Origin of the sequence: Bradyrhizobium sp. BRP22 (assembly GCF_020194175.1) — a bacterium.
Lineage (GTDB): Bacteria > Pseudomonadota > Alphaproteobacteria > Rhizobiales > Xanthobacteraceae > Bradyrhizobium.
On the sequence record NZ_JADYVX010000028.1, the window covers coordinates 1 to 112,670 of the forward strand.

Below are 112,670 nucleotides of genomic sequence, written 5' to 3' on the forward strand. Positions count from 1 at the left end.
CTCCCACCCCGACGTCTCCAGCCTCGACGACACCGTGCGCAGATCGGTCCATGCCATGCTGGCCTTCGTGCTTGTCATCGTAGGCCAGTTACCGCGCCCGAGGGGCTTCACGTCTCCATCTTTCGCGGCGACGGCATCCCTTATGTATTGAGGCCCGACGCGGGGCCTTGAGCGCGGCGGCGCGTGGCAGGAGCCGCCTTCTCGATCAGGCGGAGCTGCCTCCGTGCGGGAATCCGCGCAAGCTGCCGTTACGAAGACGACGGACTGTCCGCACCCGCCCCGGCTCACGGTCCGCGCGCGATCGGAAGTGCGTGCATGCCACTTGTCATGCAAATACTAATTGAGTCACACTCCCCTTTTGAGGAGGTGATTTAGTGGACGCATTCGTATTCCTGAAGGGATTGCCTGCCGTCCTCGGCCGCCGGCTTCTTCGTCTACCTCTGGGCGGGTCAGTACCGCATCGGCGGCGATCTGATGAAGGGCGTGATCGAGAAGCTACGGGCCGCGCCCAACGTCGAGTCAAGGACTACGCGTCCCTCACACCGGCACGCATCGGGCAATTGATCGAGCGCGACGCGACGGTGCGCAGCGCGGTGAACGATCAGGACGTCCGGCTCATCCGTCTCATCGTCATCCTGCATAACGCGGTGACGGTCATCGTTCTCCTCGTTTGTGCGGCCCTCGTCGGCCTGGGCATATGGCTCATCGCCCGACCCGAGCCCCTATCGATCGTGCCGAGGCCTCCTACCGCCGCCCGAGGCTGGACCGATCTGGCCTTGACGGATCTTGATGCGGTCAAGATCGAGTGGGACGCCAAGGGTGCGACCGAAAGCGTCAGCGTCTTCCTCGAAAACGTGGATACCAGCAGTCGGACCGCCAAGAAGGCGGTATTGGCCGATGTTCGAAGCGTCACTTTCAGCGCCGACGAACTCCACGACGTTGCGAACAACCGGAAATATCGAGGAAAGAATCGCGTGCGGACCGTTGTCGAGTGGAGCGGTCAGGCCGTGCGATCCGACGTCGCCGAAATCTTCGTCGGCATAAAATACAGACTGATGATCGGAGGAACTCTGATCACGCCTCAGGGCAGCCGCTCGATCAACACTCTGGTGGCTACCATCGACGACAGCACCGAGCAGATGCCGCGGGACTACTGCTTTGCCGTCGACTTCGCCGGCTGGAGCCGGTCGGGCTCGGCGCTGGTCGCTCCGCTGAAGTCGTGCAACTCCAAGTCGGAGGTCGCCTCGCCGTTCCTTCAACAGGTCGAATGGAACCGCCAACCCGGCCTCGTCCTGAACGAGCCGCTGCCGGACCGCCCTATTGCCCGACTATGTATTGCGGCCCCGCAGCGTCCCGACAACGATTGCTGATGGTCGCTACCCCGCAGCCTTCCTCTTTTGGAGATAGCTCATGATTCAAGTCGATCGCGAAAACCTCAAGAAATGGGCATTGGCCATCGTTACCGAGGTCGAACCTGGCGACGCGTTCCTCGTGGAGGACGGATTCGACGCTCTGGTGGAGGAGTGGCATCGAGCGGACGCGCAGGACGAGGGACGCTTCATCGGTGGTCCGGAAATCGCGACGTTCGCGGCGATGGTCGCTCCTTTCCTTCTGGCGTTCTTCGGGGACGTAGCCAAGGACGTGGTCAAGGACAGGGCGAAGTCGGCGGTCGGCTCGCTCCTCGATCGGCTTCTCGATCGTCGCGCCACAAAAGACGATGTGGAAACGCTCCGCAAGGACATCACCGCCGCGATCAACAAGAGCCGCTTCTCATCCGCCGAAAAGGCGAAACTGGAAGCCGGCTTCGCGAAACTGTTCGCCAAGGTCGGGCCGAAGAAATGAAAGCCGTGCATCCGGCGCGATTGCTGTCTCGCTTCGGCATTTCGGACCGGGCCGCCCGCCGTGGCGATCGCCATCACCATCGGCATGCAATACCTCTTCCTCGCGAAGTTGTGGGAGGGCTATCCTATACGATGGATGGGGGACCTCATCCATCGCAACGTCGTGCTGTCCATGATCGGCCTCACCGTCGCCGGCGCGATCGCGATCGCGGCCGCATCGCTGAGGCGATGGCGTCGCGGGGAAAGTGCGGCTGCGAAGCTCGAGCGACCGGCCACGAATCCCTCCTTCGACGAAATCCGTTCGGCATTGCTTGGCATCGCAGGCCGCTCGACGCTGCCCACGCCGCCGGCCCTGCTCTACACGCCGAAGAATGCAGACGCGTTGGAAGCGAGGGAGCGCGGCAAGCCGACCGGCGATGTCGTCGTCGTCGGCCTCGACCAAGAGCACGCCAGCGCGATCGACCGAACACCTTCGAAGCGATGCTGGGGCACGAGGTCTCTCACCTGGAGCTCGCCGAGACGCGGCTCGAAATCCGCGCCCGGCGCGCCATCGTGCTGCACTTTCGGCTCTTGGCGTGGAGCATCGCGATATTCTGCCTCGTCCTAGGCTTCATAGACCGTCGGGGCATCGGCAGCCGACCCGCCTACGGAGGGTTCGTCCCGGCCTTCGATGGCACGATCTACGCGGGGCTCTCCTCGCAATTCGCGGTACTGGTCCTCTCCTCCGCCATCGTGTTCGTCTATTCGTATTTCTTCGTGGTGCGACGCGAACACATACACGACTTCCGCGGCTCCCAGCTTGCGGGCACAGATGCGCTGGCCGATGTCTTCGCCGACCGACGGCCGGCGAGATTCCCGCCATTCGATGGCGTGGCCGACTTCTTCACGCTGCATCCGAACCCGTCGGCCCGAGCGCGAGTGATCCGGAGCCGTGATCTGATTCTGCTTTCGGCGGTCCTGTATCCGCTGGTCGTCTCGGGCTTGCAGCCGCTGACATTGCTGCTCGCGGCCGGTTGGCGGGACTTCTTCGGCATATCGAGAGAGGTCTGGAACTTCGGGTTGACCTTCACTTCCGGACTTTTTCTGTATGCGGTCTTGCGGGCCGACCTCGCAAGGCTGGGACTGGGTCTGCTTCTGGACGCGAGGCGATACGCCCTGCTCGTCCCGCTCTACGCGCTGGTCGCAGGTCTAGCGACGCAAGTTCCGCGCATCGCGCTGGAGATCCTGTTCGGCATCCGCCGCGAGTTCTCGTTCGGCCAGATCGCAGAACGGATCTGGACCGGGACGCTGTCGGGGGGCGGCCGGATCGCGCTCATGACGGCGGCGATATTGGCTCTGCTCGCCTGGCTCAACGCGATCCGGATCGCCGCAGTCGGAGAAGAGAACGCCGGCAGGTGGAGCGGCGCCGACGTTTCGATCTCGGCCGTTCTGGTCGTCGGCGCGTTCACGATCGCGAGCCTCTCGACCCCTTCGTTCATGATGGACGTGCTGATCTTGTGCCTCCCCGTCGTTTTCATCTACGCGACGTGGTTCGCCCTCGCCTGCCGATGTCGGGAGTGCGGCCGCCGGCGCCTTTCCGCGCTTCGGGCGTCGACCCGTTGCGGTTGCGGCCACGACCAATTGGCGCTGCCGAAACGCTGGACGCGGCAGCCGTTCGAAATCCAGATCCCAAGGCCGAACTAGATCGTCCTCACTCGAGCGAGGTGGGTCGAAACTGGTCGGCCTCGGTGAAACTGAATGCGCTCTCTTCGAGGGCCACGCCGAATTGCCACGCGATCTTCTGCGGGAGTGCCTTACGCCAGTACAAGCTCTGCTCATGAAGGGAATACGAATCCCCTTCCAAATGCTTCTTCGAACAGCCGCCCCAACAGATCGGCAGGAACGAGCAACGGCTGCAGTTCGGCTGGAGCGTCGGGTCGAAGGCGGTCCACCAGTCCGCATCGCGGCCGGGCGTCATCTTGTCGTCCGCGCCGCGCAGCGCGACGGGACGGTTCTTCTCGCCGACCTGGAGCCCGCACCGGTAGTGGTGTCCGTCCGCGCCGACGACGATGGAGTCGTCGGCGAGCGCCGCGCATACAGAGGTCCTAGGCAACGGATAGAGCGAACGGGTCGTCGTCTCGTCCAGCGTCGCCTCATCCGGAACCAAGTGGCGAGCCCTCTCGCGCAGTCTCTCGAACTCCTCCTCGGGGAGCTTGGTGTGGCTCAGAAAGCCGGCGCGTTCGGAAAAGTCGGATATTCGGGCGAGTTGGAAGATGCACGGAAACGGGCGATCGAACCAACCACGATCTCGGCAAAAGCCGATGAATCCCTCCAGATCGCCCTGGTTTCCGTGGTCAGCGTTGAACCTCAGGTCAACCCGTACGACGTCGAGCAATCCATCGACGACGGCGACCGCCTGTTCGAACGAGGAAGTGGCCGGATCGGGCGCCCTGCCCTTTCGATATCGCCGTCGCTTGTCGTGATTTGCCTTGAGCCCGTCGAAGGAGATTTGCGCCTGCCGGATGCGGTGCCGCCGAACGAAGCCTGCGACATCATCGGGCCAACAGGTCCCGTTCGAGATCACGGACGCGGAATAGCTGACGGCTATCTCCTCGCAAAGCGCCTGAAGCGCCATGGAGGCCACGTCGATGAAATCGATGTTGAGAAGAGGCTCGCCCCCGTACCAGTCGACGTGGAGGCTGTCTTTTCTCGACGCCGCCAGACGCTCCCGCGTCCAACCGACGATCGCAGGCACGTCGCCTTCGTCGAGGGCTTCGCGGGATCTCGCCTCATAGCAGTAGTAGCATCCGAGGTTGCAGTCCTGCGTCGTCGTCAAAGTGAGAACCATCGGGGTCCGGCCGCGCGCCGACCTGTAACGATCTCGGATCATGCCGAGCTCGTCGAAGGTCTGTTCGATCAGAAAACCGCCGCGACGGAGAGTCGCGACCAGCGTTCGCGGGATGCCTCCCACTGGAACGCCGCGCGGCGGACCGCAAAGCAGGCGTGCAAGATCGACTGCGTCGTTGCCCGCAACCCGGATGGAAGCGCCGCTGCACGCGTTGTAGAGCACGCTGTCCTTGCCGATCGGAACGCAGAAATTGTACCGTGATGATCGGAAGCGGGGCCACGCCGTCACTTGTCGATGTCGATGATGGCGAGATACATGTTGGTGCCGTAGCCGCAAAGGCGGGCTCCGACGCGGCCCGCCTTCTTGAGGTCCGGCGTGATGGTCTCGACTTGGACCACATGGAGCTTGCCGGGACGGACCTTCAACTTCACGTCCTTGTCGTCGGATACGATCAGACTCACTTTCGGCTTTTTGGCCGGTGCGCGCGCCATAGATACCTCCCGCCGTGTATGGACAACCTATGGTGGCACATAAAAAACGATCGTCAAGTCCTGTCTCGCGCGCCTACGACTCCGGCTCCGCGGACGGCACATGTGGGGTGCGGGAGCGGCGGACCGAAGGAAGGGCAATGAGCCAACGGGATCTGAACAGGCTCGATCGCGCGGCTGGGGGCTTGGCGGACCGGCTGCGCGCGCTGCGCATCCGGTCGCTCAAGGGTATCGACCTTCGCCGCGGAGGAGCACTACAACGGAGGATGGTCCACCGAAGTCGCGAAATGGTCGGGGCATGGAGTGTCGATCGCGGTCTCCTTGGACCGATATTCCCGCGCACGGAAGCGGTCATTCTGGGTGGGATTCTGGTCGCGAGAACTCGTGCCCGTGCGGCGGCTGCTCGTCGGCCTGCCGCTCGAGTGGCGACCGCGACACCGGAGACTGTCGAGGAAGGACGCAATTCCGCTGACGGATCGCAACGGAAAGAAGATCTGGGTTTTGGCGCAGCCGTTGCCGGACGCGCACTTCGGCCAGCCGATCGCCGAGGACTACGGAAGTGAGTTCAGGTACTTCGGAATGTACGACCGGTCGGACGAACTCGACCTGGATCGAACGATCGGGTTTGTCGAAAGCGTGATCATCGCGGAGGAAACGAGCGCCGACGATGAGACCACCGACATCAGGCACATAGAGCGTCGAACAGACCTCGATGGGACGGAGAAGGAGACGCTCATTCAAGCCCGCCGGGGGCAAGGCAGATTCCGCAAGCAGCTAGAAAAACTATGGGGATGCTGTCCGATCTCCGGCCACGACCGACGGGAACTCCTCCGGGCATCGCACATCCTGCCGTGGCGGTCCGCTGACGACGCGCAACGTCTGGACCGGTACAACGGCATTCTGCTGTCGGCCAACCTGGATGCGCTGTTCGATAAGCACCTGATCACGTTTGCGGAGGACGGCAGGCTCATGGTCTCCGACGAGCTGAGCGCGGAAGAACTCTGCGAGTTGGGACTGACGAAGCCAGTCACCGTCGATTTTTCGGCGGCCCACAAGGCTTATTTGAGATACCACCGATCCCGCTTCGAGAAGAGGCGCGCTCGTCGGCGAGGGGGCCGCAGCGACGGCGGTTGACGGGAAACCAGTGCCGCGACGGTGGCGGTCGTCCCCCTCCTCCTGCTTCTTCGCCGCGCTCCACAGGCCGCTTACGGAAAGAGAGCGGCGGCGATGAGACTTGAAACGCGTGCGCAAAGCAACAACTATAGGACGTAGGAAGAAGGTCTCGATTGCATTTTCCGAGAACGATACCTAACACGCTGCGCTTGGCGGCCGGCTGCCCTACGTTGCTCGCAGCACCGAATATTTCGATTTCAGTACCTTTATCACACCCGAGATTGCTGATGTGGCCTGGTAACGAGACCGAACGGGACTTCCTGAACTTCTCCGGCGTCGCCGAGACCGTGGCCGAGATCATAGTCCAGGCCAAGGGCCGCCCGATCTCGATCGACGTGTCCGGAGCCTGGGGCATCGGCAAGTCTTCGATGATCAAGCTCACCCGCTCCGCCATCGCCGCCAGGGAGGACGAGAGCGGGAAGAAGGCCTCCGACAAGTACGTCTTCGTCGAGTTCAACGCCTGGCTCTACCAGGGGTACGACGATGCGCGCGCCGCTTTGATGGACGTGATCGCTGACAAGCTCGCGAAGGAAGCGGACAGCCGACAGACGGCCGTCGACAAGGTCGCGTCCCTCGCCAGGCGTGTGAAATGGCTCCGGGCGGCGAAGCTCGCAGCGACCTCGGCCGCCTCGATCTACTTCGGGGTACCCCCGGTCGGGGCTGTCGGCGAGATCTTCGAGCTCGGCAGGAAGGTCTGGACCGAAGGCATCGGAAAGGAAACTGGTGACGCCGCCAAGAAGGCCGCGACGGACGCGGCGCGGGAGGGCGGCGAATTGCTGAAACCGAAGGAGGAAACGTCCCTCCAAAGGAGATTCAGGCGCTGCGCGACGCGTTCGAGCAGGCTCTCGAGGAGCTCGGGATCACGTTGGTCGTGTTGATCGACGATCTCGACCGGTGCCTGCCGGAGACCACGATCTCGACGCTGGAAGCGATCCGCCTGTTTCTCTTCCTCAAGAACACCGCCTTCGTGATCGCCGCCGACAACGACATGATCAAGCACGCCGTGCGGAAGCACTTCGTCGGCGTCAGCGACGACCTGTTAGTCACCAACTACTTCGACAAGCTCATCCAGGTCCCTATCCGGGTGCCGCGGCTCGGCACCCAGGAGGTCCGCGCCTACATGATGCTGCTGTTCGTGGACAACAGCGAGTTGTCCGACGACGACAAGGAGAAGATCCGTGCCGCCATGATCGGCCAGCTCAAGCGGACGTGGCAGGGAAAGAAGGTGGACCGGGCCTTCGTCCAGTCGCTCGGCGTGAAGCTGCCAGAGCATCTCGTCGGCCAGTTCGACACGGCCGAAAGGCTCGCCTCGCTCATGACGACTGCGTCGGGGATTCTAGGGAATCCGCGGCTGATCAAGCGCTTCTTGAACGCGCTCTCGATCCGCATGACAATCTCGAAAGCGCAGGGCGTCGGCGTCGACGAGGCGGTGCTCGCCAAACTGTTGCTGTTCGAGCGCATCGGCGACACCGCAGCCTATGCCGAACTGGTCAAGCACGTTAGCGCCTCGGGCGAGGGGAAGCCCGCGTTTCTCAAGGAATGGGAAGACGCCGCGACAGCCGGCCGCGATCTCGATCTGAAGGCGCCGTGGAACGCTCCCTTCGTGAAGGAATGGCTGGCGCTCTCGCCGCCCCTTCACGACCACGACCTGCGCGGCGCGCTCTACGTTGGCCGCGAGCAGGCGCCGCTGATCACGCCCGAAGACCGCCTGTCCTCGGAGGCGGCCGAGTTGCTCTCCGCGCTGCTCGAGCACCCCGACTTGGCCCCCCAGCTCAAGGACAGGTTGACCCGGGTCTCGCGGATCGAGATCACGGTGTTAATGGATCGCTTGCTCGAGCGCGCCAGAAAGGACCAGGACTGGGGCGTCCCGCCGATCCTCAACGCCTGCATCGTTCTCGCCGATGCCGACCCGCCGCAGGGAGCCCGCCTCGCCGCGTTTCTCGCGGACCGCCCCCCGCAGCAGATTCAACCGAACATAGTTCCGAAGATCAGCGACCGCCGATGGTCGGGAAGCGTTCTCGATGCTTGGAATTCGTCGCCTGACGTTTCGCGCCCGGTGAAGACGGCGATCAGAAAGACGAGAGAGCATGGGAACGTCGCAGTCCAGTGACGGCCCCGGTCCCGGCGTACCCTTAGTCCCGCCTTGGACGCCGGCCGCACCGCAGGATCCCGTACCTCCCGCGCCCTTGCCCGGATCTCCGGACGTCCCGCCGGGCGTTCCTCCGGCCGATGACGTCCTGCCCCCGCCTCCCGCAGCGCCGCCGCCCGGCCTGCAGCCGGCGCCGCTGGCACCCGAACGACGATTCGGCGGCGTTCGCTCGAGCCTGGGCAACTTCGCGCGATCCGGAGATGGCCGTGACCTCAGGCGCGGACTCGGACACTACGTCCGGAATGGCTACGGGGGGGCGAATTTCGCGACACAGCGGTTCGGCGGCACCGCCCAGACGGCGGGATCGCTCGGCCATGCCCTCTATTCCACCGCGCGGGGCGATGCGGACGCTCCCGTCGATGCGGCCGCGCTCGCCGGCCGCTCCACCGAGGAGATCGCGAGCGCGATCATCGAAGCGGTTAGACCCATCGACGGGACTCAGGATGCGGAAGCCGAACGCGCGTCGATCCACGACGCGATGTCCGAATTGTTGACCGAATACCCAGACGCCGATCTCCTCGATCTGTCCGCCCCCGAACGCGAGTTCGTCATCGAGAAATTCACGGCGATCGACGTGGCGCGACGCTTCGAGCTGGATGTCGGCAAGACGTTGCTCGAGAGGGCGCCGACCGCGACCGTCGCGTTGGCTCGACTGAAACAAATGCGGTCGTACATCGCCGAGACTGTGGCCGCCTCCTTCCGCAAGCTCAGGGAACAGGGACGCACGCTAACGGCCGGACGCGTCGCGCGCGTCGTCCAGGCCTCGCTGCGCGAGACGTTCGAGGTCTTCGAGGGGTACGAAGAGTGAAATTGCTTTGCGCACCGGCCGAGGTCCGTCGGCTGAAGGAAAGAGCCACGCTGAGGGTTGTTCTCTACGGCCAGGCGGGGGCTGATGATCGGGGCAGCGCCGGTGCCGCCGTGCGCAATGAGATTCGCAGGGCGCGTCTGGCCCCGAACCGCAGGGCTTGGGATCTGCTATCCATTGCGATGTCCGTCATGGCGGCCGATGCGGCGGGGCGACGAAGCCTAAGTCCGGACGGCTGGACACGCGAGTTCGAAATGGAAGTCGCGGTCGCCGAACCGGCGTTCTGGAACGGGTCGGCGGACCTCCTCGCCGACGCGCTGACGTTTCTCACGACCGACCGTTGGCAATTCCGTTTCATCGCCGGCGGTGCGGCGCCGCCGCCGCCAGCGGAGTTATTTCGGCCGCCCGAAGGAAGCGTCGTACTCCTGTCGGGCGGGCTCGACAGTTTGAGCGGCGCCCTCGACCTTGCAGCGTCCGGACAGCGCCCCGTCGCGATCAGCAAGACGGTCCGGGGCGATGCGGAAAAGCAGATCGGGTTCGCTTCGTCGATCGGCGCTTTCGGCGTCCTCGTCGCCACGGCGCTCAAGCCATACCGTTCCGGCGGCAGCTTGCCGCTCTACGCCTGCGAAAACGGCTTCATCGCTATCAACCCACCGCTGACGGGGAGCCGCATCGGCAGTTTGAGCACCCGTACGGCGCATCCCTATTTCCTGGCAAGGTTCCAGGACGTTTTAGACGCCGCGGACCTGGGCGTGAGCATCCGCACTCCCTATGCCGCCACGACCAAGGGCGAGATGCTGAAAGAGTGCGCCGACCAGGACCTGCTGCGCGCGCTGGCGGCGCGCGCGACGAGTTGCGGCCGCTTTCAGCGCTACAACTACCGCCATTGCGGACGATGCGTCCCCTGTCAGGTCCGCAGAGCGGCCTTCCTCGCCTGGGGCGAAGACGATCCGACCGCTTACGTCTACGAACATCTCGGTCGCGACGACCCGGATCACGCCAGCTTCGACGACGTCCGCTCGGTCAGCATGGCGCTGGCAGCCGCGAAGGGCGCGGGGTTCGACGATTGGCTTGGCGGAGCTCTTTCTTGGCCGGGGATCCAAGAGCGCGACGCGCTGAAGGATATGCTACGCCGGGGACTTGGCGAACTCGGCGCCTTGCATGCGAAATACGGTGTCAAGTGATCGACCTTCACGCCCATCTCGACCTCTATCCCGATCCGGTCGCGACGACGAATGAGTGCATCGAGCGCAACCTGTTCGTCTTGTCGGTGACGACGACGCCCTCGGCCTGGTCGGGAACGGCCGCCTTGGCAAGGGACGCAGCGCGTATCCGTACGGCGATCGGGCTGCATCCTCAAATCGCGCACGAACGCCGGGGCGAACTCGGGCTCTTCGAGGAACTGCTCCCGCGATCACGGTACGTCGGCGAGATCGGACTGGACGGCGGCCCCGAGCTCAAGGCCACGTGGGACGTCCAGCGCGGCGTTTTCGCAGAGATCCTGCGCATGTGTCGCGTCACTGGCGGCCGCGTCATGACGATCCACAGCCGACGCGCGGCCACGCCCGTTCTCGACGCCCTCGCTTCTGAGACCGACGCCGGCGTGGCTGTCCTTCACTGGTTCTCCGGATCCCGACGCGAGCTTCAACGCGCGATCGATCAGGAATGCTGGTTCAGCGTGGGCCCTGCGATGCTGGCCGGTGAGAGAGGACGCGCGATGACCGCGCTGATGCCGCGCGAACGAATACTTACGGAATCGGACGGGCCATTTGCCCAGATCGACGGCCGCCCCCTCTTCCCGTGGGACGCCGCGGCCGCTGAGAGAACGCTTGCCACCCTCTGGGGCGTCGGGGAGGAAGAGGTACGGGACCAATTGGTGGCGAACCTGAAACGACTGACGATCCAGATCGCCTCGAAATAATCTGGCACAGCAAGGACACGAGGCTGCTGCGCGGCCTATCGATCGCACGCCGCGGAGGCTGGCCGGTGCGAGTGGGAGCCACATCTACTATCGCTCGCCGAACTGCCCGATCCATCCGCTAGGGCTAGGCGAAGCGTCGCCAGCGCTGATTGTGTGCCTTGCTTTTGACCTGCCGGCGGCTTTTATCTCTCGTCCAAATTTATTGTAGCGTATGGTTTCAGCAGCCTACCAGGGTTCGCAATGCAGGTTCAAAAATGAATAAGGGGCCCACTCCGACATCCCTCGCCCGGCGGCATAGCTACGAGATAAACTTCTCGCTCACCAATCCGACCGTCCATGGGGCGCGGCATGTGGCTGATGGGCAGGGCCGCTTTATCGGTACACCATATGACAGCAGCGACCTGGAAGCGGCTTGTCTGACCCTTGCTGGCGCCGTTCCGACCGATCCGCTCCGCGACGAGGACGCCGACCGTTTGCGGCGGTTCATCGGCCGGGCCGAGAAATTGCTCGACAAAAAGATGGCGCGTCCGGGCTTCCTGTTTCCGTCTCTGAGGATGACAGAGGGCGCTGTCAACGCGGCGGAGATCAAAGAGCAGATCGGAGAAGAGTGGGATGCCGTCGCTCTCCGCCTCCGGCCGTTCATCAATCAGGAGCTCCAGGGGGAGAACATCATCAATATCGTCACGAGGGCGTGGCGCCAACACCCCGAAGTGCGGGCGATCAAGCAAACCTTGCGGCGCTACTACCTGCTCGAGGCGGCCGCCCGGTACAGGGATCTCTATCTCTATCGTCGCGGTGACGTCTTCATTATTGCTTCCGCCTTCAAGGACGGCGCCTTCGAGGCCTCCGGCGCGAGAGGCAGTTTGGTTCAGACCCACTTCTTCTTCAGGGGGGCCGAAGAGGACACAAGGGAGGACCGCCGCCGGCTCGAGGAATTCATTAACGACCCCAACGGCAAGGTTTTTCACGGCGGGGGCCCGTTTGTCTACGGCGCCTGCAGGGTGATGAACGACAAGTTTTGCGACGAGTGGCTGCAGAAGATCGAGTACCACGATATCGCCACGGAAAAGGACTTCTTCGCCACGTACACTGACGTCGAGTTCGCGGAGTGGTTCGTTCGATATCAATTGGCCTACGGCCTAATGGACAGGATCCTGGTGCTGAGTTGGCTTTCTGACCTCGGTCGGAAATTGGTCACGTCCTAGACGGCAGATGCGCCGCCGGCATGTCGCCTTCCGTCTGCTTCATCTCGAGCCGCTGTGTGGCCACAAGTAGCAGAGGCTGCTTCGGCCGATATTGGGCGCGGGGGAGCCTCGCAGATTGTCAGTTCGCGCATGGTCCAGACTGCAGGATGCTCATACAGTGACTATAAGCGTGCTCACCAGGCAATTATCGGTCCTGAAATAGGATAACAGGGTCAACCCCAAGCGCTTCTGAAATTTGCTCGAGAGCGTCAACGGTCGGCGAATTTTCCTCGCGCTCGATCATTCCAATGTAGTTGCGATTCAAGCCGGCGCGATCGGCCAGTTCCTCTTGGGAAAGGCCGCTCTTTCGTCGTTGACGCCGTAGATTTTGGGCTACCACCCGCCGCAACTTCATGCGGCAAGACGGCCTCAAACGTCACTTGATCTCCACCTAGTATACTAGGTATTGTTCGTACCTCGTTAGGAAGTTTTAGATGACCAATGCACGAACCCCGTTGCCTAAACCGTTCGTCGAGCAGGTCTCCTTCACCGGCGGGCGGCTCCTCCGCATTGGTTATCGGGCTGACGGGGTTGAGTCCAACTTGGCAAGCGTCGAACTTCCCGTTGAAGTGCTCGAACAGGAAATAGCGGGAGGGCTAGAGCTGGTCACCACGATTAGTCCATCCGGCGAAATAGTGTCTCAAATCTTCGGGTCATCCGGATTGGTTTTGGAGCGACCCCGCTCGATCGTCTCGATCGATCGCTTGGTTTCACAGACCGTCGACAAGGATAGTCTTCGCCTAGAGGAACTACCGGCAAGCGAACTGAATAGGCTCTTGAGATCGCTGGAGGCATCCATCGACCATGTAAGGACTGCACTCGCCCAGAGGACATAGCTCCCGGTCAATCGGAATCCTATTAATCACTAGATGTTGATTTTGTACCATCGACCTTCTTCTTTTCTTTCTTGAAGGCTACATCGCCGTCGAGAAATGCCTCAAGCATGAACGGAATCAATTCAGCCACCTCTTCCTTGTTGCCGTAGGTCTCTGCATAAAAAGCAGCATACTCGCGCAGCCGCTGTACCAAGCTTGGCGTAAGCACAACGTTCATCTTCACGGGAGTCCGATCAGGCAGCTTTGCAAGCTTCATCCTTCACCTCCGCTTCGCGGCTATCTGAACTTCTTGGTACGGCTTCAGCACCAGATCCTTCGAAACAATCACCCGCAATGGCCAACCCGGTCGCACCGTGATCGTCGGCTGCACGTCGAGTTCTCGCTCCACCAAGCGCTGCCCCGCTCGATTGGTCGTTTGCTGCGTGCTTTCCCGCAGCGCCTTCACGAGATCACTCTCGTCGTTGCCGATCGATAGCTGTGTCCCAACCCCGATCAACGTTGCCAAAGCCACGCCCTTGAGCAACTGCCAGGTATGGAAGTCCACCTCATCCTCGAGACCGGCGTAGCCCGCGACATCGGTCGCCGGAAGGTTCTCGATCACGATCGAATTGCCGTTCGGTAAAATTAGCCGTGTCCAGATGACCAGCGCCCGCTTCTGGCCGAATGCGACCACGCTATCGTACTTACCCACGATCCTTGTCCCCTGCGGGATCAAGAGATGCTCACCCGTTACCGTATCGTAGACGTTCTCGGTGACCTGACCGATGGTGGCCCCAGGCAAGTCCGAATTCAGGCCCGTAACGAGGCTCGCCGGGATGATCGATCCCGCCATCACCGCATAGGTGGATGGTGCTGGTTTGAGCGCATGGGGATTGGTGGTTTCCGTGTCGGCTTTCGCGCCCACGAAGGCCAGCTTTCGCGCCTGCGACGAGGGAATGATTTCGCTGGAGCGATCGATCATCGCCTGCGCCGTTTTTGCAAGTTCCGCAGCAGATGGACCTGTATCGGGCGTTGGAGGCCGGAATTCAGATCGAGAAGCGGCCGCCGGCGCCTCCGTCGTACTTGCTTGCTTGCGCTTGTCCTGCTTTTCCGACAGGCGGACGAACAAGCCCGACTCCTTTGCCTGCTGAGCGACTCGCGTCTGGCGGATCCGCTCAGCCCGTTCGGCGTCTTCCTCCGGATTGGTTCGGAAGCCGGCGTCCGGAGCGACGCCAGCCTTCTTCTCATTTTCGGCGAAAGCCCGGCCAATGTCTCCAGGCGACGGCGGCCCGAGCCGCGGCGTCGACGGTGGCAACTCCTCGTAGGACTTTGGCAGCTTGCTCAGGCCCTCAGCCGTCTGCTTGCGGTCGGTATTGTACAGCTCCGTTCGCTCAGACTGCTTGAAGGAGCTCGGCTTGAGCGCAATAAGTATCGCTCCGCCTACGAACAGCGCCGCGATCGCGCAGCCGATCATAAGAGCGCGCTTGTTGAGGCGCCGAACGGCTCGCGGCCGAGCCCGCAGTTCCAGCGGCTCCGGATCCTGATCCAAGCTCCTCATGAGGCGCTCCCGGTGCTGAAGGCTTGCGACACGGGCCGCGCATCAATGCGGATGATCCGGACGATGCGCTGCGGATCTTCGCCAAGACGAAGCTCAGCGGCGCCGAACATCCGATCGACGATGTAGTAGGAACCGCGGACCCGGTAGTTGACGAGGTTGGGCCGGCCATCGGATCCGGCGACGAACAAAGGCGGCGCTTCGCCTTGCGAAAGGCCGGACGGCATCTGGATATAGACCTTGCGGCCGTCGTCGAAGGCGCGCACCGGCCGCCACGGCGGATCGTCGCCTTCGATGCGGTAGCGGAAATTCAGGCTGTCGAGCCGCACCCCGCGATCGGCGATCCTCTCTTCGGCCTGCTGGGCGGCGGCGTTCTGCTTGTGAAGAGCGACGAGCGTATCAGTCGGATACGTCCATGAGATGGACGCCATGTAGGTCTGCTTGGTCGAGACGAGCTCGAGGTGATAGGCGCGCCGGTCCGTCAGCACCACGAGGTTGGTCTGAATGTCCCAAAGCGTAGGCTTGACCAGGATATGCACGCGCCGCGAGCTCCCCTGCCCGCTCGATGTATCGCCGACGACCCAGCGAACCGTATCGCCCGTGGAAACGTCGATCAGTTCCTCGCCCGGCTGGAGCGCGATGGTCGAGACTTTCTCCGGGCTTGCATAAAGCCGGTACAGCGCTCCTTCTGTCCAGGGATAAACTTGGATGGCGTTGATATACCCGGCGCGTGTGGGCTCCATCCGCGCGGCCTTGTTCGCTTTCGCGATCGCCTGCTCCGGCGGCAGTTTCTCTTCCTTGGCGGCCTTCGTCGGAAACGGCTTCAGCTGGCCAGGCAACGGCAGGACCTTGGGTGTTTCGACGACTTGCACCGGCGCCGGCGGGTCGCTCTCTGGAAGGGCCTTCTCAAATGTCATCTCATCATAGGGCGCTTCGAGATTGAGCTTGGTGGCGCATCCGGCGAGCCCAAGCGACAAGGCAAGGACGCTGGCCGACGCGAGCTTGGTGAGGGCTTTGGAATTCATTTGGCGTCTCCGATGAGGTCGCGCGACCAGTTGAGGGAATGGACGTAGAGGCCCAGGGGGTTCTTCCGCAGCGTTTCGGCATCTGCGGGCGGCTTGAGAACGGTGGTGACGAGACCTGTGAAGCGCTCGGTCTTCGCAATCGCGCCGTTCTCGTAGGTGTTCTCCTTCCAGCGGATTTCGAAACTGTCGCCGGACGCACGCACCACGGACGTGACTTCGGCCGTCACTGTTTTGGAGCCGATCTTCGAGAACGGATCGGCGTCGCGCGCATAGTCGTTCAACGCTTGCGCGCCGCGGTCGGTGACGAAGTCGTAGGCGCGCAGCCAGTTCGCCCGGACGATGATCGGATCGATCGACAGCGAGCGGACGTTCTCGACGAACCGCGCGAGAAAATGTACGATCTGCGCGTCTGACGGCTGGTAGGCCTCGAGCGCGGGCCCGACTGCGCGGACTTCGCCGAGACGATCGACCTCGACCACGTAGGGAACGACGCCCGAGCGGGCAACTTGCGTAAAGATCGTCAATCCAAGGACACCGGACAGGCCGATAGCCGCCAGCGCTGCGAGCCGCCAGTTGCTGGCCTGAACACGGGCGGACCCGAGCCGCTCGTCCCAGACCTGGGCCGCCTTCTGGTACGGCGTGACTGGCTCTGGCGTCTTGCCATAGCGAACCGACACGCGCTGAAAGGGGTGACTTGCCATTTCCTACTCCTCCCCCAGCTTCGGACCCGAAGAATGCCCACCCTTGTCGCCCTCCTTCAGGGTGTGAGCAGCGACCTGAGCCGCTTCCCTTGCGTGTCCGCGTCCTGACGAGGCGGCCCCACGACCCGCGCCTGAAGCAGCCGCTCCGTTCGTTGCGCTGCCAGTGCTCGCGCTTGAGAGCCGCTCCACCGTTGCGGCTCGGGCTGACGTGCCCGCAGCCGAAGATCCTCCCGTGAGCGATGCTGCAGATCGGACCGCAGTCATTGATCCGCTTGCCGCAACGCGAAGACCACCCGCGGCCACCGCTCCGCCGCCGATCACGACAGCTGCCGCACCCGCTACTGTTCCTGCTGCCGCGCCGGCGCCAAGCTGAGGCGCGCCGGAGACCAATCCCGCTGCGATTCCTGGGCCGAAGATGCCGAGGCCAAACAGCGAAAGGGCCGCCAGCAACAAGCTCATTGCCGACACGATGTCGACCGGCCGCGTCAACGTGCTGGCGAGCTGGCCGAAGATGGTCGAGCCGATGCCGATGATGATCGCGAGCACCATCACCTTCACCCCCGAAGCGACCACGTTGCCGAGGGTCTTTTCCGCCAGGAACGCGGTCTTTCCCCACAAGGCGAACGGCACCAGGATGAAGCTTGCAAGTGTCGTCAGCTTGAATTCGATCAGCGTGACGAAGAGCTGCACCGAGAGGACGAAGAACGCGAGTACGATCAGGATCCAGCAAAACAGCAGGATGAGGATTGTCGGCAGGTTGGTCAGGACATCAAAGCCTGAGAATTGGCCGGTCTCCTCCAGGAGAGGATGAGCGGCCGTAAACCCGGCAGAGGCGACAAAGCCCGGCCGCGCCAGGTCGGCGGCGCTTAAGCTCCCGCCGGATGCCTTCAGACCGATGCTGGAGAATGACGCGAAGACGACGTCGGCGAGGCTCTTGAAGTTGCCGATGATGAATGCGAAGGCGCCGACGTAAAGCACCTTCTTGGCAAGCGTGACCATGATGTGGTCGTCCGCGCGCATGCTCCAGGCAAGCCCGGCGAGCGTCAGGTCGATGCCGATCAATGTTGAACTCAGGAATGAGACATCGCCGGACAGAAGACCAAATCCAGAGTCGATGTAGCGCGAGAAGGTCTCGGTGAACCGGTCAATGACGGAGAGATCAGCCATGGCGCCCTCACCTACTTGCCGGCGGTGTAGGCATGGCCATCGCCTATGAAGCGATTGAATCGCTCCTTCGCGGCGGCTGACGACGCCTGCTGTTCGGCGGCGCGCAACGTCTCAGCGCGCGCCTGCGTTGCCATGAGCGCCTGGGTCTGCAACGACTGCTTGATCTGAAGGCCGAGCAGCTCGTTGCCGGACTGTTGGGCCTGTAGTGAGCCAACCGCAGCGGACGAATTTGCCATGAGCGTTCGAAGCGTCTGGCCGTCCTGGTCCAAAGAACTGACGATAGCCGACTGGACGGTGAGCGACTGCTTCAGACCATCGTAGCTATTGTCCCATCGCGACGTCGCATCCAAGACTAGCTTGTCAGACGAAACGGCTGCCGCATATTGGCGAGGATAAAGCCGTTCAAAATCCTGCTGGGTCTTCTGAACATCAAACGAGAGGTTCTTCGCCTGAGCAATCAGGCCGTTCATCTGAGCGATCGTCGATGTGAGCTGGCCAGCCACGCTTGTAGGCAGGCTCGCGAGATGTTTGGATTGATTCAGCAGCGACTGTGCCTGGTTTTCGAGGCTCCTGATCTGGTTGTTGATCTGCTCCAGCGCGCGCGCGGCAGTCAGAAGATTCTGACCGTAATTCGTGGGATCGAAAACGATATCGAACGCGCCGAGCCGCCGCGACCCATTCACCGCGATTACGAATGATAGTAGCGTCATCAGAATAACTCTTGAGGTTGTGCCCATGAACATGCGACCTGTACTTTCGAGCATGGAAGACTCCAGGGATTGAGGTTGAGGTCAGGCCTTATGGGCCTGTTCGAAGGTGCTGATGAGATTGGCGGCCCAGTTCAGACCGCGTTCGGCGAGGTAGCGCTCGGCGAAATGGTGAGGCCCGGTGCGGGCAAGGACGGCGTCAATGGTGCGCTGATCCTCTGGTGCGGAGGCTCCGACGAGCGCGAGCGCGACTGGTCCGAGGCCGAGCTCGAACAGGCGGTTGCCCGCGCGGGACTGCAGATAGTAATCGCGCTTGGGAAACGCCTCCGCGATCGACCGAACTTGCGTGTCGTTCAAGCCGAACCGGCGATAGGTTTCGGTCTGGGTCGGCTCCAATGCACGGGGATTCGGCAGGAAAATCCTGCTTGGACAGGACTCGATGATCGCAGGCGCAATCTGGCTGTCGGCGATATCGGCGAGCGACTGGGTCGCAAAAATGACCGAGACGTTCTTCTTGCGCAGCGTCTTCAGCCATTCGCGAATACGGCTTGCGAACAACGGATCGTCCAGAAACACCCAGGCTTCATCCAGCACCAGCAAGGTGGGCCGGCCGTCGAAGCGGTCTTCCAGGGTGTGGAAGAGATAGGTCAGCACCGGCGCCACCAGGCCGGGCAACGCCATCAGCTCCTCCATCTCGAAGGTCAGTACGTCCGCGCCGGAAAGACGGTCTGCGTCTGCATCCAGGAACCGACCGTAGGGTCCTTCGAGCGTGTAAGGCTGTAGCGCCTGACGCAGAGCGTCGCGGGCAAGCAACGCTACGAGTCCTGTCATTGTCCGCTGGGAAACGGGCGCAGAGCCGAGGCTTCTCAGCGCCGACCAAAGGGTCTCCTTGACGTCGGGCGTCACGGTCACACGCTCATGAGCGAGCACGCCGCAAAGCCAGTCGAGCGCCCAGAGCCGCGATCCCTCCTCCGCGACATCCTTGAGCGGCTGGAAGGCAATGCCGCCTTTGGCGCCCAGCTCGTACCAGGCTCCTGATAATGCGAGCGTGGTAGCCCGAGCCGACCGCCCCTTGTCAAACCTGATCAATTGGGCGTTCGGATAGCGCCGGAATTGAAGGGCGAGCATCGACAGCAGGACCGACTTGCCCGCGCCCGTGGGACCGACGATGATCGTATGCCCGACGTCGCCGGCGTGGAGCGACAACCGAAACGGGGTCGCGCCCTTGGTCTTGGCGATGAGAAGTGGCGGCCCGTCGAGGTGCTCGCACCGTTCGGGTCCGGCCCATACCGCTGACAATGGGCACATGTGGGCCAGGTTCAACGTATGAACGATGGGCTGGCGAATGTTGGCGTAGGCTTGCCCCGGCAGGCCGCCGAGCCAGGCTTCAACCGCATTGACGCTCTCGCGGATCGCCGTGAAGCCTCGGCTATTGATCACCCGCTCGACCGCGCGGATCTTCTCATCCGCCTGATGCGAGTCCTCGTCGCTGACGGTGACCGTCGTCGTGATGTAGCCGAACGCAACGAGATCGTCGCCAAGCTCCGAGAGCGCCGCGTCGGCGTCGAGAGCCTTGTTGCTGGCGTCAGTATCGAGCAGCGCCGCCTGCTCGTTGAACATGACCTCCTTCAGGATCGCCGCAAGCGACTTCCGCTTGGCAAACCACTGCCGCCGGTAGCGCGACAGCGTCGCGTTGGCCTGCGTGCGGTCGAGCGGAATGAACCGGGTGGCCCAGCGGTAGGCAACGCCAAGCCGGTTCAGGTCATCGAGCAGGCCAGGAAACGTAACGTGCGGGAACCCGAGGACGGTCAGCGCGCGAAGATGGCTGCGCCCGATTGCCGGCGACAATCCGCCGGTTAACGGCTCATCGCTGAGGAAGCAATCGAGATAGGCCGGAGTCTTGGGAACACGGACCGGATGGCGCTTGGTCGAGACGCAGCTGTGAAGATAGGTGAGCGTCTCCGCATCGTTGAGGGGCCAGATCTCGGGCAAGACCGACGAGAGCAGATCGATCGCCCGGTCGGTTTCCTGGACGAAACTTTGGAGTTGATCGCGATAGCCTTTCTCGTCGCTATCATATCTCCGTTGGGTGTCGATCTCGCCGTCGTCGGCGTCACTTTCCGCAGGTGCTTTGATGGATTGCCCGGGCCGAATGCGTTGTCCTTTTCCGGTCACGCGATCCTTCGTCTTCGGGCGTTCGAGGAATAAACCTTCCAGGCGCGAGACCCTTTCCGCCGGCGGCAGGTACACCAAGGTCAGATGCAGTACGCTCTCGAAATGCTGCCCGCCGGGCCGTGACGGATCGTCCCATGCAACGCCGGCGCGACCTTCGAAACCGGCGCGCCGTTCCTCATCGATCAGCCAGGACACCGGATCCGGAAACTGCGACCGCGGGTATTCGGAGGCCGGGATGCGCGTGGCATCAAAGAAGAGTGCCCAGCCTGAGCCGAAACGCTTCAGAACGTTGTTGACGCGGGACGCCACGCTCATCAGCTCGGCCTCGGTAGCACTGTCGAGGTCCGGTCCGCGGTAGCGGATCGTCCGCTGAAAGCTGCCATCCTTGTTGAGGATGACACCCGGTGCGACAAGGCAAGCCCATGGCAGCCAATCAGCGAGCCGATAGGCGTTGCCGCGGAATTCTCTCAAGTTCAGCATGCGAGCCGCCCTTTGTGCTTGGTGTGACGGATCGCGACCTCGACGAAGGCCGGGTCGCGTTTAGTTAGCCAAACGGCCGCGCTGTGGCCGATGACCCAGAGCACGAGGCCAGCGAGCCAAAGGCGTAGGCCAAGTGCCAAGACCGCTGAGAGGGTTCCGATCAGGATAGCGGCGGCACGCGGGGCACCGCCGATCAGGATGGGCTCAGTCAACGAGCGATGGAGAACAAGTTCAAAACCATCGGAACGCATCAGATCAGTGCTCCGCCACCAAACGAGAAGAACGAGAGGAAGAAGGAGCTTGCGGCGAAGGCGATCGAGAGGCCGAATACGACCTGGACCATCTTGCGGAATCCGCCGGAGGTGTCGCCAAAGGCCAGCGATATGCCTGTGACCGTGATGATGATAACGGCGACGATCTTGGCGACGGGCCCCTGCACGGATTCCAGGACGCGTTCGAGCGGCGCTTCCCACGGCATGCCTGAACCGGCGGCGTGTGCCGCCGTGACACTGAGGAGTATGCAGCCCGAGGTCACACCGAGTGTGGCCAAAGGCAAACCGCTGACCGAACAGAAGCCGCGAAGGCGCGAACGCACGTTTAGACGCAGTTGAATGGACATGTTGCAGTCTCCTTTAGAGTTCAGGGGCGATGGGAGATGTTTGGAAGTCCGGGAGGGGTCTCGAGCAGGTAGTCGCCTGACGGATCGAGGCCCTTGAGCTCGGCAACCGTGTCGACACGCCGCGCGGGGCCCCGCCCCTTGATGAAGACGATCAAGTCGATCGCCTCGGCGATGAGCCGGCGCGGCACGGTTGTGACCGCTTCCTGAATGAGTTGTTCGATCCGGTAGAGCGCGGCTCGCGCAGAGTTGGCGTGAACCGTAGCAATTCCGCCGGGGTGGCCGGTATTCCAGGCCTTCAGCATGTCGAGGGCTTCGGCGCCCCTGACCTCGCCGACGATGATGCGGTCCGGCCGCAAGCGCAGCGTGGAGCGGACGAGATCGGCCAAGCTCGCCACCCCCGGCTTGGTCCGGAGCGTCACGGCATCCTTGGCATCGCAGCGCAGCTCACGGGTGTCCTCAATTATGACCACCCTCTCCTCGAGGCAGGCGATCTCCGCAAGAAGCGCGTTCGCAAGGGTCGTCTTGCCGGAGCCGGTGCCCCCGGCGATCAGGATGCTACGCGCATCGGTGACCGCTGTGGTCAGCACTTTTGCCACCAATGGCGAGGCAATCTGCGCCTTGACGTAATCGGACAAGCGGAACGTGGTCGTTGCCGGCTTGCGGATCGCAAAGCACGGCGCGAGCGCAACCGGTGGCAAGACGCCTTCAAAGCGCTCACCGGTTTCGGGCAGTTCCGCCGAGACGATTGGAGACGAGCCGCTAGCTTCCGCCCGCACGTGGCTGGCAACAAGCCGGATGATCCGCTCGGATTCCTGCGGCGTCAGAACGACACCAGTGTCGGCGCGTCCCGTCCCGTGCCGGTCAAGCCAAAGCCTCCCATCGGGATTGACCATGACCTCGACGACATCAGGCTCCTCGAGAGCCAGCGCGATCGCGGGCCCCATCGCGGTCCGCAGCATGCCCCGGCGTCGTTCGCGGGTTTCTGGCGAGAGGAGATCAGACATTGCCGACCTCCTCTCGCCCTGCCGGAGAATGCTCCGGCGGCTCACCCGTCGCATTCGGCGCGCGGGATCCAGTATCGCTGGGCTGGACAGCGCCCAGAGGGGCGCCCTCCTCGAGGTTCCGCATGAAGAGGTCCGGCTTCGAGGCGCTGACGCGGTCCATGACGTCGGCGACAAGCCGGCCCCCGGAGGCGACGCGTTTGCCGACCTGAGCGACAAACATCTCGAACCGCTCGCGGCCGAGCGCGCGCGCTGCGTCCTGGTCTTGGGAAGGCAGCGGCGGGGTGATGGTCAGGTAATAGCGGATGAAAAGCGCGATGGTCTCCGCAAGGACGCTCACATCGCGGTCGGCTCGCTCGAGTTGCCGGCTCATCCGATCGAGCCTTCGGATCAGCGCCGCATCGCCGCTCGTGTCTCGCTCGGGGTTGAGGAAACGATCCAGCGCAGCATCGACAATGGCTGATTTGTTGGCTCCGGGGCGCTTGGCAGCAAGCTCAAGCCGCTGCGCCACGCTGTCGGAGACATAGGCCGATAGTTTGGGTTTCATCGGGGATGCTCTTCAGAATGAGGGAAGAAGATCGTCATCGTCACGGGTAACGGCATGGGCTCGGCGTACGGTGCTGGATGCACTTGCGGCTTGCTGCATCTGGCTGCGATCGGCGGCGACATCGGACTCATCGTCGAGCAATCGCTCCTCGATGGCGCGAACATCGATCGCAGCTGGTGCTGCCTCGTCAAACAACGGCAATTGCTGCTTGAGACCGCCCTCCTCGCCGCCCGTCTGCATCAGTTCGCGATACGGCAGGGTCGCAAGGCGAAGGTCGGTGGTGCGAACCTCGCCGCGCCAGTCGTCGGGGCGGGCCGCCGGCCGATCCGCATACTCCCCGCCTGCTAAGGCTGGCGCCTTGCGCAGACGAGCGACGAAGTTTGCGTCCTCATAGTGCCGCAGCTTGATCGCGCGAACTGGCGCAAGACCCGAGACCAGCACGATCGCCTGGTCGGGCGGCAGTTGCATCACTTCGCCCGGCGTCAGCAAAGGACGGGCGGTCTCCTGACGGCTGACCATGACGTGGCCAAGCCAGGGGGCCAGCCGGTGACCGGCATAGTTGCGCTGTGCACGTAGTTCGGTCGCGGTGCCGAGCGCGTCCGAGATCCGCTTGGCCGTGCGCTCATCATTGGCGGCAAAAGCGATACGGACATGGCAATTGTCCAGGATTGCGTTGTTCTCGCCATACGCCTTGGCGATCTGGTTGAGCGACTGCGCGATCAGGTAGGCGCGGATGCCGTAGCCGGCCATGAAGGCGAGCGCGCTTTCGAAGAAGTCGAGCCGGCCGAGAGCAGGAAACTCATCCAGCATCATCAGGAGCTGGCGGTGTTTGGGGTCACCTGCCTTGGTGTTCAACGTCTCGGTCAACCTGCGGCCAATCTGGTTGAGGATCAGCCTGATCAGCGGCTTGGTCCGGCTGATGTCGGACGGCGGAACGACGAGATAGAGCGTGACCGGCTTGCCGGCACTGACGAGATCGGCGATGCGCCAATCACAGTGCTCAGTATTTCGACTGACGATGGGGTCGCGATAGAGGCTGAGAAAGCTAACGGCGGTCGACAGAACGCCCGAGCGTTCATTCTCGGACTTATTGAGCAGCTCTCGCGCGGTCGCGGCGACGACCGGGTGCACTTTCGGCTCGGCCTCGGTGCCGAGATGATTGGTCGCCAGCATGATCCTGAGCGTTTTCTCAAAGGACTGCGCAGGGTCAGCCAGGATCTCGGTAACGCGCGTGAGCGTCTTCTTCTCTTCCGCATAAAGGACGTGAAGGATGACGCCGACCAGAAGCGAATGACTGGTCTTTTCCCAATGGGTTCGGCGTTCGAGCGCCCCTTCGGGATCGACCAGGATGTCGGCGATGTTCTGGACGTCGCGGACTTCGGCCGCCCCTTTGCGAACCTCAAGCAGCGGATTGTAGCGGGCGCTTCTGGAATCGGTCGGATTGAACAGGAGGCAATGCGAAAAGGTCGAACGCCAACCGGAGGTCAGTTCCCAATTTTCGCCCTTGATGTCGTGCACCACCGCCGACGAGGTCCAGGACAGCAAGGTGGGCAACACCAGTCCCACGCCCTTGCCCGACCGGGTCGGCGCAAAGCACATGACGTGTTCCGGTCCATCGTGGCGCAGATAGTTATTCTCGAGGCGGCCCAGGAACACGCCCTTGGACGCGAACAGGCCGGCCGCCTTGATTTCCTTCGGCGTGGCCCACCGCGCCGAACCGTAAGTCGTCACCAATTGGCTTTGGCGGGCGCGCCACACCGAATTGACGATCGCAAACATCGCCCCTGCAATGCCGCCGGCGGCGGCGATGGCTCCGCCCTTCTCGAAGATCTCGGGCGCATAAGCCTCATAGGCAAACCACCATTCGAACAGCCGCCAGGGCAGATAGACCGGGTAGCTGACGATCAAGAACCACGGCTCACCCAGCCGCTGCTGATAGCCGAGAGCCGCGGCGGTCCATTGCGTCGCGCCCCAGGTCGACACAACGACGATGCCGAACACCACGGCAATCTGACCGACGTAGATTTTTGCTGGAAACATTCGGCTCGCCCCACTCACCCCACGTGAGCGGCGCGATGAAAGGGGCGAATGCGCTTGGCGTTCAATCGAAATAAAAATCGCGTCCGGGAAACGAGAGCAATGTCGATGAGGCGTTGCGAAGGTGAGAAGGATCTGCGTCAAATCTCAGCCGAGATGATCCAACACCTCAACAAAAGGTGAGTGACCGGCTCAATTTGGATGATCCTTGACGCGGACAGCGGCGCCCCGAACGCAGGTCGCCAAGGTCAGGGGCGGAACCAGCCAAACAACGCAATTGACAGGCTAGGCGCGCCGACTCGGCATAAAATCAGGGTTAATTCCCTTATACTCACTTCGCGAAGTGAGTATAAAGCCGCTGGACGCCCGGTTCCGCGCCTATTATACTCAATCCGCAAACTGAGTATAAAAACGGGAAAACGGCCATGCCCGCCCCGACGCTCGTCGCCCAGACGACCTATGCCGAGCTCCTTGAGCGCACCGCCAACGCCGCCTTCGAGGACGCGTTCACGGACGACGGATCGTTCACGGCCAAGAGCATCAATGGCCGGAAATATTGGTACTTCCAGACCGGCACCGGCGCCCATCGGTCGCAGCGTTACGTCGGACCGGAGACGCCGGAACTCCTGGCGCGCATCGCCCACCACAAGGAGGTTCGCGAAGACGAACGCGAGCGCCGGGCGCTCGTGTCCACCCTGGTCCGCTCGTTCAGTTTTCCCCGTCCCATTCCCGAGATCGGCGACGTCATCGCGGCGCTTGCCAGGGCCGGCGTGTTTCGCCTTCGCGGCGTGCTCGTCGGAACGATCGCCTACCAAACCTATGCTGCGATGCTTGGCGTTCGCCTCTCCGCCGGCTCGCTGCAAACCGGCGACGTCGATATTGCCCAGTTCAAGAACGTCTCGGTAGCGGTCGAGGACTCCACGCCGCCGGTTCTGGACGTGCTGAAGGAAGTCGACAAAAGCTTTCGTGCCGTTCCTCACGTATCTGATGGCCGGCGCGTGACGAGCTATGCCGCCAAGGGCGGCTTGCGTGTCGACTTTCTCACGCCCCACGAAGGCAAGGAGACGGGCCGCCCCCAACAGCTACCTGCCCTGAACACGGATGCCCAGCCGCTTCGGTTTTTGGATTTCCTGATCCGCGACCCCGAACCCGCGGTCATCCTGCATGGTCCCGGCGTCTACGTGCACGTGCCCGCTCCGGCGCGCTATGCCGTCCACAAGCTCATCATCTCTCGCCGGCGCCCGGAAGGGTTTGCAAAACGCGACAAGGACCTGCAGCAAGCCGAGACCTTGCTCGCGGTTCTCGCCGAGAAGCGGCCGCAGGAGCTGACATCTGCGTGGGAGGAGGCCCATGGCCGGAGCCCCAAATGGCGCCAATTGATGCTCGAAGGACTGGCTCTGCTTGCTGCCTCCGTTCGTGACGTGGTGCTCAAGACCATTGGCGCGCCTCGCTCGGTCATTCCAGGCATCGATCTCTCTTTCGACAATCCGCCTGCGCGCTATGACTTCAGCCGCGACGTCGTGGCCTTCCAGGGCCAGGCACTTGGCGGCGCGGTCAACTGCGCGGTCAGTCGCGAGGCGCTGGACGACCATTTCGGCGCCGATAGTCTCGGGCAAGAGGGGCGTGTGGAAGCGTTCCTCAAGAACAGATCGAGGATCGAGGAGATCGCTCGCGCCAAATATCTCACCTCTCCGGTCGACGAGCCGGGCGCCGTCCTGGTCAAGACATCCGATGTCGATCATTTTTCGAAGCAAGGAGCGCCGAAGCGGAAGTAGGCCCTTCGTCAACGCCCGATCCCGCGCTTGATGCCGATCGACCAGGATATGCCCTCCCCGCCGACCTGACCGGTGACCAGTTGCCCGCGGGCGCGCTCCAGCACCGGCCGCCAAGGCACCAGCACGAACTCTTGGGATCGTTCGATCAGGGCGAACCGTCCACTGTTCAGCGTCAGCATACGCCGATAGACGCCGTCGATCTTGTTGCCAGTCTTAACATCGACATGTTCAAGGCCGGTGCGCGCGGATATGTCCGCCGAGGTCCGCGCCAACTCGCGCTTCTCGAGGGTCTCGAGCATGTTCCGCGCGAAACGTACCTGTCCGCCTTCCTCTCGTGCCAGCCCCTGCTCGATCAGCCATTGCCGTCTCGCCCGCAGCGCGGTCTCGACTTCGGCACCAAAGCCGGTCGATGCCAACTCATTCGGCTCCTTCCCAACGAGCTTACGATCGAGCCAGGTGGCCCCTAATGCCTGCGGCAGATCCTCCAGCCTTTGCCATGACAGCACCGCGGCCCGCACCGGACTACGCGATTGCTGGAGTTTCTCGTATCGAAGCGCCCGGTCGAGATAGTCCCGCCCCACGCTCCAACTGCCGTCGGCAAGACGGTTGACCAGTCCTTCGCGTCGCATCGCTTCCAGGCGGCGAACGTGGGTACCGACAAACTCGCCCGATGCATGCGGGTCGAATTCCCGATGCAGACGGTCACTGTAAATGTGGCCATGTCGGGTGGCTATCTCTGCGATCGTCCGGTCAGTCGCGCGCGGTTTAGCGACGCGCGCTCTGAGCTCCAGAATCGTGTTCCGGACAGGCGGCTCCTCGTTGGCACCGAGGGCACCGAGCTCGGCATAGTGCGTTCGGCCGTCCACCCCATCAATGACGACATAGCGGCGTTCCGTCAGTTCGTCAGCAAACCCTTCGCCGATGACCCGGCCGACCAGACGAAGACCGCTTCGCTCCGGATCAAAGATCGCGTAGTCCCCGGCCGCCCGCGCAATTCCTGCCGCAGTCATTTCGCGGTGCACGGTCTTGATGATGTCGCCTCGCTCCCCCATGCGTCTGAGCTTTGCCTCGAGCTCGGCGTCGATCCGCCACCGGCCGGGCTCACTCTCTTCAGCCAAGCCCATGCGCTCCAGGGTTCGCAGCCGCCCGATTCGCGCCGTTTGCCAGCTGGGCTCCCGTCCAGACAGCGCACCCAGCTCGAGTACTCCGTCCCCGGCATCTCGCAGGATGCTCCGGTCAAGCCGCGTGAGCCGCTCGGCCGTGATCTCCTGCTGAAGCTTGCGCGCGACCTCGATCTCCGTTTCAGGGCCGAGCTCTCTCGTGATGAGCTCGGCTGCCCGGGAGCGAAAGCCATGAGCGATATAGTCGCGCGCGATGACGAGGTCGTTTCCTTCACCGTCCCTCCCGCGCAGGACGATGTGGGTATGGGGATGGCCAGTGTTGAAATGATCGGCAGCGACCCAGTCGAGCTTGGTGCCGAGGTCCTGCTCCATTTGCCGCATGAGGTCGCGGACGAAGGGTTTCAGGTCCGCCAGCTCAGCGCTGTCCTCTGGCGCCACGATAAACCGGAATTGGTGGCGGTCGCCGGAGCTGCGTTCCGTAAAGCTCTTGCCATCGGCGCGGTCACTGCTGGCATCGTAAAGCTCCCCTGGCTCACCCTCGCGCGTGACGCCGTCGCGCTGGACGTATCGGAGGTGAGCTCGCACGGCGCCTAGGTCACCTGACTTGATTCGCACGATCCTGGCCTTGATCACGACACGGCGCTGGCCAGAGCTTCGCCCGCGCCCGGCCAACACCGCACCTTGCGCGTGGCCGCGGCCGATGCGGCCGCCTGAAAACGACGAACCTGTTCGCGCACTGGCGCCAGCCTTAGTCGCCTCCTGGCGGACGCGTCGAAGATAGCTGGTCGCCCTCCGGGCCCTGCGGTTGCCGATCCGTCCAAGCTTCACTTCGAATTCGTCGTCGATCTCTCGCATGGCCCGCATCCGGCGTTGGAACGAGCTCGCGATATGTGAAGCCGAGCAGCCTCCGCCAAGACGCAGACGCAATCGCGCAGGTTCGCCATTGCGTTGGGTCGAACATGGAGACAACGCGGACCCAAGCGGCGCCAAATCTTGGATGTGCAGACAACGGCTTAGGCGCCCCATAGCGCCAGTGCTTTTATCTTGCTCTCCCGCCCGCTTCACGCGCTTCACCGCTTCACTTGACCGTTTTCTCTCTATTGATGAGCTTGCTTGGCTGCCCGGCTCGCACCGCTGCGGAAAATTACGCGACGGCCACAGAGAACAACGTACGCGCCCTTTTGGGCGCGCACTGATCACAAACCTGTCCCACTTCAAATATCCGGATCCCACGTCCAGATCGGGTGCGCGACACCCAAGATATCGCTCCGTAGGACCGGCCCAAAGTAGCGCGAGTCGAACGAATGTGGGTGTGGCTGGAGCAGGAAAAACTCGCCCTCCACGAGCCTCATGCAACCTTCCCAGGCGGGCAATAGCCGCCCCTCTCGGTCATTCGCTAGCACCTCGGCAACGACCTTTCCATTGATCGATATGGTGCCGACGGGCTCCTTGGCGCGGCACACTTCATCGCCGGCGGCCGCGGCGATCTGCTTAAGCAGCGGCACCGCGGTTGGTAGAATACGGTGTGCGATGATCATGAGCTCGATCGCAGGCGGCGGCTTGAAGACCGCGAGCTCTCGGCGGTCGGGCAATCGTTGCTCCAGGTAATAGAAGCCCAATGGCGCGCTGCCCGAAGCATTGTAAATCAGAAGCGGCATCTTAGCCTGCGACGACATCAACAAAGCGATGACGCTGGCGCACATGGTAGAGAGAACGGTGACCTGGTGCCACATTCTTGCGCAATCAATCAGCATCGGAGGTCGACCTCCGCTTATTGGCTTGCGAATATTCGACAAGGTCTTCGATGTGATACCGGACGTAACGTCCGTGCTTGCGATAGGCCGGACCTCTGCCGTTCACCCGCATCTTCTCAAGCGTGTTCTTGGTGAGCCTGAGCCAGGCGGCTGCCTCGACCGTGTTGAGGAACGGCTTGTCAGGCTCTTTGTCGTCACTCTTCGTCATATTCCGAACGCTCCTTTTTCTACTCACAACCAAAGGCTGCGAGAGGAAGCGTCATCAGATTGGGAGCGATTTTGGGAGTGGCGAAGATGAAAGGCGTCGTTTCCGCCATCCGGCGCGAGCAAGATTCGTCAAATCGAGATCGGCAGATTGGCTAACTCAGGAGACTGCGATAGCCGCCCTTCATCAATTCCGTACCTTTGGCGACGAGGCGCCGGGTGCGGTCTTTCAAAAATTGACTGTGGCCGTGCCATTCCTCAGCAACTTTTTTCTCTCCAAAGATCGCAATCGCGATCTGGCGATAGGTCTTGCCCTTCAGACTTTCGTCGAGCGCTATCAGCGCATGACGGAGACGGTCGTCACTTGTAAAGGGCGGCTTTTGAATCGCCCTACGACGCTGTTCGGTGAAGCGCTGCAGGTGCCTGAGAAGCTCGGTCTGCTCTGAGAGATCCGTAAGATCATGCAATTCGAACACTGGCGCAAACGGTGCGGTCAGGACGGAAAGCCCGTGAATTTCGAGCGGGACTTGCAAGCCGTTTGCCTTCATCAGTACCAGCGGGACACGGTCGACCCCGATAACTGCCCTTCGGTCGACGTTGAAATCAGCCAGCGTACGCGCTGTGCCGGCGCTATCCCGCTCGTTCGGTGCCCTTGCGGCCAGCCGAACGACCCGTTTTAGCGCGCCTGTATGCCAGAACACGGGCGCCTGATGGGGGCAGAGCCTCGGATCGGCGAAGGTGTAGAGCCCCCATTTCTCGGCACGTGGAAAGCGTCGCCTGAGGCGCAACAGCTGGGTCCCATCCTTCAACCTAACACATGGCAAGTGCCGGGGAACGGAGCTCCGCCAGTCCGCGATATAGCCCTCATTTCGGCGTAAGAACTCCCACGCCCAGTCGACCCCAGCATAATCAGTAGAATCGCAGGAAGCGGCGTGGTCGTCGGTACGACCACACGAGGAAACAACGGAATGATTCAATAGCCGCCTCCGCAAAGAACTTTTCCGGCGCGGATCGTTCCGGCGAAATGGGGCAAGAGAGCGGCCTCAAAGGCAGGTGCGGGACCGTTCTCTTGAACGCCACGTCGCATCCTGACGCGAGACAAACGAGTCGAAAGCGCGAGCGATGAGCAAGATCCATTCCGGCCTCGCGCGTCGAATGCGCGGGTCGCTGAAGATTCAAGGTCGCAATCTGGTAAACAAACCCTTAATCGAGAGGCTAGGCCGTGTCCCCATAAACCCAGCGACGTGATGCGACGAACGCAATGTCCGCTTTGCCTCTATAGCGGCCGAGTTCGTGCGGCAGCGCAACATGTCGCGATGGGCCAACAGCGGAAGTGGCGGACCACGCGCGCCTGCATCGGTCGATTGCCCAAAGCTCTTCAACAAGACTTGCGGGACACGAAATCTAATGGTCGGCGAACCGAGAACTCGCAAGGGCTTTGGCCTGCTCCGTTTACGTCAATTCGAACTCACTGAAGCAGGAAAATCTTCTCAAATTGCGGGCACGCCGAAGAGGTCCAACGGCCGGACACTAGCAAATTACTGTGATCCGTAAGCGAGTGTGATCCGGGGCACAGCCGCAACGAGATGGGTCGAGCGATATTCGAATATCACAGACCTTGGGCACTCGCGCTGCCGCAGCGCGGCAGAAGGGGTGAGCGCCCGCAACCATGGAGATGAATATGAAGACGGTCATCACTGGTACCGTCAGCGCCTTACTTCTACTCGCTACTATTGGCGCTGGCGCCCAAGCACAGCCATCGAACGTGGCGCAGCCGTCGAACGTGACGCCGGGCGCTTTGGCGCGCTTCAAGGTTGAAGCGGTCAGCTTCGACGCCGTCGACGAGACCGGGTGGTTTGATTGGACTGGTCACGACGAAGTCTACGTGGCCATCCACGTTCCCGACCGGCAGATCGCCACCTATAGCCAAATATTCTGGGGTGTTGACTCTGGCGAACGAAGGGACATTCCATCGGATCAGAACTGTATTCTTCCGATCGCTGGCGTGAGTGGGCCAACTACGCTTGACGCCGGCGGTGGCAGGTCGAACCCCGTCGATCGCTGGAGCTGCTCCAACGACGGCGCTCCCGGTCCGATTTCCTTCACGGTTTGGCTTTACGAGAAGGACGACTGCCCCCCTGTTGTTTCTTGTTTTGACCATGGGACCGTGCCGGGCGGGAGACCCGAACCTCATTGCGAAGATGATCTGCTTGGCTCCCACACGGTGACATACTCCCTGGAAGAACTATTGAAACTGCAGATTGGCGAATCCAAAGTGCAGGGCAGTCTCGTCACAGGCGGCGGCGACAGCAGCACATACGATTTCAATTGGCGCATAACCCGCCTGCCTGATGCAGAGCCCGTTGTGAGTCCGGTAACCCGCCTACAGAAAGCAAGTCCGCGAGAGTAGGATTGTTCGCGCAGCACATCGCCTCGGCAGCATCATGGAACGCGTGTCGAAGGAAACGGGGTTGCACATCGATGTCGCCTCGGGGTCACGAGCGGCGGTGCAAAGCCGCGCTACGACACGTCGGGTCTAGCGCTGGCAGCAGACTTGCGAAATTGTGCGGGCTTCTTCGTCTCAGGGCCGATTCCGTTGAAAAAGGCGGTTAGTATTTCGTGTATTGGCTCCGTCGCGACGTGGCCGAACTGCTCTACCCGATCCTTAGGCGAGCCTCGGGGTTGGCATCGGGATCAGCTTGGCCAGCTTTCGAAGGTTCTGGGCGGTGGGTGCGAGGATGAACTCGTCGCGCGCGCCGTTTGGACCTCGTAGACGCAAGCGGTCGAGCTTGAGAATGCGCTTGAGGTGCGCGAACAACATCTCGATTTTCTTGCGGAGCCGGCGCGAGGTGCCTCCCTCCCACGATCTCGCGATCTGGCGCGCCATGTCGCGAGCCCCCTCGTAGATCGAGCGCGGCACCCTCCGTGATGCCTGCTTGGGGCAGCACCGAGCCTTCAATGCGCATCGATCACAATCGCGCTTGCTGGCGAGGTAAAGCATGGTGGCGCCATCATTCACCAACGTTCCGGTCGTGGTAAGAACTTTGCCACCAGGACAACGATAGATGTCTCCAGCATGGTCATAGGTGAAGTCGTCCCGCGAGAAGATCCCGTCTGTGCGGGCCGACTTGTCGAAGACTGTAACGTGCGGCTCGATGCCGTGCTCATAGACCAGCCAGGCGAGCATCTCGGCCGAGCCATAGCCGCTGTCACCGAGGAGCCGGCTCGGATAGAGATCAAACCGCTCCAGCGAGCGCTCAATCATGCGCTTGGCGGCCAATACCTCCGCCTGCCGGATAGCCGTCGTTGCCTCAACATCGACGATGATCGCGTTCTCGATGTCGACCAGGTAGTTCGTCGAATAGGCGAAAAACGCTTGGCCGCCGTGCGCCCCCGTCCAGCGCGCCGCCGGATCGGAGGGCGATACGAACTTCGGGGTAACCTCGGTCGCGGCTCCGAAAGCGGCATCATCGAGGACAGCCAGATACTCATCGATTGCTCGGCCGGCAGCCTCCGGCGGAAGTCCCTTATCGCCTTCGATCCCCTTCTGCCGATTGGCATCGGCCTTGATAAGGCTCGCATCGACTGCAAATCCTTCACCGCCCACCAGGCGCTCTTCGATGCAGCGGCGCAGCACGCTCTCGAACACGCGACGGAAGAGGTCGCTCTGCCGGAAGCGGCCATGCCTGTTCTTGGAGAATGTCGAATGATCCGGCACCGCCCCATCCAGACCGAGCCGGCAGAACCACCGGTAGGCCAAGTTGAGGTGAACCTCATCGCACAGGCGCCGCTCCGATCGGATGCCGAAGCAGTAACCGATCAGGAGCATCCGGATCATCAACTCGGGATCGATCGAAGGCCGACCGATGCTGCTGTAGAAAGGCGCCAGGTCCCGCCGGACTTGTTCAAGATCGACAAACCTGTCGATCAACCGCAGCAAGTGAGCAGTCGGGACATGTCTTTCGAGCGAGAACTCATAGAACAACGCGGCCTGTTCGACTTGCCGATGCCCCATCATGATCTTCAGTCCTGCCAACTAGACAGACTGAATCACTGATATCTCTGCGCCGCAACAGCCGCCTTTTTCAACAGAATCGGCCACAAGCGGACGTTTCAGGAAGCTTTGGGCACGCCCGTGGAGCTGAATTCTCATTGTAGAATTGCTAACGCAGCCCTCTCCGCGTCGTACGGAAAGATCCACTCCGCCGCCGACATCCAGGCCTGCAACCTTTCCGCCTGACCGTTATCGCTAACAAATCGATAGAACCGGCCGGCCATGCGTGAGGCGGCTTGAACACGGCTGGTCCGCTCCAGCCTCATATCTTGGTAAGCCCTGAGGCGCGCCGGAATCTCGTCGCGCTTGGCATGCTCCAGCAGAACGGCAAGAGCGAAGCCATCCTCGATGGCCTGCCCGGCGCCTTGCCCGAAATGCGGCACCATCGGATGGGCGGCGTCGCCAAGAAGCGTAACATGTCCGCGCGACCAATACGGCAGCGGCGCACGATCGTACATGCCCCAACGAAACGTATGGTCGAGCGCTGCAATCAAGTCTCGAACGGAAGCATCCCAGCCGGCGTATTCGGCTGCGAGCGATCTGACGTCGCCCGGTGCGGACCAGGTCTCCTCCATGTCACACATGCTCGGGACGAACGCGACGATATTGATCAACCGCCCTTGCGACACCGGGAAGCAGATGAAGCTGCGGCTGTCGCCCATCCACATATTCAGGCCACGCAACTCCGCGCCCCATGCGAGTTTTTGCGATTGCACCAGGCCGCGATAGGCGACAATGCCTTCGCTGGTCGGGTGCGCAATTATGCCGATCTGGCGTTGGACCACCGAATGGATACCATCCGCTCCGATGACCGCGTCTGCATCGCAGACGGCACCATTGGCAAAGACCAGCCGCGCTCCGGCTCGCGCTTGTTCGACGGCCACACAACGATGTCCAAACCTTACTGGTCCCTTCACGACACCAAGAAGCATCTCGAGGAAGTCGGCGCGGTGGACCTGATAGCTTGGCCCCATGGACGCCCCATCAGGGAGGAGCTCTCCCATGGACGTTCGTCGCGTTAGACCGTGGCTCCTCGTGGTGATCTTCTCGAGTTCATCGCATAGCGCGGTGCGTCTGAGCAAGATCAGCGCATTCGGAGGGATCGACAATCCGGCCCCGGCCTCCCGCGGCGACTCTGCGCCTTCGAAAACCGTGACGTTCGTGCCCTTCGCGCTGAGAGCCAGCGCCGCAGACAAGCCCCCGATCCCGGCTCCGACGATCGCGACGTTCAGTCTGTCCGGCATTAGATTTACTCCACCCATCGACACCTTCCGGGGCGATAAATCCTCAATTGCCGACGACATCATCGAGCAGCACCCATCTGGTCCCGTCGAAACGGCCTATCCGGGCCTTTCTCCAGCCGATCCGGTTCGATGGAGTGACGTTGATCGTGATGCCCGGCAGGAATGTCGGCAGCTGGAGCCCTTCAATGTTGGTGGCCTGCTTGATAAGATTTTCCCGCGACAGGTCGTCGCCACACCTCTTCAGGACCTCGACGATGATCTGAGCAGTCGCATAGGGGAAAATGGATTCTTCGAGATCGTCGTTCGGGGCCCACGCTTTCATAAAAGCCCGGTACTCGCGCATGCCGGCATCGTTATCCCACATCGGATCTTCGGATGTCTTCAGCCAGAACGCGCTGACTGCCCCAGTCGCAGCCGCAAGTCCGGCCGGACGCAGCACGGTCGAAATACTGCTGACCCCCGATAACAGCACATGCTGAACTTTCCAGTTGAGCTCATGCGCCTTGCGGATAGCTTGCGCGGCAAAGCGCGCGTTGGAGGCATGAAACATCGTATCTGCGCCGGAGGCCTTCAGTGCCACGATCTGTGAATCGACTGTCGGCTCCATGATGTCGTAGCCGGCCTCGGCGACCACCATCGTCGAAGCGCGCGATCCCAGCGCTGCCTTGAAGCCGGCCAAATTGCCCTTCCCGAGATCGTCGTTCTGATAGATCACGGCGATTTTCGCGTCAGGCTTGGTCTTCAGCAGATACTCGGCGTAGATCCTGGTCTCGGCCGGCTGCGGCATCATGAACGTAGTCGTCCAGGGCAGGTTCTCGGGGTCGTCGAGCTTCGGGGTGCTGGCAAGCAGCAGGATCTGCGGAACCTGCTTGCTGTTGAGATATTTCGCCACGGCGAAGTTGGTTGGCGTGCCGACCGACCCGACGATCGCAAGCACATCCTCATCCTCGACGAGCTTGCGCGTCTGCTGCACGGTCTTGGCCGGGGTGAAGGCGTCGTCGAGCGAAACGAGTGTCACCTTGCGGCCGTGGATGCCGCCGGCGGCGTTGATCATCTTGAGATAGGCCGCTTCAATCCGGCCGAAGCGGCTCAGCGACGAGATCGGACCGCTATAGGGGATCGTCTGACCGAGTCTTATTTCGGTATCGCTGACGCCGGGGCCGTATCTTTTGTCCGCCGCGGCTACGGATGACAGGCCGGCGATCGCGAAAGTGAGTGCCGCAAGGCTCAGGATCCGGATCATGGAGGCGTACCTCGGTTTAACGGCTTCGATCGGGAGCGTTTTGCTATCCCGGATTATAATATGATGCTGTACAATTGCCCCTGGGTCCCGAACCTTTGCCGAAATTTTCCGAAAGCAGTTTGCGAGGCGCCCTTGTTGAAGTCGTCGCAGCAATCCGTCGTTATCGGTGACCGTGTGATAGACCTCGCCCGCGAAGGCCTGCGTGACGGGCGCGGCGACATCGTCCCGCTGCGTCCGCGTGCCTGGGCGGTGCTGCGGCTGCTTGCGACACGGGCGGGGCAGCTGGTCGGCAAGGACGAGATCATGGATGAGGTCTGGTCGGACTGCGAGGTCACGGAGGACTCCCTAGTCCAGGCGATCGGCGACATCAGGCGCGCGCTGGGAGACGCCAGCCGACCGGCCCTGAAGACGTTGCCTCGCCGTGGCTACATGCTGGTGGTCGATGAAAGGCCGATCGATGTCCCCGTCGTCTCCGGCAACGCGGTGCAAACATCTGAGGCCGATGAGCCGCCGAAGTCTTCGTCGATGCCGCATTTGTCCATCGTCGTGCTGCCATTCACCAACCCCGGGAACGATCCTGCACAGGACTATTTCATCGACGGCGTGACCGAAAGCTTGACGACGGATTTGTCGCGCATCGCGGGCTCGTTCGTGATCGGCCGCAACACTGCGTTTACCTTCAAAGGAAAACCGATCGACGCCCGGCAGATCGGTCGTGACCTGAACGTGCGCTACGTGCTGGAGGGCTCCGTGCAGCGTGGCAGCAACCGTTTCCGCTTGAACGCCCAGCTCGTCGATACTGAGACGGGTAGCCATGTATGGGCCGACCGCTTCGACAAGCCCGCGGCCGATCTGTTGGACATGCAGGACGAGATTGTCTCCCGGCTCGCCAACACATTGAATGCCGAACTCATTGCAGCCGAAGCGCGGCGTGCGGAACGCTTGCCGCGTCCGGACGCGATGGATTTGTACTTTCAAGGAAGGGCTTGCATCAACAAGGGAGTGACTCCGGTGTTCCTGGCGCAGGCGCGCGACTTTTTCATGCGCGCCCTCGCGCTTGATCCTGGCAATATCGAAGCGGCGGTTGCCGCGGCCCAGATCGATGTGTCCGCAGGATCGGCGTTCCTGACCGATGACCCATCCGTGCAGTTCGAGGCCGCGGAGACCGCTTTGCACAGGGTCCTGCTTCATGCGCCCAATCACCCGAGGGCCCACATGCTGCTCGGCGCCGTTCAGATGCAGACCAGGCGGGGGTTGAGTGGCATCGCCCAATGCGGACAAGCACTTCTGCTGGATCCGAATTTGGCCGATGCTCATGGATTCATCGGACTTGGCAAGTTTTTGCTGGGTCGCGGTGAAGAGGTCGAGGAACATATCCAGGAAGCACTCCGGCTGTCCCCGCGCGATACGCGCACCTATCTCTGGTACATGTTTGTCGGCCTGGGCAAGTTGAGCATCGGCGCAGATCACGAGGCCGTCGAATGGTTTCGCCGGAGCATCGAATGCAACCGAAATCACGCGCTCGCCCATTTTCACTTCGCGACCGCGCTGGCGCTAGTGGGAGACCTGAAGGAGGCGCGCGCCGCTGCCTTAGCCGGCCTTGCGGTCGATCCCAGCTTCACGATTCGCCGCTACCGCACTAAGGCGAGGGTCGACAATCCAGCTCATCTTCGCTTCTATGAGGGGATGCACCTGGCCGGCGTTCCGGAGGAATGATCCACAAAAGGAAGCAAGTCTGATATGGGTCATTTGCGGAAGCGGATCGGAAGGTCAGGCCGAGCACCACGATGAAGTCGCGACGCCTCATTTCGCACCCCCCTCGCAGCATCTGCTGCGCGCGTTCTTCGCCGAACTATGCTACCAGCCAGCTGGGTGAGCGTGAAGTGAAGGACGCGCCGCGCGCCGCCTATTGCTGCGATCTGCTTTCAAGCAGCCGGTCGCGGACTTCCTCCGATACAAAGCGCTCTGCCCGCTGCCACGCCTCGTCATTGTCGCCGCGGAACTGGAAGTATTTCCGGAACACGACGCGCTGAGATGTTGTATCGATGGCAACAGTCTGCGCCAGCTGCACCAGCGTGCTCATCTTATGAAAGCCGCCGATGATCAGGATCTGCGCGCCGACCTGTGAAGCCGCGCGCAGCCGATCGCGCAACGCCGGTCCGTCGGTCGGACAATTTGATGCGCAGGAGGACGGCACAAGCTCAAAACGGCGGTCTGCCGTGAGGTCGTCCCGCAGCGCGGTCATGAAAGCCCGCAATCGCTTTTCATGCACGGCCGTCTGATCGGTGGGCTCGTTCGACGTGTCTCTATAATAGAAATCGTCGACGGAGACGGCCAAGGCGTCGTTGGCATTCGCGGCGTATGCAACTGAGATGAGACCGGATCCCAGGAACAGACCGGCTGTGGCAAGAGCGTGCAAGAGGGAGGCGTGGCGCATGGCGATGACTCGATCTGTTACGCATCCACCATCGTTTTGCTTCGGATTATGTTGAGCGCATTTTCGGCGGAAGTGTAGTGAACAATCGGTAATCGTGTTCGAGCTTGAGGTTGAAGTTCGTGCGCGGGGGGACGGAAATTCGCGGCGAGGATCCTTGCGTTGCGGAATGTCGGCTTCGGGTCTTGGTTGTGTGCAAACGGACGCGGCCGTGGTCGACAATCGTTGCAGGCCACGCGTTCCAACGTCCGATAGCCGGCCAAGGTGGATATAGGGACGCGTTATCGCGCTTTTGGACGCACTTTCCGGCCTTCAGGCGGCGCGGATGGCTGCAATCAGGCTCGGTTTGCCGACGATGTTCATCACCCGTGTGAGGTTATAAGCGAGAACATGCAGCGCCATCTCAGTGGCGACATTCCTTAGGCGCTTCATCAGGAAGTGCGTTGCACCCATACGGGCTTTGATCGTGCCGAAGGGATGCTCAACCGTCTCGCGCCGCGTCCGCATGGCGTCGGGATCGGAATCGAGCCGTCTCTGAACCTCCTCGACCACATGCTCATGCTCCCAGCGCGTGATGCGGCGCTCCTTGGACGGCGTACATTGGCTCTTGATCGCGCAGCCTTGGCACGCCGCTGTCGACCAGTAACGGCGCAGCGTCATTCCATGCTCGGTGTTGGTGTAGTGATAGGGCAGCAGCCGGCCGGATGGGCAGCGGTAGACGTCCTCATCAGGCAGGTAGGCGAAGTCCTGTTTGCCGAACCGGCCCTCCGCCTTGGCGTTCGACGTCATGGGCTTGGGCAAGGTGACTGCAACGCCAGCCTCTTCGCAGGCTAATATCTCCTCTCCGTCGAACTAGCCACGGTCGGCGACCGCCTCGAGCTTGTCCGCTTCGAGCACTTCTTTGGCTTGCTTCGACATCCGAGCAAGCTGCCCACGGTCGTTGCCGACGTTTATGACCTCGTGCGTAACAATCAGATGGTGTTCGGTGTCCACCGCGACCTGGACATTGTAGCCGACGACACCCGATCCGCGTCCGCTGGTGGCCATCGAACGGGCATCCGGATCGGTGAGCGATATCTGTTGATCCGGCGTGTTGCGCATCTGCGCATCAAGCACTTCCAGGCGGCTCATCTCCTGCTTCAGCCGAGCGATCTTTTCCTTGATTCTCGTCGTCTTGATGCTGATCGCTTCCGATGGCTCCTGCCGATCGGCACTATCGAGTTGACGCAGATATCGACCGACGCTTTCCTCGATCTGCGCCATCCGCCTCGCCATCTTGGCATGCGTGAAGTTGCGGTCGCGGTTGTTCACCGCCTTGAACTTGCTGCCGTCGATTGCGACGCTTGGGGTCTGCAACAGGCCCATTTGCCGGCATAGGGCAACGAACTTCGCACAAACCTTCCGGATCGCCGCGCCATTGTCCTTCCGGAAATCGGCGATTGTCTTGTGATCGGGAGCCAGGCGGCCGATCAGCCACATCACCTCGATATTGCGGCACGCCTCACGTTCCAGGCGGCGACTGGATTGCACCCGATTGAGATAACCGTAGATGTAAAGCTTCAGAAGGACTGCCGGATGATAGGAGGGCCGGCCCGTCTCCTTCGCGATCACGCGCTCAAACCCCATTCCATGCAGGTCGAGCGCCTCGACGAACGCATCGATCACATGGACCGCGTTGTCCTCGCTTACCCAATCCTCCAGGCATTCCGGCAACAGCGTCAGCTGGGATCTGTCCGCGCCTTCAACGAAGCGTCCCATCCGTATCCCCCAATCAGGAAACGGACGAATCGTAGCCGACTCGTGGCTTTTCACACAGCCAGGGTCACGAGCGGTAATGCTCTGACCAATCGTAATATTTCCGCTTGGCTGTCAAAAGCTGACCTTCGAGTACTCAGCTGGTCTTCCAGACCCACACGCCGTCAGCCCAGAGGTACTCCCCGAACTCGATGTCGGGGTCGCTACTGGACTGAAGGGCTGGGATAGCCTTGCCGGTGCTCTTGCTGAACGCTAGGCGATGAACCTCGCTGTAGTGGGCGCGGTTCTTATCGTTGAGAGGGCCGCCATGGCAGCGGCCGTAATAGAGCGTGTTCACCGGCCCATCAGCTTCAAGCAATACCAGAACGAGTGATCCGCGCGGCACTCGTTCCAGATTGAGACCTCGAGGGCAATGCCAGCGATCGCCGCCGCGACCGCGAGCACGAACACGCCTACGATGGTGAGATTGACCTCATCGGGTCCACCATCGCCTCGCCTTATGCTCGCCGCAGCCGGTCTTATCGAGCCCGACGGGAATATCGTAGGTCGAGCCCATCGCACCGTTTGGTGCGACGGTCGCCTTGGGCGGGTGGCGGTGACAGATGCCCGTGTCCTCTTGCCCGTCAACCGGCACCATGAAGCGGCAGGTCCTGCAGGTCAGCATCATGCTACTTCTCCCGTCTCTGCGTCAGCGATCTCGAGCATTCCAGCCGCAGCGCAGGCGAGGCGGAGCTTGGCGTCCATCTGCTCGGCGGTGACGCCGCGCAGCGGTACCGGGATTGTGTGGTGGTAGCGGCCGTCGGCGCCGGTGACGCCGCGGCTCTTCTTCCAGTCCGGGTTGTCGACCAGACTCAAATGCGTGGGCTTGGAATTGCGGTCGAAGAACCACTGCACCAGCGCGTCGACCGCGGCCTGGACGAGCAGCATGCCGTCGTCCCGGGTTGCCTTGGGCTTCGGCGCGGTTTTGGCCTCACGGATCAGGCCCAGAGAGACGCCGATCTCGTGCAGCGTCTTGGCGAGGCCCGGCTTGAGCACCGGGTTGATTTCCTCGTTGTTGCAGCAGACGCTCTCGATCAGGCTGCGCAGATGGGATCTGTGTCGAGTACCAGACCCGAGGGCTTCATTTTCAGGCTCTCTCCCCTTGAATTCTCGCGCAAGTTGAGGAAGCCTCGCCTGCGGCTTAGGGGGCAATATGCGGAAATTCGTGATCGTGGCAGCCGGGATGGCCCTGTTGGGCTACGCCTCCTATCGTCCGGCCGCGCCCCCTGCCCCTCCCGCTCCATCGACCGCCGTCGCTGCGTTGCCGAGGGCGGAGGAGCCGCCGCCGAGGACCGCGACGCCGGCACCGCGTCAGGAGTCCGCCCGGCTGGCGCGCACCGCCCTGCCCTCGGACATCGCGCCAAAGGTGAATCAGCAACCCGTCCAGCGGCCGGCGCAAGCGGCACCGCCGGCACCGGCAAAGCGAACAGCCGAGGTGCTCACCGCCGCGGCGATCGCCGCCCTAATCATCCAGGAGAGCCGGCGCGCCTACCATGCCACCGGGCGCCCCTGTGCTTGCCCAGACGACTCCATGCGCAATGGACGGGCCTGTGGCAGCCGTAGCGCCTATAGCCGCCCCGGCGGCCGCGCACCGCTTTGCTATCCAGGCGACATCACCGAAGCTATGATCAAGAATTACAGGGCACGGCTGGCGGAGCGATAGCGACCGGTGCGCCAGACGAGAGCTCCGAGGCTACTCCGATTGTCTAATGCGGAGGCCATTGCGCGCAGGCGGGTCGCTGTGGTTGTATCCCGCCGGTTTTAAAATCACACCACTGGGGGGATTTTCAATGAAACGAGCTCTTTTGGCTCTTGTTCTCTCGATTGCGGCGACAGGCGCCCAAGCGCAACTCTATGGCACAGGCTCCAATCCGCGCAGCCACGGTGTATCTGGGCATTACACTAGCAGCGGAACGTACGTGCAGCCCTACGTCGCTACCAATCCGAACAGCACGCAGATGGATAACTACAGTACCCGCGGCAACGTGAACCCCTACACCGGCCAAGTTGGGACGCGGAATCCGCGGTACTAACCGTTAGCGATCGGAGAACCGAATGAGGATCAATCGAGTGGAGCTAAACGCGACCGAGCAAAAGGTCCACGATATCGTCATGCCTCGCCTCGAGGGATTGGCCAACATCTTGGTTTTGAAACAACAAGACGATCGAATTCGCCTCGATGTTGTTTCGCAGCATCATTTCCAGCGAACGGCTGCCGAGCTTGAAGAAGCATGCGAACACGCGGCAAAGGCTACTTCCTGCTCTTTTGATGTGACGGTCACAACCCATTGGCCTGCAACTAAGGAAAACCGGTGAGGCAGTTCGACCACCTAACGCTCGCCGAGCTTGAGACTAGAATAAGGCTTCGGGAGCGCGACTGTGATCCGACGCTGCAGCAAAGGCAAGAACTCGAGGAAATGAAGGCGGCGCTCGAGCGTCGGAAAGCAACCGCCCGGCAGAAATAGCGCGGGGCATCGGCCCGGCGCATCAAGGAATTTCAGCTAGTATCACTGGTCCGGGCTCTCACACCCACCAGACATCCCACCACGGATTTGGAGGGGAGCGGCGGAGGTTCTGAGTTATCGGGTGTCTTGGGGTGACCATGAATCCAGTGCGAACGCATCACGCTACGCTGGGCTGATAATCAAGCTCGCGTTCTTGTTTTTCGATTGCCTCCCCGCTATCCACCATAGGTGGAGCGCGGCTCGTGATCGGCCGCGCCAAGCGAACGGTGCTTGAGCTAATGAAGTGGGCCGCGCTTTCGATATTGCTGGGACTGCCAGTGGCAGCAGGAGCCCAAGATGCTGCCGTGGTCGCGCGGTTGAACGACGTGAGTGACCGCTACAACGAATGTGTCTATTTCTCTGCCGTAAGCCAGGTAAACCCCTCGCAGCTCGATATCAATCTGGCGGCAGAGCAGGCTTTCAATGCCTGCAAGTCGGAAACTGAGCTTATGCTCCAGGCCATGAGGGAAGCTGGTCTCAGTGAGCCGCAGATCGCGAAGGTGTTTCTAGACAAAAAGACCGGGATTAAGCGCGAACTACGCAAGATGATGAATGAGGCGCAGGGTATTCGACGATAATTTCGGTCTTGGATTCATGAGAAGCATAGCTGTCGCAATAATTTCGTTGCTGTTTTCCGCGGGGGCCACCGCGCAGGACCTGGGCGCGAGAATGAAGCAGCTCAGGCAGCAATACGATAGTTGTGTCGTCGATGCCGTTAGGTCTCAGGTGGCGAATTCGCTCCCGACCAACTCAGCCCAAACAGTTGAAATGGCTTTTCAAGCCTGCACGACCGAAGAGCAGGCAATCCTTGCCCTCGCCTACTCGTCGGGGATTGCACCTGTCCAAGTTAATCAGTTGATGTCAAACGTCAAAGTATACTTGAAGCAATCCATCCGAACCATCTTAGCGGATCCTGAAAAATACCTCGCAGAACATCCACTTCGAAACGGATGCAAGGGGTCCTATACGCGCTATGACGGGGCAACAGTCTATACAGATTGTCCGGGGAAGTAGGAAAAACAGTCAACTTTTGCGGCCCGCAACATCATAGCCCCCTCCGTCGTGGATTTCCGCTGATCGACGCAGAGCGGGATAATCGAGGGCCCTTTCGCCCTCGCCCCCCGTTGCCTTCGCACAATCGTGCGGCGCATCCAAAAAGCGAACGAAAGATGGATTGCGCGCGCCGGTTACAAGGTGATAAGAGCCCTCTTGTTTGGGTTTGGGGCATATTGATCAATGAGAATATTTTGGGTTGCGCTTTGCGCTGCCGCGCTTGGCGGCTGCGCGTCGGTGACGCGAGGGACAACTGAGACCATCAGCATTTCGTCGAATCCATCGGGCGCCGAAGCGACGGTCTCCGGGCTGGAAGTTCCGACGGTGTGCACGACTCCCTGCGCGATCGTCGCGAAGCGCTCCGCAGACATCACAGTCACGGTCGCGAAGCCTGGTTACGAAACAGAGATCGTTCCGCTGACGAAGGACATCCCGACGACCGGTGGCGCCGCATTCGCAGGTAATCTCCTGCTGGGAGGATTGGTCGGAATGGGCGTCGACGCCGCTACGGGCGCGGCCACGGATCACAAGCCAAATCCTGTGATCGTTACGATGAAGCCAGCCCAGACCTCCGGCCCCCAACGCGCCGCTCCAAGACGTCAGGGACCGTCGTCCGATGGAGCACCGGGAAGCAAGCTTGCTCTCGCTCTGTGGTTGCGGGAAAGGCACGCTCAACAGCGAAACGACTTATGAATGAACAGACGTCGACTACGAAAGCGCATTGCAACAGTTGCGGACCATTCCGTACGCACAAGATCCTCGCAATGGTCGAAAAGCGCTGGGACGATGAGGAGGCTATGCTCCATGGTACAGACAGATATCATCTGCTCGAATGCGCTGGCTGTGAACGAATAACACTGCGCCACGAGTCCTGGAATTCGTATGAAACCGATGACGATGGCCATCCTATCACCGCTACAGTCTACTATCCGCCGGCTATTTCGAGAAAGGAGCCGGCGTGGTTAGATTCACCTGATGGACCGTTCTTCATTGATTTCGACAACACGATCAAAAAATTTCTGAGGGAAATTTATTCGGGCTTGCACAACGATTCCCGCGCGCTGGCAACTATGGGTATCCGCGCGTTGATCGAGCACATCATGATCGACCAAGTAGGCGATAATGGAGCAATTGGCGCCAATGTCGATCTGTTCATTAAGGCCGGCTACATTGCGCCAAAATCAGAAGCCCTGTTTCGTGAAAATCTGCTTGAGTCCGGTCACGCTGCGATGCACCGCGGCTATTTCCCGCGCCCATCAGACATTGCAGCACTGCTGGACATAGCCGAGAGTTTGATCGAGACCATCTATGTCCATCCTCATCAGGCGAAGGGACAAAAGATTCCACCTCGAAAGAGTAAGAGATGATCGTGATCAACCCAGCTCACGCTCGAGCCTAGGCGGGCTTCCCGAGCGGCCTGAGCGCGTATGTCGGCGCCCATGACCTGCCGCCCCAGATGACTTCGCGCTTCTTGGTGCTCATGGCCGGCCAATTACAGAGCCGTCGGCGCCGCCAGGCAATCCGCTAGGTCTGGTCGCCACGCGGCGGCCGGTTACCAGCCCTCGGTCAACTCGGCCATTTGGAGCTCTTCGCTAATTGAAACCCGCCGGGCGCGCCTCGGCGGGCGGTCGCCTAGCGCGAGCGAGGGATACCACCTCAAAATTGCTTCACACTCCCGGATCAGACGCCAGTAGTGAGAGCGTTGGTGGCTCATGTCGCCATTCACTCCGTCCAGCGCCGCCAGTTTAGATCTGAAGCGCGTCAAATCTGCCTCGACTCGTTCAACAAAGCCGAACATTCAAGTTCTCCTTCTTCAAATCGCGCGCAGGGTAGCCGCCCTTCGCGCTAGATAACCGAACGACATCCGATCGAAAATCCCCTCAATTGGAGTTGAGTAGTGCTTGCCCTCGCCCTCAAGTTGCGGTTGGATAGTTGCGCGGTCTGGGGGACGGCATGCTGCTCATTTTGTTGGATTGTTTTGACGGGGATTGTTGCAGCTGCGGCCGAAGCTCGAGGACGGAGTGGGCTCGCCTGGTTCGCGGTCGCATTCTTCCTATCGCCGCTACTTGGCATTCTGCTTCTGCTCGTCTTTCCGAATCTAAAGCACGAACGGCTCTTGCAGGCGGCCATCGGAACCCGCGCGCAAGGCCGAGGGGGGCCGCCACCGCTCCCGAAGGCCAGATTTCTGGGCCGCGCCGACAGAGTGACAATCGATCGAAGTCCGCGGCCGTTCGAGCCGGACGGAGTCTATGCCGGCATTCCCTACAAGGTAACAGAAGACGGATCGATTGAGGCCATCATGCAAGGCGCAATGGTGCGCTTTCGCAACTTTGAGAAGTTCACAGGTGCGATAGGCGCGTCATAATGAGCACCGGCTCGCGAAGGGCGATGGAGCGCATGACAAAAGAGGTCGAGCTGCACATCGATAAGCTAGCATATGCTGTTGCCCTGCTAGATGGCGCCCAGCGACTCGACCGATCCGCACGGGGCCAGGACGTTTCCCGGATTGGAATTCCCTTTTTCCTTCTCATCGGCTTCAGTATCGAGAATGGCCTGAAGGCACTCTTGCAATTTCAGGGACGTCAACCTCGCCGTGATTGGCACACGTCCCATGACCTCGCTGATTTGCTAGCGAAAACAGATGGACTTCGTAAGCACCTTTGGCCTGGTGCCGCAGAGTCCATCGAACACCTGAGCCGTTACCACAAAGAGTTTTGGTTCAGATACCCTGAACGGGCAGCGACCGCGGACGTCTACACGGCCGAAAGCACTTGCATGCTCGTCAATCACCTTCTGACCGAGATCTCCCGTTTAATCGGCTACCGGGCATAATGGCCGATCTGACCCTCGCCGGGGCGGCTGGCGACGAAAACCTATCTGTCCACCCGCTTGTATGGCGTGATTTCCTGCTGCCCTATCAGAATCGGACGAAATTTGGATCCTTGCAATCAAGCCGAGCGAGCCTATTTCGAGCGCATGAATCTGACAGAAGTCCAAGACCAAGCTATACAAGCCCGTATGGCACTCATCGTTGGCGCGAAAACGTTTGACCGGCTGTTCGCCGGCATTCACTTCGACGAGCTCGACGGCGATATCCTCTTCGTTTATGCGAAGGATGAGGAAACCGCGGCCCAGGTCGAGGACAACTTCTCACTCCACATCCAGATCATCGCCGCAAATATCCTGAAGCGCGAGGTCAACATCGTGATGGTCTTGCCGAAGCAGTTCGTTCACTGAGCGCGTCAAAGCGCGAACCTCTACGGAATGTCATCGCCGCGCGTCCGACCAGCGCCGATCGAATGCGGCCTGTTCCAGAAAAATTCCCGGTTGCCTGTCGCGGCCTCGGCGTATTGATCTATAGCCAGCATGATCGCTTGGACATGGTGGAAGCACCATCCCTGGTGCGCGCCGATTTTTCGAACCTCGGCCAAAGCCTTGAGGAACGGCGGATGATCTGCAGAGTCGGAGAAGTATCTCTTCACCACTTCCGGCCTCCCAGCACTTTGCCGGCGGTCGGCCCTGGCGCCGCCTTCTTGAGCCTGTCACGCTCGGCGCAAAGCGTGTCGATCTTCGCAAGCATCCGCTCAAGGAGAAGTTCGGCCGATGCGGTGCAAATCTCCGCCCGTTGAAGCGTCAAAATATCATTTCGCTGACGCCCGACCTGGATGCGCATGTAAGATTGGCAGATTACGTTGAGCTGATTTAACCCGGAACAACGCACTTGCCACGATTGCGATTTCTTAGGATTTGGACAGCGGACTTTGGCGCGCTCGAAGAGCGTCAATCTGCGTGGTTCCGTTTGGCACGAAGTGCTGCTGGCATTTGCGGTCAGACCAGAGTCGGACATGCTAAATGGGTCACTCTCCTCCACATCTTTTGCTGGTCCTGCAGGCGCGCAAGAGGACCTCATCGAAGGGCCTTGGCAACAAATCGAATCGAATGCTGGCGCTTGCCCGAAATGTCGTATTTCGATTTCAGAAAGGTCACTCGCTGAGCGTTGTAGCCAACAACGGATGGTCAGCCGTCGTTGGTGTCGTAGGAACCAAGGACCCAATCGAAGCGACGGGGACAGGCGTATGGGCGCCGGGGAACATCGGCACGACGGCTGGCAGACGGTTCAATGTGGTCTTTCGCTTGGCGGATCAACGTCTCTACATGTCTATGCGCGTTGAGATGGAAGATGGTTCCCGACGCCTTATCAAGGCGGTGTTCGGACGCGTGTGGTTCGGAGCTTGAGACCTGTTTCCGGTGACCGCTGTGGGCCCATCCGCGAAGTGGTGGCACCTCTAATTGAGGTCCGTTTAGCCCCCGATTGGAGACGTACTTGCCTCCAATTAGAGCGATGACAGGACCGATTTTGACCCTGAGCCGACTTGGTTGGCTGAGGCTCAACCGTGCATGACGAGCAAAGCAAGCGTCCCCACGGCGAGTAGTGCGGCCCACGTCACCAAGACGGTCATTCCGTACTTCCTAAGCAGCTGAGCATTCATTTTTCACACTCCAGCATTTCCACACGGGGCCGGGGAACGTGGTTCAAAGGCACACGGAACTCTGACCCACATGTCTCCGCGGGCACGCGACCCACGCTCACGTAAGGAGCGCCGCAATAGATCGCCAGACCGACAAACAGATATCTTCAAGAAAACAACACCGGCCGCTCCTGGCCCGTCGCGAACCTTGCTGCTGGGCCCCGCGCGATGGCAGCTTTGGGCCACAAGCACCGGAAAAGCCGACGTGCCGGGAAGTCCCAGTCGGGCCAAGAGGTGACACTCAACCCACCTTTCCAGCGCCCCTGCGGGGGCCGATCAAACGGTCTGAAAGAGGGCTCCAACAAGGTGGTCTGCAAACAAAAAAGGTCGCGCCGACAGGAGTGGGCGCGACTCGGCATCGCCAGTCGATCAGGAATGAGGCCACCGACTACTTCTCTTTGATAACGGTCGTGCTGCTAGTGCCGCTAGTGCTACCAACAGTGCCTTCATCGCAGACTTTGGTCTGCTTGATGCGGTCTTCAGCTTCCACGCGGCTCGTGAAGGCCATTGGACCGATCTGCGTCACGACTTCCTTGTCCGCCGGGCGCGTGGTGGTAATCGTGCAGTGACGGCTGGGTCCTTGTACGACGTAGTACTCATCAGCCAGTGCTGGGGCGGCGCATCCGATGATTAGTGCGCCAGCAAGAAGAAGGGGTGCTTTCATTGTCGCCTCTCTATTCAAGTACTGCCGAATAACGGACGAGCGCGGTGAACAGAAATCCGCGTGCTACTGCGAACTCGACTAAATTGCCGCTCATCGTTCAATCCTCTCGACGGTTCTGTAACTCGCCCGACGGGTTGGAGTTCCGCGATTTCTGGTGCAATGTAGGCCAGCACCAAACCAGCTGAATTTGGTTGCAATGGTACAAAGACCCTGAGTTCTGCTCCGGGTCATTTTCGACGGATTCAGCGGGGGCTCGGCAGGTTGATGTCCGCTTCTACCCCGTGAGCGCCGAACTGGGGCCGGGCCAGAAGGGTTGCGCTTGGACGGACCCCCGTGATTCAAACTCCCAAACTGGGGGTCGAATCATGCGCTACGAACTCGCCGACTATGAATGGGTTGCCATCACGCCCATGCTGCCGAACAAGCCGCGTGGCGTTCCTCGGGTAAACGACGGGCGTGTCCTCAACGGCATCTTCTGGGTCCTGCGATCCGGGGCACCTTGGCGCGATTTGCCGGATCATTTTGGCCCTTACACGACCTGCTATAACCGTTTCGTCCGCTGGCGCGGGCTGGTGTCTGGGGCCGCATCATAGACGCACTTGCCGCTGCCCACGACGCCGCGGTCCAGATGATCGACACCTCCATTGTCCGTGTACATCAGCATGGAGCCTGCATTACACGAAACCAGCGCCAATCGATGGGAGGTCACGCGGCGGCTTGACGAGCAAAATTCATGCGGTGGTCGATAGCAATGGTCTGCCGGTACGGCTGGCGCTGAGCCCCGGTGAGGCGCACGACGTTCGACTTGCCGGAAAACCGCTGTCTCGTCTCAAAGTCGGGTCAATGCTGCTTGCTGGCCGTGGCTATAATGCCGACTGGATCAGAGAGCTTGACATGAAGAAGGGCGCGTGGGCCAACATCCCACCGAAAAGCAATCGCAGCGATCCGATCTGCTTCAGCCCCTATCTCTACCGCCCTCGCAAACAGGTCGAGCGGTTCTTCAACAGGATCAAACAATGTCGTCGGATGGCGACGCGCTACGACAGGCTCGCCGCCAACTACCTTGCCTTCGTTCAGCTCGCGTCAATCAGGCTATGGCTGCGCCTTAATGAGTCCGCGTCCTAGAGCTGCAGCGCGAGCCGCCGGCCTGTAATGGTACAAATACTGTCAATCGCGCCTTCATCCATGGCATTGAGCGAGGGCTGCAAAACGCAAGCCTCCTTACAATCCGGCACGTTTCTCAGGCCCTCGAAGTTCGACCTGCAGATTTACTCGAGGAGAAAGCGTCCGAGATTTGGTGCTAGATCTTGCCCCGCGACTGCAGGACGCGCCTGGCATAAAATCAGATGGTCTGATTCTTCTCGTCAACGATCACGATGCGCGGCTGAAATCTACGAGCTTCATCGCCGTCGAAATTGGCGTAGGTAACAATAATGACCTTGTCGCCTACCATCGCTTGACGCGCCGCGGCTCCGTTAAGGCCGATGGTGCCCGAACCGCCGGGAGCCTCGATGACGTAGGTTGAAAATCGAGCGCCATTGTCGATGTTGTAGATGTCCACGCGTTCATTAACGAGGAAGCCGGCGGCCTCGATGAGATTTCGGTCGATGGAAATCGAGCCCTCATAGTGCAAGTCAGCTTCAGTCACGCGCGCACGATGAATTTTGCCCTTCATCAACGTCACTTGCATCGAGAGTATCCCGTATCGTTGTCCCGGAATTTTCGAGGCTGCCAATATGGGCTGAGCGGCTGCACGTCAATGGAAGGCGTGACCCGGATTACCCTCAGTTGGAATATTCTCCGACTGATGCGCGATTGAGCGCAGCCATTCTCGCAAACCAATTTTCTGGAGCAAATTTCAGTCGGCAGTGGATGCTGCATCCAGGGCTACGACCGTTAATGAGTGGGGCATCTGGCGAGGGCCGGAGGCGGACTTCCATGATCCGGATGCCGGAGCTTCTGACCTGTCCGGCCGCATCGGCCCGTACGAGAAAAATTGGCATTCTGGCGTGTTGCGGTCGGCTTCAAGCGAAGAGCCCGCCCGATCCGCTCGGGCGGGGCTTGGCGGAGCGAGCCTCACTCGCCGTTTTTCCGCGGCCGCGACCAGAGCAGGGTGTAACCTTCGCCGCCCTCATCCTCGAACAGGTTCGCATAGATCGGCGCGTTGAAGGAGGGGGCGTCGAACTTGAGCGAGAGATAGTCGCGGCCCTCTTCGGAGCGCTTGGACCACCCCGCGCCGATCTCGGCTCTACCCACGTAGACGCGGTGGCTTGGAGCATTCTCGCTTGCGCGGTTGGGCTCGGCGACGATGCGGACGCCCTTGGCCTGCAGGCTCAGGGTGATGATCTCGCCCTGGAAATCGTTGCCGACCTTCTTGAAAGAACCGATGGTAGCCATGTCACATCTCCTTGAGTTGTTTCGAGCCGCGACCACCGCGGCCTCGATGGCGATGAAAAGGCCGAACGACGATCGGCGACGCACCCGCTCGCGGGCCGAAGCGCAGCGGAGGACGCCTTTGGTGAGACTTTCTTGCCTCGCGAGGAATGGGCGTCAGCCCAGGGGAAGAAAGTCTCAACCATGGCGTTGCGGCTCAGACGATCGAGGCGCAGCCGGTCTTCGGCCAGATCAAGCCATCAAGAGGCCAGGTGCGTCCGCGCGCTGAACAACAGTTAGGGAGAAGACGTGGCCAACATTGGTTGTGTCAGGCAAGAGGCCGACGAGGTCCAGTCAGATAAAGAAACAGCGTGCAGGAAAAGGCCATACGCTCTTGCCGCAAATTCCGCAAGCGAGCATCTCCTCCTCCACTCACAGTGGGAAACGATCTCGGCGTCGTAGTATCTGGCAGCTCTGAACAGCCGCGCCGGCTGAAGATGCATCTCGACGAGACACCTGTCAGTCGATAGTGGCCGGGCCCCTCGGGCGTAGACGCGAAGGATTATCCTTCGCGCGCCGCGGTCGTGAGAATTGGCTGAGAATTGCTCTGGCTCGCCCTGCCCGGCTCCGGACGTGGCTGTGCGAAAACAGTGATCCGCGTCCAGGCTGTGGCTCCGATGAAGACTGCACCGACGCAGGCGAAAACCTCGCGCCACAGCGGCGACGGCACGAAGACCTGGAACAGTCCGAAGATCACCTGGTAACCGGCAATGCCGGCCGGCACGACGAACACCGTCGCGACAATAGCGCGCAGGATCGTTGGTCTTGCCGTCGCAAACGCAAATTGACCAGTGGCGAGCGTCAGCGCGGCCGTGCCGATGCCAACGAGCAGCGCACCAACGACCCCAGTGCCGCTATGCAATGCCAATATGCCGACGGTAACTGCCGTGAGGAATGGAAGGGCATAGACCGCGAGCTCAAAGATGAGCCAGCAGAACAAGCCGATTCCGAGCGTATTGAGGTCGAGTCCAAGGGCGAGCACGGTGGTGGCCTCCGTTCGAGGATGTAACGGGTCGCGCCTTCCACCACCACCACGGCGCAACTGAATGTGTAGCTGAGACTAAGGCAAAGATGCGAAGCAAATCCGTCTTCGTAGCGGAAATGCTATTCTCATCTTCGACGAGTGGGTTATCGACACACAGACGGCTCAGTCCAGTCGTCCGACTTCGTTCCGAAATCTTTGGACGGCGCTCACGCGCCGCCGTTGCGGAATTTCCAGACGGGGATTCCGAGTTTCTTCGCCTTGTCAGCGAGGTTGTCCTGGATGCCGGTGCCCGGGAAGTGCATGACCCCGATCGGCATTGTGGCGAGCATGGCGTCGTTGCGCTTGAATGGTGCAGCCTTCGCATGTTTGGTCCAGTCCGGCTTGAATGCGATCTGCGGGACGTTGCGATTGCTCGCCCATTTGGAGGCGATGAGTTCAGCGCCCTTTGGCGAGCCGCCATGCAGGAGGACCATGTCCGGATGTTTTGCATGAACCTTGTCGAGCCGGTCCCAGATGAGCGAGACGTCGCCAAAGTCGAGCCCGCCGGTGAGTGCGATTTTCGGTCCAGGCGGCAGCATCACCTCGGTGTCGGCGCGGCGCTTCGCGGCGAGGAAGTCGCGGCTGTCGATCATCGCGGCGGTAAGCGTGCGGTGGTTGACCACTGATCCGGAGCGCGGCCGCCAGGGTGAGCCGGTGTGGACTTCGAAGCGCTCGGCGGCCTGGTCGCGAAAGAGCTCCATGGCGTTGCGGCGTTCGACCAGCGTGATGCCTTGGGCCGTGAGGCGCTCCAGTTCGACCGACCGGACTTCCGATCCGTTCTGTTCGCGCTGGCTTTTCTGCTGCGTCTGCTCGTTACCATCGAGCTCGCGTTCGATGCGGCTGACTGCGCGGTGGAACAGGTTGACCGTCGACCAGAGCAGGTCGTCGAGGTCTGTTTCGAGGCGGGTGTCGGAGAGCGTCGAGACTAGGGCATCGAAGATATCGGCGATCGCACCGGCGACGACGTTGCCTTCGGGGAGCGGCCTTGGATCAGGCTCATCCTGCAAAGGACAGTAGCCGTAGAGCTGAAGTTCCTGGAGGACGTGATCAGTCGGGGATGAAGCGTGCGGCGGTTCGAAATCGGTGTCGTCGCGGTCGGTCGTCATGGGTGAGGTCCTTTGCCGGATCGGCCGCGCCCGTCGCGGCCTTCGTGGCGATCACTCAGACGGCGGGCGGAGCGGACCAGAACGCGGAGCGAAGCGGAGAGCCGAAGCGACAGCGGAGGATGGCGAAGGTGCGGCTATTTTGCTTCGCGATGCAAAGGCGCGGGACGCGCCGGCGGAAAATAGCCGCGCCGCAGCCATTGCCGGGCCGAGCCGCCTGCCGTCCGATCGCCCTCTAGAAGGCCTGGGGCGCGTCTCTGTCCGGCGACGGCGGCCTCACCGACCGAACGCGACGGCGTGCGACCGACCGAAGTTCAGCCCGTCTCGACAGCCGCAAAGGACATGAAGCGCACAACGTCCTGCGGAGCGATTTGTACGCGCATGGCCCCACGCAGCTCTTCGACGCCAAGGGTCCGCAGATCTTCGTTGAAATCGCCAAGCCGCGGCGACAGTGGTATCGCCTCAATGCCACTCTCCAGCGCGCGTTCGGTCAACGCCGCTACCGCGAAGTCGCCGGCCGGATCCGCGTCGCGCGCGATGTAGAGCCGACGAAGTGTCAGTGGGAGCAAGAGTGCGGCGAGATGGTTGGCGGAGAGCGCAGCAGCCATCGGCATCGTCGGCAGGGCACAGCGCAGTGACGCCATGGTCTCGATGCCCTCGCCCGCCGCGAGCACGTCGTTCGCCGCGCCGAATCGGACCGCGTTGCCGAGAAGGTCGCCCATGGCTCGCCGCGGCGTGTCAATCGGCGCCTTGCCGAGGGTTGCGGAATCAAAGCCGTCGGGATCGAGCCAGGTCCGATGGACCCCCGTGATCCGACCGTCGAGATCGGTGACACGGGCAATCAATGCAGGCCAAGTCTCAACCGGCGCATCCTCATCGGGCCGGTAGTAGCAGCGCGGATGAAAACGTAACGCCCCATCGTGGCGTAAAGCCGTAATGCGACGGTTGCGCAAATACGTCTCTGCGAGGGTCCGGGCAATCGGCTGTGATACGGCGAACAGTCGTCGCGCCACCTCCCGCGACCCGCTCTGCACTGGGGTGCGCGTCGCGCCCGGCGACGGCCCACGCTCCGAGCAAGGCAACTTGAGAAAGCGTCGCGCCTCCTCGGCGACATCGTGGAAATCGAGGAGCCGGCAGCTTTCCCGGATGACGTCCAGCAGATCGCCATGCTCACCCGAGGCGGCATCGGTCCATTTACCGGCTGGTCCCTTTGAGGACTCTCTCAATCGGACGAACATGGAGCGACCAGGCGTGTTGCGGACATCACCGACCACCCAGTAGCGGCCTTGCCGACGGCCGTTGGAGAGATAGTAGCGGCACACCGCCTCGGCATCGCGCGCGAGACGGTGCGCCAGCTCGGAAGCGTCGCGCGGCATCACGCGGCCTCCCGCCCACCGATCCCCTCGACCGGATAGCGCTCCAGCACCTTGGCGAGGACGTCGATGCGGCTTCTATCTGTCGGCACGAACATGCGCAGCGTCCAGGAGATGATCTCGTGGAAGAGGCCATAAGCCTTGAGGCGGTCCCGCATCGCATCGGTGAAGCCTGACAGCTCGATGCGGTAGCCACCCATGACCTGAACCCGACGGAGCTGGAGGCCTTCGGCGAGCCCAAGGACAGTGCGGCCCGCCATAAGCGCGGTGAACGCGGCATCCGGAGTCAGCATCGGCGCGTCGGTTGCGAGCGTGCTTGCAACCCATGCGGGCGATACCTTGCGGCCGATGATGCGCTCACCCGCATCGGTCTGAAGCCGGTAGACGCGTGTTGACTCGTTCGGCAGCCGCTTCCAGATCGGCAGGAGTAAGCCCGTCACGATGTGGATGGTGCCGTCGGTGAACTCCGGCACGTCCGTGAGCTCGGCGGTCCAAGCGGTGGCGAAGCGCTTGCGGTCGGCTTCGATCCAATGGCTCTCCGCCATCGCCGTCAGGGCAACACCGTGGTGCTCCATCGGTCGGATCAGCCGCACGCGCCGCTCGACTTCACCGTCGTCGAGCATCAGACTTGGCGCCGGGACTTGCACGGCCGCACGGCCGGTGCGCTCGTTGACCAGCAGAACAGCACGCGGATCGGACAGCCGATCCAAAGCCTCCGCTAGCGTCACGGGTCGATTGCGCTGACGCTCGGTGATGGTGAGAAGCCGCGTCTCCGCGCCGGTCACCGGATGGGTGTAGATCGTGCGCCGATCCGCGATGACAAAGCTCTCGGCGCCGAGTGTCTCCAGACCGATATCGTAGGTCCCCGATGCGATGGCGCCTTCGACCCGCGCAGTCAGCAACTGCTCGAAGGCCGTGAACAGCACGTTCTGCAGCTCGATCGTCAGCGCCAGCAGCCGATTCAGGAAGGTGGTGATCGGCGGAAGCTCATCCCTGATGCCGCCATCATCCATAAGCTTCAGGCCGGTGGCCGCCTCGAACCTCTCGAGCGAGCAGCCTTCCACCTTGCCCCGGACCAGCAGCATGTAGAGCAGGCGCAGCGCATCGCGGCCGTAATGGCTCTCCAGATTGTCCTCTGGTCGAAACAGGCCCTGCCCGCCGGTCTGACGCTGGCCGCGCGTGATCGCGCCCAGCGTGTCGAGACGACGCGCGATGGTGCTGAGAAAGCGCTTCTCGGCTTTCACATCCGTCGCGATGGGGCGGAACAGCGGCGGCTGCGCCTGGTTGGTGCGATTGGTACGGCCGAGGCCCTGGATGGCGGCATCGGCCTTCCAGCCCGGTTCGAGCAGGTAGTGGACGCGCAGGCGCCGGTTTCGTGCCGACAGCTCGGCATGGTAGCTCCTGCCAGTGCCACCTGCGTCCGAGAAGACGAGGATGCGCTTGACGTCATCCATGAAGGCAACGGTTTCCGCAAGATTGGCCGAACCGGCACGGTTCTCGACCACGAGGCGGTCGCCCTTGCGGATGACGCGGCGGGAGCGCCCGGTCACCTCGGCGACCATATCGGTGCCGAACCACTGGATAATCTGGTCGAGCGCGCCGGGCACGGGCGGGAGCGAGGCGAGCTTCTCGATCAGGCGGTCGCGGCGGGCAACCGCCTCGCGGCTCTCGACCGGCTGGCCGTCACGGTAGACGGGCCGGGACGAAAGATTGCCTTCCGAGTCGGTGAAGGGCTCGTAGAGCTGCAGCGGGAAGGAATGGGCGAGATAGTCGAGCACGTACTCGCGCGGGGTGATGTCGACCTGGATGTCGCCCCATTCCTCCGTCGGGATCTCCGCCAGCCGGCGCTCCATCAGCGCTTCGCCCGTGGAGACGATCTGGATGACGGCGGCATGGCCGGCTGCGAGATCGCGGTCGATCGAGCCGATCAGCGAGGGCGTCTTCATCGAGGTCAAGAGATGGCCGAAGAAGCGCTGCTTGGCGCTCTCGAAGGCCGAGCGCGCGGCAGATTTCGCCTGCGCGTTCAGCGTTCCGATTTCGCCAGTGATGCTCGCAGCCTGCATGGCTGCGTCGAGGTTGTTGTGGATGATGCTGAATGCGCCGGCATAGGCGTCGTAGATACGGATCTGCTCCGGCGTGAGCTGGTGCTCGATCAGTTCGTATTCGACGCCCTCGTAGGAGAGTGAGCGAGCCGCATATAGTCCGAGCGCCTTGAGGTCGCGGGCCAGGACTTCCATGGCAGCGACACCGCCCTCCTCGATCGCCTCGACGAACTCGGCCCTGGTCGCGAACGGAAAATCCGCGCCACCCCACAGGCCGAGGCGTTGGGCATAGGCAAGATTATGGACCGTCGTGGCGCCGGTCGCCGAGACGTAGACCACGCGGGCATTTGGCAGGGCGTGCTGAAGCCGAAGCCCCGCGCGTCCCTGCTGTGAAGGCGGCTGGTCACCGCGTTCGCCCTTGCCGCCGGCGGCATTTTGCATCGCATGGGACTCGTCGAAGATGATGACTCCGTCGAAATCGGAGCCCAACCATTCGACAATCTGCCGAACGCGCGAAAGCTTCTCGCCGCGCTCATCGGTGCGCAGCGTGGCGTAGGTTGTAAAAAGGATGCCTTCGGTGAGCCGGATGGGAGTGCCTTGGCGGAAGCGAGAAAGCGGTGTGACGAGCAGCCGCTCCATGCCGAGCGCCGACCAGTCGCGCTGCGCATCCTCGATCAACTTGTCCGACTTGCTGATCCAGACGGCCCGGCGCCGACCCTTCAGCCAGTTGTCGAGCAGAATGCCCACGACCTGACGGCCCTTGCCAGCGCCGGTCCCATCGCCAAGGAACCAGCCACGGCGAAAACGGACAGCATTCTCAGCGTCGTCGCGCGCGGCAGTGACGAGGTCGAAGGTCTCGTCGACCGTCCACGAACCGCTAAGGAAATCGGCATGCGCTTCGCCGGCGTAGATGATGCTTTCGAGCTGAGCGTCCGACAGCACGCCACCGGTGAGGAGATCGCTGAGGAGATGCGGCCGGTAGGAGGGCTTGGGTGGTGCGACCGAGGCCATCGCCGCCGACTGGACGAGCTTGGTCGGATGCGCCTGAGCGCCGGGAATGCGGATCGACTGCAATCCGTATTCTTCATAAAGCGCATCAGTCAGGTGGGCGCCCTCGGGCGGCGCCCAGTCCAGGGTTTCATAGGCGAGTTCGACACCTTGCGGCTCGGCAATCGCCGCGGCTTGAGGCCGCGAGGCCGCGCGCGCCAGATAGCCGCGGACAGTCCGGGGCCCTGCGGGACTGCCGGACGTCGCCACGGGAAACGTCGTGGCAATCGGGTCTCGCGGCGGAACGTGGTCGGCTATCCAGCCGAGGAGCGTCCCTACGTCGGGCGCGATCCCGACCGACGGCGGAAACCGCGCCGGGTCGGCTGCCGGCACACGGTCGATTACGGTGAGGCGCGTTTCGATCGTGGTGCCGTGCTTGGCATAGACTGCGCCGTCGATCGCCGCGGTGAAGACGATGCGGCCGCGCTCCTGCAGCCGGACGAAGGCCTCGCGCCAGGCGGGCGTTTCTGGTCCGAAGCTGGCTCCGGTGATCGTCACCAGCCGTCCGCCGTCGGCGAGACGCGCCAGCGCCGAGGCGACGTGGCGATAGGCGGCATCGGCCATCCGACCACTGACATTCGCCATCGCCGAGAAAGGTGGGTTCATCAGCACGACAGTCGGCGCGACCGTGCGATCGAGGTGATCGTCGATCTGTGCGGCGTCGAAGCGCGTCACGCTGCGACCAGGAAAGACATGGGCGAGCAGATCAGCGCGGGTCGCTGCCAATTCGTTCACAACGATCGGCGCGTCGGCAAGCTCTGCGAAGATAGCGAGGAGACCCGTGCCCGCCGACGGTTCGAGAACCAAGTCGGCGGGTGTCATCGCGGCCGCTGTCGCGGCGGCGAATCCCAACGGGATCGGTGTCGAAAACTGCTGAAAAGTCTCGCTCTCTTCGGAGCGGCGCGTGTGGGTTGGAAATAGGCTCGCGATCCGCGTGAGCATCGGCAGCATCTTGGCGGGCGACGCCGCCCTTGTTCGCATCGCCTGGCCATACTTGCGCAAGAACAGCACGGTCGCGGCCTCACAGGCGTCATACGCCATCTTCCAGGTCCAAGCCCCGCTGCCGTCGCCCGCGCCGAATGCGCTTTCCATCGCTGCACGCAGGGCCTCAGCATCGACGCGCTGGCCGCGTTCGAGAGCGGGCAGCAGGCGATTGGCGGCGGCGACGATGGCGGAGGCTAGATCTGTGGCAAAGCGGCATGAACCGGACGCATTTGCGCCGGGAAAAACATCCATCATGGGAGATTTCTTTCGGAGAGCGGAAATGGGTCGAGCCGCGCGGCGCTCTCTTAAGATCCGCCACGGCTCAAACCCGGCCCGGCCCGCCTCTCCCTCTCTTGGGTCCGCCACGACAAATTGGCCGGCGCGAAAACGCCGACCCTCGATGTCAGAAAGCATCAATCACGATTGCGTCGAACCGAGCAGGTGATAGGCACGCTTCTTGACGTTGGGAATGCGGTACAACCCGCCATGTTGCGGTTCACGGTACAGCACCGAGCGATGGCTGCGCGGATCGGCCACCACCTCGAACCGATCGAAACGGCCTCCATTGGAGAACAGCAAGGCCTCCTCGAAGACGATGGTCTGGCCGGGGCGCGGAGATGGCTTTCGCGAGAGCGCGCGGCGCGCCATCGCGTTTTCACGACATCGATCGCGCCATCCTTGCGCGTAAGGGCGATCGGTCGGCGTGAGCAGGTCGAGGATTGCTTGCGGGCAGTCGGCTTCATTCGGCCCAACGGTTTCGTCCATGTCCTTGTAGCCGAAAATGTAACCCTCGCGGTCGCGCGGGTTGTAACGGACCAGGCAGACCGCAGCCCAGACCGTGCGCTCGCCAGCGGCGAGGCGAACGGTTTCGACGGCGGCATAGTAGACGCGCATCGCTACCAGAGCTGAGCGCAGCACTTTCGACGTGACATCGGACCGCGTGAAGGTGAACTGCGCGTCGAGATATTGTCGCGGGCGGAATAGCGGCCAAGCGATTGCATGTAGAGCCATCCCATGATGGACCTCCTTTCGACTAAGGCTGATGATGCGAAAAGCCCGGCGCGGGTGGCCGGGCTGAGGGATGAGGGTTGCAACGAAGAGCTGCGGGCAGCGATGCTGCCCCGCAGCGGCTGATCATTCGGCTGCGACGGCGCGCGGCTGTTCACTCTCGGTGGTATCGCTCGTTTCTTCCTCGTCACCGGAGAGGAATTCGGGGAGCGGCTCGGCTGAGGCGGTCCCCTTCGACAAAGCCACATCAGCGAGACGCAGTGGTTCGGGGAGCCAGCCGGTGCCCTCGAGCAGGCGCTCAGCCTCCTTGGCCATCTCGGTTTTCTTGAGATGGTCGATCAGTTGTGCAGCGCCCTCGCCCTTGGCCTCACGGACGGCTTCGAGAATCCGGATCTTGGTGACGCGGCCAAGGTAGTTCTCGACCGTCGGCCGCCATCCGGCCTCGGCCATGTCGAGGCCGACAGCATGCGCAAGGCGGTCCGCCTGATCGAGCCGGCGGCGCAGGCCGTGGGCGGTGACGCCGGTGCCACCATGGCGATCGACCTTCTCGAACAATGCGTTGACGCCGAAGGAGACGCAGTGGGCGAGCAGCGATAGCCGGCTGATGTCGTCGAGCGCGAGGAGCCAGTCCCACAATGCGGCGTCGTCCGCTGGCACGTCGGCCTTCCAGGCCGCGTGCCGATCCATGATGGACTTCCCGGACGCGCTGTCCTTCAGGTGCGGTGTCTGTACGGGAAGCTGGACATGGCGGACGCCGGCTTCGAGACATGCCGGCCCATAGGTCTGGTGGAAGGCCTCGACACACAGCTTGTGCAGAAGCGCGGTCATCGCGACCTGGGGATGGCAAGCGACCGCATCGCGCAGCGCCAGCGTGCGATGTGCGGTCAGCTCCATGACGAGCCGGTCTGGCAAGGGCCTGATCGCATCCTCGTCCTCCTCCTCATCCGGGGGCGCCTGGCCGCCAACCGTGATCACGGTGCGCTGCGCCGGTGGAGCGCCCTGGTCGTCATCACTGGCGCCCGGCGTGGCGGCGGTCTCGGGATCCGGCTCCGCAGTTGCTGCAGCAAACGCCGTTTCGTCCTCGCGGCGGACATAGCCCCGCTCGACCCGCAATGAGCCTTCGGCATCGATGCTGACAAAGGCGCCAGCATGGACGATCTCGGCCGGGTTGAAGACGCACGGCCGGTTCTCGAAGGCATCTAACGCTGCCTCAAGTTCGCCGAGCCTCGCGTCCACCTCATCGGGCAGTTCGTCGGCGTCCTCGAATTTCGCTTGCAGCGCGGTGTATTCGGCCTGGAGCGCATCGAGATTCGCCTGCTCCTCGGCAGCGAGATCCGCAGGCTGGCCCTCGAGCCGATGGAGTCCGTGGTCGTGGCCATAGGGAAAGCTGGCGGCGACCTCGATCCACTTCCAGCCCTCGGCGGCGATCGCTTCGGCTTGTGCCCGCAGCTTCTCGGCGACGAGGCACTCAAGCAAAGCGACGTCCTCGAGCCAGCCGCCGCCGTCCTCTTCGAAGAGATCGTGCAGCACGTTGCCGCCGGCCGCCTCATAGGCGGCAAGGCCGACGAACCGCGCGCGCTTGTCGGAGGCCTTCACCGCTCGCTCCGTCAGCATACGCCTGATCTGATACGGCTCGTCGTAGCCCGATTTGTTGACATTCTCCCAGACCTGTTCCTGTCGGGCGTGATCGGCGGTGACTGAGAACGCCATCAGTTGTTCGAGCGACATGCCATCGTCGGCATAGGCGTCGAGCAGCTTCGGGGAAACGGTCGCGAGCCGGAGCCGCTGCTTCACCACGCTCACGGATACGAAGAAGATAGCCGCGATATCCGCCTCGGACCGCCCTTGCTCGCGCAGGGTCTGGAATGCCCGAAACTGGTCGAGAGGGTGAAGGGCGACGCGATGCACATTCTCAGCGAGCGAGTCCTCTTCGGCGGAAATCTCAGTGCCGGCTTCGCTGACGATGCAGGGGATCGGTGCGGTCTTGGTGAGGCGCTTCTGTTTCACCAGCAGTTCGAGCGCGCGATAGCGGCGGCCACCGGCCGGCACGTCGAACATGCCGGTCTCCTGCCTGTCGGCATCCAGGATGGGCCGGACGTTGAGACTTTGCAGGAGCTTCCGCCGGGCGATGTCCTCGGCGAGATCCTCGATCGAAATACCCGCCTTAGTGCGGCGGACGTTGGATTGGGAGAGCACGAGCTTGTTAAAGGGAATGTCGCGCGAGGGCGACATTTTGATTTTCTGATTATCCTTTGCCATATCAGTTTCTCCGGAACGGGGGGCCAAAACCCTCTCTCGGTCTCCAACCCATTCACGAAGAACGCCCGCCCTCCTCTCCCTCTTAATGACGGCCAGCGACGTGAGCGGCGTTGCGGCCCGACTGCTCAACGAGACGGGGTTCAGTCCGCGCTCGAAGCTCGAGGTCAGTCGGGCGTAATGGGCTGGGCGAATCTCCTTGCCGCGAAGACCGGCGACGCTTCGCGCTTGCGAGAGATACACCGCGCATTGTGCGACGTGTCTTTGTAGGATCGACCCGAGACAGCGATGGAATCGCGTCACTGTCCCTCCCGTTGCAGAGCGGCGACCGCAAAGCGCAGCGAGCGTTCATCGAGCACGATCCGTCCTGCCTTCCGAGCCGCCCACGCATAGACCGACAGCGGGAACGTGGCTTCGAACAGGATGTCGCGCTCGATACCCGAACCAAAGGGAAGCTCCATCGCCTCCATTTCAGCGAGACTGAAGGAACCAAGCTCGGGTTCGCCGAGATCGGCGAGACCGAACAGGGTGTCGCCGTCCTCATCGAGCTCGGTCGCGAGCCAGGTGCCGATGCCAAGTGGGTTAAAGAACTTCACCACCGGCACGTGGTCTAGGCCGCGACGGCGACCGTTCGCGAGCAGACGCGCGCGCAAATCTTGCGTGAGCAGGATCATGCCACCCTCCGCCCGTCTGACTGTTCGTCCTCGGACGGCTGGATCTCCGGCAAGAAGCCGAGGATGTAATCCGCGGCCTTACTGGCCTGGCTCGCAGCGCGCACGATGGCCCGGTTGTCCTCGCGCATCGTCTCGAGCCATGAGCCAATGTAATCGGCATGACGCACCGTCGGCACGATGCCAAGCGAGGCACAAGAAAATGCGGCACACAGTTCGGCGATCAACTCCTCGAAGGCGTATTTCGTGGTGCCGTATGAACCGCTGAGGTCGCGATTGAGGCGCGAAGAATGACCGCTGGCATGGCCAAGTTCATGGAGCGCCGTGCGGTGCCAATTGATCGGCTCGAAGTAGGCAGCCGGCGGCGGGACCTGCACATAATCTTCGGCCGGCACATAGAAGGCGCGATTGCCGCCGATGCGAAAATTGATGCCGGAGGCCTTGATCAGCGCTTCAACTCTCGGCTCGATCAAACCTGGCGGCGGAGGCGGTGCGGCGGTCACGATCGCCGCAGGCAAATCCTCGCACTGATCGGTGTTGAAGACCGTAAAGCGCTTCAGGAATGGGATCGCCTGCGCTTCGTCGCCGGTGTCGCTCGCGCGCTGCTTTTCATCGACCGGCACGAAGCGGTCGGCATAGACCACGGTGATGCCGCGCTCACCCTTGCGGACGTGGCCGCCGAGCGACAGCGCCTGGCGGAACGTCAGCCAGCTTTGGCCCGCGAAGCCGTGCTCGATGACTGCGCCCCAAAGGATCAGTACATTGATCCCGCTGTATTGTCTGCCGGTCACAGCGTTCTTTGGCATCGCCAGTGGCGCCTTCGTAGCCGCCGTCCCCCACGGCTGAACCCAGGGCACACGCCCGGCTTCCAGCTCGGCGATGATCTTGTCAGTGATTTCGTCATAAAGGCTCGCCCGGCCTTCACCGGCGCGGCCGCTGGAATGATGTTTCTTCATCGCGGGTCTCCGCGACGGGCGCCACGAGGCTCTCTCGCAGCTCCAACCCGTCACGGCGAAGCCGCCGCCCTCTCACTCTTCGGCTCACATTGGCTGGATTCGAGCAACCAGGGCAGACAATAGTGCGCGGATTACACTCGCTGCATCAGAAGCAGCGTGAAATAGTCAATCAATGCAGCGCAAGCGGAGATCATCGCCGAAGGCGAGGCCTGGAAGAAGGGCAGCCGCAGGAGCGTCAGCATAGCGCCGCCCCTTGGCGGGACGCGGGACCGACTGCTGTCCTTAAGACCGGTTAACAAGGCACCCGCAGGAGGGTCAGCATCGCGCCGGCGCGGAACGCGGCGGGACCCGGGACCGAGTGCCTCCGGCGGAGGACACATTATTATCTTACTGCGCGCGAGGGATCGAAGCGTCCGGCCGAGACGCTGCGCGGCTCGGTTCACGAGAGCCCAGTGCCGGACTTGCCGCACGCGCTCAAAACCCGGCTAACAAAACCTAGGCCCGTGGGAGCGACACCTCTTCCCGACTCCTTGTCTGTGCGTCGTAGATTCTGACCTGAAGCATGGGAAAACGTTTCTTCAGCTCCTCTGCGCCGGCCTTGGCCCCGTCTCTGGTCGCAAATTCGGCTTTCAGTCGACCATCCACTTCCAGCGCGTAGCCTGACGTGGGGAGTTCCTGGGCAGCAGCAACCATCTGTCTTTTTCTCGCATTGGGGCTGATGGAGGACGATTGCTTAGCGTGAGTCGCTCAAATCGCGCCAGTGGAGCATGGATTGTGGATCATCGTGAGGATGCTGTCCTGTGCGGGATTGGCCGTCGTGGCCTGATTCGTGGGACCACTGCTCAGATGTCTTCGCGCAGACCGAGAAAGAAGGGATGCCGCACCTTGCCTTCGGCAGACTTGGCGCGATACTCGATTTCCGCCAGCAGCTTCGGTTCGACCCAGATGCCGCGATGCGCGATCCGCTTTGTATAAGGCTGAGTCTTGCGGATGAGCGGCGTCAGACGCTTGTGCAAGTCCGCGGCGGAGTCCTTGTCGAACCTGTGGTCGACCTTGCCGGCGTAGATGAGATCCTTGCCCTTGCGGCGGGCGAGATAGATGCCGTCCCATTTTTCGCCGTCGAGCGCAAAGCCGGCAATCCGTCAGCGTCTCTCGCTGCTGGCAGGTCTTTTTGACCCAGACGTTGCCACGACCAGAGATCTAGGCGCTGTCGCGCACCTTTGAGACGACCCCTTCAAGACCGACCTTGCAGGCGTGCCGATACATCTGCCCGCCATCGATATCGAAACTTTCGCTGAACTGGACAGGCGTACCATCGATGATGTGCCTGAGCTCAGCCTTGCGCGCGAGCAAGGGCAGCTTTCGCAGGTCATGTCCATTCAGATGAAGCAGGTCGAAAGCAACCAGGACGATTTTGGTCGATCTGCCCTTCAACTCGTTCTGCAGCACTGAAAAATCGGTGATGCCACTTGCCGATGGTACGACCACCTCGCCATCGATAATGGTAGAGCCGGCCTCGATCTCGGACGCGTCAGAAGCGATTTTGCGGAAGCGCTTGGTCCAGTCGTTGCCGCGGCGGGTAAAGACCTTCACCTGCCCATCGTGGAGATGCACCTGGACACGGTAGCCGTCGAACTTGATTTCGTGAATCCAGCGCGCGCCGTCCGGCACCTTGTCGACGGAGGACGCCAAGGCCGGCTCGATGAACCCGGGATAAGACGCCTCGATGGCGATGGCCTTCTTGCGCCGCGCCGCCACTCCATAACTCCACGCAACTGACATGATTCAAGCCGAATTGGCCCAAACGTTCCGAACCTCGGAACTGTCACTGTCGATCGTGCATTGCGCAATGGCAAGACGAAGCCTCAGGCGAAAGCAAAGAAGAAAACGACGCGCGGGCGCAAGCAGGACCTGTCGTGGCGGACAGATTACGAGGTTCGCTACGAGGCGAAAGAGAAGTGCCGCTTCAAGGCGGCCGTAAAGAAAGCGGTCAAAAAGGTCGGCGCCAGCCGCAAGCGTGTTGAGCGGGCGCAGCCGCAAGAAGAAGTAATCGGGCCTGCCCCACTCGACGCCCCGCTAGAAGGAGTCCGCGAGCGCGATCTCCGTTCAGCGCATTGATCCGGCGCGCCGCTTCATGAAAGCTCAAATCCGCCGCTGGCTGATAGGCCTCCTCGGCGAGCCCCTTCGGCCGCAAGGCCTGGGCGCGGGTCATCGGGCTGGCAAGCCGCTCCGAGACGGAGGGTATTTGGATGCCGTGGCTTTCATTTTCCGTCTCCCTGCATACATCTGTAACTTGACTCTGTGTTCTCTTTTTGTTCTAAGAAGCCATGGACAACCGAATTAATGAAATCCGCCGCAAGATCAGTGTCTTGCGGGCCGAAATGGTGCGCGTCGCGGACGCCATGCACGATCAGATCCGGCACGATCTGGACAGCACGGAATCCGCGCTCCAGCTGATGGCGATGCGCAAAGAGCTCGCCGCCCTGGTGGCCGAATGGAAGGCGGCCGGCGGCAGCGAGCACCTGCCGACCATCCAGGAGCGGCTCAACGCAAACAACCGGCCGGCCCAGAAGCCGAAGACCGTCACGCATCGCTGACCATGACCTTAGCCGGGAGCGATCGATGGACCGCAATCTGGTTCTGCTCAATCGCAACATCGCCCGGCTCAGGCGCGACGTTAGGATGCAGTCTTCCGAAATCGAGCAGCTGATCGCGGCTGATCTCGACTGCACGCCCGCGGCCCAACGCCTGATGCGGGCGCAGGCCGATCTCGTTCTCTACATCGAAAAGAGGGAGCGGCTCATGGCGCCGGCCGCGCGTGAGTGACGATCCGCTGCCGCTGAGGATCCTGGAGTTGCGCGCGCGGATCGCCGAGCTCTCAGGCACCATCCGGCAGCTGCAGCGCTCGGGCTTCGATGAGGCCGCCCCGCGCCTCTTGATTTCAAGAAAGCGGGCGGAGCTTGAGGATCTGACGCACCGGACCAATCAGCGCTTGCAAGGAGACTGACGCTTTGGCCCACGACCCCGCGAAATGGTACGACGAGAAGGACGACAATCCGCCGTGGATCAAGGCGCTCGCCGACGTACGTCGCCAGGCGACGCTCGAAGGTTACTGCTACAACCATGTGCAGCCGATCATCGTCGCGATCGATCAGTATGCCGAAGCGGCGCTCGGCAACCGCGAGTATTTCCTGAACAGACCGCACCGGATTGGCTGACGCCTGTGGCATTGGTGAACACCTTACGAACGGCGGCCTTATCGACGCTCCTATCGGTTTGGAGCCCGGCCCTGGCCGGTGACCTGATCGCCCAGGCCAGTATCATCGACGGCGACACGCTGGAAATTCACGGAACGCGGATCCGCCTTTGGGGAATCGACGCGCCGGAGAGCAGCCAGTTGTGCCGCGACCAGGACAGCTCCCCGTACCGATGCGGAGCCCAGGCAGCGAACGATCTCGACGCCTTCATTGCGCGGCGCCCAGTAAGCTGCATGCCCATCAACCTGGATCAGTACGGGCGAACAGTTGCGACCTGTTCGGCCGCCGGCGCCGATCTTGGCGAGTGGTTGGCCCGCAAGGGACTTGCGCTGGACTGGCCGCACTTTTCAAAGGGGAGATACGAGGCCGCGCAGCGCGACGCTGAACGTGCCGGCCGCGGAATCTGGAGGGGCAGCTACGTTGAACCATGGCTCTATCGAGCCTGCATTCGCGCGAACGGATCCCCGGCCAACTGTTCGGACGACGCGAACGCGCATCCTTGAGGACAGCCCAATGTGCAATCTCTATTCGATCACAACGAACCAGGCAGCAATTATTGCGCTGTTTCGCGTGATCAATCGCTATGTCGGCAATCTGCCCCCGATGCCCGGCGTCTTTCCCGACTATCCGGCTCCGGTCGTGCGCAACACCGATACCGGGCGCGAGATGGCGATGATGCGCTGGGGCATGCCGCCGCCTCCACGGGCCGGCCAATTTCCCGTAACGAATATCCGCAACACATCCTCGCCCCATTGGCGCGCCTGGCTGAAGCCGGAGAACCGCTGCCTCGTCCCGGGCAATAGCTTCGCCGAATACGCCCCCGAAGCAAACCCTGACACCGGCAAGAAGGATGTCGTCTGGTTCGCGCTGGACGACCATCGGCCACTGTTCGCCTTCGCCGGTATGTGGACCGAGTTCAAGGGAGATCGTGGTCCCAAATCGAAACCAGTCCCGGGCCCTCACCTCGTCTACGGATTCCTCACGACCTCACCAAATGCGGTCGTTGAGCCAATCCACGCGAAGGCGATGCCTGTTCTCTTGATTACAGATGAAGAGCGCGATGTCTGGATGCGTGCGCCCTGGGATGAAGCTAAAAATTTGCAGCGGCCGCTACCCGATGCTGCGCTCAAGATTGTTGCCCGCGGCGCCGATAAGGAGGACACAGTCGTTCCTTGAACGCGCGCCAAGTTAGACGAAGCCACAAAAGCAATTGCTGAATTTTTCGGATGAGCGCCCGATCGCGCCGAATACGGGCCGTTCCGGCAGAGCCTGCGGGATGGTGCCCGCAAGCACACCCTGATGCCAAACCGGGATCAGGATGGCGATGGCAGCGCCATCGCCGCCACTTGTGCTTAAGGCGCCTCTAATGCCAGCCGGCAGGGACGGCGAAGCGTTTTCGGTCCGAAGATCTCGGGACGCCGCGCGAACCAGGGCGGTAGCTAACTTGTAGCACAAGTCGCTCCTTTCCGCGTGAGCGGTATGGGGACCACAAACCAGAACCACGCCAGGACCTGAACCGCGAGATTGATCGCAAAGGCGGTCTGGTAAGCGACTTCCGGGTAGTGCCCTTGCTGCGGAATCCAATGCTGGATTACCAGGCCCGTCACATACTGCGTCAGAAATGCGCAACCAATGTGGAAGACATTGAGTGCTGCGTTGGCACGTCCAGCAAGCTCCTTGGGAAAGAAGTCGGCGAGAACTGCGTAGCTGAGGACGGTCGCCGTGCTGACCGCAGCAACAACGCCCCATGGAAGACATGACGGCAAAGGTACGCGTAGGATCACTGCGAGCTGAGCAAGGAAGAACACCATCGCGACAAACCCGAGCAGCGCTCGCGGACTAATATCCAGCTTGCGGACCTTTTGAACGATAACGCCGAGTATAAGTGCGCTCACACTGGATGCGAGCGCCATGACGAATAGATTCCAGAGCAATTCTGGCCGATCGAGGCTCTCGACATCGGAGAACCATCGCGCCGCCCACAAGCCCTGTAGGGCCCAGGCTGTCCCAACGCAGCTCGCCGAAAGGGGTGCCAACCGCCAGAAACGAGGGTCCATATAAACGGTCTTTAGACCGGTCGTCCGCCCAACTGATGCCGGGGGCGAGGACACTTTTGGGACGACAAGGAAAATAGCGAGCGCGCATCCCGCCGACGCGATAGCGAGTATTTCAAACAATCCACGCCAGCCGATCGAAACAAGGAGATATTCGGCCGGCATAGTTGCTGTCACGGCGCCCAACCCTGCCAGCATGATCATCACGCCGTTGAGCAATGGGATCCGTTCACTGGGGAACCAAAGGATGATGGCTTTCAGTCCAGCCGTCAGGGCTGCGGCAACACCGAGGCCGATCAACGCTCGGCCGACGAGAAGAAACCAAAAGCTATCCGAAGCGGCGAACAGCGCTGCGCCCACCGCTGCCGCCAGTAACACCACACTCTGGATGTGCCGAGGACCATATCGGTCCAACAACACACCGATTGGAATCTGGGCGGCAGCAAAGGTCAGGAAATAGACGGAAGTCAGAAGGCCAAGATCATCCGCGCCCAGGCCAAATTCCGATATCAGCGGCTCAGCTATCGTCGCATTGATCGTCCGGAACAGAAACGAAAGGAAGTAAGCGGCGACAAAGGGCAAGAAGACGCGCAGAATCAAAAGCCACTGTAGTGTGGCACGTACTGCGCCGCGGCGCAGAACCGCATCGCAGGACGATGGCGGCCGTTCCGTTTCGCCCGCTACATTCGTTGCGTCCGTATCCGATTTCGTTCGGCACTTTCTCCTTTCCTTCTCAGGAGCCGCCGGGCGCCGTGGCACCTCGCCCACGTCAATTGCCATGCGGCGCTCCGGCTTATTGACCGTTGAGCCCGTCGGGGGTTCTTTCTGGCTTGATCCGGTCCACGGAGCTTCCTGCCTCGCTGCACCGACCCGTTCAATCGTGTCCCCCATGAGAGACCGTCCCGCTTGAACGCGCTTTGCCACTTGTGCAGCGAGCTCGTCGAAACGGTCGGATCCAAGCCTGCAGGCTGCGCGCTGAGCGTTTGCCGACAGCACCGGCGTGGTTGCGAGATGAAATCGCGCATGGAGAGCGACGGTCTCGCTTACGATTCGCAGGTCGTGACCGAGCTGCTCGAGTTGACGGCTGATGGCATTCAGGCGACTGTCCACCGAGGGCTCATCAATGTCATCGCCAAGATCCAGGAAGCGATCGAGGGCCGCCTCAACAAGTGCCGATTTGCTAATGCCTGGACCTTGGGCTGCAGCCGCGAGCCGTCCGCCGACGCGTTCTGAGAGATAAATACCAACCAGCGGCTTCACAGAGGCGCTCCGCCGCAACGCAACTCAGCCGTCCTCGTCTCCTTCCGGATCGCCCTGATCTTGTTGGCCGGAGCACGATGAGGCCAACTCCCTCGTTCGACGGCACTCAGGAACCGTTCGACTTCTGCGTTGAATGCTGCAGGCTCTTCGAGATTGATCCCGTGCCCGGTATTGGGGCACATCCAAAGACCGGCGGCGGGTATCGTCGATTTCAGCATAACGTTGGTCTGCACGCACGGCTCGTCCTCATCACCCACCGCGAGCAGGACCGGGATCGTCATCTGCGAAAGCTGATCACGGAAATCGTGTAAAGACGGGCGTACCGCCTGGCACTGGCTCATCGTATTCGACATACCGCACGCCGAATGCCCCTTGAGCCGCTCAACGAACTCTCGCCAACCTTTCGGATCCTTGTATTTCAGCTGAATGCGCGTGGAATGATGCGCCATCCTCCCGGCCATCGACTCCATGCCTCGTGCGGCCAGGGCGTGCGCAAGAACGGGCATTTTCTTCAACCAAGGTTCACGATCCGACGGTAGAGAACCCGATCCTGCTCCGGCCGCGACGATGGCCCGGGCCTTTTCGGGATAGCGCAAGGCAAACAGCAGAGCCGCATATGCGCCCATGCTGGATCCAATCAGGTGGGCGCGTGAGATTGAGAGGCCGCTCATGACGGCATCAATGTCTCGCACAGAAAGCTCCCAGCCATACGCAGCTGGCTCGTCCGGGACCTCGCTGGGTGGATATCCGCGCGCATTGAAGGTGATACAGCGGTAGGCGCGGGAGAAGTAACGGACCTGCGCTTCCCAGCTTCGCAAGTCTGATTCGAATTCATGAACGAAAATAATCGGATCGCCTCGACCGTACTCCTCGAAATACAATTTGATTTCGGATGACTCGATATAAGGCATCATCACCACCAATTCGCGAACTGTAGGCAACGCGCGACGCGCAAGGATGGCCGTTATGGGCTAAGAGCAGCTATAACTCAGGTGTCGATTTTGACCGCATCGGATTTCGACACGTCCTGGGCGTCGAAACGACTGCAAAGCCGCTCGTCTCGGCTTGCTTACTCCTCAAATTGGATCTTGCTTGACCTTCGATGACATTTACCAATCGAGCAGTCCACTCGTGCCGGCCTGTCCGCAAGAGCTTTGGTGTCCGACATGAGTGCGTGTGAACGCTGGCTTACCGTCCATTGAACGGATGGTGCAGAAGCAACATCTCAACCTGGGCCGCGAGCCATCTGCCAAAGTTCAAAGGATGATCTACGTTGCGAAATTGAGGTCACGTCTGGGTTCGGGTTACTCGAGCCTGGCCCCGGATGCTTGAAGATACGCTCCATCACGACAAGAGCTGCTGAACCCTATGTTTCAGGAGCGAATCATCGCGACACACGGCCCATTCCAAAAGCGTCTGCCGCACCGTGGTTCCCAGAATGCCATGAGCCGCCAATCGATCGAAAACGAGCGATCGGTCCTCTTCTACGCGTGTCCGGATGAGGTCCGACAGCAAGCGTACGTCATATCCACGCTGGGCTCCCTGAATAGCCAAAATGAATATTTCTTCTTCAAGCCAGGTCCCACCCAAAAAGATGATACCAGTGTCCGACGAGCCGAGAGCGTCTGTAAACCGGCGATCGCGCCAAATGGAGAGGACATCGCCGTCAAGCTGCTTTGTCGACCCCATAAGTTGCTCAATAGCTCCTGTCCCGAACGACTGCCATTCGCCGACAACGATTGACGCAACAGCGAACAATTCGAGCCCTGCCTTCAGCAACGGCAGACCGGGATAGCGCGCGGCAAGACCAGCCGAAGCCAGCGTTTCGCCGCGCGACAGATTGACCAGAACCACTCGACTATGTCGCGGATCCGCGAGCATCGATGTATCAGATCCTTGCTAGACGGTTCTCGCGAGGCGCGGTCATCAGGCGGCAACTTTGACGATATCGGGAGACACGAGCACAGGGCCGGCAACATCGGCCTGGCCGTACATCCGGTGAAGCGCCTGTTCGGACGTGTCGAGGAAGCCGGCGACCGCCATGGTCGATCCGACCTGCTGCGGAGCGGCGATCCGTTGCAACGGCCAGCCCGCTCGCCGAAGAATACGTTCCATACGGGTATCGGTGACTGTCACAACGCTGTCAACGCACACGCCACGCGCTGCTTCGATCATGGCGGCAAACAGTATGAAAGTTGCGCGGTTGAGACCGCTGCCGCCCTGCTCGGCGGCAAGCTTGGTGTCGATGCAAAAGCGCGAGCTTTCGAGAATTCTTTCGTCGCGCGGCGCTGCTGTCCCGCCGAGTAGGACAGGAAAGGTGTCGGCCAACATTGTCGGTCCAGTGGTCGGAAGCAACCGAACCGAGCCGACCGGCTCCCCAACGTCCGATAGCAAAATGAGATATGTTGGACCGAGAGCGTCATAAACATCGAGCTCGAACTCACCGGAAACGGACACCGACCAGTCGAGCCTCTCCTTGAAGACGCGCCGCCGCAGCCGATACATCGCGGCGAGCAAATCCAGATGACAGCCAAATTGAGGGGTGTGAAGTGCGATGACGTGCATGCCGACCTCCTAAAAATATCGGGAGGCCTCAAGACCAGAAAGCGACCTCGCAATCGCCTGTCAGATTTTACAGGTCGGCTCAGCTCAATATGACTACGTTAGACCATCCTGGATGAAATACAAATAGCATCGGACCGGACTGGTGGGCCCGGCCTCCTTCGCATCTCTCGCGAACAGTCTATGTGGGTGGCTAAGACAACAGACCGCGTCGCATGGCTTCCGCGACGCACTGAGCAATTGAAGCTGCACCAAGTTTGCGGCGCGCATTCTCGAGATGAAACGCCACAGTGCGGGGCGAAACGCCGATCAGGACGGCGATATCGGCGACAGTCTTGCCTTGCGCGGTCCACGCCAGGCATTGGCGCTCCCGCTGCGTGAGGTCACTTCCGACCTGCTGCTGCCCTGTAGCTGGCAAGTCCAGCCTGACGGCGACATGGGTATGAAAATACAAGGCAACGAGTTGCACGACATCCTTCGATTGAGCAACAAGCCGTTCAGGGTGCACTTCGCGATCACCGGTTGCGAGCGTGAATGCGGCCATCCCTCCGAATCCGGCCCTAATTGGCACAGTGATACCCGATCTAATCCCGAAGCTTCTGGCCTCATCGAAGAAGCGACGCTGCTCGCGATTTCCGATCGGCGCTGCTCCCTCCCCTCCCCAACTGAACAATGCGTGCTCGAGACGTGCGCGGCGCACCACAGGATCGAGCTGTTGATAGCCAAGTCGAAAATAGCGGCTGGTCCAGGAGTTCGGATACGACGAGATCAGCATCGGCGTATCACTGGTTAGGCGCAGATAGGCAAATCGCTGGAAGCCGAGCCTCTCGGTTAGCCGAGTGGCAACGCGCTCGCATGCATCCGGATCATTGGCGGTCTGAATCGCATCAACGAACTCCTGGAAGATATCCTCGATCGAATTCATCTTGTAGGATCACGTTCGACTTTAACCTGCTGCGTGAGTTCGAAGCGCGAATGAAAGACAGAAGTATCTCGCGGATTACTGCGGTGCCTCGCGAAGTGCGCCAATGCAGAAGTCGATCATTTGACCGAGCGTGGACCGGGCAAAGTGGGAGCACGCCGGCGCGGCGAACGGATGGATATGCGCGCAGGTCGCGCTCAGCACACATCCAGCGAGGCTCGTAGGATCGCCGGTCGGAAGTTCACCCCGTGCCTGCCCCTCGGCAATGATTCGCGCGATCGTGGAACTGATGTCGTCGGCGTAGGTGCGAGCGATGGACCAGTTCTCGGCCATTGAGGTCAGCACCAGCTCGTACAGCTTGTTGTCGTCAGCGCAGCGAGATACATGGAGCCGCTCGATTGCCCTCAAGGCGCCGTGTAATCGCTCGGCGGCTGAGCCGTCACGATCAGCGGCGTGGGCAGCCGCCACGACGACCTCGCCGAGCAGCTCCGCCACGACGGCCACCTCGACTGCCCGCTTCGAACCAAAAAAGCGATAGACGTTTGCGGAGGACATCGAAACCTGGCGTGCGATGTCCGCAACCGTCGTCTTCCGGTGACCGATCCGCCGATACAACTGCACCGCCGCTTCGATAATACGCCGCCGCATCGACGTGACGTCCAGGGATTTGCCTATCTCAAGCGCTCCCTCGTCCACGATTGCCCGCTCCGTTTTCACTGACCACCGCAAGGCGATGATCGGACAATTTGGGGCGGGCCGAAAACACCAGAACGTGGGATGACGTCGTCGTCGCTTGCTCCTGCCCGAACGACGCCTCGCGAGATCTTCTGCTTGATTGAAGGATCGGAAACGACCATCACATGGAAAGGCTGCGCCCTCAAGGAGCTTGGTACAAGCCGGATAACTTCGAGCGAAGCCTCCAGATCAGCATCAGACACTTTCCGATCCGGATCAAACGTCTTGCTCGCATAACACCAGCGAAGCGATTCCAAGGTGTTCGTCGCGGAGAAGGCCGGGGATGTGTTCGAATTCATGGAGGGAAAAAGAGGTAAGTGTGGACGTGGAAGACACTCGTGTTCTGATCATGAGGATCAACGCGATGGCCAGGTCAGATCCGGCTTAGCGACTGGCCGCCCTGCATCGCCGATGCTCAGAGTTCACGCGGTAATGGAAACGGACTTGCGTCGGTTGTCCAGACTGAATGCGCCGGCACCAAATGCGATCACCTGCAGAAGACCGCCGGTGATCGCGATGTTCTTCATGAAATGAATCATTTGGTTCTGGTCAGCCATATTGTTGTGAAACAAGATGGCCGTGGCGAGCGTGAAGATCGCCAGAGCTGTAGCGGTCAGGCGGGTCTGAAAACCAGCGATCAGAGCGAGCCCCCCGCCCACCTCGACCACGACCGCGACGGCGAAAGCCACCGGGGCGAATGGCGCGCCGACCGACTGGATGTAGGCGATCGTGTTGGCGGGAGCAGCGATCTTGGCGACGCCGGACATGACGAAGATGAGTGCGATCAGTAATCGGCCGAGTGCGGGAAGATAGGTAGGTGTGGACATGGAAGACACTCTTCTGGTTTGAGATGGCTGGATTGATGGCTGTTCTTGCCCTGAGGATGGGCAGTCAGATCTGCTCCATCCGACTCCCGACCGCTCTCTTCGCCTACGTGATGGGACGCTCGCGAGACATCAGTCGAGGAAACAGTTTTTCTGCATTGCCACGGTTGATCGCGTGGCGCTGTTTCTCGTCCAGAGGATACGCGTCGAACATGGCAGTAAACTGCGGACGAGCCGGTGCAAAGGGAAAATCGCTGCCAAAGGTGATGTGTGTCGGATCTGCGAAGGCCAGTAAGGATGGAAGCGCTGCCGGAGTGGAAGATAGGGCAGTGTCGAAATAAAAGCGCTTCATATCAGCCATGATGCTCTCGGCAGTCGTGCCGGGATTAAATTGCGAAGCACCCGTGAAGCGGTAGGCAGCGTAAGGAAGAAAACCGCCAGCATGGGACAGGATCACCTTGATCTGCGTGTGCCGGCTCATGACGCCATTGGCGACCATATGCAGGGCTGTCCGCGTCGTATCGAACGGAAAATCCAATAGAGGGCTCGGTAGCCCTTTCAGCATCTGGATCGGCGGTTCGGTCGGATGAATGAACACCACGGCCGATCTCGCGTTGAGTTCGGCCCACAGTGGCTCGAAATCCTTGTCGCCCAGGTATTTCCCACCGGCGTTCGACAACAGCACGACACCATCGGCGTGCAACTCGTCTAGCGCGTAGACGGCCTCTCCGACGGAGCCGTCGATATCAGGCAGTGGGACGCAAGCGAACTGACCAAAGCGATCTGGCCGGCTCTTAACCAGTTCCGCGTGATACTCATTCACCTGCCGAGCTAGGTCGCGGCCCTCTGCATCATCGGCTAGATGCACGCCGGGCGCACTCAGCGAAAGGATGCCGCTAGCGATCGACTGGTCATCCATGGTGTTGATCGCGGCCTGAGGGTCCCACGCTGGTGTCGGCCAGCCACCAGCGGTGAGGCCACGATCGTCGAGGAGCTTCCGATAAGCAGGAGGGATCAAGTGCTGGTGGGTGTCGATTCGGGCAGTAGACGTCACGGAATACTCCACAGCAAGAAGTTTGGGACTCGGCGCGAGAGCGTGTAGCGGATCGCCTCGGTGAGCTCGGTCTTCTGGCTCTTGAGATCGAGCTTCTCTCGCGGCCTGGGTTCAAGCTCGGCGGGGGCGTCCTCAATTCTGTAAGGCTCGGCGATTCTTCGCGGCGTCTCGCCTGCGATCGGCGCGGGACCGGATGCAGCCAGTTCATAGAAGGGCCAGCAAACCTCGTCCGCGAAGAGCTTCGCCGAGGTGACGCCGAGATCGGCAAGGGCCTGTCGAACATCCAGATAGGCGTTACCTGTGGTGATGATGCCAAGTTGCGCAGGCTTGGAATCCAGCACGATCGTCTCGATCGGATTGGCTCGCGCGAACCGTGCAACCGCCTGCAACCATTCTTTGGGTCAAGACTTGGGCGATGCTGCCCGCACCGATAAATCCAATTTTCATGAATTCCTCCCATTGCGCCCTGTCAATAGAGCGACCGACTTTCCGCCTTCGCTGCCGGCTCTCGATGCGTCAGGCAATCCGGGCTCTGGCGTCCGCGGCAGAAGTTTTCTCCTGTTTCAGGATATCCTTGATCACCTCGCGCAGCTTGGGCTTTGACAGCTTTCCTGCAGCCGTGACTGGGAATTCCGCAACGAACTCGATCCGTTCCGGCCATTTGAATTTCGCCAGCCCCTTCTTCTCCAGGAAACTGCCGAGGTCGGCGACGGTAACCGACTGACCTGTCGCTGGAACTACGAACGCGCATGCGCGCTCCTGGTAGACCGGGTCCGGCATCGCGACGACGGCGATGGCCTTGATGGCGGGATGATCGGCGGCGGCCCGTTCAACTTCCTCGCAGTTGATCTTTTCGCCGCCGCGCGAAACCACATCTTTGATGCGACCTTCAAAGACCAGGTAACGCCGCCCTTCGATGGTCCGGATACGCATCAGGTCACCGGACTTGTAAAAACCGTCGCGAGTGAATGCGACCTTGTTTCGCTCTTCGGCATCAAAATATCCGGCGGCGACGGAAGGACCACGGATGGCCAGTTCACCGACCTCACCGTCAGCCGCCTCAACTTCCGTGCCGGGAATAAAGATCTTTAGTTCATCGTGCGGCGAGATCGGTCTGCCGACGGTGTGATACTTCGCCTCGATCGGATCTGAAGGATGGCCTTGGGCAATCAGTCCTTCCGTCATGCCAAACATCGGCACCGTCTCCGCGCCGTTGAGGAGCGCCTTGAGCTGCTGGACCCCACCACCCGTCGCGAACGCCTTGACTTTCGACAGATCGAGCCGGTCGATCCATCCAGATTCCTTGAGGCGAAACAGCAGGACCGGCGGTGCAAGCAACCAGTTCGGCTTGCGCCGGTCAAAGAGCGGACCGACCTCGTCGGCCTCGAGGCTGCCGCCGACAACGGCTTCGCCGCCGAAGAAGATGGCCGGCCCCCAGCCGCAGAGCATGGACGAGTTATGTATCCATTGCAGGCCGCTATAGGCGACGATCGTCTCGTCGAAGCCGTAAAATTCCATGAAGGTTCGTAACGTGTAGAGATATTCGTTATGAAAGCGTGGAATGATCTTGGGTATGTCGGTGGTGCCCCCGGAAAGCTGGAATAGCGCGACCTGATACGGGTCGTGTCGGATCGCGTCGACACGTCGCCTGGCCTCCGCGCTATCCTCTGCCTCGATCAGCCGCTCGAACGAATGAACGCCACCCCTTAACAGGTTCGCGTCGCCCTTGATCGCAATCGTCAGATCAAGGGACGGAATCGACTGCCGCATCTCTTCCGCGAAGGCGATGAAATCAAATCGCTTCTCCCCGGCACTGACGATGTGCGCCCGTGCGCCGGCGTGCCTGCCGAGATAGCCGATCTCGGCTTGCCGGTGCGCGGCGAGCGTGCAGATCGGTATCAGGCCGGCCTTGAGGCAACCGAGAAACGCAATAACGAGTTCCTTGGAGTTCGGAAGCTGAAACAGAACGCGATCCAGCGGAACGAGGCCAAGACGAAGGAATGCCGAAGCCGCCCTGTCCGTGAGCGCGTCGAGCTCCGCATAGGTGCATTGCCAGTTGATCTCCGACAGCGCCGTGCGGGTCGAGAAACGACCGACGGCCCGTCGAAAGGCGGAGACAAGAGTCTCGTCGGTCAATACACCGACATCGGCATAACGCCGCAGACGCTCTTGCGATTGATAGACCACACCGGGAATTCGGTGGCTCGGTCCGATCTGTCCCATCGACGCTTCCTCGTGGTGCCCGTTCATGCGAGAGCCTGAAAGCGGAGGATATTCGCGATCCGACGACATCCGGCCTCGTTGGAAAATCGATGCCAGATCGACGACACCCTGTCAATCGAATTCGACATACGTGTCAAAAAATCGTTTGACACGTCGATATCGATCGGACACCCTCAGGAGAACATCTGGGAGGTTCACTCATGGCAACCGACGCGCCACGAATCGCAACGACGACCGCTGGGTTGCGCGCCACGGAGTGGCGTGACGATCTGCTGCCGGCGGGAACGAAACTCACGGTGCATCCGCTGCGCACGGCCGACGGCGCAGTTGTTACGGGGTACCTGTTCCGCAAGGGCGGCGAGCGCAGCGTCGTGTGTGCCATGCACCCGCGCGAGATGGTCGTCGCGAACTATCTCGTGCCCGAAATTCTCAAGGGCGGCGCCGCGGTCTGGATCCTCGGTCCGAGAACGGTCGGCAACGACTTGCGGCTGGAGCATGAGACGGCGCTGCTTGATCTGGCCGCCGGACAATCGTTCCTGCGTGACAGAATGAAATTCGAAAACTGTGTGCTGCAGGGAACCTCGGGCGGCGGTCCGCTCGCTGCGTTCTACTGCCAGCAGGCTGCGCTTGCCGGTGATCGCAGGATCAAGTCCTCGCCCGGCGGCAGGCCGACCGGGCTCGACAAGGCCGATTTGCCGGCCCCTGACGGCGTCATCTTCGTGTCGACGCATCTCGGTCAGGGACGTTTGATGATGAACGTGATCGATCCCTCGGTCACCGACGAGGCCGATCCATTCAAGACGGAAGCCAGCCTGTCGGCGTTCGAGCCGGAGAACGGCTTCCAGTCTCCTCCAGAGAGCTCGCATTACTCGCTTGAGTTCATGGAGCGATACCGGGCGGCGCAGCGCGAACGCGTTGCAAGGATCGACAATGCGGCCAAGGCACTCCTGGCGCGCAAGGCCGATGCCCGCCGGCGCTTGAAAGAGAAGCGGAGCCGTGAGGATGCCGTCCTCGCGGCGTACTCGCCCATCTTCCAGGTCTGGCGCACCGACGCGGATCCGCGCTGCTTTGATCTGTCGCTCGAGCCTTCGGAGCGGGCCTACGGCTCGCTGTGGGGAGCCAATCCGATCGTTTCCAATTATGGCAGCGTCGGCTTCGGCCGCGTATGCACGCCCGAAAGCTGGTTATCGAACTGGTCGGCTTTGTCCTCAAACGCCGGCATGGAAACCTGCGCACCGGCGATCACCCAGCCTACGCTGATGATCGAATACACTGCCGACAACAGCGTATTCCCGAAGGACGCCGATGCAATCTTCGCCGCGATCGGCAGTCGGGACAAAGTGCGTCGCCGCGTGCATGGCAACCATCACGGCAAGCCGGTCATCGACGGAGCCCCGAACGGTCAGTTCGTCGCAGGTCAGGCGATCCGCGATTGGCTGGAAGACAAACGGTTCGTCTGAACGTCTATCGAGACACCCGGAGCAAGCACGTGCCCAAACGTATTGTCAGGATCGGCCAAATCGTTCCAAGCTCGAACACGACAATGGAGACCGAGATTCCCGCGATCCTGCGCGCCCGCGAGCTCGCCGGTATCGGCGACGAGACGTTTACCTTCCATTCGAGCCGCATGCGGATGAAGAAGGTGACAAAAGCTGAGCTCGAGGCGATGGATCGCGACAGCCTGCGCTGCGCTGCCGAACTCGCCGATGCCCCGGTCGACGTCGTCGGCTATGCCTGCCTCGTTGCGATCATGTCGATGGGGGTCGGCTACCATCGAACGTCGGAGACGCAACTCGAGGCGATTCTCCAACGCGAGGGGCGCGATGTTTCCGTCGTAACCTCGGCCGGCGCATTGGTGGAGGAATTGAAGCGCGCGGGCGTCCGTTCGGTATCCATTGTCACACCCTACCTGCGGCCGCTGACCGATCTCGTTGTCGGCTACATCCGGGCGGAGGGTGTTGCAGTCGTCGATTCGATCGCGCTTTCGATCGAAGACAACGTGACCGTGGGTAAGCGGGATCCGTTGCAGCTGCTCGACGACATCGGCAGGCTCGACATCGGGGGCGTCGACGCGGTCGTTCTCTCGGCCTGCGTACAGATGCCGTCGCTCGACGCAGTCGCGCTCGTCGAGGACAAGCTTGGCCTGCCGGTCACGTCGGCATCGATCTGCACCACGCGTCGAATGCTGGGCGCGCTCGGCCTTGCGCCACTGGCGCCCCGCGCAGGCTACTTCATGTCCGAGAAGAATCTCGCCGCCAACAGCCTTGGCCGCTCCGCGGCGGAAACTGTGGAGTGCGAACCAGGCAGACGTACTGCGGAGGCATGATGCCCGTGGAGCAAGACAACAGGATCGGTGAAGGCAGGGCCTGGATGGTGGTCGCGCTCCTGTTCTTCTATACCATGATCAACTTCTTCGACCGGCTGGTGCTCGGCCTCTCCGCCGTTCCCGTCATGCGGGAGCTGTCGCTGACGCCGGCGCAATACGGCCTGGTAGCAAGCGGCGTCTACTGGTTATACGCGGTTTCCGGCGTGGCAGTCGGGCTGTTCCTGGTCAACAGGGTGAGCACGAAATGGTTGCTCGTCGGGCTCGTGCTGATTTGGTCCGTGGCGCAGGTGCCCGCCGCGCTGACGTCTTCGCTCTCGGTGCTGATTGCGTGCCGGGTCCTTCTTGGAATCGGCGAAGGACCGGGCTCCCCCAGCGCCTACGAAGCGTGTCACAGCTGGTTTCCGCCCGAGAAGCGCAACTTGCCGACAGCGATCTTCCTTCAAGGTGCTCCGGTTGCCTTTCTCGTCGGCGCGCCGTTCCTGTCGTGGGTCATCGTGGAATGTGGCTGGCGGTTCTCCCTCCTGCTCTGCAGTTCGCTCGGCGCGATATGGATTGTGGCGTGGTTCGCGCTCGCCAAGGACGGCCCTTTTTCCGGCTCGGCCGCAAAAGCCTGTGCTGCCGGCGATCAGGCGGTTTCCCCCGTGCCGTGGGCGGCTCTCTGGCTCGACCGGACCATGATCGGAAACTACGTTCTCGGTTTTTCGGCATATTGGATTGTCGGCGTTACCGTCGCCTGGCAAGCACCGTATCTCCAGATGGGACTCGGATATGACGGCAAAGTGGTGGGCTGGCTGATCGCTGCAATGACCGCGGCGCAGCCGTTTGTCTTGCTCACGATTTCCTATCTTTCCGAACGGGCGCTGGGGAGCGGCGCCTCCTCGCGAGTGGCCAGAGGCGCCGTCAACGCCGCTTGTCTGGTCGCCAGTGGTGTTCTTCTCGCTGCGGCCGTGATGATCGAAGGCGCAGGCTTCACGAAACTGGCGCTGCTTGCGCTCGGCACGACCCTGCCGTCGGTCACGACAGTACTCGGTGCGGCGATGGTCAGCGAGATCGCCCCGACCAGCCAGCGCGGAACAGCGCTTCTTGTCACCTATTCGGCGATCACCGTCGCCGGTCTCCTCTCACCGCTGACGATGGGCTACGCCGTGCAGGCCGCGGGGCAGGCGGAAGGTTTTGTCTACGGGTATCTCATAGCGGCTGCGTTGCTCGTCTTTGCAGGCATGCTCGGCTTCCTTCTCCTTGATCCGGAGGGGTCGAAGCGCCGGCTCAACGCCATTTCGAGTGAGAGCCAGGTCGATCGTCAATCCTCATCGCAACTCGGAGTTTCCCATGCCGGCTGACTCGCTTCACGAGCAAGCATCCACAAGCAGTGCTGGGCTGGAGTACCATACGGCACAAGTCGAGGTATCCAAATTAAAGCGGGCCGATGCCGACAAGGTGGTGCTTCGCCTCGAGGGCGTGGACCATACCGCGCGACCAACATGGAAGCTTCGCGAAACTATCGAGTTCTATCGCGATGTTCTGGGCCTGCCGCTGGTTCACACGATCAGTGCCCGAGGATGGGGCTTGCAGGATCACGCAGACTTTCTGCATTTCTTCTTCGATGCGGGAAAGGGAGCGACGATCGCGTTCTTCTACTACATCGGCACCGACCAGCCCGCCAGGTATGTGCCGGAAGACCACTACTTTTATACGGCCACGCATACCGCATGGAGCGTTCCGACGGCGCAGGAGCTGCAACGTTGGAAAACGACGCTGGAGAGCCGCGGGGTCGTCGTATCGCCTTATACACGGCACGAGATTCTCGAGTCGATCTATTTCACGGATCCGAACGGTTATCCCATCGAGATTGCGCTTCGCCTGCGCGAGGTCGAGGTGATCGACGTGAATGACGCAAGGCTTACGCTCGAGGCTGCGATGCAGGTCGAAGATGAACTTCGTGCCGGGGGGCGCCGATTGCAGGATATCGACACCGTGTGGCGGCGCAAGGCGAAGCTCGTAGAGCAGATGCTTTCGGAGCGTTGAGACGTGCCGTACGTGCTCGACGTAGACGAGTTTCGTCCGATCGTGGAAAGCGCCCGCCGGATACCCGAATGCACGATCTCGGACCCGGTCAACGGCTATCACAAGATCGTCTCGCCCAGGGAGATCATCCTGCGCCGCAGGGATATGAAGATGAAGCCAGCCGTCTGGTACGGCTTGTTTACGGGGGGTCTGAACGGAGAAATAGCCGAATTCAACCGCGGTAAAGTCCCCGTTATCGGCGCCAAGAGACCGCTTTAGCACCAGCCAGCATCAACACCGGACTGAAGAACGGGCGCGTCTGCCGGAGCGCACCGAGCGAAAAAGCATTGTCGGCAAAGAACCAAATCTCTGGGAGGAAAATCGAAATGAACTGCCATCCGCTTTCGCTCGTGGCCGCATTGTTTGCGGCCCTCTGTCCGATCAATGTCATGGCAGCGGACGAAGCGTCTGTGCCGGCCAAAGTAACGGCACCTATCACGGCCAAGCCCATTCCAGCCCTTTCGTTCTTTCTGGTGAACGACAATCGTCTGACATATGCCTATGACTTTGCCTACCGATCACCTGGCACGATCGGACCGGGCACCAAGCACGTTCTGGCCTTCACTCATTTCGACACCTGGGCCTATGGCAGCAACTCGGTCAATTTCTACGTTGGAAAAAACAGCCACGCCGAACCTGCCGCTGGTTGTTCGTTGCCGGATCGCGGATGCACCGGCGTCACCGAATACGGCTACCAGTTCAAGAGCACATTCGGTTTCAACGAGATATTCGAGACCAAGGCTTTCTCGATCGGCCCGTTGCGAAACGTCGAACTCGCAGTCGGAGGCTACGATGCGTTGAAGAATTCATCCGGCGGGATCGATCGCACCGCGGTCCAGGTCGGACTGCAGTTTTCTTTCCAGCTGCCATACAAGGGCTACTTCACTATCGCACCGCAATACTACAAGGCATGGCAGTATTTGAGCGCGTACACGGCAGCCGCCAACCAACCGGCCTACCCCGGCGTTCCCAACGGCTGGCTCGACTACAAGGGAACCTGGTGGATTGACATCGGCTACTACATGGATCTCGGGTTCTTGCCCGACTACCTTCCGCTATCGATCAGCGGCAGATATTTCATATTCGGACCGATGGGGACGGGCGCCAAGCCCGGCTCGCTGCCGGCAGTTTTCATGCCGGAGACCAAGATGGAGTTTAACGGCGAGCCCATTCGCCTGACGCTCGATTTCAGCAAGCTCGTGTGGGGGCCACAATATTCCCACTTCACCGACGTCTGGATCGCGTACAAATACCGATACAACACGTACGGATTTGACAACAAGACCAGCCCGTTGTGTGCGCGCAACGCCTGCGAAATATCGGAGGCCTACGCGGGAGTCACCGTCAAGTTTTGAGATGTGCCGGTCCCCGGGCGCGGCCAGACTGAGCTGTCAGAGCTCGAGCTCGGAGCAATTGTGGACTGCACCGGCATCGTCAAGGATCAGAGCGCGAGCAACAATCCGGCCGTACGCGGCCTGCTCGATGCCGTTCTCGCGCGCATCGATCCGCTGCGGATCGGTATCGAGGTCGCGGCGGATTGCGCGATCGTCGACAACATGGATCCCCATCTCGCGATGCCTCTACGCCATCGGTCCGCTCACGCGGGCCGCATTCTGGGAGATCACCGATATCGGCCAGCAGTGCGCTGAGCTCGCGGCCCGGCTCAGGAGCCGTGATCCTAGTTGAACAGAACCGGCTCTGCCTCCGTGATCCAGTCCCATAGTGGCTGGAAGCTGAAGGTTGTCGCTTCACCAAAGAAGCGCCGCTGCTCGCGCTCCCCGGAAGGAGACGAGCTCTTCCCTCCCCAACCGAACAACCCATACTCAAGGCGCGCGCAGCGTACCACAGGGTCCAGTTGCTGATATCCAAGCTGGAAATAGCGGTTGGTCCGGGATTTCGGATGGGCGAGATCAATATCGGCGTTTCGCCGGTCAGTCGCAAATAAGCAAATCGCTGGAAGCCGAGTCTCTGCGATAGCCGAGTAGCGACCGCTCGAATGCATCCGCGTTATTTGCGGTCTGGATCGCATCTACGAATTCCTGGAGGCGTTGTCGACCGGATTCATTTTTGTCCTCAGTTTCATTCTCGGTCGGTCTCAGTGCGCCTCTGACGTAGCGATCGTGTCCTGATCAAAAAAAACGCCGTCGCATCGCGACGGCGGTGAAGTCTGGGAGGTGGAGGCTTGACCCGGCCTGCCACGGGTTCTCACTGGTGCTTCGAGATTTCTTTCGAATGCCGGAGGGGCCGCTCGGCGAGTCACTCCAACGCTTCGGAAAGACTTTTCTTCTCTTCTCCCGCATAAAGAAGCCTCCGGCGGGCATGCCGAAGCTTCACTGGAGGTTATTAGTCTGCACCATTCTCCGTTTGCCGGTTGATGCGTTGAGACATTTTCGCTGAGCGCGAAGCATCCGACGACCGCATCCTGGTTCTTGTACTCGTAGATTCCAGCCGGCTTGGTCGAGATTGCCGGCAGCGCGATTGTGCCCGAGTTCTTCTGTTCGAGCATCGCAAAGCTCGGCCACCTGACGACTATTTGGACGACATGAGACGACCGTTAGCGCCAATGCGCCGCGAGTAGTCTCGTCGCTTAGGCCGTCAGGCCGCCGCACACGTTTACCTCGGCGCCCATGATGTAGGATGCCTCGTCCGAGGCCAGGAAAAGCACAGTCTGGGCGATCTCATCCACCGTGCCGAGGCGCTTGGCCGGAGGCATGTGCGGGAGGGCCGCGAGGATTTCGGGGGGATTCTCCGCCAGCATGGGCGTGTCGATGATGCCCGGCAGGACGACGTTCACCCGGATCTTTTCGGCGGCTAGGTCGATAGCAGCGCAGCGGCTGATACCGCGCACCATCCACTTCGATCCGGAATAGGCGAGCATGCCGGGAAATCCTCGAACGCCCGCGCCCGAGGCGATGTTAACGATCGAACCTCCACCGGAATCGCGCATCACCTCGCGGACCGCGGCCATGCCCAGGAAGACGCCGACGACATTCACGTTGTAGTGCAGGTCAAGGAGCGTCGGGTCGGTGTACTGCAGCGGCCGGGGCTTGTAGACGCCGGCGCTGTTGATGAGGACGTGGATAGCACCAAAGGCCTTCCGGGTCTCGGCGACGGCGTTCAGCCAATCCGACTCCGAGGTCACGTCATGGCGCACCGCGATCGCGGAGGCGCCGATGTCGGCGGCCACCTTGCGGGCCGCGGCCTCGTTGATGTCGGTGACGGCGACCTTGGCGCCTTCTGCAGCAAAGAGCTTCGCTTCGGCCGCGCCCTGGCCGCTTCCCGCCCCGGTGATGATCGCTACCTTGCCGATAAGTCTTCCCATCGCCCATCTCGCTGGTGATTGTGATTGTTTCATGGGTGGACGCCGTCGAGCGCCAAACGCGCGCCGACGGCGCCCGCGCCTCCTACCACTCGCGGCCTTCGCGGCTCCAGCGGAAGCGCGGCTCATCTTCGCTGGTGTAGTCGGGATCAAGATAGATGTGGCAGCGCTTGATTAGGTTGTCGCGGATCTCGAAGACGTTGGCGAACCGGCCACCGGGGGTCTTCCCGCCTTCCCATTTCTTGCCCTCGATCTTCCCCATCGTGGTCCCCTCGACGACGACATAGGGATCGCGCGCCACATAGAGGAAAGTCTCCATGCGGTGGCCGAAGGCCTCCATCTGCCCGCTGATGCCCGAGACAAACCGCAGGAAGGTGTTCGGCCCCCGCCCGATCCCGAACTTGGGGAAATAGAACTGCAGCTCCGGATGGAAGAGCTTGATGATCTCCGGATCCATCGCATCGCCCTTTCGGAAGTACTGTTGCACCAGCTCGATGTTGCGGGCGTCTTGGGCGGTGAGCGCGGTCTTGTCGTCGGCTTCAGCAGACAAGGCGTTTCCTCCGATTTTGCGGCGCCCGGAGAACGGCCGGTGGGGTGAAATTCCTCAAGGCGGCGCTCGGATGGCGGTTCACGATCATCGGACGTCTTTCCGATCGGTCCTTTCCATTCGTATGCCGGCTTCCCTGATGAGGTCGATATACTCCGGATAAGGCGGCTTCGCGAAGGCGGACAGGAAGGTGAGGTTTACGCCGAAAAGCTTGTCGGTCATATCGCGGCAGCGCGCGATCTCTCTGGCGAACGGTTCGGGCGTCTTCTGCGTGAATCCGGTGATGACGCCGAGGCCATCGGCGTTGGAGGTCGCCGTCGCAAGCGCGGCAAATCCGACATAGTGCATACTGCCCTGAATGCTCGTATGTTCGATGCCGAAGAGATCCGTGATCCGTGTCTTCATTTTTGAGGTTCCTATTGCCCGACAAACAGTCAACTCGACAGTGCAGCGGCGCGAATATGTTCGGCCAACACCCCCGGGATACTCACTTGAGGAAAGTGCTTGCAGGGCAATGTGCCCAGATCGATCCCGGCCTGATGGGCAAGCCGCACATTGCTGAAGAACACCTTGACCTCGAATAACTCCCCGATGGTCCACTTGATGGGCCGGCCCGCGAGTGATTTGGGATCAATCGCACCATGCTGAGGTCCAACAAGGTAACGCCGAACCCAGGTGACGTAGTTTACGGCCAGACGCTTATGGTATTCTTCGCCGAGGGCCACCCATGCGGCTTTATCCTCATTTATGAAATTTGCGTGCAGGTCTGTGCAGGCGGCCACGATTCCGGCATCGTCCAAGTCTGCCAAATATCCCAGCGGAGAGTCTTTGCCCGATAGTTCCGGGAGCGCCGCCTCGTGAACGACGGCGCGTCGAACCAACTGTGCATAGTTGGAAACAAGGTCCAGCAGAGCCAGGCCGGCGGAACTGCAGCCGTAGATCGTCGCCTTACCAAGGCCGAGTTTTTCGATAAGCGATGCGACCTGACGGCCCAGCGCCGTCATCGATACTTCTACCCCGTCGGATACCTTGCTGCGCGAAAAGCCGGGCGTGTCGAACGTCGTCACCCGAAAATCCCTTGAAAGATTGTCCATGACCTTACCAAAGGAGCCGCAATCACCCTCGCCCGAGGGCACAAGCACAACGTCTGGCCCGCTTCCAGCCTGCTCCACATGCCACGTGATCTCACCCGACGGCTCGACCGTCCGGACCGTGGACCGGACCACCGAATTGGGCGCCCCTTGCTGCTTCTGATCGGCCGATCCGATACCTTGCGCTCGCGCCACGAATGGCATTGCGGCGCTACCAATCGCCAACGAAGTCTCTAGCAGTCCGCGCCGAGTAACTGTCATCTTCTCTCTCCATTTCTGTTTGTGAATCGAACTAACGCATCTTGCGGGTAAACGCTGCGATGCGAACCGGCATCTTCATTTTCCAGCACCTCCAATTGCAGCCCGGCGTCTACGGAGCCGCCGAGCCCTCACTCGAAGTGGATGGCTTCCACTATTCGCAAATCCAGATCGACTGCTCTCCGATGGCGTCGGCCGGCTGGTCGTAGCGGCCAGGTTAGAACTTCATGGTAACGCCCGCATATACCGTCTCCTCAGTGCAGCTTCGATTGCTGATGCCGTTTGCGAAGGAACACAGTCGGTTGGCAGGATTGCCCGCATCAAGCCCAAACTTGTTCTTCCAATAACGATAAGCGACGAAAGCATCGATGAAATGCGAGTAGCGTTTGCCCCACAGCACCTTGCTAACGTCAAAGGTCAAGCGGATCGGCTCCGATTTGATCTCGGTCGCTGTGTTCATCGACGACGGCAACGTATACGCGCCGTAGGCGCCATTGCCCTTGGGGCCGTAGAATCCAGCCTGCCCGCTCACCGAAAAATAACGCAGGCTCTCCGGCAGAAAACCGAGCTCCATGCCGTACCCGATCTCAAGCGCCCAGGTCGGATTGAAGTGGAGATTGCCGTCGATCGTTCCTGTAAGCCCCGCGGGCATGGTTCCGACGTAGGGCGGCTGGCCGAGTATCCCGAGGCCGGCGGGCGTATTCCCGGCGTCGTTTCCATAGGCGAAAATCGAGTGGTTCCACTCCTGATAGTACAACGGCGCAATGTTGAAATAGCCGCCGTAAGGTAGGTCGAAGGCAAATTGCAGACCGGCAACGACGGCCTTCTTGTCAGACGCGTCGAATGTTCTTGTCATCCGAACATCGGCGCCAACCAGGGCCGAGACGTTGCGCAAAGGGCCGGCGCTGAAAGCTCGTGTGCCGAAGATCTCATTAAACCCAAACGAGCTGCGCAGCGAAGCATCGAATTCGAGGTTGCCCGCGCAGGGCGCGCTTGCACCGAACGCCGACGTGACGTCATTGATCGCCACGCTGCATGGCGTGCTCGGATCCCGGTGATCGGACTTCAGAAATTCCGCACGGAAGACGTTCGTACCGTAAGCCCAAACGTCCTGATGCGTGTAGGCAACAACCTGCTTCTGGGTCCGCGCGGTCTGGCCTGGCGAGGACGCATCCGGCAGCACCGCGTATGTCAAGCGGTCATCGGAATTCTTCAGGAACGGCAGGCCAAACACGGACATCGCCGGCGCGCTGGGTACATCGTCGCCGACCTTCATGGTGATTCCATAAAACACCCCGCCGCCCGTACAGGCTCCGTTTGACCGACCATCTGCGGTCAAGCACACGCCGCGAGCAACCGCATCATTGTAGCCGGTCTCATTCTTGGCGTATCGCCACGCCGTCCAGACGTCGATCAGGTGCGAATATTTTGGGCCCCAGAAGTACTTGCTCACATCGAACGTCAAGCGAATTGGTTCACTTGTAAGCGAAACAGCTCTGGTAAGTCCGGGCGTCAGAGCTCCGATGGGAGCTCCTAGCCCTTGCGGACCAAGGATCGAAGCACGGGCGCTGATCGAAAAAAACTGCAGGTTCTCTGGGAGAAAACCCAGCTCCATGAAGTAGCTCAGATCAACGCCCCACGTCGAGTCGAACTGCGTGATGCCATCGGGCGTTCCAGGAAATGGCGCTGCTCCCATACCAACCGTGACGCTCATGGGAAGATTCGTCGTATTGTACTCCCACTTCTGATAATAGAGCGGTGTGACGCTGAAATAGCCCTTATAGGGCAAGGTAAGATTGAATTGCACACCCGCCATGAGCGCCGACAGGGAGGGCCCAGAAACGGCGTTAAAAAAGCTAACGTCAGCCCCCACCATGAAGGAGATTCCGCTCAAGGGACCGACGGAGAACGCCTTTGTGTCGAACAGCTCGTTCCAGCCAAACGTACTACGAAGATTCGCGAACGCCCCTCCGGCTCCGGCGCACAAGCCAGTAGGCACGGACTGTGCCGTTCCAACACACGGGGTCGTGGGAACCGAATGGTCGAAATTTACGTACGCCACGTTGACGAAATTGGTGCCATAGGCCCACACATCGAAGTGCGTGAAGGCAGCCGTATTCAATATGCCCTTTGCCGAATATCCAGGAGCGACACGGGTCCCCCAGGAATAGCTGATCCGATTGTCGTTTACGAAAAAGAACGGCCTCGCGGTATCGCGTAACGTACGTTTTGGCGCTTTGCGCGTCATGCTGGTCTTATCCGAGTCCCGATCGCCCCCTGTACCGGATTGGTCGCCCGCCTGCGCTCCGCCCACTAGGCAAAACGCTACCGCGGCCGCAATCAGCAGCCCCCTCCACATCGTTTCCTCCTGGTGTTGACCGCGTCGCGCCCGAAGGCGCGGTCAGTCAGCTTTTTGTTCAATCAAGCTGCCTCAACGAAGTCGACGTTGCAAGCTATTTTTCGACGTTCGAGTCGTTTTCGTTGACATCGTCCACTTCACGTGTGGTTCGGCCGCCGCGTCACGAATGAACACGGCGACCCGGAAGAATGAAGGCGTCACGCAGCAGGATGAGCTCCTATTATCCCGCTTCGCAGTATCCGGGAGGACGAAGCCCACCGGTTCGATGGACGGGCTCCAAAACCAACTTGACAAGAACGTCACTGCAGCGGAGATTTCGACACAAAAGTCGATTACTAGTCTTATCAGTCAAATTGGAAATGACTTGGTGTCGCAAGCAGCAGCGAGGAGTTAAACAATTGACCGCCGTTTCTCCTGTCACGACACACCTTGCCGACCGTCAAATCTCCGCATTGCTGGCGCGCGCCAGCAGGCCGAACCCGCAGGGATTGATCATAGCCGTTCATGGCGGAGGCTACGACGCCAGCTACTTCAACGTTGCTCCGAGCGCCGGTAACAGCCTGCTGGAGACCGCCGCCGGCGGCCGGGCGGCATGCGATCGCAGTGACCCGCCCCGGCTACACCGATCCCGAAAGCGTGCAGACTTCCTGAACCACTTCCCCAACGCATCGGACCGAGCGTCCCGTCGCGGGCGGGCACTCGATCGAGCACCACAGAGCCGGCCCGACCGTCTCCCGCGAACAACTCCACCATCTGCAGCGCTGGATGAGTTGAGGGAGGCCGGTCCGAGCGCCCCGACAGATTTAGCTTGGTGATCTGGCCGAGGACGGCTGTGCGAGAAGGAAGCTTTGTATGCTGACCTCTACAGAAGATCTCGCCGCATTCGCGGCAGAACAGCGGGAAGTGATCATTTCCAAGGTACCATTCCGCGTACGGCGGGCCGTCAGATGGTCGGAGTGCGATCCGGCCGGCGTCGTCTATACCGGGCAATTCTCGGAGTATCTATTGTCGTCCATCTATCTGTTTTCGACGTCATATCCTCGACGCAACCTGGCAGGAGATCAAAACCTCGATGAGGGTGGATACGCCGGCAAAAGCCATTTCGATGATATTCAACGGGTCGCTTTGGCCGGATGACGTCTTTGACGTCCATGTCCGAGTCGGAGAAATCAGGATGCGTTCATTCGATTTCAAGGCCGTCGCAACCCGCGCCGACAACGGAACCAATGTTTTCGAAGGGACGGTCGCGGCGATCTGTGTTTCATCCGACGACCGCTGCAGGTCGGTCCCTATTCCCGAAGCTTTGCGAACGCGCCTCGAACTCGGTGGTCAGGTCGACGGAAACGTTTCCCGCGACGCTCAGTGAATCTCCTCCACGCGGCTCAATCTAGATCGAGGATCAACAGGTGATGACCCAAGAAGCTCGTTATGTGACGTTCGACAGCTACGTCCGTCGGGCGAGTTGCGGCCGTCGCACTTCGCGATACGCACGCGAATGCTAGAACCTCTGCCGGAGGGAGAAGTTCTGCTCCGGCCGGTGGCCTTTCGATTGATCCATCGCATCGCCCGCGGCTCAGCGCCAAGTCCGCTTGCCGGTGCCGTCCCACGTGCCTGGTCAGCCGCTGTCCGGACCGGCTGTGGCGCGCGTCGTCCGATCTCGTCATCCCGATCATGCGCCCGGCGCGCTCGTGGCTGGCCTCCTGCCGTGGGCAGATTGCCTCGTCTGGCACTCCGAATCGGACCCTATAGGGCTGACGACGATCGATCGGTCGCGCACCAATCCCATGCACGTGGTAGAAGCCTACGGCTTCACCGGCTTCACCGACTATTTCGGCATCGTCGAATTTGCCGGGGGTCGCGGGCGGCGACACTGTTCTCGTGTCAGCCGCCGCCGGCGCACTGGGCTCGTGTGGTCGGACTGTCGAGCACGCAGGAGAAGCGCGACATTCTGACCGGCAAGGTTGGCTTCGATGCGGCACTTGACCATCGCAGCCCCTTTTAAGCACCGAACTAGCCGCGCTCGTGCCTTCCGGCCCGAAAGTCTATTTCAATCTGGTCGGCGTGCGGTGAGCCAGGCCGTCATGAGCCAAATGCGCCGGCCCGCCTTCGTGATCGCCTACGGTCCGATCTCCGGCTATGACGACCAGAGCGCGTGGATGATCGACACGTTGCCGATCCACCAATGGACTGCGCCTCGAAAGCTTCAAGTCTTTGCATTTCCGCGATCGTTGGGACGCGGCATCGCCGACAGCTTGCCGAATGAGTAGATGGCGGCAAGCTGGCGCAGTTGACCACGGACGAGAGCGGGCTAGAAGCGTTGCCAGTCGCGCTTCGCGCGCTGTTCAATGGCGACAGTACCGGCAAGAAGGTGGTCAATCTTCCAGAGGAGTGAGAGCCTGTTTGGGAATCGCCGCTTCGCCTTTCTCAAGATTAGCGAATGTCAATTTCCGCAAGCATTCGCAGAGGAGATCATACCCTTCGAAGGTTCGGCATGGGATCACATTGATCAGGGCCGTTCGCGGTCACCGTCATGGTGATCGGGAACCTATCGAATACACTCATGACCGGCGGCACCTCGAACGCGGTTGGTCCGTGGCCTTCTGGACGCCGGCGGAATATCTCGCCGCTTTCAGCTCCGACCTAAGGGGCCGAACCGATCACTTTTTCCAGAAGGGAGATATCCTGCTTCAGTGACCGTATCAGATTCTGCACCTTTTGCGTTCCGTTGGAACGGCCGACCGGCTGGACGACGCCGTGGAACGCGATGTCAACGAGTATCTCGGACAATTCCTCGGGAGATTTCCGCCCAGTGGGGGAATACCACCACGACGTCCAATTCGCGATCCCGAGAATTGAAAGCGCGGCTATCCTGGCATCGACAGGTCTCAGTTCGCCACGGTCAATACCTTGCGAAATGACCTTCGCATAGAGGTCAAGCACCCGCCGGCGGGTTTGATCGAATTTCTGCCTGATCGGGGGTGGCATCTCCACGGCGAGTTTGTCGAGAACCCGCAAACGGGCACCTCCGGTCAAGCGCCGGTGGATCAGGTGCGTCAGCAACGCCTGCAGTACATCGCGAGCAGAACCTCTCGGTCTCGTATCCGCCGTCGCCACGTATTCTCCAACTACGCTGGCGTCCTCCTGCACCAGCGCCTCGAGAATCTCTTCCTTGCTTTTGAAGTAGTGATAGACCGACGACCGGCTTAGATCGAGAGCCAGCGCGATGTCTTGAATAGTGGTTTGTGAAAAGCCCTTCTGCTCGAAAAGCTCGGCTGCCTTCGCAAGAAATTCCTGCAAGACAAGTTCTTTTCTCGGAGAAGATGCTTTCTTCTTGGATTTCATTGTGCCCCGGTCCCTGTAAAGAGGTGTCGACTTGGCCCACTTCCGATGCTGCCTCTCTCGTCAGGGTCGGCTGCATATCTCATGATGACGGGACAGCGATCCCCCTGACCGACGGGGGGCAATTTCGACGGAGCAACTGGACAAGCTTGTGGTGAGGGATTCATGTGCCTAAGCGGATTCTTTTCGATATTATTGACCCGGTCAAGTGGTCTTCAGCAGTTTCTCCCTTCGTTCGTCGCCAGCCGCCTGAGTGGTGACCCCATGGATATTTTGGCCCGGATGCGTCGGAGTATCGATGATGTGGATCCCGACATGGCGGACGATTCAGCGATATCTGTCGGCACCGCGATTTTGACCTTGCCATCGCCGATGGTTGGGCCCGTCGCGAGCACCAGACTGCGCCCGCGCAATGTCGATCGCAGCCGCCATGGCGAGATACCAGAGCCTCGTGAAGACGCCTGCGGCGTCTTCCGGACGGGCGGGGAAGCAGAAACGGGCTCGACTACTAACTCCCCACGCCGAAGCATTGGGCGGCAGCTCCGCAGCTTCGAGGCTGGAGTGATTTGCGCCTTGAGGAGCACCGGGCGCTCGTGACCATGACGAAGGCCGGTGCAAGCCGATGGCGCCTCCAGCCGATTAAGATGGCGAAGATCAACGACTATCTGCGAGCCTCTGCCGCTCCGGTACAATGGCAATGAGACGATGCCGCTAATCGAGATGCCCGGTCGGTCCGGAGTCTCTCTCGTACTCCCAATGCTTCCGCTCAAGGCCGCTGCATCACTGCCACCCTCACCATCAAGAGACTGCCTCAAGGTCACGCCTCAAAGGCGGCCGTTTGCTCTGGCAAGCGCCATGGTCAGCCGGCATTGCGCGCTGGCGATAATATTCGGCCGTCAAGGACCTCGCCCGCGCGCGAGCGGGTCATCGGCGCCATGATGACGCGATTGGGGAGATCGAGATCGCCGATGCGGAGCGGGGACGAGAGCAAAGATAAAGATATGGAGCGGCCGATCAGCGGAATACTGGGATGGTGCCAGAGGCCGTGCGCCGATCGCCTGCCTCCTGCATGTTGCGTCCGAGTTCGGCAATGCGGCTTTCGCCGGCTGCCAAGGCTTGTGCCGATGTATGGACCGAGTAATAGCCGAGATGTAGCGGGTACGGATGCGGCACGGCCGAACCCAGCACGAACACGGCGTCGTCCCTGCCAGACGCGGCGAGCTCGATCGGCGCTTGCCCCGACTCGAAGATCACCATCTCACCTGCCGCAACGGGAGAGCCGGCGTCGAGTGAACCTTTGGCGAGCGCCAGCCATCCTACGGTGTGGTCGGCAGGCGGCGCGTAGGTCCAGCGCTCGCCGGGCCGCAGCGTGACGAGGAGATAGTTGACGCCTTCCAGCGCGGGCACCGGACTTTGCACACCTTGATGGCTGCCCACGATGATATGGGCGGGCCCTGCGCTCACCATGTCCTTGGCTTCGATATAGCGGCTTACTGGTTCGCTGTTCTCCAGCTCGGCGGGCAGCGATAGCCAGAGCTGAAAGCCAAGGATGCGCGGCACGTCCTCGCCGGACAATTCCTTGCCATGCCAGACCCCGCCACCGGCGCGCATCCATTCGACGCCTCCATAGCCGAGCGTTCCGGAGCCGATCGCCGGATCGCTGTAGCACATGCTGCCTTCGACGATGACGGTTACGGTCGCGATCCCGGAATGGGGATGAAGCGGCATGTCCCGCATGCCTTGGATGGTCGCCCCGTCTGCATCGAAGATATCGAGAAACACGAAGGGTTTCAGAAACTGGCCGAGGTCGGACGGACTCATCAGCCGCGTGATCGGCCCTCCCGATTGATGACCGCGTGTGCGTCGCATGATCTTGCGCGGCACGACTGCCATTGCCGCGGTAGCGTTGCTGGAAGCAGTGGATACGGACATAGGACCCCCTTCAGGTGTCGGTGGCACGACTTCGGAACGGATCAGGCCAACGATCATCATTGCTTTGGAATTGCGCGTTCACGGCCTCCGCTCCCGCCGATCGTTCCGGACGATGGGGGCTACCTCGGTGCCGAGCAGTTCGATCGAACGCTTCATCGCGGCGGTTTCGAGGGAGGCCGAACTCATCTGGAAGGTGATGCGGGACACGCCGCCGAGCGCGACGCTGGCATCCAGAATCTTCCTGGCGACGCTCTCCGGATCGCCGATCAGGAACGGGCCAGCCGGTCCACACATCGCCTCGAATTGCTCACGCGACGGCGCAGACCAACCGCGTTCGCGGCCGATCGTCTCGACCATGTGCGCCCAACCCGGAAATAAGGCGTCCCTGGCTTTTGCCGAAGTCTCTCCGACGAAGCCTACGGCATGGACGCCGACGATGAGTTGATCCGGCCGATGTCCAGCGCGCAGCCCGCTGTCGCGGTAGAGATCGACGAGCGGACGGAACCGCTCGAAGCTGCCGCCGATGATAGCGACCATCAGCGGCAGGCCGAGCATCCCAGCGCGTGCGAAGGATTGCGGCGTTCCCCCGACGCCAAGCCATACCGGCAGGCGCTGTTGGTCGGGCCGAGGGAAAACGCCCCGGCCCATGAGCGGCGCGCGAAACCGCCCCCTCCATTTCGGATGTGTCGTCTCACGCAGCTTCAGGAAGAGGTCGAGTTTCTCTGCGAAGAGATCGTCATAATCCTCCATGCGGAAGCCGAACAAGGGATAGGCCTCGCCGAACGAACCTCGACCAACGATGATTTCGGCGCGACCCTTTGCAATCAGATCGAGGGTAGCGAACTCCTGGAACACCCGCACGGGATCGGCGGCGCTCAGCACGGTAACGGCGCTGGTGAGCCGGATGTTCTGCGTGCGGGCGGCGGCCGCCGCCAAGATGACCGCAGGTGCCGAATCCAGAAATTCCGAGCGGTGGTGCTCGCCAATACCAAACACGTCGAGCCCGACACGATCCGCGACCTCCACCTCTTCCAGGAGATTCGCCACGCGCTCGGTTGGCGAAGGCGGCTTTCCCGTCACCGGGTCAGGCAGGACTGCCGCAAAACTATCGATACCGATCTCCATGATCGCGACCTTGCAAAATCATAAGCCAGCGATCCGTATCCCTGGTGGATCGGGTAGCAAGGGTATGAACTCCGTTCCTGCGCCGATCTCGGCGAAGCGGCCGTGTCGCCAGTCATCCTCGGCCTGATCGATCCGGTCCTTCGAGCTGGAGACGAAGTTCCAATAGATGTGACGCTTCTCGGGAAAGGGCTCACCTCCGAGCAGCATCAGATGGGAAGGGCCCCGCGCCAGAAGCACGATCTCGGCGCCGGGCTTGAAGGCTACCAGCTGCGTTTCGTCGAAGATACCGCTCTGGCCCGCTACCTCGATTTCGCCCGAGATGACGAATGCGGCCCACTCGATATGATCTGCAGGGACCTGCAATCGAGCTCGCGCATCCTGCATCGACACACATTAGGTCTGAATAGACCGGCACGGGCGAGCGATGTCCGAACGCTTCGCCCGCCACGACGGTGAGCGAGAGCCCGTCAGACGAGACCCTCGGCAGTGCGCGTTTGGCGTGATTGGAAAAGTCCGGCGCCATGTCTTCCAGCGCCTTGGACAGCGCAACCCATATCTCCTGGCCGAACATCGTGCCGCCCTGGGCCTGGACCTTCGGTGGCGTGCGCTCCGAATGAACGATGTCGCGGCCCGCCGTCATCCAATTCACGTCGCCGGGGCGGATCGTCTCGATATGGCCCGCGCTGTCGCAGTGAATCATCTCGCCTTCGAGCAGGTAGGTCAGCGTCGAGAGACCGATATGATGTTGAGGACGGACACCTGGGCCGGCCCGGGCACGGAGCACAACCGGCCCGAATTGATCGAGGAAGATGAAGGGGCCGACCATTCGGCGCCGCGCCGAGAGCAACGCGCGACGAACCTCGAAGCCGTCATCCAGATCCCGGACTGGAAGCATTACTTGCTCCACTGTTGTGTCCGACGTTGCGCTTGAGCTGGTCATGGACGAGGCCTGTGCGGGTCACGCTGCCGTGGCGAGCGCCTGCTTTGCACTGGCGAGTGCCGCCTCGCGCGCTTCGGGCCCGAAGCCGATCTTCTCCGCATGGATGAAGGTGATGTCGGTCAACCCGATAAAGCCCAAGAGCGTGCGCAGATAGGGTTCCTGGAAATCCATCACATTGGCAGGCCCCTCGGAATAGAGGCCACCGCGTGATTCGACGACGATGACGCGCTTGCCGGTGATCAGGCCCTGCGGGCGGGCTTCCGAATAGCTGAATGTCTCGCCGGCCCGCAGCACGTAATCAAACCAGGACCGCAGCCCCGTCGGGATGCTGAAGTTGTACATCGGCGCCCCGATGACGATCGTATCCGCAGCGCGCAGCTCGGCGATCAGCTCATCCGAAAGAGCGCGAGCCGCCCGCTCCTCATCGGACTTCGGCTCTCCTCTGACGCCTGCCACATTGGCTCCCGTCAGATGAGGAACGGGGTTAGCGCCGAGATCTCGTTGAATCACGGTCGCGCCCGGATTTGCTCTGGAGAGGTTGCGGACGGCTTCGTCGATCAGGATCTTGGAGACGGATGCATCGCCGGATACGCTGCTGTTGAGCACGAGAATAGTCGGCATGTTGTTTTCCTTCGCTTGTGAGGACGTTTGTGAGAGGTTTCAAGAGATCCAGGCCGGTTCAGCAATCGCTGAGCCAAACATCAGCTCGAGGCGTAGCCGGTGATGCGCACACGGCGGGCATGAGACTCCACGCGCCGGCGCCAAAGGCCGCGACCTGAAGCAGACCGCCCGCAACTGCAATCTTCTTTAGGATGAGCTGGTGCTGGTGCAAGAAGTCGTTATGAAGCGCCAAGCGCAAAAGGCCGCGAGGATCAGCGCCACGATCCGCCTTCGATACCCGAACACAAGCGCCAGTCCGCCCCCCGACTTCTACGATGACTGCGATCAGATAGCCGAGAAATGGGGCCGGAAGGCCCGTCGAGGCGATGTAACCTTCGATCATCGTGGCTGCCGTGAGCTTGCTGATGGCACTCAGAAGAAAACGAATGGCAATCAAACTGCGGCCGGCTGCGGCAAGCACTGTTGTTTGGTTTTCATTCGAGAACCCTGTGCAGTTTGTGATCGTTGTTGTGAAAGGTTGAGCCAGGGGAGCTCTCGCGAAGCGCTAATCCCGCTTCCGCCGGTCTACCAGCGCCCCGGACTCCTCCGCTTCACAAGAGCGACTGGCCGCCCTGCATCGCCGATGCTCAGAGTTCACGCGGTAATGGAAACGGACTTGCGTCGGTTGTCCAGACTGAATGCGCCGGCACCAAACGCGATCACCTGCAGAAGACCGCCGGTGATCGCGATGTTCTTCATGAAATGAACCATCTCGTTCTGGTCAGCCATATTGTTGTGAAACAAGATGGCCGTGGCGAGCGTGAAGATCGCCAGAGCTGTAGCGGTCAGGCGGGTCTGAAAACCAGCGATCAGAGCGAGCCCCCCGCCCACCTCGACTACGACCGCGACGGCGAAAGCCACCCGGGCGAATGGCGCGCCGACCGACTGGATGTAGGCGATCGTGTTGGCGGGAGCAGCGATCTTGGCGACGCCGGACATGACGAAGATGAGTGCGATCAGTAATCGGCCGAGTGCGGGAAGATAGGTAGGTGTGGACATGGAAGACACTCTTCTGGTTTGAGATGGCTGGATTAATGGCTGTTCTTGCCCTGAGGATGGGCAGGTCAGATCTGCTCCGTCCGGCCCGCGTGATAGTCGCGGACCGCGCGTTCGAGTTCGGCGATGGTATTCATGACGAAGGGACCGGTGGCGTACGATGGAAGGCTCGAGCAGATCGCCTCGCGACGAACCTCGAAGCCATCTCCTCCGAGGGTATGGAAGGCGGCGTGAAGCGTGGAGATTTTGCGCTCGCGGACAACGAGGGTGTTCATAGGCGGCCCCGGTGCAGCATTGGCGGAGCCGTATCTCCCCTTCGCATCTCAATAAATATGGATAATATAGAAAAGATTGTTCAGGGTTTTAGAAATGCAGGTTGGTACTCCTACGTTCGATCAGCTGCAGATCCTCGCCACCGTGGCGGACTGCGGCAGTTTCACAGCAGCGGGGCGCCGCCTCAATCGCGCTACCTCTGCAATCGCCTACGGGATCGACAATCTCGAGGAGCAACTCGGGGTCCTTGTGTTCGATCGCTCGGGAACGAAAAAGCCTGAATTGACCGAAGCCGGGCGAGCACTCCTCGCTCAGGCACGGTCGGTTCTTCAGGGGATGGACAAGATGCGCGCCAAGGCGGCCAGCCTGCGCGAAGGCGAGGAAGCGGAGGTGTCGCTGGTGGCGGACGTAATGCTCCCGACGGCTCGTCTTGTCGACGCTCTCCAAGGTTTCCAGGTCGCCTATCCGACGGTTCAGTTGCGATTACATGCAGAGGCGCTTGGTGCGGTGACCCAGCTCGTAGCAGACGGCACCGCGCGACTGGGAATCAACTGCGCGATTCATTCTCTTCCGGACGATATAGACAGGCAGCCGGTCGGACATGTCAGGCTGATCCCCGTGGCATCGCCTTCTCATCCGCTGGCACGCGCGCGACGGCATTCGTCAGGTGACCTGCGAGAGCACATCCAGCTGGTTCTGACGGACCGCTCGCCACTCACACGAGGCCAGGATTTCGGTGTTGTCAGTAACGGGACATGGCGGCTTGCGGACCTCGGTGTGAAGCATGCCTTGTTACTGGCCGCCATAGGTTGGGGCTCGATGCCCGACTTTATGGTCCGCGCCGATCTGGACGCCGGACGGCTGGTCGAGCTGGACGTGCCGGGCTGGAAGGATGTCCTGTATCCGTTGCAGGCCATTTGGCGAGTGCAAAAGCCTCCGGGTCCTGCAACTCAATGGCTGATCGATCGATTTGCGGCGCAGATGTGAGGTTCTGGGCGCGCGTTTGTGAAGCAGGTCGACCGATCGGGATTAAGCGATCAGGCCGGCAGCGAAACTGCAGCGACAGCGCCGTCATTATCGATGAGCGGCAAGCCGTGCACCGCTGAAACAGCTTTAACCATATCCACCGCAGGTGTTTGATCGTCGGAGGTGTAAGCGTCTGCTTGGCGAAGAAAGAACGCGCTCAGCTCCGCGACGTCACTGCGCAGTTGGCGACCCTCCGTGTGTTCGGTGTCGCCATGGAAGGCTTAGTGAGTTGGATCAGCTCCGAGGTCGTCACGAACTCGAACCTGAAGTGTTCGAGCACGTTGTCCGGCGAGATCCCGCGTAGGTACCGTTTCTATCTTTGATGAGTCCCATCAATGCGCGCATCAAAGCTCCGTCCAAGTGCTACCACCTGAGTGCAGTCAAAACTATGATTTGCAGCGGAAACGACGTGTGGAGCCGCAACGAGTGGCTCCTCAAGGGGTGGCCCCGCATCATCACTCTTTGACGCTTTCACTGCAATCTTCCGTGCGCCGGCGTCCCGTGCCATCAAGGCGAGGACTGCGGCAAAACTGCCGGCAGTGCACGCACCGCAAGATGGGTGCGCGACCATCTGGTGACGGATCACGCGGTTACGCGACTGTGATCAGAGGGCGCGATTGGTGCCGATGACGCGCACTTCCTCTCTGCCGAACTCGGCGATCTCGCCATTCATTCCGCCGGTAAACAGTCCGTACCAGACCGCCGGCTTCATCTTCATCGCCTTGCGATTGAGGACGATCTCCGTGGGCGAGCTTATCCTATAATAGCCCTTGTCGGATTTTGAGACCGTCCAGTCCGAGATCTTCCGGGCCGTTTCGACAATCGGCAGGAACTCCTTGACGTCGAGCACATACAGAACGACCATTTTCAGCGCTCCCCAATGAATTCTTCAACAAGTTTCGCCTTGCGACGCCAGACCGTATCGATGTCTCGAAGGCGATCTCCCTTCGTCCTCAATTCATCTTCAACCTGAATCGCAGCCTCGAGTGTCAGCTTCGCATCAAGCTCGTCGATGACTTCGACGTCGCGCAAGCGAAGTGTGATCTCGATCGGGTATCCGTTGGGGTCACGGAAGTAGATCGACTCCAGGATCTCGTGACGCGTGTAGGGCGAAACCGTGAGGCCGCGCGCTTCGAGAGTGGTCTTCCAGCATTGCAGCTCCTCGGCGGTGGGCACACTCCACGCGGTATGCGTCGCCGAATAGAAATGATGATCCTCCGGCATGTATTTTTCGGTCAGGTCAGATCCGATGTAGTAGAAGAAGGCGATCGTGGCACCTTTGCCTGCATCGAAGAAGAAGTGGAGAAAATCGGGATGACCGGGATCGCCCCAACCGCGGGCGCTGATCGTATGAACCAGCGGCAGACCGAGAATATCTCGATAGAATTCGATGGTTTCCCGCAGCTTCCAGGTTGGCCGGGCGGTGTGATCCACCCCATCCAGGCGCGGCTGAACAGTATCGCCGCTTGCCTTCTTCAGGCTCCCGATATCGACCTCCCGGGTCTGGTACTCCCTCTTGGTCGTGTAGGGGCTGTCCGATCTCGCCTCTTGGTGCAAAGTTTCCTGCATCTTGGTTCTCCATCCTTGTTTGTTTGCGCGGCTCGCGCCGCTGGGCAGACACCGCCTGATCGACGCAACCGATCTCTTCGATACCCGGGCCCTGCGCTGTCCCCCCGAACGACACGCTCAGGGATCAATCAGGCGACGTGCTGCGCAGCCTTCCTACGAAGCGCTCCCTCGCTGAGATTTGCGGAGGACAGGAAGAATCCGGCATCAGGAGCCACCGGCTCGAGCTGAGCGACGCTGAGCATCTTGCGGGCCGTGCAGATCGCGGCCGACGTCACAGGCAGCCCGAGCCAATCTTCGACGCGCTGAATGGCCTTGAGCGATGGCATTTGAACGCAGGGGACAGCACGACGGCGTCGACCCCTCCGATATCGAGTCTGGCAACGTCGTCGATAAGCAGATCTGGATCGCGCCGACCGATGGCAACGTTGTCATCGACCGACAACGAATCGAGTCCTTCACGATGATGCCTTCGTTTTGGATGTAATCGACAACGAGGTCCGTCAGCGGTCTGACGTAGGGCGTTACGACGGATATCGAACGCACACCGCTGCGCTTGAGTTCGTCAACGAGCGCTCCGACCGAGGTAACGACCGGCACGTCGCGGCCTTCGCGCTTGAGAACATCGTAAAGCTGGGCCTCGGATTTTCTGTGATATCCGGCACCCATCGACGTGATGACCACCAGGCAGGCATAGCCGACGACATCCACGGGCGCGTCAGCCAATTCCGCGGCGCACCTGATGCTATCCCGGTCCATGGCTTCCAATTCGGCCTTGACGACCTTCTTCATCCTCATCCGACTGGAATGGAACGTAAGTGTGGCGTCACGCATTCCCGCCGATTCCCTGGCGCGAACAAGCGCCGGAATTTCGGTTTCCATGGTCGTGTTCGAGCTCGGCACGATCTGACCGATCTGGACTATTCGCTTGGGCACTGATCTCACCTCGCCGGCTCATCATTAGAAAGCGCTTCTGTTCCAACCAATCGCGGATGTTCTGACCAGCTATCAGTTAGATAGTCAGTCGCGCTCCTTCCGACAACGCGTCGTCGCTCCTCTGGGTAGCCCGGAGGCCCGCTGTCGTTATCGCATCCCTCAACGCAACGCGGGAATCATCCATCAGCAGATCTCTCCCCCTCTGCGATCTGTTTCCATTATGAGGCCGGCAATTCGTCGCGTCAAACTGTTTTTCGACACAAATGTCGAACTTTATCGACGTCGATAAAACTTCTGTGGTCGAGTTTGCTGTCGGCTATTCTGCGAGCCAAAACTCTACACAAAGCGGAAGACATCGTTGGAGAGAGTTGGAGTTCGCCACGCGATTGCGGGTGTCGTTTGTCAATCGCTGGACGGCTTTAGGAATACGTCAACGCTGGTGTTCTCACCACAGAGACGCTCGTTTCCGCTTTTGCCGACGCTGTCAGAGCGCACCCGAACCGGCCTGCCCGCTCCGAGACGGATTGGTGCTGCACCTACTCCTAGCTTGACGTCGTCACCGACAAGGCTGCTTCGGCCTTCCTCCGCCTCGGTCCCGAGCCCCAGGATCGGATTCTCTTTCAGTTGCCGAACTCGAAAGAACTGGTGATCGCGCTCATCGCCTGCCTCAAGGCCGGCCTGATCCCGGTCTGCACGCTCGCAGCTCACCGCCAGATCGAAATTGGCTATCTCGGAAGGCATGCCTCCGCGCGCGCTCACATCGTGCCTGGGCTTGATCCGCGGTTCGACTTCATCTCCTTTGCCGAGGACATGCGGCAGCAAATTCCCTCCCTGCAGATCACGATCGCAACCAAAGGAAGCGCAGCGTCGTTGAACGGCCGCGACCAGCACACAAAGATTTCAACGTGAGGTCGTGGGTTCGAGTCAATGGAGTGCTGCCGCCTTTCCCCACACTCGCCGAGCTTACGATACCTTCAATCTTGGGCATGACGAGCCAGATCAGCTTTGCGCGCGGCGCCCAAATGGTGAAAGGCCACGACCTCCGGTACACGACACGCGTGACGACGTACCGGCATGCTAGAACGCCTCGACCGTCCATTGCAAAGTGTCGGTCCTGCAGCTTCGACGTCAACGCCATCCAACAGCAGCACGCAGACGAGGAGAGGACTCGGACTCCGATTGCTCGAGGCGCGGAAGCCGTCACACGATCATTCGCATTCTAGTCACTTGCCACTGGCAGTGGCGTAGTAATCGAACAGCCGGCTCGCATCGCCGGAGAGCCAGTCCGCTTCACCGCTGATGTAGCCTTCGACCTGTCCAGTAACGCCGATCAGGAACGAGATCGGCATGCCGTATAGCGCGAACGGCGCTCAGCCTCCCCGCGGGCGCCGGCACGTGTGACCAGGCCTCCAGGATCGAACCCGATCGTGAGGCGATGAAGCTTCAGCTCCCTCACGAAAGGTGCGACCTTTGATCGATCGCGATCCGTCGCGATTGCGATGACCGCGAGGTCGGGCCGGCCGATTGTCGCCAGCCGATCCAACATCGGCAATTCGGTCCGGCAGGCCGGGCACCAGGTCGCCCAGAAGTTGACGAGCACTACCGTCCCCCTAAGGGAGGTCAGATCGAGCACGCCTCCGGAGAGACGCCGGATCGGGACGGGCGGGACCGGCCTTGCGCCGCGAAGCTCTATGAACTGATGCCGAACTGTTGTGAATGGAGGCGGTTCGCCGGCCTCGCTGTCCGATATAACTGGCATTGCCAGCGCGGCGCCCGCGCCTGCTAACCGCGCAACGAAGGCGCGGCGTGTTGTAATCTGATCAGACATCATGAAAGGGTTCGCTGCGCAGTATTGATCCGATTGTCATGACCGGATGTACGACCAACCGTCTTCCTGCAATTCGATAATGCGCCCAGGTCCGCTCGGCACGAGATCGACGTTGTCGATAAGGGTGATCGGATGACCCTCGGCTCGCTCCATGCCGAGCTTCGTCGCCTCGCAGACCACGAAACGAATGTTCGGATTCACCGCGCTTACTACTCGCAGCAGATCTTTCACCGGCGAAGTATCGGTACGGAGCATGTGAACGCCGAGGTTGTAGGCGACCACCTCGATCGTGGACGGTTCGTTGCGCTCCTGGAAATATCTCGGGAGGTTGAGGGCCGTCGATATCAGCGCGCGCATCGTGGTGGGATCATCGCTATTGATCGGCAACACCAGGCGATGCATCCGAGGTGGAGCGGGCTTGGTCGGCGATTTCGAGACCGCAGAGACCGAATCGGTCAGCAGCAGGGTCGCGGTGAAGGGCACAACGAGAGCGAGAGTGAACGCAACAGGAATTGTCAGTTGGCAGAAAGAAAAGCGCATCCCGACAGCCTCAAAGAACTTTGGTGGAGGAGACGTCCTCGTGCTCCGATTGAGCGTCAAGGCGACCGATCCGGACGATCTAATGTCCGTGCGTTTAGCGCGGTGTGCGCCTTCGGCTAGATCACGCGGATCAGCTTTTCTTTGGACAAACCATATTTCGGTCTGATCTTGTCAGCATCAGATCGATAGCCAATCGCCATCATCACAACGGGCGTCAGTGCCGTCTAAAGATGGATCGCCTTTGCAAGCTTGCCGGGAAGAAAGCCCTCCATTAGGCACGCGTCGATTCCCAGTTCAGCGGCCGCCACGAGAGCAAAGCCAAGCGCGATATAGGCTTGGCGCGCGGCCCATGCTTCCCTGCTTGCGGTCAGCGTGCGGATCGCCACACCGATCTTGGTGTTCCTCCGTAACATCGCGACGTTTTCGGGTGGACCGCCATTTGCCAATGCTGCAGCAAACAGCCGTTCGGCGCGGTCGCGAAAATTGGGGCGAGCCGAAAATACCAGAACGTGGGACGACGTCGTCGTTTGCTCCTGCCCGAACGACGCTTTGCGGATATTTTCCTTGATCGAAGGATTGGAAACGACCGTCACATGGAAACGCTGCATTCCCGAGGAGGTCGGGGCAAGCCGGATCACTTCGAGCAAAGCTTCCAGATCAGCGTCGGATACCTTCCGGGCCGGATCAAAAGTCTTGGTCGCATGACGCCAGCGAAGTGCTCCCAGGACTTGCGTCACCGAGAAGGTCGAGGCTGTGTTTGAATTCACGGAGGAAAGTGAGGTAGGTGTGGGCATGGAAAGACACTTCTTCTGGTTTGTTTGAGATGGCTGGATCGATGGCAGTTCTGACCATGAAGATCAGCGCGACGGGGCACGTCCGATCTGTCCAACTCGGCCCCGCGTCGTCCGGCGCTTCACCGTGGATGACGCCGCAGCCGGCGCGCTTTATTGCACCTCGCCCGGGCCCATCGCACTGATATTGCCAAGGCTGTCCTTGTGCACGGTGCGCCCTTCGAGGAGCAGACTGAGCGTTTCGATGCCGGCGTGAGGATGGGCCGACGCGCCCTTGGCTTCGCGGGGGCGGACCTCGATCGGACCGAAGTGATCAAGGAAGATGAAGGGCCCAATGGCATCAAAGGCAGGAGATGGGATGACGCGACGAGCCTCGAAACCATCTCCTTCGAGGGTATGGCAGGCGGCATGAAGCGTCGAGATTTTGCGCGCGCGAACAAGTATCACGGTGTTCATGGGGAGGTCTCGTTTGAACGATTGTCAATCGGGTATCCTCCTTTCAAATTTCAGAAAATATGGATAATATAGAAAACACTATTCAGGATCTTAGAAATGAAGCTTGGCACCCCCACATTCGATCAGCTGCAGATCCTCTGCCACTGTGGTCGAATGCGGCAGCATTTTGAGATGACCGACCGCGCCTTTCACCATGCGCTGGTGGCGCCCTGCGCGATGCCGCGCCTACTCGCGAGCCTCGACGTACTGCAACTTGCAAATTCTCGTCTGGTGTTCGCGATGGCGCGAAGTAACGGCTGGCGACCGCGCTCCAATCAGGATCGCCGGCTGATTCTGCAGGCAGTGCGGGCGCGCAATGTCGATCAGGACCGGAACCTGCTCGCGCGCCACATTCAAACAATTGAGCGCCTCGCCCTTCCAGCGTCCTGACCAGGAATGAGATCTGGCGAGTTCCGTTTCAGGTGATCGCAAGGCCCAACCACCGACCATCTTGCCGTGTGATCCGGCATGCCGCGCTAGCATTGCGGTTGGCTCGATCCCAAGCTAGTCATGCGCCAACTTGCGACATCACCTTACGGTCACTACCCATGATTTGTCATATCGTCTTCTTCACCGCCAAGGATAAGGCCCATATCGACCAAATAATCGAAGGCCTGTCGGTTCTGACCACCATCCCACACGCACGCCGGCTCGAGGTTGCATGCAATCGCAAGACCGACCAGCTCGGCAATGATATCGACGTGGTTGTCTATGGTGAGTTCGACAACGAAGCGGACCTCGCAGCGTACAAGGCGCATGATCTGTACCAGGAATCGATTCGGCGGGTACGACCACTCCGGGAGCTGCGGTTCGCGGCCGACTACAACGTATCAGCGGATGTGCGTTTCGCCTCAACGGAAGCGACAAGCCAAGCCGCTCGGCGCAACGTGCCTACTGGCGGGGGTTAGCCTGACAATCGGTCTCAAAAGCTTGCGTGGCCCCGACGACCGTCACTCTCGTCGGGGTGGGGATCACGATCGGAGCGCGTCTCAAAGCACGCCAGTCGTCGGTGACTGACAGCCCGATGCACGTTCGCGAGCTGCAGTGGATTGATCCTGTCACAGCGATGCGATGTCTCGCGCATCGGCCGCACCTTACGTTTCTCGATAGCGCGGCAAGGCATGAGTTGCTTGGGCGCTACTCATATCTGGCCTGCGACCCATTCAGCACCTACATGATCGCGGACGGACGAGCGAGTTGCAAAGGAGAGGTTCTCGAGGGCGATCCGTGGGGAGCTCTTCGCAACCTGCTCGCCAAGTATTCGGAGGAACATCGTCCCGATCTCCCGCCGTTCCAGGGAGGCGCAGCCGGCTTCCTCTCTTGTGATCTGAACAGGACACTGCAGCGATTGCCCGCGCCGGCAATTCCCCCGCCTTCGATATTGCGTAAGGCGCGACGGTGCCGGCCACGCGCAGGCCCAGAATGGATGCGATGTTGACGATCGAGCTCTTGATGTCATCTCGGCTTTTCGTCGGGAGTAATCCCTGACCACGGCATGGGGCAGGATCAAGAAGCTGCCATCGTCGAGCCCCTTCAGCGCGGCCAGAGCCACGTCTCGCGGCGACAGGATTCCGTCGGCGCTTTCCGGGCCTGACGGAATATCGTTCAGGAGCGGCGTGTCCACGCCTTGGGGGCACAGCACGGCAACACGGATGCCCTGGTCGCGGTGGCCGAAGGCGAGGTTTTCCGCAAGGCCGATGCCCGCGTGCTTCGTCGTACCATAGACGGCGCTGCCGACCTGGTTGAGCAGGCCGGCTGCGGACGCGGTCTGAAGAAAGATCCCGCCTCATTTCGCGACCATCCGCGGCAGAAGGAAACGCGCGGCCCCGACGTGCGCCATGACGTTGATGTGCCAGGATTGCTGCCAGGTGTCGTCGGACGCGAAGGCCGCATTGTCCGCAGCATGATGGCGGCACGGTCGGCGCCACGCTGGCTGCCGGCGAAGGTCCGCCGTCCCAAGGCGATGCCTCTCAATGCGCGCTCGGCACAATTGTTGGTCAAGCAGATCCTGCCATCGTCGAGGAAGCGGGCGAAGTCGTCCCAGCGCCTGAGCAGGTAATTCATAGGCTTTAAGACCTCGGAGGAGCGCGAGAGGGTTTCGCGCTCACGCAGCAACCAGACGTGCATGTCCTCGAGAAGCGGCTTGCTCTGTTCCTGGCGCACGGCACGCCGCTCCTCGGCGCCGCGGCCGTTGATGGCGCGCTCGATCTCGAACAATGCATCCAGGCGTCTGACCGCCTGCAGCGCGATCGGAGAGACCGGTTTGCCCTTCTTACCTTCCCGAGCATTTTTCTCGATGTCGGCCAGCTCGAAGAAGCCCCGTCGTGCATGGGCAAAGCAAAATGCCGGCGTAATCGGCCGCGCCTTCTTCTGCGGATCGAACAGCGGTTCGAACCCGCTGTAGCAATCGGCTTGCAGGATACCACCGAAGGCGACCAGATGCTTCTGGGGATGCTCGCCTCGTCGGTCGCTCGAGGCGTAATAGACCGCCGCCGGCGGCGCGGGCCCGGCGAAGGGCCGGTCATCCCGCACATAAGTCCAGATCCGTCCGGTGGTACACTTGCCCTTCGCCAGGATACGGATGGTGGGGTGAGTAGGCCGGGGGGATTTCACCTCCGGCCTCTCGCAGAACCAGGGCGTGAGGCTCTCACCTCACCCGGCTCCCATCAGGCAAGCTTGTCGCCAATACCGAGTTGCCAGTGAGCAAAGAGTCTGCGGTTCTCGCGAGCGATCTTCTCCAGGAAGATGCGAGCGCGCCCCAACCGATGGCGGAAGCGCTTGTACTTTCGTTTCAACCAGATAGCTATTGTTTGGTTGATGTAGCGGGCCATCGGATATAGCGCCGAGCGCATGTATTGCCCGTAGTACGCGATCCACCCCCGAACTATCGGGTTTAGTTCGCGGGCAATGTCGTCCAGCGTCAGATTTGGCCGCCGACGAAAGTTCAAGTCTCGGATCGTTGCCCGCATCGCGTTCAGCACTGACTTGCTGACCGCCGGAGTGAACCCGCAGAAAATTTTTTGCGAGTACGGCCCCCGGACTGACCTCGGCCTGAAGCAATATCCGAGAAAGTCGAACATGACCGTCTCGCTCTTGCCTTGGCGTCGATCGTCCTTGCAGTAGACAATCCTCGTCTTCGTCGGATGCAATTCCAGACGACACTCGGCCAGTCGAATTTTCAGCGCTTCGCAAACGCTCTGCGCCTCCACCTCACTCTGGCAGTGTATCAACCCGTCGTCAGCATACCGGCACCACCTGAGTTCGGGAACGTTCGTGCCATCCAGAGATCAAATGTATAGTGCATGAAGAGATTGGCGAGAATCGGGCTCACTACTCCCCCTTGCGGGGTGCCGCAGCTTCGCTCGACGACAGCTCCATCCTCTTGCACAATCGGCGCTGTCAGCCATCGTTCGATGTAGAGCAACGCCCACTCGCACTTTACATGCTTCCGGACAGCCCGCAGCAGAAGCTCGTGGTCAATGTTGTCAAACAGTCCCTTGATATCGAACTCTAGAACCCAGTCGTATTTCCAGCAACGCTTGCGCGTGACGCCTACGGCATCAAGAGCCGATTTGCCCGGCCTATAACCGTAGGAATCCGCCAGAAAGATTGCGTCCAGAGTCGGTTCAATGAGTTGTTTGGCAACTGTTTGTGCCACGCGATCCGCCACAGTTGGCACCCCGAGGATCCTTTGGCCTCCGCTCTTCTTCGGAATGGAGACGGCACGAACAGGTGGCGGGAAGTAGGCGCCTGAGCTCATTCGATTCCAAATCTTGTAGGGGTTACTCTTCAAGTCGGATTCAAATTCCTCAATCGTCACTCCGTCGACACCGGCTGCGCCACCATTGGATCGCACCTGCAGATACGCTTCGTACACCTTTCCTTTGTCGATGTTGAACGGCTTGCTTGGCTGGTTCACCGCCGTCCTCCTGTTGCCAGTTGCAACGATGGCCAGCCCACCTGATCCGATCCCTTCGCTCCAGCCCCATTACGAGCCTTCGTCACTTGTACGGATCGGTCCGCCCCAGTGCTCCGCATCGGTACTCTTGCCTCGCGGTTTTCTCCGCTTGTGCTTCTCCCTTTGCATCGGAGCGACTGGTTCCTGCAGTTCCGCGACAACGCCTGCATCCGATTCACGCCCCCTCAACGCCGGTCGCCGCCCGCCCAATCATCAGGCTTCCAGCGGACTGATCCCAGAGGGACGACACACCTCTGGTTTTGACGACGATTTCCATGTTACGACGCTTCATCGGCGGGTTCATTTTCATTCGGATGCTCATCCGCTCGGGTATTTCCCGATCGTTAGCTTCAACGCTCACGACCGCGCCTCTTAAGCGAAGCCGCTTGAAGTGATTTGGGACCTCCTCCTGAAAACCGATCCCGAGGGGCCTTCCCTCATCGCTGTCACAGCTTGTGCTCACAGATTATCAGATCATCACGATCATCCTTTCTGTGTGCTTCTGCAGCACACTGTCATCGCCATGAAGGCGCTCGGCCGCGAGCACATGGCGTTCGATCAAATGAAAGAGCGGCATGACGGCGAAGGTGCCGTGGCCGACCTGGTCGGCCAGGGTCGACAACGACAGGTCGATCCCCTCGGCCTAGAAGCGCGCACTCTGGCGGTTGAGCGGGATATGCATGCCGAATTTGTCGAACAGGATCGTCGCCAGCAATTGTGGGCCAATGAAGCCGCGCGGCGTGGCATGGAACGGCGCGGGCGGCTGGCTGATCTTCTCGCAATCGCGGCAGGTGAACTTGTCCCGTACCGTCTCGATCAACTTGAAGCGGCGTGGGATCTCCTCCAGCGTCTTGGTCACATCC

At 61.1% G+C, this 112,670-nt stretch carries 111 protein-coding genes and 13 pseudogenes (1 of these 124 running past the window's edge); 45 read left to right on the forward strand and 79 right to left on the reverse strand.

Features of this window, described 5'->3' with window-relative positions; genetic code table 11:
• Positions 1-374 precede the first annotated feature (374 nt).
• From I6F35_RS28040 to I6F35_RS28055, 4 genes are read left to right on the forward strand one after another with little or no spacing between them, the layout of a single operon-like run.
• Positions 375-1,370, forward strand: a complete 996-nt coding sequence (locus tag I6F35_RS28040) for a hypothetical protein (RefSeq protein WP_225120901.1) — start codon at positions 375-377, stop codon at positions 1,368-1,370.
• Between the two features lie 40 nt (positions 1,371-1,410).
• On the forward strand, positions 1,411-1,842 hold the full coding sequence (locus I6F35_RS28045) for a hypothetical protein (protein ID WP_225120902.1): 432 nt from the start codon (positions 1,411-1,413) through the stop codon (positions 1,840-1,842).
• 60 nt (positions 1,843-1,902) lie between these two features.
• Entirely contained in the window at positions 1,903-2,448 is a 546-nt protein-coding gene (locus tag I6F35_RS28050) for a hypothetical protein (RefSeq protein WP_225120903.1), read from the forward strand.
• Positions 2,394-3,524, forward strand: a complete 1,131-nt coding sequence (locus I6F35_RS28055) for a hypothetical protein (protein WP_225120904.1) — start codon at positions 2,394-2,396, stop codon at positions 3,522-3,524. The genes I6F35_RS28050 and I6F35_RS28055 overlap by 55 nt, the downstream gene beginning before the upstream one ends.
• A gap of 7 nt (positions 3,525-3,531) precedes the next feature.
• Here I6F35_RS28055 and I6F35_RS28060 read toward each other — a convergent pair whose 3' ends face one another.
• Together I6F35_RS28060 and I6F35_RS28065 are read right to left on the reverse strand one after the other, a co-directional pair.
• The gene (locus I6F35_RS28060; RefSeq protein WP_225120905.1) at positions 3,532-4,890 is read right to left on the reverse strand and encodes a radical SAM protein; all 1,359 of its coding nucleotides are present in this window, start codon (positions 4,888-4,890) and stop codon (positions 3,532-3,534) included.
• A gap of 62 nt (positions 4,891-4,952) precedes the next feature.
• Complete coding sequence (locus tag I6F35_RS28065; protein ID WP_225120906.1) at positions 4,953-5,159, reverse strand: hypothetical protein; 207 nt, start codon at positions 5,157-5,159, stop codon at positions 4,953-4,955.
• Between the two features lie 387 nt (positions 5,160-5,546).
• Here I6F35_RS28065 and I6F35_RS28070 point away from each other — a divergent pair, with 387 nt between their 5' ends.
• From I6F35_RS28070 to I6F35_RS28095, 7 genes are all read left to right on the forward strand, one after another.
• A complete protein-coding gene (locus tag I6F35_RS28070; RefSeq protein ID WP_225120907.1) occupies positions 5,547-6,290 on the forward strand; it encodes an HNH endonuclease in 744 nt (247 codons plus the stop codon).
• 266 nt (positions 6,291-6,556) lie between these two features.
• Positions 6,557-7,207 carry a P-loop NTPase fold protein gene (locus tag I6F35_RS40280; RefSeq protein ID WP_275945504.1) on the forward strand — a complete coding sequence of 217 codons (651 nt, stop codon included), beginning with the start codon at positions 6,557-6,559 and terminating at the stop codon, positions 7,205-7,207.
• Positions 7,150-8,439, forward strand: coding sequence for a P-loop NTPase fold protein (locus tag I6F35_RS28075; RefSeq protein ID WP_275945508.1), 1,290 nt, complete (start codon positions 7,150-7,152; stop codon positions 8,437-8,439). The genes I6F35_RS40280 and I6F35_RS28075 overlap by 58 nt, the downstream gene beginning before the upstream one ends.
• The gene (qatB, locus tag I6F35_RS28080; protein WP_225120908.1) at positions 8,417-9,286 is read left to right on the forward strand and encodes a Qat anti-phage system associated protein QatB; all 870 of its coding nucleotides are present in this window, start codon (positions 8,417-8,419) and stop codon (positions 9,284-9,286) included. The genes I6F35_RS28075 and qatB overlap by 23 nt, the downstream gene beginning before the upstream one ends.
• Positions 9,283-10,467: a 7-cyano-7-deazaguanine synthase gene (locus I6F35_RS28085; RefSeq protein WP_225120909.1), complete on the forward strand. Its 1,185-nt coding sequence runs from the start codon at positions 9,283-9,285 to the stop codon at positions 10,465-10,467. Before qatB ends, I6F35_RS28085 begins: the two co-directional genes overlap by 4 nt.
• Positions 10,464-11,204, forward strand: coding sequence for a Qat anti-phage system TatD family nuclease QatD (gene qatD, locus I6F35_RS28090; protein WP_225120910.1), 741 nt, complete (start codon positions 10,464-10,466; stop codon positions 11,202-11,204). Before I6F35_RS28085 ends, qatD begins: the two co-directional genes overlap by 4 nt.
• A 254-nt stretch (positions 11,205-11,458) precedes the next feature.
• Positions 11,459-12,409, forward strand: a complete 951-nt coding sequence (locus I6F35_RS28095) for a hypothetical protein (protein ID WP_225120911.1) — start codon at positions 11,459-11,461, stop codon at positions 12,407-12,409.
• Positions 12,410-12,593: 184 nt separating this feature from the next.
• Here the strand turns inward: I6F35_RS28095 and I6F35_RS28100 are convergent, their stop codons facing one another.
• On the reverse strand, positions 12,594-12,803 hold the full coding sequence (locus I6F35_RS28100; RefSeq protein WP_225120912.1) for a helix-turn-helix transcriptional regulator: 210 nt from the start codon (positions 12,801-12,803) through the stop codon (positions 12,594-12,596).
• A 79-nt stretch (positions 12,804-12,882) separates the two neighbouring features.
• Between I6F35_RS28100 and I6F35_RS28105 the strand changes: the two genes are divergently transcribed.
• Positions 12,883-13,284, forward strand: coding sequence for a hypothetical protein (locus I6F35_RS28105; RefSeq protein ID WP_225120913.1), 402 nt, complete (start codon positions 12,883-12,885; stop codon positions 13,282-13,284).
• A gap of 22 nt (positions 13,285-13,306) precedes the next feature.
• Here the strand turns inward: I6F35_RS28105 and I6F35_RS28110 are convergent, their stop codons facing one another.
• The 12 genes from I6F35_RS28110 to I6F35_RS28165 are packed head-to-tail and all read right to left on the reverse strand — an operon-like array spanning position 13,307 to position 25,280.
• Positions 13,307-13,540 (reverse strand): DUF2274 domain-containing protein, encoded by a 234-nt coding sequence (locus I6F35_RS28110; RefSeq protein ID WP_225120914.1) that lies wholly within the window; start codon positions 13,538-13,540, stop codon positions 13,307-13,309.
• A 3-nt stretch (positions 13,541-13,543) separates the two neighbouring features.
• Positions 13,544-14,821, reverse strand: coding sequence for a TrbI/VirB10 family protein (locus tag I6F35_RS28115; protein WP_225120915.1), 1,278 nt, complete (start codon positions 14,819-14,821; stop codon positions 13,544-13,546).
• On the reverse strand, positions 14,818-15,843 hold the full coding sequence (gene trbG, locus I6F35_RS28120; protein WP_225120916.1) for a P-type conjugative transfer protein TrbG: 1,026 nt from the start codon (positions 15,841-15,843) through the stop codon (positions 14,818-14,820). The genes I6F35_RS28115 and trbG overlap by 4 nt, the downstream gene beginning before the upstream one ends.
• Positions 15,840-16,544 carry a conjugal transfer protein TrbF gene (gene trbF, locus I6F35_RS28125; RefSeq protein WP_225120917.1) on the reverse strand — a complete coding sequence of 235 codons (705 nt, stop codon included), beginning with the start codon at positions 16,542-16,544 and terminating at the stop codon, positions 15,840-15,842. The genes trbG and trbF overlap by 4 nt, the downstream gene beginning before the upstream one ends.
• Positions 16,545-16,547: 3 nt before the next feature.
• Positions 16,548-17,711, reverse strand: a complete 1,164-nt coding sequence (gene trbL / locus I6F35_RS28130) for a P-type conjugative transfer protein TrbL (RefSeq protein WP_225120918.1) — start codon at positions 17,709-17,711, stop codon at positions 16,548-16,550.
• 11 nt (positions 17,712-17,722) lie between these two features.
• Positions 17,723-18,475 (reverse strand): P-type conjugative transfer protein TrbJ, encoded by a 753-nt coding sequence (trbJ, locus tag I6F35_RS28135; RefSeq protein ID WP_225120919.1) that lies wholly within the window; start codon positions 18,473-18,475, stop codon positions 17,723-17,725.
• Positions 18,476-18,502: 27 nt separating this feature from the next.
• Positions 18,503-21,073, reverse strand: coding sequence for a conjugal transfer protein TrbE (gene trbE, locus I6F35_RS28140; protein WP_225120920.1), 2,571 nt, complete (start codon positions 21,071-21,073; stop codon positions 18,503-18,505).
• Positions 21,067-21,324 (reverse strand): VirB3 family type IV secretion system protein, encoded by a 258-nt coding sequence (locus I6F35_RS28145; protein WP_225120921.1) that lies wholly within the window; start codon positions 21,322-21,324, stop codon positions 21,067-21,069. The genes trbE and I6F35_RS28145 overlap by 7 nt, the downstream gene beginning before the upstream one ends.
• Positions 21,324-21,692 (reverse strand): TrbC/VirB2 family protein, encoded by a 369-nt coding sequence (locus I6F35_RS28150; RefSeq protein WP_225120922.1) that lies wholly within the window; start codon positions 21,690-21,692, stop codon positions 21,324-21,326. The genes I6F35_RS28145 and I6F35_RS28150 overlap by 1 nt, the downstream gene beginning before the upstream one ends.
• A 20-nt stretch (positions 21,693-21,712) precedes the next feature.
• A complete protein-coding gene (gene trbB, locus I6F35_RS28155; RefSeq protein WP_225120923.1) occupies positions 21,713-22,696 on the reverse strand; it encodes a P-type conjugative transfer ATPase TrbB in 984 nt (327 codons plus the stop codon).
• Positions 22,689-23,240 (reverse strand): CopG family transcriptional regulator, encoded by a 552-nt coding sequence (locus tag I6F35_RS28160; RefSeq protein WP_225120924.1) that lies wholly within the window; start codon positions 23,238-23,240, stop codon positions 22,689-22,691. The genes trbB and I6F35_RS28160 overlap by 8 nt, the downstream gene beginning before the upstream one ends.
• A gap of 12 nt (positions 23,241-23,252) precedes the next feature.
• Positions 23,253-25,280 carry a conjugal transfer protein TraG gene (locus tag I6F35_RS28165; protein WP_225120925.1) on the reverse strand — a complete coding sequence of 676 codons (2,028 nt, stop codon included), beginning with the start codon at positions 25,278-25,280 and terminating at the stop codon, positions 23,253-23,255.
• A gap of 422 nt (positions 25,281-25,702) precedes the next feature.
• Here I6F35_RS28165 and I6F35_RS28170 point away from each other — a divergent pair, with 422 nt between their 5' ends.
• Positions 25,703-27,052 carry a GSU2403 family nucleotidyltransferase fold protein gene (locus tag I6F35_RS28170; protein WP_225120926.1) on the forward strand — a complete coding sequence of 450 codons (1,350 nt, stop codon included), beginning with the start codon at positions 25,703-25,705 and terminating at the stop codon, positions 27,050-27,052.
• A gap of 8 nt (positions 27,053-27,060) precedes the next feature.
• Here I6F35_RS28170 and rlxS read toward each other — a convergent pair whose 3' ends face one another.
• From rlxS to I6F35_RS28190, 4 genes are all read right to left on the reverse strand, one after another.
• Entirely contained in the window at positions 27,061-29,028 is a 1,968-nt protein-coding gene (gene rlxS / locus I6F35_RS28175; protein WP_225120927.1) for a relaxase/mobilization nuclease RlxS, read from the reverse strand.
• A 359-nt stretch (positions 29,029-29,387) separates the two neighbouring features.
• On the reverse strand, positions 29,388-29,927 hold the full coding sequence (locus I6F35_RS28180; RefSeq protein ID WP_225120928.1) for a S26 family signal peptidase: 540 nt from the start codon (positions 29,925-29,927) through the stop codon (positions 29,388-29,390).
• A complete protein-coding gene (locus tag I6F35_RS28185) occupies positions 29,917-30,135 on the reverse strand; it encodes a helix-turn-helix domain-containing protein (protein WP_208827373.1) in 219 nt (72 codons plus the stop codon). The genes I6F35_RS28180 and I6F35_RS28185 overlap by 11 nt, the downstream gene beginning before the upstream one ends.
• A 151-nt stretch (positions 30,136-30,286) precedes the next feature.
• Positions 30,287-30,940 carry a DUF2285 domain-containing protein gene (locus I6F35_RS28190; protein ID WP_225120929.1) on the reverse strand — a complete coding sequence of 218 codons (654 nt, stop codon included), beginning with the start codon at positions 30,938-30,940 and terminating at the stop codon, positions 30,287-30,289.
• Between the two features lie 872 nt (positions 30,941-31,812).
• Here I6F35_RS28190 and I6F35_RS28195 point away from each other — a divergent pair.
• Entirely contained in the window at positions 31,813-32,541 is a 729-nt protein-coding gene (locus I6F35_RS28195; RefSeq protein ID WP_225120930.1) for a hypothetical protein, read from the forward strand.
• Positions 32,542-32,796: 255 nt separating this feature from the next.
• On the opposite strand, the gene I6F35_RS28200 is transcribed toward I6F35_RS28195, so the two are convergent.
• The 3 genes from I6F35_RS28200 to I6F35_RS28210 all read right to left on the reverse strand — a co-directional run bounded on the left by I6F35_RS28200 (position 32,797) and on the right by I6F35_RS28210 (position 36,672).
• The gene (locus I6F35_RS28200; RefSeq protein WP_225120931.1) at positions 32,797-34,149 is read right to left on the reverse strand and encodes a transposase; all 1,353 of its coding nucleotides are present in this window, start codon (positions 34,147-34,149) and stop codon (positions 32,797-32,799) included.
• 131 nt (positions 34,150-34,280) lie between these two features.
• A complete protein-coding gene (locus I6F35_RS28205; protein ID WP_225120932.1) occupies positions 34,281-35,429 on the reverse strand; it encodes an FAD-dependent monooxygenase in 1,149 nt (382 codons plus the stop codon).
• 43 nt (positions 35,430-35,472) lie between these two features.
• Positions 35,473-36,672 (reverse strand): ABC transporter substrate-binding protein, encoded by a 1,200-nt coding sequence (locus tag I6F35_RS28210; RefSeq protein ID WP_225120933.1) that lies wholly within the window; start codon positions 36,670-36,672, stop codon positions 35,473-35,475.
• 135 nt (positions 36,673-36,807) lie between these two features.
• Between I6F35_RS28210 and I6F35_RS28215 the strand changes: the two genes are divergently transcribed.
• Complete coding sequence (locus tag I6F35_RS28215; protein ID WP_225120934.1) at positions 36,808-38,388, forward strand: winged helix-turn-helix domain-containing protein; 1,581 nt, start codon at positions 36,808-36,810, stop codon at positions 38,386-38,388.
• A 190-nt stretch (positions 38,389-38,578) separates the two neighbouring features.
• Here the strand turns inward: I6F35_RS28215 and I6F35_RS28220 are convergent, their stop codons facing one another.
• The 5 genes and pseudogenes from I6F35_RS28220 to I6F35_RS28240 form a co-directional block, all read right to left on the reverse strand.
• A complete protein-coding gene (locus tag I6F35_RS28220; protein WP_225120935.1) occupies positions 38,579-39,109 on the reverse strand; it encodes a DUF2380 domain-containing protein in 531 nt (176 codons plus the stop codon).
• Positions 39,110-39,418: 309 nt separating this feature from the next.
• Positions 39,419-40,864 (reverse strand): annotated as a pseudogene (locus I6F35_RS28225) (IS1182 family transposase).
• 133 nt (positions 40,865-40,997) lie between these two features.
• The gene (locus I6F35_RS28230) at positions 40,998-41,198 is read right to left on the reverse strand and encodes a hypothetical protein (protein WP_225120936.1); all 201 of its coding nucleotides are present in this window, start codon (positions 41,196-41,198) and stop codon (positions 40,998-41,000) included.
• Between the two features lie 135 nt (positions 41,199-41,333).
• On the reverse strand, positions 41,334-41,528 hold the full coding sequence (locus tag I6F35_RS28235; protein WP_225120937.1) for a hypothetical protein: 195 nt from the start codon (positions 41,526-41,528) through the stop codon (positions 41,334-41,336).
• Positions 41,525-41,896 (reverse strand): hypothetical protein, encoded by a 372-nt coding sequence (locus I6F35_RS28240; protein WP_225120938.1) that lies wholly within the window; start codon positions 41,894-41,896, stop codon positions 41,525-41,527. The genes I6F35_RS28235 and I6F35_RS28240 overlap by 4 nt, the downstream gene beginning before the upstream one ends.
• 157 nt (positions 41,897-42,053) lie before the next feature.
• On the opposite strand from I6F35_RS28240, the gene I6F35_RS28245 reads away from it, so the two are divergent.
• The 5 genes from I6F35_RS28245 to I6F35_RS28265 all read left to right on the forward strand — a co-directional run bounded on the left by I6F35_RS28245 (position 42,054) and on the right by I6F35_RS28265 (position 45,824).
• On the forward strand, positions 42,054-42,563 hold the full coding sequence (locus I6F35_RS28245) for a hypothetical protein (RefSeq protein ID WP_225120939.1): 510 nt from the start codon (positions 42,054-42,056) through the stop codon (positions 42,561-42,563).
• Positions 42,564-42,955: 392 nt separating this feature from the next.
• Positions 42,956-43,216, forward strand: a complete 261-nt coding sequence (locus I6F35_RS28250; RefSeq protein WP_225120940.1) for a hypothetical protein — start codon at positions 42,956-42,958, stop codon at positions 43,214-43,216.
• 391 nt (positions 43,217-43,607) lie between these two features.
• Positions 43,608-43,982 carry a hypothetical protein gene (locus I6F35_RS28255; RefSeq protein ID WP_225120941.1) on the forward strand — a complete coding sequence of 125 codons (375 nt, stop codon included), beginning with the start codon at positions 43,608-43,610 and terminating at the stop codon, positions 43,980-43,982.
• Positions 43,983-44,640: 658 nt separating this feature from the next.
• Positions 44,641-45,150, forward strand: a complete 510-nt coding sequence (locus I6F35_RS28260) for a PEGA domain-containing protein (protein ID WP_225120942.1) — start codon at positions 44,641-44,643, stop codon at positions 45,148-45,150.
• Between the two features lie 71 nt (positions 45,151-45,221).
• Entirely contained in the window at positions 45,222-45,824 is a 603-nt protein-coding gene (locus I6F35_RS28265) for a DUF4145 domain-containing protein (RefSeq protein ID WP_225120943.1), read from the forward strand.
• A 185-nt stretch (positions 45,825-46,009) separates the two neighbouring features.
• Here I6F35_RS28265 and I6F35_RS28270 read toward each other — a convergent pair whose 3' ends face one another.
• Positions 46,010-46,255 carry a hypothetical protein gene (locus tag I6F35_RS28270; RefSeq protein WP_225120944.1) on the reverse strand — a complete coding sequence of 82 codons (246 nt, stop codon included), beginning with the start codon at positions 46,253-46,255 and terminating at the stop codon, positions 46,010-46,012.
• Between the two features lie 599 nt (positions 46,256-46,854).
• On the opposite strand from I6F35_RS28270, the gene I6F35_RS28275 reads away from it, so the two are divergent.
• A complete protein-coding gene (locus I6F35_RS28275) occupies positions 46,855-47,289 on the forward strand; it encodes a hypothetical protein (RefSeq protein ID WP_225120945.1) in 435 nt (144 codons plus the stop codon).
• Between the two features lie 186 nt (positions 47,290-47,475).
• Positions 47,476-47,694: a hypothetical protein gene (locus I6F35_RS28280; RefSeq protein WP_346283203.1), complete on the forward strand. Its 219-nt coding sequence runs from the start codon at positions 47,476-47,478 to the stop codon at positions 47,692-47,694.
• Between the two features lie 241 nt (positions 47,695-47,935).
• On the opposite strand, the gene I6F35_RS40575 is transcribed toward I6F35_RS28280, so the two are convergent.
• Together I6F35_RS40575 and I6F35_RS28295 are read right to left on the reverse strand one after the other, a co-directional pair.
• Entirely contained in the window at positions 47,936-48,241 is a 306-nt protein-coding gene (locus tag I6F35_RS40575; RefSeq protein ID WP_346283204.1) for a hypothetical protein, read from the reverse strand.
• Between the two features lie 1,133 nt (positions 48,242-49,374).
• Positions 49,375-49,650, reverse strand: a complete 276-nt coding sequence (locus I6F35_RS28295; protein ID WP_130577519.1) for a hypothetical protein — start codon at positions 49,648-49,650, stop codon at positions 49,375-49,377.
• A gap of 365 nt (positions 49,651-50,015) precedes the next feature.
• Between I6F35_RS28295 and I6F35_RS28300 the strand changes: the two are divergent.
• Positions 50,016-50,772 (forward strand): annotated as a pseudogene (locus I6F35_RS28300) (IS5 family transposase); the annotation flags it as partial.
• 220 nt (positions 50,773-50,992) lie between these two features.
• Here the strand turns inward: I6F35_RS28300 and panD are convergent.
• The 11 genes and pseudogenes from panD to ligD all read right to left on the reverse strand — a co-directional run bounded on the left by panD (position 50,993) and on the right by ligD (position 66,305).
• Positions 50,993-51,340, reverse strand: coding sequence for an aspartate 1-decarboxylase (panD, locus tag I6F35_RS28305; RefSeq protein ID WP_225120948.1), 348 nt, complete (start codon positions 51,338-51,340; stop codon positions 50,993-50,995).
• A gap of 386 nt (positions 51,341-51,726) precedes the next feature.
• Positions 51,727-52,047 (reverse strand): DUF736 domain-containing protein, encoded by a 321-nt coding sequence (locus I6F35_RS28310; RefSeq protein WP_225120949.1) that lies wholly within the window; start codon positions 52,045-52,047, stop codon positions 51,727-51,729.
• Positions 52,048-52,585: 538 nt separating this feature from the next.
• Positions 52,586-53,065: a hypothetical protein gene (locus I6F35_RS28315; protein WP_225120950.1), complete on the reverse strand. Its 480-nt coding sequence runs from the start codon at positions 53,063-53,065 to the stop codon at positions 52,586-52,588.
• Between the two features lie 209 nt (positions 53,066-53,274).
• Positions 53,275-54,213: a DUF2493 domain-containing protein gene (locus tag I6F35_RS28320; RefSeq protein WP_225120951.1), complete on the reverse strand. Its 939-nt coding sequence runs from the start codon at positions 54,211-54,213 to the stop codon at positions 53,275-53,277.
• A 311-nt stretch (positions 54,214-54,524) separates the two neighbouring features.
• Positions 54,525-55,586 (reverse strand): toprim domain-containing protein, encoded by a 1,062-nt coding sequence (locus I6F35_RS28325; RefSeq protein ID WP_225120952.1) that lies wholly within the window; start codon positions 55,584-55,586, stop codon positions 54,525-54,527.
• Complete coding sequence (locus I6F35_RS28330; RefSeq protein WP_225121001.1) at positions 55,586-59,908, reverse strand: strawberry notch family protein; 4,323 nt, start codon at positions 59,906-59,908, stop codon at positions 55,586-55,588. The genes I6F35_RS28325 and I6F35_RS28330 overlap by 1 nt, the downstream gene beginning before the upstream one ends.
• A 165-nt stretch (positions 59,909-60,073) precedes the next feature.
• Positions 60,074-60,667: a hypothetical protein gene (locus I6F35_RS28335; RefSeq protein ID WP_225120953.1), complete on the reverse strand. Its 594-nt coding sequence runs from the start codon at positions 60,665-60,667 to the stop codon at positions 60,074-60,076.
• Between the two features lie 123 nt (positions 60,668-60,790).
• Entirely contained in the window at positions 60,791-62,923 is a 2,133-nt protein-coding gene (locus I6F35_RS28340; RefSeq protein WP_225120954.1) for a ParB/RepB/Spo0J family partition protein, read from the reverse strand.
• Between the two features lie 296 nt (positions 62,924-63,219).
• Complete coding sequence (locus I6F35_RS28345) at positions 63,220-63,594, reverse strand: DUF2958 domain-containing protein (protein WP_225120955.1); 375 nt, start codon at positions 63,592-63,594, stop codon at positions 63,220-63,222.
• Positions 63,591-64,547 carry a zincin-like metallopeptidase domain-containing protein gene (locus tag I6F35_RS28350; RefSeq protein WP_225120956.1) on the reverse strand — a complete coding sequence of 319 codons (957 nt, stop codon included), beginning with the start codon at positions 64,545-64,547 and terminating at the stop codon, positions 63,591-63,593. The genes I6F35_RS28345 and I6F35_RS28350 overlap by 4 nt, the downstream gene beginning before the upstream one ends.
• Before the next feature lie 842 nt (positions 64,548-65,389).
• Positions 65,390-66,305 (reverse strand): annotated as a pseudogene (ligD, locus tag I6F35_RS28355) (non-homologous end-joining DNA ligase).
• A gap of 84 nt (positions 66,306-66,389) precedes the next feature.
• On the opposite strand from ligD, the gene I6F35_RS28360 reads away from it, so the two are divergent.
• The 7 genes from I6F35_RS28360 to I6F35_RS28390 all read left to right on the forward strand — a co-directional run bounded on the left by I6F35_RS28360 (position 66,390) and on the right by I6F35_RS28390 (position 68,980).
• Positions 66,390-66,665, forward strand: coding sequence for a DUF3606 domain-containing protein (locus I6F35_RS28360; RefSeq protein ID WP_346283205.1), 276 nt, complete (start codon positions 66,390-66,392; stop codon positions 66,663-66,665).
• A gap of 251 nt (positions 66,666-66,916) precedes the next feature.
• The gene (locus I6F35_RS28365) at positions 66,917-67,144 is read left to right on the forward strand and encodes a hypothetical protein (protein ID WP_225120957.1); all 228 of its coding nucleotides are present in this window, start codon (positions 66,917-66,919) and stop codon (positions 67,142-67,144) included.
• Positions 67,145-67,169: 25 nt separating this feature from the next.
• Positions 67,170-67,373, forward strand: a complete 204-nt coding sequence (locus I6F35_RS28370; RefSeq protein ID WP_225120958.1) for a hypothetical protein — start codon at positions 67,170-67,172, stop codon at positions 67,371-67,373.
• Entirely contained in the window at positions 67,366-67,554 is a 189-nt protein-coding gene (locus tag I6F35_RS28375) for a hypothetical protein (RefSeq protein WP_225120959.1), read from the forward strand. The genes I6F35_RS28370 and I6F35_RS28375 overlap by 8 nt, the downstream gene beginning before the upstream one ends.
• A gap of 4 nt (positions 67,555-67,558) precedes the next feature.
• Positions 67,559-67,765, forward strand: a complete 207-nt coding sequence (locus I6F35_RS28380) for a hypothetical protein (protein ID WP_225120960.1) — start codon at positions 67,559-67,561, stop codon at positions 67,763-67,765.
• Positions 67,766-67,776: 11 nt separating this feature from the next.
• Positions 67,777-68,307 carry a thermonuclease family protein gene (locus I6F35_RS28385; RefSeq protein ID WP_225121002.1) on the forward strand — a complete coding sequence of 177 codons (531 nt, stop codon included), beginning with the start codon at positions 67,777-67,779 and terminating at the stop codon, positions 68,305-68,307.
• A 10-nt stretch (positions 68,308-68,317) separates the two neighbouring features.
• Entirely contained in the window at positions 68,318-68,980 is a 663-nt protein-coding gene (locus tag I6F35_RS28390) for an SOS response-associated peptidase (RefSeq protein ID WP_225120961.1), read from the forward strand.
• 263 nt (positions 68,981-69,243) lie between these two features.
• Here I6F35_RS28390 and I6F35_RS28395 read toward each other — a convergent pair whose 3' ends face one another.
• From I6F35_RS28395 to I6F35_RS28445, 10 genes and pseudogenes are all read right to left on the reverse strand, one after another.
• Positions 69,244-71,118, reverse strand: a complete 1,875-nt coding sequence (locus I6F35_RS28395; RefSeq protein ID WP_225120962.1) for an MFS transporter — start codon at positions 71,116-71,118, stop codon at positions 69,244-69,246.
• Positions 71,115-72,029: an alpha/beta hydrolase gene (locus tag I6F35_RS28400; RefSeq protein WP_225120963.1), complete on the reverse strand. Its 915-nt coding sequence runs from the start codon at positions 72,027-72,029 to the stop codon at positions 71,115-71,117. The genes I6F35_RS28395 and I6F35_RS28400 overlap by 4 nt, the downstream gene beginning before the upstream one ends.
• 433 nt (positions 72,030-72,462) lie before the next feature.
• A complete protein-coding gene (locus I6F35_RS28405; RefSeq protein ID WP_225120964.1) occupies positions 72,463-72,972 on the reverse strand; it encodes a hypothetical protein in 510 nt (169 codons plus the stop codon).
• 72 nt (positions 72,973-73,044) lie between these two features.
• Positions 73,045-73,683, reverse strand: coding sequence for an acyl-homoserine-lactone synthase (locus I6F35_RS28410; protein WP_225120965.1), 639 nt, complete (start codon positions 73,681-73,683; stop codon positions 73,045-73,047).
• 190 nt (positions 73,684-73,873) lie between these two features.
• Positions 73,874-74,605: an autoinducer binding domain-containing protein gene (locus I6F35_RS28415; protein WP_225120966.1), complete on the reverse strand. Its 732-nt coding sequence runs from the start codon at positions 74,603-74,605 to the stop codon at positions 73,874-73,876.
• A 75-nt stretch (positions 74,606-74,680) separates the two neighbouring features.
• The gene (locus I6F35_RS28420; RefSeq protein WP_225120967.1) at positions 74,681-75,298 is read right to left on the reverse strand and encodes a TetR/AcrR family transcriptional regulator; all 618 of its coding nucleotides are present in this window, start codon (positions 75,296-75,298) and stop codon (positions 74,681-74,683) included.
• A gap of 461 nt (positions 75,299-75,759) precedes the next feature.
• The gene (locus I6F35_RS28430; RefSeq protein ID WP_225120969.1) at positions 75,760-76,164 is read right to left on the reverse strand and encodes a DoxX family protein; all 405 of its coding nucleotides are present in this window, start codon (positions 76,162-76,164) and stop codon (positions 75,760-75,762) included.
• Between the two features lie 103 nt (positions 76,165-76,267).
• Positions 76,268-77,215: an amidohydrolase family protein gene (locus I6F35_RS28435; RefSeq protein ID WP_225120970.1), complete on the reverse strand. Its 948-nt coding sequence runs from the start codon at positions 77,213-77,215 to the stop codon at positions 76,268-76,270.
• A gap of 32 nt (positions 77,216-77,247) precedes the next feature.
• Positions 77,248-77,427 (reverse strand): annotated as a pseudogene (locus I6F35_RS28440) (IS66 family transposase); the annotation flags it as partial.
• Between the two features lie 304 nt (positions 77,428-77,731).
• Complete coding sequence (locus tag I6F35_RS28445) at positions 77,732-79,402, reverse strand: AMP-binding protein (RefSeq protein WP_225120971.1); 1,671 nt, start codon at positions 79,400-79,402, stop codon at positions 77,732-77,734.
• Between the two features lie 236 nt (positions 79,403-79,638).
• Between I6F35_RS28445 and I6F35_RS28450 the strand changes: the two genes are divergently transcribed.
• The 6 genes from I6F35_RS28450 to I6F35_RS28475 all read left to right on the forward strand — a co-directional run bounded on the left by I6F35_RS28450 (position 79,639) and on the right by I6F35_RS28475 (position 85,183).
• Positions 79,639-80,898: a hypothetical protein gene (locus tag I6F35_RS28450; protein WP_225120972.1), complete on the forward strand. Its 1,260-nt coding sequence runs from the start codon at positions 79,639-79,641 to the stop codon at positions 80,896-80,898.
• Between the two features lie 83 nt (positions 80,899-80,981).
• On the forward strand, positions 80,982-81,764 hold the full coding sequence (locus I6F35_RS28455) for an Asp/Glu racemase (protein ID WP_225121003.1): 783 nt from the start codon (positions 80,982-80,984) through the stop codon (positions 81,762-81,764).
• A 44-nt stretch (positions 81,765-81,808) separates the two neighbouring features.
• Positions 81,809-83,104, forward strand: a complete 1,296-nt coding sequence (locus tag I6F35_RS28460; protein ID WP_225120973.1) for an MFS transporter — start codon at positions 81,809-81,811, stop codon at positions 83,102-83,104.
• Positions 83,094-83,789: a VOC family protein gene (locus I6F35_RS28465; protein ID WP_225120974.1), complete on the forward strand. Its 696-nt coding sequence runs from the start codon at positions 83,094-83,096 to the stop codon at positions 83,787-83,789. The genes I6F35_RS28460 and I6F35_RS28465 overlap by 11 nt, the downstream gene beginning before the upstream one ends.
• Before the next feature lie 3 nt (positions 83,790-83,792).
• On the forward strand, positions 83,793-84,047 hold the full coding sequence (locus tag I6F35_RS28470) for a hypothetical protein (protein ID WP_225120975.1): 255 nt from the start codon (positions 83,793-83,795) through the stop codon (positions 84,045-84,047).
• 107 nt (positions 84,048-84,154) lie between these two features.
• Entirely contained in the window at positions 84,155-85,183 is a 1,029-nt protein-coding gene (locus I6F35_RS28475; protein ID WP_225120976.1) for a hypothetical protein, read from the forward strand.
• Between the two features lie 36 nt (positions 85,184-85,219).
• On the opposite strand, the gene I6F35_RS40580 is transcribed toward I6F35_RS28475, so the two are convergent.
• The 5 genes and pseudogenes from I6F35_RS40580 to I6F35_RS28505 all read right to left on the reverse strand — a co-directional run bounded on the left by I6F35_RS40580 (position 85,220) and on the right by I6F35_RS28505 (position 89,010).
• Positions 85,220-85,396 (reverse strand): hypothetical protein, encoded by a 177-nt coding sequence (locus I6F35_RS40580; protein ID WP_346283206.1) that lies wholly within the window; start codon positions 85,394-85,396, stop codon positions 85,220-85,222.
• Positions 85,397-86,415: 1,019 nt separating this feature from the next.
• Complete coding sequence (locus I6F35_RS28490; protein WP_225120977.1) at positions 86,416-87,150, reverse strand: glucose 1-dehydrogenase; 735 nt, start codon at positions 87,148-87,150, stop codon at positions 86,416-86,418.
• Positions 87,151-87,232: 82 nt separating this feature from the next.
• Positions 87,233-87,697 carry a nuclear transport factor 2 family protein gene (locus I6F35_RS28495; protein ID WP_225120978.1) on the reverse strand — a complete coding sequence of 155 codons (465 nt, stop codon included), beginning with the start codon at positions 87,695-87,697 and terminating at the stop codon, positions 87,233-87,235.
• Between the two features lie 117 nt (positions 87,698-87,814).
• Positions 87,815-88,099, reverse strand: a pseudogene (locus tag I6F35_RS28500) (nitronate monooxygenase); the annotation flags it as partial.
• 29 nt (positions 88,100-88,128) lie between these two features.
• A complete protein-coding gene (locus I6F35_RS28505; RefSeq protein WP_225120979.1) occupies positions 88,129-89,010 on the reverse strand; it encodes an alpha/beta fold hydrolase in 882 nt (293 codons plus the stop codon).
• Positions 89,011-89,105: 95 nt separating this feature from the next.
• Between I6F35_RS28505 and I6F35_RS28510 the strand changes: the two genes are divergently transcribed.
• Entirely contained in the window at positions 89,106-89,252 is a 147-nt protein-coding gene (locus I6F35_RS28510) for a hypothetical protein (protein ID WP_225120980.1), read from the forward strand.
• A gap of 8 nt (positions 89,253-89,260) precedes the next feature.
• On the opposite strand, the gene I6F35_RS28515 is transcribed toward I6F35_RS28510, so the two are convergent.
• Positions 89,261-91,291 (reverse strand): hypothetical protein, encoded by a 2,031-nt coding sequence (locus I6F35_RS28515; protein ID WP_225120981.1) that lies wholly within the window; start codon positions 91,289-91,291, stop codon positions 89,261-89,263.
• 963 nt (positions 91,292-92,254) lie between these two features.
• Here I6F35_RS28515 and I6F35_RS28520 point away from each other — a divergent pair.
• From I6F35_RS28520 to I6F35_RS28530, 3 genes are all read left to right on the forward strand, one after another.
• Positions 92,255-92,539: a hypothetical protein gene (locus tag I6F35_RS28520; protein ID WP_225120982.1), complete on the forward strand. Its 285-nt coding sequence runs from the start codon at positions 92,255-92,257 to the stop codon at positions 92,537-92,539.
• Entirely contained in the window at positions 92,475-92,768 is a 294-nt protein-coding gene (locus I6F35_RS28525) for a hypothetical protein (RefSeq protein ID WP_225120983.1), read from the forward strand. The genes I6F35_RS28520 and I6F35_RS28525 overlap by 65 nt, the downstream gene beginning before the upstream one ends.
• A 715-nt stretch (positions 92,769-93,483) precedes the next feature.
• A complete protein-coding gene (locus I6F35_RS28530; RefSeq protein WP_225120984.1) occupies positions 93,484-93,669 on the forward strand; it encodes a hypothetical protein in 186 nt (61 codons plus the stop codon).
• A 373-nt stretch (positions 93,670-94,042) separates the two neighbouring features.
• Here the strand turns inward: I6F35_RS28530 and I6F35_RS28535 are convergent, their stop codons facing one another.
• The 9 genes and pseudogenes from I6F35_RS28535 to I6F35_RS28575 all read right to left on the reverse strand — a co-directional run bounded on the left by I6F35_RS28535 (position 94,043) and on the right by I6F35_RS28575 (position 100,669).
• Positions 94,043-94,744 (reverse strand): TetR/AcrR family transcriptional regulator, encoded by a 702-nt coding sequence (locus tag I6F35_RS28535; protein WP_225120985.1) that lies wholly within the window; start codon positions 94,742-94,744, stop codon positions 94,043-94,045.
• Between the two features lie 1,011 nt (positions 94,745-95,755).
• A complete protein-coding gene (locus I6F35_RS28540; RefSeq protein WP_225120986.1) occupies positions 95,756-96,730 on the reverse strand; it encodes a pirin family protein in 975 nt (324 codons plus the stop codon).
• Positions 96,731-96,751: 21 nt separating this feature from the next.
• Positions 96,752-97,798: an Atu2307/SP_0267 family LLM class monooxygenase gene (locus I6F35_RS28545; RefSeq protein WP_225120987.1), complete on the reverse strand. Its 1,047-nt coding sequence runs from the start codon at positions 97,796-97,798 to the stop codon at positions 96,752-96,754.
• Between the two features lie 18 nt (positions 97,799-97,816).
• Positions 97,817-98,182 (reverse strand): pirin-like C-terminal cupin domain-containing protein, encoded by a 366-nt coding sequence (locus I6F35_RS28550; protein ID WP_225120988.1) that lies wholly within the window; start codon positions 98,180-98,182, stop codon positions 97,817-97,819.
• 223 nt (positions 98,183-98,405) lie between these two features.
• A pseudogene (locus I6F35_RS39970) lies at positions 98,406-98,738 on the reverse strand (pirin family protein); the annotation flags it as partial.
• A gap of 18 nt (positions 98,739-98,756) precedes the next feature.
• Positions 98,757-99,359 (reverse strand): FMN-dependent NADH-azoreductase, encoded by a 603-nt coding sequence (locus I6F35_RS28560; protein ID WP_225120989.1) that lies wholly within the window; start codon positions 99,357-99,359, stop codon positions 98,757-98,759.
• A gap of 58 nt (positions 99,360-99,417) precedes the next feature.
• Positions 99,418-99,741 (reverse strand): annotated as a pseudogene (locus I6F35_RS28565) (DoxX family protein).
• A gap of 251 nt (positions 99,742-99,992) precedes the next feature.
• Positions 99,993-100,397 carry a DoxX family protein gene (locus tag I6F35_RS28570; protein WP_225120990.1) on the reverse strand — a complete coding sequence of 135 codons (405 nt, stop codon included), beginning with the start codon at positions 100,395-100,397 and terminating at the stop codon, positions 99,993-99,995.
• A gap of 65 nt (positions 100,398-100,462) precedes the next feature.
• On the reverse strand, positions 100,463-100,669 hold the full coding sequence (locus tag I6F35_RS28575) for a pirin-like C-terminal cupin domain-containing protein (protein ID WP_225120991.1): 207 nt from the start codon (positions 100,667-100,669) through the stop codon (positions 100,463-100,465).
• 94 nt (positions 100,670-100,763) lie between these two features.
• Here I6F35_RS28575 and I6F35_RS28580 point away from each other — a divergent pair, with 94 nt between their 5' ends.
• A complete protein-coding gene (locus tag I6F35_RS28580; protein WP_225120992.1) occupies positions 100,764-101,654 on the forward strand; it encodes a LysR family transcriptional regulator in 891 nt (296 codons plus the stop codon).
• A gap of 643 nt (positions 101,655-102,297) precedes the next feature.
• On the opposite strand, the gene I6F35_RS28585 is transcribed toward I6F35_RS28580, so the two are convergent.
• From I6F35_RS28585 to I6F35_RS28595, 3 genes are all read right to left on the reverse strand, one after another.
• Positions 102,298-102,558: a hypothetical protein gene (locus tag I6F35_RS28585; RefSeq protein ID WP_225120993.1), complete on the reverse strand. Its 261-nt coding sequence runs from the start codon at positions 102,556-102,558 to the stop codon at positions 102,298-102,300.
• A gap of 2 nt (positions 102,559-102,560) precedes the next feature.
• Positions 102,561-103,262, reverse strand: coding sequence for a VOC family protein (locus I6F35_RS28590; protein WP_225120994.1), 702 nt, complete (start codon positions 103,260-103,262; stop codon positions 102,561-102,563).
• 204 nt (positions 103,263-103,466) lie between these two features.
• The gene (locus tag I6F35_RS28595) at positions 103,467-104,141 is read right to left on the reverse strand and encodes a hypothetical protein (RefSeq protein WP_275945505.1); all 675 of its coding nucleotides are present in this window, start codon (positions 104,139-104,141) and stop codon (positions 103,467-103,469) included.
• Between the two features lie 627 nt (positions 104,142-104,768).
• On the opposite strand from I6F35_RS28595, the pseudogene I6F35_RS28600 reads away from it, so the two are divergent.
• A pseudogene (locus I6F35_RS28600) lies at positions 104,769-105,104 on the forward strand (AMP-binding protein); the annotation flags it as partial.
• A gap of 314 nt (positions 105,105-105,418) precedes the next feature.
• On the opposite strand, the gene I6F35_RS40285 reads toward I6F35_RS28600, so the two are convergent.
• The 5 genes from I6F35_RS40285 to I6F35_RS28620 form a co-directional block, all read right to left on the reverse strand.
• Positions 105,419-105,544, reverse strand: coding sequence for a hypothetical protein (locus I6F35_RS40285; RefSeq protein ID WP_275945506.1), 126 nt, complete (start codon positions 105,542-105,544; stop codon positions 105,419-105,421).
• A complete protein-coding gene (locus I6F35_RS28605) occupies positions 105,526-106,026 on the reverse strand; it encodes a TlpA disulfide reductase family protein (RefSeq protein ID WP_346283207.1) in 501 nt (166 codons plus the stop codon). The genes I6F35_RS40285 and I6F35_RS28605 overlap by 19 nt, the downstream gene beginning before the upstream one ends.
• Positions 106,027-106,059: 33 nt before the next feature.
• Positions 106,060-106,563, reverse strand: coding sequence for a hypothetical protein (locus tag I6F35_RS28610; RefSeq protein WP_225120995.1), 504 nt, complete (start codon positions 106,561-106,563; stop codon positions 106,060-106,062).
• 224 nt (positions 106,564-106,787) lie between these two features.
• Positions 106,788-107,357 (reverse strand): nitroreductase family protein, encoded by a 570-nt coding sequence (locus I6F35_RS28615; protein ID WP_225120996.1) that lies wholly within the window; start codon positions 107,355-107,357, stop codon positions 106,788-106,790.
• 150 nt (positions 107,358-107,507) lie between these two features.
• Complete coding sequence (locus I6F35_RS28620) at positions 107,508-107,810, reverse strand: pirin family protein (RefSeq protein ID WP_225120997.1); 303 nt, start codon at positions 107,808-107,810, stop codon at positions 107,508-107,510.
• A gap of 165 nt (positions 107,811-107,975) precedes the next feature.
• On the opposite strand from I6F35_RS28620, the pseudogene I6F35_RS28625 reads away from it, so the two are divergent.
• The 3 genes and pseudogenes from I6F35_RS28625 to I6F35_RS28635 all read left to right on the forward strand — a co-directional run.
• Positions 107,976-108,239 (forward strand): annotated as a pseudogene (locus I6F35_RS28625) (FCD domain-containing protein); the annotation flags it as partial.
• 158 nt (positions 108,240-108,397) lie between these two features.
• Positions 108,398-108,757: a Dabb family protein gene (locus tag I6F35_RS28630; RefSeq protein WP_225120998.1), complete on the forward strand. Its 360-nt coding sequence runs from the start codon at positions 108,398-108,400 to the stop codon at positions 108,755-108,757.
• Positions 108,758-108,873: 116 nt separating this feature from the next.
• Entirely contained in the window at positions 108,874-109,287 is a 414-nt protein-coding gene (locus tag I6F35_RS28635) for a hypothetical protein (RefSeq protein WP_225121007.1), read from the forward strand.
• 21 nt (positions 109,288-109,308) lie between these two features.
• On the opposite strand, the pseudogene I6F35_RS28640 reads toward I6F35_RS28635, so the two are convergent.
• From I6F35_RS28640 to I6F35_RS28660, 5 genes and pseudogenes are all read right to left on the reverse strand, one after another.
• Positions 109,309-109,743, reverse strand: a pseudogene (locus tag I6F35_RS28640) (SDR family oxidoreductase); the annotation flags it as partial.
• 5 nt (positions 109,744-109,748) lie between these two features.
• Positions 109,749-110,435 (reverse strand): annotated as a pseudogene (locus tag I6F35_RS28645) (IS66 family transposase); the annotation flags it as partial.
• 80 nt (positions 110,436-110,515) lie between these two features.
• Positions 110,516-111,768 (reverse strand): annotated as a pseudogene (gene ltrA / locus I6F35_RS28650) (group II intron reverse transcriptase/maturase).
• Between the two features lie 214 nt (positions 111,769-111,982).
• A complete protein-coding gene (locus tag I6F35_RS28655) occupies positions 111,983-112,168 on the reverse strand; it encodes a hypothetical protein (RefSeq protein WP_225120999.1) in 186 nt (61 codons plus the stop codon).
• A gap of 144 nt (positions 112,169-112,312) precedes the next feature.
• Positions 112,313-112,670, reverse strand: a pseudogene (locus I6F35_RS28660) (transposase); its annotated part runs 440 nt beyond the window's last position; the annotation flags it as partial.

What these genes read in the sequence shown, in the direction of transcription:
- I6F35_RS28045 (WP_225120902.1), top strand. Translation starts at nt 1,411, where the DNA reads ATGATTCAAGTCGATCGCGAAAACCTCAAGAAATGGGCATTGGCCATC.
- I6F35_RS28065 (WP_225120906.1), bottom strand. Translation starts at nt 5,159, where the DNA reads ATGGCGCGCGCACCGGCCAAAAAGCCGAAAGTGAGTCTGATCGTATCC.
- I6F35_RS40280 (WP_275945504.1), top strand. Translation starts at nt 6,557, where the DNA reads ATGTGGCCTGGTAACGAGACCGAACGGGACTTCCTGAACTTCTCCGGC.
- qatB (WP_225120908.1), top strand. Translation starts at nt 8,417, where the DNA reads ATGGGAACGTCGCAGTCCAGTGACGGCCCCGGTCCCGGCGTACCCTTA.
- I6F35_RS28095 (WP_225120911.1), top strand. Translation starts at nt 11,459, where the DNA reads ATGAATAAGGGGCCCACTCCGACATCCCTCGCCCGGCGGCATAGCTAC.
- I6F35_RS28100 (WP_225120912.1), bottom strand. Translation starts at nt 12,803, where the DNA reads ATGAAGTTGCGGCGGGTGGTAGCCCAAAATCTACGGCGTCAACGACGA.
- I6F35_RS28105 (WP_225120913.1), top strand. Translation starts at nt 12,883, where the DNA reads ATGACCAATGCACGAACCCCGTTGCCTAAACCGTTCGTCGAGCAGGTC.
- I6F35_RS28110 (WP_225120914.1), bottom strand. Translation starts at nt 13,540, where the DNA reads ATGAAGCTTGCAAAGCTGCCTGATCGGACTCCCGTGAAGATGAACGTT.
- I6F35_RS28115 (WP_225120915.1), bottom strand. Translation starts at nt 14,821, where the DNA reads ATGAGGAGCTTGGATCAGGATCCGGAGCCGCTGGAACTGCGGGCTCGG.
- trbG (WP_225120916.1), bottom strand. Translation starts at nt 15,843, where the DNA reads ATGAATTCCAAAGCCCTCACCAAGCTCGCGTCGGCCAGCGTCCTTGCC.
- trbF (WP_225120917.1), bottom strand. Translation starts at nt 16,544, where the DNA reads ATGGCAAGTCACCCCTTTCAGCGCGTGTCGGTTCGCTATGGCAAGACG.
- trbL (WP_225120918.1), bottom strand. Translation starts at nt 17,711, where the DNA reads ATGGCTGATCTCTCCGTCATTGACCGGTTCACCGAGACCTTCTCGCGC.
- trbJ (WP_225120919.1), bottom strand. Translation starts at nt 18,475, where the DNA reads ATGCTCGAAAGTACAGGTCGCATGTTCATGGGCACAACCTCAAGAGTT.
- trbE (WP_225120920.1), bottom strand. Translation starts at nt 21,073, where the DNA reads ATGCTGAACTTGAGAGAATTCCGCGGCAACGCCTATCGGCTCGCTGAT.
- I6F35_RS28145 (WP_225120921.1), bottom strand. Translation starts at nt 21,324, where the DNA reads ATGCGTTCCGATGGTTTTGAACTTGTTCTCCATCGCTCGTTGACTGAG.
- I6F35_RS28150 (WP_225120922.1), bottom strand. Translation starts at nt 21,692, where the DNA reads ATGTCCATTCAACTGCGTCTAAACGTGCGTTCGCGCCTTCGCGGCTTC.
- trbB (WP_225120923.1), bottom strand. Translation starts at nt 22,696, where the DNA reads ATGTCTGATCTCCTCTCGCCAGAAACCCGCGAACGACGCCGGGGCATG.
- I6F35_RS28160 (WP_225120924.1), bottom strand. Translation starts at nt 23,240, where the DNA reads ATGAAACCCAAACTATCGGCCTATGTCTCCGACAGCGTGGCGCAGCGG.
- I6F35_RS28165 (WP_225120925.1), bottom strand. Translation starts at nt 25,280, where the DNA reads ATGTTTCCAGCAAAAATCTACGTCGGTCAGATTGCCGTGGTGTTCGGC.
- I6F35_RS28170 (WP_225120926.1), top strand. Translation starts at nt 25,703, where the DNA reads ATGCCCGCCCCGACGCTCGTCGCCCAGACGACCTATGCCGAGCTCCTT.
- rlxS (WP_225120927.1), bottom strand. Translation starts at nt 29,028, where the DNA reads ATGCGAGAGATCGACGACGAATTCGAAGTGAAGCTTGGACGGATCGGC.
- I6F35_RS28180 (WP_225120928.1), bottom strand. Translation starts at nt 29,927, where the DNA reads ATGCTGATTGATTGCGCAAGAATGTGGCACCAGGTCACCGTTCTCTCT.
- I6F35_RS28185 (WP_208827373.1), bottom strand. Translation starts at nt 30,135, where the DNA reads ATGACGAAGAGTGACGACAAAGAGCCTGACAAGCCGTTCCTCAACACG.
- I6F35_RS28195 (WP_225120930.1), top strand. Translation starts at nt 31,813, where the DNA reads ATGAAGACGGTCATCACTGGTACCGTCAGCGCCTTACTTCTACTCGCT.
- I6F35_RS28200 (WP_225120931.1), bottom strand. Translation starts at nt 34,149, where the DNA reads ATGATGGGGCATCGGCAAGTCGAACAGGCCGCGTTGTTCTATGAGTTC.
- I6F35_RS28205 (WP_225120932.1), bottom strand. Translation starts at nt 35,429, where the DNA reads ATGCCGGACAGACTGAACGTCGCGATCGTCGGAGCCGGGATCGGGGGC.
- I6F35_RS28210 (WP_225120933.1), bottom strand. Translation starts at nt 36,672, where the DNA reads ATGATCCGGATCCTGAGCCTTGCGGCACTCACTTTCGCGATCGCCGGC.
- I6F35_RS28220 (WP_225120935.1), bottom strand. Translation starts at nt 39,109, where the DNA reads ATGCGCCACGCCTCCCTCTTGCACGCTCTTGCCACAGCCGGTCTGTTC.
- I6F35_RS28235 (WP_225120937.1), bottom strand. Translation starts at nt 41,528, where the DNA reads ATGATGCTGACCTGCAGGACCTGCCGCTTCATGGTGCCGGTTGACGGG.
- I6F35_RS28245 (WP_225120939.1), top strand. Translation starts at nt 42,054, where the DNA reads ATGCGGAAATTCGTGATCGTGGCAGCCGGGATGGCCCTGTTGGGCTAC.
- I6F35_RS28250 (WP_225120940.1), top strand. Translation starts at nt 42,956, where the DNA reads ATGAGGATCAATCGAGTGGAGCTAAACGCGACCGAGCAAAAGGTCCAC.
- I6F35_RS28260 (WP_225120942.1), top strand. Translation starts at nt 44,641, where the DNA reads ATGAGAATATTTTGGGTTGCGCTTTGCGCTGCCGCGCTTGGCGGCTGC.
- I6F35_RS28265 (WP_225120943.1), top strand. Translation starts at nt 45,222, where the DNA reads ATGGTCGAAAAGCGCTGGGACGATGAGGAGGCTATGCTCCATGGTACA.
- I6F35_RS28270 (WP_225120944.1), bottom strand. Translation starts at nt 46,255, where the DNA reads ATGTTCGGCTTTGTTGAACGAGTCGAGGCAGATTTGACGCGCTTCAGA.
- I6F35_RS28275 (WP_225120945.1), top strand. Translation starts at nt 46,855, where the DNA reads ATGACAAAAGAGGTCGAGCTGCACATCGATAAGCTAGCATATGCTGTT.
- I6F35_RS28280 (WP_346283203.1), top strand. Translation starts at nt 47,476, where the DNA reads ATGGCACTCATCGTTGGCGCGAAAACGTTTGACCGGCTGTTCGCCGGC.
- I6F35_RS28295 (WP_130577519.1), bottom strand. Translation starts at nt 49,650, where the DNA reads ATGAAAGCACCCCTTCTTCTTGCTGGCGCACTAATCATCGGATGCGCC.
- panD (WP_225120948.1), bottom strand. Translation starts at nt 51,340, where the DNA reads ATGCAAGTGACGTTGATGAAGGGCAAAATTCATCGTGCGCGCGTGACT.
- I6F35_RS28310 (WP_225120949.1), bottom strand. Translation starts at nt 52,047, where the DNA reads ATGGCTACCATCGGTTCTTTCAAGAAGGTCGGCAACGATTTCCAGGGC.
- I6F35_RS28320 (WP_225120951.1), bottom strand. Translation starts at nt 54,213, where the DNA reads ATGACGACCGACCGCGACGACACCGATTTCGAACCGCCGCACGCTTCA.
- I6F35_RS28325 (WP_225120952.1), bottom strand. Translation starts at nt 55,586, where the DNA reads ATGCCGCGCGACGCTTCCGAGCTGGCGCACCGTCTCGCGCGCGATGCC.
- I6F35_RS28330 (WP_225121001.1), bottom strand. Translation starts at nt 59,908, where the DNA reads ATGGATGTTTTTCCCGGCGCAAATGCGTCCGGTTCATGCCGCTTTGCC.
- I6F35_RS28335 (WP_225120953.1), bottom strand. Translation starts at nt 60,667, where the DNA reads ATGGCTCTACATGCAATCGCTTGGCCGCTATTCCGCCCGCGACAATAT.
- I6F35_RS28340 (WP_225120954.1), bottom strand. Translation starts at nt 62,923, where the DNA reads ATGGCAAAGGATAATCAGAAAATCAAAATGTCGCCCTCGCGCGACATT.
- I6F35_RS28345 (WP_225120955.1), bottom strand. Translation starts at nt 63,594, where the DNA reads ATGATCCTGCTCACGCAAGATTTGCGCGCGCGTCTGCTCGCGAACGGT.
- I6F35_RS28350 (WP_225120956.1), bottom strand. Translation starts at nt 64,547, where the DNA reads ATGAAGAAACATCATTCCAGCGGCCGCGCCGGTGAAGGCCGGGCGAGC.
- I6F35_RS28370 (WP_225120958.1), top strand. Translation starts at nt 67,170, where the DNA reads ATGGACCGCAATCTGGTTCTGCTCAATCGCAACATCGCCCGGCTCAGG.
- I6F35_RS28390 (WP_225120961.1), top strand. Translation starts at nt 68,318, where the DNA reads ATGTGCAATCTCTATTCGATCACAACGAACCAGGCAGCAATTATTGCG.
- I6F35_RS28400 (WP_225120963.1), bottom strand. Translation starts at nt 72,029, where the DNA reads ATGCCTTATATCGAGTCATCCGAAATCAAATTGTATTTCGAGGAGTAC.
- I6F35_RS28410 (WP_225120965.1), bottom strand. Translation starts at nt 73,683, where the DNA reads ATGCACGTCATCGCACTTCACACCCCTCAATTTGGCTGTCATCTGGAT.
- I6F35_RS28415 (WP_225120966.1), bottom strand. Translation starts at nt 74,605, where the DNA reads ATGAATTCGATCGAGGATATCTTCCAGGAGTTCGTTGATGCGATTCAG.
- I6F35_RS28430 (WP_225120969.1), bottom strand. Translation starts at nt 76,164, where the DNA reads ATGTCCACACCTACCTATCTTCCCGCACTCGGCCGATTACTGATCGCA.
- I6F35_RS28450 (WP_225120972.1), top strand. Translation starts at nt 79,639, where the DNA reads ATGGCAACCGACGCGCCACGAATCGCAACGACGACCGCTGGGTTGCGC.
- I6F35_RS28455 (WP_225121003.1), top strand. Translation starts at nt 80,982, where the DNA reads ATGGAGACCGAGATTCCCGCGATCCTGCGCGCCCGCGAGCTCGCCGGT.
- I6F35_RS28460 (WP_225120973.1), top strand. Translation starts at nt 81,809, where the DNA reads ATGGTGGTCGCGCTCCTGTTCTTCTATACCATGATCAACTTCTTCGAC.
- I6F35_RS28465 (WP_225120974.1), top strand. Translation starts at nt 83,094, where the DNA reads ATGCCGGCTGACTCGCTTCACGAGCAAGCATCCACAAGCAGTGCTGGG.
- I6F35_RS28475 (WP_225120976.1), top strand. Translation starts at nt 84,155, where the DNA reads ATGAACTGCCATCCGCTTTCGCTCGTGGCCGCATTGTTTGCGGCCCTC.
- I6F35_RS40580 (WP_346283206.1), bottom strand. Translation starts at nt 85,396, where the DNA reads ATGGGGATCCATGTTGTCGACGATCGCGCAATCCGCCGCGACCTCGAT.
- I6F35_RS28490 (WP_225120977.1), bottom strand. Translation starts at nt 87,150, where the DNA reads ATGGGAAGACTTATCGGCAAGGTAGCGATCATCACCGGGGCGGGAAGC.
- I6F35_RS28510 (WP_225120980.1), top strand. Translation starts at nt 89,106, where the DNA reads ATGCGAACCGGCATCTTCATTTTCCAGCACCTCCAATTGCAGCCCGGC.
- I6F35_RS28515 (WP_225120981.1), bottom strand. Translation starts at nt 91,291, where the DNA reads ATGACGCGCAAAGCGCCAAAACGTACGTTACGCGATACCGCGAGGCCG.
- I6F35_RS28520 (WP_225120982.1), top strand. Translation starts at nt 92,255, where the DNA reads ATGCTGACCTCTACAGAAGATCTCGCCGCATTCGCGGCAGAACAGCGG.
- I6F35_RS28525 (WP_225120983.1), top strand. Translation starts at nt 92,475, where the DNA reads ATGAGGGTGGATACGCCGGCAAAAGCCATTTCGATGATATTCAACGGG.
- I6F35_RS28530 (WP_225120984.1), top strand. Translation starts at nt 93,484, where the DNA reads ATGAGCCAAATGCGCCGGCCCGCCTTCGTGATCGCCTACGGTCCGATC.
- I6F35_RS28535 (WP_225120985.1), bottom strand. Translation starts at nt 94,744, where the DNA reads ATGAAATCCAAGAAGAAAGCATCTTCTCCGAGAAAAGAACTTGTCTTG.
- I6F35_RS28540 (WP_225120986.1), bottom strand. Translation starts at nt 96,730, where the DNA reads ATGATCGTTGGCCTGATCCGTTCCGAAGTCGTGCCACCGACACCTGAA.
- I6F35_RS28545 (WP_225120987.1), bottom strand. Translation starts at nt 97,798, where the DNA reads ATGGAGATCGGTATCGATAGTTTTGCGGCAGTCCTGCCTGACCCGGTG.
- I6F35_RS28550 (WP_225120988.1), bottom strand. Translation starts at nt 98,182, where the DNA reads ATGCAGGATGCGCGAGCTCGATTGCAGGTCCCTGCAGATCATATCGAG.
- I6F35_RS28560 (WP_225120989.1), bottom strand. Translation starts at nt 99,359, where the DNA reads ATGCCGACTATTCTCGTGCTCAACAGCAGCGTATCCGGCGATGCATCC.
- I6F35_RS28570 (WP_225120990.1), bottom strand. Translation starts at nt 100,397, where the DNA reads ATGTCCACACCTACCTATCTTCCCGCACTCGGCCGATTACTGATCGCA.
- I6F35_RS28575 (WP_225120991.1), bottom strand. Translation starts at nt 100,669, where the DNA reads ATGAACACCCTCGTTGTCCGCGAGCGCAAAATCTCCACGCTTCACGCC.
- I6F35_RS28580 (WP_225120992.1), top strand. Translation starts at nt 100,764, where the DNA reads ATGCAGGTTGGTACTCCTACGTTCGATCAGCTGCAGATCCTCGCCACC.
- I6F35_RS28585 (WP_225120993.1), bottom strand. Translation starts at nt 102,558, where the DNA reads ATGGTCGTTCTGTATGTGCTCGACGTCAAGGAGTTCCTGCCGATTGTC.
- I6F35_RS28590 (WP_225120994.1), bottom strand. Translation starts at nt 103,262, where the DNA reads ATGCAGGAAACTTTGCACCAAGAGGCGAGATCGGACAGCCCCTACACG.
- I6F35_RS28595 (WP_275945505.1), bottom strand. Translation starts at nt 104,141, where the DNA reads ATGGAAACCGAAATTCCGGCGCTTGTTCGCGCCAGGGAATCGGCGGGA.
- I6F35_RS40285 (WP_275945506.1), bottom strand. Translation starts at nt 105,544, where the DNA reads ATGCCGATCTCGTTCCTGATCGGCGTTACTGGACAGGTCGAAGGCTAC.
- I6F35_RS28605 (WP_346283207.1), bottom strand. Translation starts at nt 106,026, where the DNA reads ATGATGTCTGATCAGATTACAACACGCCGCGCCTTCGTTGCGCGGTTA.
- I6F35_RS28610 (WP_225120995.1), bottom strand. Translation starts at nt 106,563, where the DNA reads ATGCGCTTTTCTTTCTGCCAACTGACAATTCCTGTTGCGTTCACTCTC.
- I6F35_RS28615 (WP_225120996.1), bottom strand. Translation starts at nt 107,357, where the DNA reads ATGCCCACACCTACCTCACTTTCCTCCGTGAATTCAAACACAGCCTCG.
- I6F35_RS28620 (WP_225120997.1), bottom strand. Translation starts at nt 107,810, where the DNA reads ATGAACACCGTGATACTTGTTCGCGCGCGCAAAATCTCGACGCTTCAT.
- I6F35_RS28630 (WP_225120998.1), top strand. Translation starts at nt 108,398, where the DNA reads ATGATTTGTCATATCGTCTTCTTCACCGCCAAGGATAAGGCCCATATC.
- I6F35_RS28635 (WP_225121007.1), top strand. Translation starts at nt 108,874, where the DNA reads ATGCACGTTCGCGAGCTGCAGTGGATTGATCCTGTCACAGCGATGCGA.